The sequence below is a fragment of the Streptomyces yongxingensis genome (assembly GCF_055597465.1).
The window spans coordinates 9,930,416-10,043,361 of record NZ_CM145717.1 but is presented as its reverse complement, the minus strand read 5'-3'; the positions used below and the strand labels follow the sequence as shown (position 1 = coordinate 10,043,361).

Annotated in this window: 97 protein-coding genes and 4 pseudogenes (2 of these 101 running past the window's edge); 57 read left to right on the top strand and 44 right to left on the bottom strand. The window is 71.9% G+C overall.

Going from position 1 to position 112,946, the window contains the following annotated elements:
• From ACZ6TD_RS42810 to ACZ6TD_RS42795, 4 genes are all read right to left on the bottom strand, one after another.
• Positions 1–1,471 carry the 5' portion of a PucR family transcriptional regulator gene (locus ACZ6TD_RS42810; RefSeq protein ID WP_471346921.1) on the bottom strand. Its footprint begins 134 nt before the window's first position, so 1,471 of the gene's 1,605 nt are visible here — the first part of the coding sequence; the start codon lies at positions 1,469–1,471; its stop codon lies off the left edge, out of view.
• A 95-nt stretch (positions 1,472–1,566) separates the two neighbouring features.
• Positions 1,567–2,961 carry an NAD(P)/FAD-dependent oxidoreductase gene (locus ACZ6TD_RS42805; protein WP_471346919.1) on the bottom strand — a complete coding sequence of 465 codons (1,395 nt, stop codon included), beginning with the start codon at positions 2,959–2,961 and terminating at the stop codon, positions 1,567–1,569.
• A gap of 64 nt (positions 2,962–3,025) precedes the next feature.
• Positions 3,026–3,691: an HAD-IA family hydrolase gene (locus tag ACZ6TD_RS42800; RefSeq protein WP_471346917.1), complete on the bottom strand. Its 666-nt coding sequence runs from the start codon at positions 3,689–3,691 to the stop codon at positions 3,026–3,028.
• A gap of 52 nt (positions 3,692–3,743) precedes the next feature.
• Positions 3,744–5,123, bottom strand: a complete 1,380-nt coding sequence (locus ACZ6TD_RS42795; RefSeq protein WP_471346915.1) for an MFS transporter — start codon at positions 5,121–5,123, stop codon at positions 3,744–3,746.
• A 454-nt stretch (positions 5,124–5,577) separates the two neighbouring features.
• Between ACZ6TD_RS42795 and ACZ6TD_RS42790 the strand changes: the two genes are divergently transcribed.
• Positions 5,578–6,549, top strand: a complete 972-nt coding sequence (locus tag ACZ6TD_RS42790; RefSeq protein WP_471346914.1) for a D-2-hydroxyacid dehydrogenase — start codon at positions 5,578–5,580, stop codon at positions 6,547–6,549.
• Positions 6,550–6,586: 37 nt separating this feature from the next.
• On the opposite strand, the gene ACZ6TD_RS42785 is transcribed toward ACZ6TD_RS42790, so the two are convergent.
• Positions 6,587–8,191 (bottom strand): CocE/NonD family hydrolase, encoded by a 1,605-nt coding sequence (locus ACZ6TD_RS42785; protein ID WP_471358554.1) that lies wholly within the window; start codon positions 8,189–8,191, stop codon positions 6,587–6,589.
• Positions 8,192–8,384: 193 nt separating this feature from the next.
• On the opposite strand from ACZ6TD_RS42785, the gene ACZ6TD_RS42780 reads away from it, so the two are divergent.
• Positions 8,385–9,131, top strand: a complete 747-nt coding sequence (locus ACZ6TD_RS42780) for a TetR/AcrR family transcriptional regulator C-terminal domain-containing protein (protein WP_471346912.1) — start codon at positions 8,385–8,387, stop codon at positions 9,129–9,131.
• A gap of 49 nt (positions 9,132–9,180) precedes the next feature.
• Here ACZ6TD_RS42780 and ACZ6TD_RS42775 read toward each other — a convergent pair whose 3' ends face one another.
• Both ACZ6TD_RS42775 and ACZ6TD_RS42770 read right to left on the bottom strand, forming a co-directional pair.
• Positions 9,181–9,639 carry an RrF2 family transcriptional regulator gene (locus tag ACZ6TD_RS42775; protein ID WP_471346910.1) on the bottom strand — a complete coding sequence of 153 codons (459 nt, stop codon included), beginning with the start codon at positions 9,637–9,639 and terminating at the stop codon, positions 9,181–9,183.
• A 33-nt stretch (positions 9,640–9,672) separates the two neighbouring features.
• Positions 9,673–10,869, bottom strand: a complete 1,197-nt coding sequence (locus tag ACZ6TD_RS42770) for an acyl-CoA dehydrogenase family protein (protein WP_471346908.1) — start codon at positions 10,867–10,869, stop codon at positions 9,673–9,675.
• A 156-nt stretch (positions 10,870–11,025) separates the two neighbouring features.
• Here ACZ6TD_RS42770 and ACZ6TD_RS42765 point away from each other — a divergent pair, with 156 nt between their 5' ends.
• Complete coding sequence (locus ACZ6TD_RS42765; RefSeq protein WP_471346907.1) at positions 11,026–14,091, top strand: ATP-binding SpoIIE family protein phosphatase; 3,066 nt, start codon at positions 11,026–11,028, stop codon at positions 14,089–14,091.
• 24 nt (positions 14,092–14,115) lie between these two features.
• On the opposite strand, the gene ACZ6TD_RS42760 is transcribed toward ACZ6TD_RS42765, so the two are convergent.
• On the bottom strand, positions 14,116–14,856 hold the full coding sequence (locus ACZ6TD_RS42760; protein WP_471346905.1) for an SDR family NAD(P)-dependent oxidoreductase: 741 nt from the start codon (positions 14,854–14,856) through the stop codon (positions 14,116–14,118).
• A gap of 233 nt (positions 14,857–15,089) precedes the next feature.
• Between ACZ6TD_RS42760 and ACZ6TD_RS42755 the strand changes: the two genes are divergently transcribed.
• Together ACZ6TD_RS42755 and ACZ6TD_RS42750 are read left to right on the top strand one after the other, a co-directional pair.
• Positions 15,090–15,908, top strand: coding sequence for an SDR family NAD(P)-dependent oxidoreductase (locus ACZ6TD_RS42755; protein ID WP_471346903.1), 819 nt, complete (start codon positions 15,090–15,092; stop codon positions 15,906–15,908).
• Positions 15,909–16,029: 121 nt separating this feature from the next.
• Positions 16,030–17,694 carry an IlvD/Edd family dehydratase gene (locus ACZ6TD_RS42750; RefSeq protein WP_471358551.1) on the top strand — a complete coding sequence of 555 codons (1,665 nt, stop codon included), beginning with the start codon at positions 16,030–16,032 and terminating at the stop codon, positions 17,692–17,694.
• Positions 17,695–17,773: 79 nt separating this feature from the next.
• On the opposite strand, the gene ACZ6TD_RS42745 is transcribed toward ACZ6TD_RS42750, so the two are convergent.
• The 4 genes from ACZ6TD_RS42745 to ACZ6TD_RS42730 all read right to left on the bottom strand — a co-directional run bounded on the left by ACZ6TD_RS42745 (position 17,774) and on the right by ACZ6TD_RS42730 (position 21,942).
• On the bottom strand, positions 17,774–18,784 hold the full coding sequence (locus ACZ6TD_RS42745) for an alpha/beta hydrolase fold domain-containing protein (RefSeq protein ID WP_471346901.1): 1,011 nt from the start codon (positions 18,782–18,784) through the stop codon (positions 17,774–17,776).
• A 133-nt stretch (positions 18,785–18,917) separates the two neighbouring features.
• On the bottom strand, positions 18,918–19,649 hold the full coding sequence (locus ACZ6TD_RS42740) for a TIGR03943 family putative permease subunit (RefSeq protein WP_471346899.1): 732 nt from the start codon (positions 19,647–19,649) through the stop codon (positions 18,918–18,920).
• Entirely contained in the window at positions 19,646–20,659 is a 1,014-nt protein-coding gene (locus tag ACZ6TD_RS42735; RefSeq protein ID WP_470011462.1) for a permease, read from the bottom strand. The genes ACZ6TD_RS42740 and ACZ6TD_RS42735 overlap by 4 nt, the downstream gene beginning before the upstream one ends.
• Positions 20,660–20,787: 128 nt before the next feature.
• Positions 20,788–21,942, bottom strand: a complete 1,155-nt coding sequence (locus tag ACZ6TD_RS42730) for a Gfo/Idh/MocA family protein (protein ID WP_471346897.1) — start codon at positions 21,940–21,942, stop codon at positions 20,788–20,790.
• A 111-nt stretch (positions 21,943–22,053) separates the two neighbouring features.
• On the opposite strand from ACZ6TD_RS42730, the gene ACZ6TD_RS42725 reads away from it, so the two are divergent.
• Positions 22,054–23,061 (top strand): LacI family DNA-binding transcriptional regulator, encoded by a 1,008-nt coding sequence (locus ACZ6TD_RS42725; protein ID WP_471346895.1) that lies wholly within the window; start codon positions 22,054–22,056, stop codon positions 23,059–23,061.
• A 106-nt stretch (positions 23,062–23,167) separates the two neighbouring features.
• On the top strand, positions 23,168–25,747 hold the full coding sequence (locus tag ACZ6TD_RS42720) for an alpha-L-arabinofuranosidase C-terminal domain-containing protein (RefSeq protein ID WP_471346893.1): 2,580 nt from the start codon (positions 23,168–23,170) through the stop codon (positions 25,745–25,747).
• Between the two features lie 44 nt (positions 25,748–25,791).
• Here the strand turns inward: ACZ6TD_RS42720 and ACZ6TD_RS42715 are convergent, their stop codons facing one another.
• Positions 25,792–26,094 carry a hypothetical protein gene (locus ACZ6TD_RS42715; RefSeq protein WP_471346891.1) on the bottom strand — a complete coding sequence of 101 codons (303 nt, stop codon included), beginning with the start codon at positions 26,092–26,094 and terminating at the stop codon, positions 25,792–25,794.
• Here ACZ6TD_RS42715 and ACZ6TD_RS42710 point away from each other — a divergent pair.
• From ACZ6TD_RS42710 to ACZ6TD_RS42660, 11 genes and pseudogenes are all read left to right on the top strand, one after another.
• Positions 26,051–26,903: pseudogene (locus ACZ6TD_RS42710) on the top strand (sensor histidine kinase); the annotation flags it as partial. The gene ACZ6TD_RS42715 and the pseudogene ACZ6TD_RS42710 sit on opposite strands and share 44 nt — an antisense overlap.
• Before the next feature lie 39 nt (positions 26,904–26,942).
• A complete protein-coding gene (locus tag ACZ6TD_RS42705; protein WP_471358548.1) occupies positions 26,943–27,152 on the top strand; it encodes a response regulator transcription factor in 210 nt (69 codons plus the stop codon).
• Between the two features lie 95 nt (positions 27,153–27,247).
• Entirely contained in the window at positions 27,248–27,388 is a 141-nt protein-coding gene (locus ACZ6TD_RS42700) for a hypothetical protein (RefSeq protein WP_471346889.1), read from the top strand.
• A gap of 2 nt (positions 27,389–27,390) precedes the next feature.
• Entirely contained in the window at positions 27,391–28,035 is a 645-nt protein-coding gene (locus ACZ6TD_RS42695; protein ID WP_471346887.1) for a TetR/AcrR family transcriptional regulator, read from the top strand.
• Between the two features lie 89 nt (positions 28,036–28,124).
• A complete protein-coding gene (locus ACZ6TD_RS42690; protein WP_471346885.1) occupies positions 28,125–29,354 on the top strand; it encodes a cytochrome P450 in 1,230 nt (409 codons plus the stop codon).
• A 14-nt stretch (positions 29,355–29,368) separates the two neighbouring features.
• Positions 29,369–29,563 carry a ferredoxin gene (locus ACZ6TD_RS42685; RefSeq protein ID WP_191064235.1) on the top strand — a complete coding sequence of 65 codons (195 nt, stop codon included), beginning with the start codon at positions 29,369–29,371 and terminating at the stop codon, positions 29,561–29,563.
• 118 nt (positions 29,564–29,681) lie between these two features.
• On the top strand, positions 29,682–30,446 hold the full coding sequence (locus ACZ6TD_RS42680) for an SDR family NAD(P)-dependent oxidoreductase (RefSeq protein ID WP_471346883.1): 765 nt from the start codon (positions 29,682–29,684) through the stop codon (positions 30,444–30,446).
• Between the two features lie 136 nt (positions 30,447–30,582).
• Entirely contained in the window at positions 30,583–32,187 is a 1,605-nt protein-coding gene (locus ACZ6TD_RS42675) for an NAD(P)-binding domain-containing protein (RefSeq protein WP_471346881.1), read from the top strand.
• A 9-nt stretch (positions 32,188–32,196) separates the two neighbouring features.
• A complete protein-coding gene (locus ACZ6TD_RS42670; RefSeq protein ID WP_471346880.1) occupies positions 32,197–33,315 on the top strand; it encodes an alpha-hydroxy acid oxidase in 1,119 nt (372 codons plus the stop codon).
• Complete coding sequence (locus tag ACZ6TD_RS42665; protein ID WP_471346879.1) at positions 33,312–34,745, top strand: cytochrome P450; 1,434 nt, start codon at positions 33,312–33,314, stop codon at positions 34,743–34,745. Before ACZ6TD_RS42670 ends, ACZ6TD_RS42665 begins: the two co-directional genes overlap by 4 nt.
• Before the next feature lie 13 nt (positions 34,746–34,758).
• Positions 34,759–36,036, top strand: a complete 1,278-nt coding sequence (locus tag ACZ6TD_RS42660; RefSeq protein ID WP_471346877.1) for a cation:proton antiporter — start codon at positions 34,759–34,761, stop codon at positions 36,034–36,036.
• Between the two features lie 79 nt (positions 36,037–36,115).
• Here the strand turns inward: ACZ6TD_RS42660 and ACZ6TD_RS42655 are convergent, their stop codons facing one another.
• From ACZ6TD_RS42655 to ACZ6TD_RS42645, 3 genes are all read right to left on the bottom strand, one after another.
• Positions 36,116–37,693, bottom strand: coding sequence for a class I adenylate-forming enzyme family protein (locus ACZ6TD_RS42655; protein ID WP_471346875.1), 1,578 nt, complete (start codon positions 37,691–37,693; stop codon positions 36,116–36,118).
• A 175-nt stretch (positions 37,694–37,868) separates the two neighbouring features.
• Positions 37,869–38,474 (bottom strand): GOLPH3/VPS74 family protein, encoded by a 606-nt coding sequence (locus ACZ6TD_RS42650; RefSeq protein ID WP_471346873.1) that lies wholly within the window; start codon positions 38,472–38,474, stop codon positions 37,869–37,871.
• Positions 38,475–38,569: 95 nt separating this feature from the next.
• The gene (locus ACZ6TD_RS42645) at positions 38,570–39,868 is read right to left on the bottom strand and encodes a helix-turn-helix transcriptional regulator (protein WP_471346871.1); all 1,299 of its coding nucleotides are present in this window, start codon (positions 39,866–39,868) and stop codon (positions 38,570–38,572) included.
• 164 nt (positions 39,869–40,032) lie between these two features.
• Here ACZ6TD_RS42645 and ACZ6TD_RS42640 point away from each other — a divergent pair, with 164 nt between their 5' ends.
• On the top strand, positions 40,033–40,944 hold the full coding sequence (locus ACZ6TD_RS42640) for an NADP-dependent oxidoreductase (RefSeq protein WP_471358544.1): 912 nt from the start codon (positions 40,033–40,035) through the stop codon (positions 40,942–40,944).
• A 25-nt stretch (positions 40,945–40,969) separates the two neighbouring features.
• Here ACZ6TD_RS42640 and ACZ6TD_RS42635 read toward each other — a convergent pair whose 3' ends face one another.
• From ACZ6TD_RS42635 to ACZ6TD_RS42615, 5 genes are all read right to left on the bottom strand, one after another.
• Positions 40,970–42,436, bottom strand: coding sequence for a glycoside hydrolase family 76 protein (locus ACZ6TD_RS42635; protein WP_471346869.1), 1,467 nt, complete (start codon positions 42,434–42,436; stop codon positions 40,970–40,972).
• 18 nt (positions 42,437–42,454) lie between these two features.
• A complete protein-coding gene (locus tag ACZ6TD_RS42630; RefSeq protein WP_471346867.1) occupies positions 42,455–43,663 on the bottom strand; it encodes a glycoside hydrolase family 64 protein in 1,209 nt (402 codons plus the stop codon).
• A 223-nt stretch (positions 43,664–43,886) separates the two neighbouring features.
• Complete coding sequence (locus tag ACZ6TD_RS42625; RefSeq protein ID WP_471346865.1) at positions 43,887–44,732, bottom strand: AfsR/SARP family transcriptional regulator; 846 nt, start codon at positions 44,730–44,732, stop codon at positions 43,887–43,889.
• A complete protein-coding gene (locus ACZ6TD_RS42620; RefSeq protein ID WP_471346863.1) occupies positions 44,729–48,052 on the bottom strand; it encodes a type 2 lanthipeptide synthetase LanM family protein in 3,324 nt (1,107 codons plus the stop codon). Before ACZ6TD_RS42620 ends, ACZ6TD_RS42625 begins: the two co-directional genes overlap by 4 nt.
• 136 nt (positions 48,053–48,188) lie before the next feature.
• Entirely contained in the window at positions 48,189–48,404 is a 216-nt protein-coding gene (locus ACZ6TD_RS42615; protein WP_470011425.1) for a mersacidin/lichenicidin family type 2 lantibiotic, read from the bottom strand.
• A gap of 240 nt (positions 48,405–48,644) precedes the next feature.
• On the opposite strand from ACZ6TD_RS42615, the gene ACZ6TD_RS42610 reads away from it, so the two are divergent.
• The 4 genes from ACZ6TD_RS42610 (at position 48,645) to ACZ6TD_RS42595 (ending at position 53,171) form a co-directional block, all read left to right on the top strand.
• A complete protein-coding gene (locus tag ACZ6TD_RS42610) occupies positions 48,645–50,810 on the top strand; it encodes a peptidase domain-containing ABC transporter (RefSeq protein WP_471346861.1) in 2,166 nt (721 codons plus the stop codon).
• 81 nt (positions 50,811–50,891) lie between these two features.
• Positions 50,892–51,062: a hypothetical protein gene (locus ACZ6TD_RS42605; protein WP_471358870.1), complete on the top strand. Its 171-nt coding sequence runs from the start codon at positions 50,892–50,894 to the stop codon at positions 51,060–51,062.
• A 222-nt stretch (positions 51,063–51,284) separates the two neighbouring features.
• Positions 51,285–52,376 (top strand): IS630 family transposase, encoded by a 1,092-nt coding sequence (locus ACZ6TD_RS42600; RefSeq protein ID WP_471346859.1) that lies wholly within the window; start codon positions 51,285–51,287, stop codon positions 52,374–52,376.
• Between the two features lie 144 nt (positions 52,377–52,520).
• Positions 52,521–53,171, top strand: coding sequence for a TetR/AcrR family transcriptional regulator (locus ACZ6TD_RS42595; RefSeq protein WP_471346857.1), 651 nt, complete (start codon positions 52,521–52,523; stop codon positions 53,169–53,171).
• A 38-nt stretch (positions 53,172–53,209) separates the two neighbouring features.
• Here ACZ6TD_RS42595 and ACZ6TD_RS42590 read toward each other — a convergent pair whose 3' ends face one another.
• The 3 genes and pseudogenes from ACZ6TD_RS42590 to ACZ6TD_RS42580 all read right to left on the bottom strand — a co-directional run.
• Positions 53,210–54,067, bottom strand: coding sequence for a triphosphoribosyl-dephospho-CoA synthase (locus ACZ6TD_RS42590; protein WP_471358542.1), 858 nt, complete (start codon positions 54,065–54,067; stop codon positions 53,210–53,212).
• A 118-nt stretch (positions 54,068–54,185) separates the two neighbouring features.
• Positions 54,186–54,608, bottom strand: a pseudogene (locus ACZ6TD_RS42585) (PrpF domain-containing protein); the annotation flags it as partial.
• A 31-nt stretch (positions 54,609–54,639) separates the two neighbouring features.
• Positions 54,640–54,726, bottom strand: a pseudogene (locus tag ACZ6TD_RS42580) (4-carboxy-4-hydroxy-2-oxoadipate aldolase/oxaloacetate decarboxylase); the annotation flags it as partial.
• Positions 54,727–54,928: 202 nt separating this feature from the next.
• Between ACZ6TD_RS42580 and ACZ6TD_RS42575 the strand changes: the two are divergent.
• Positions 54,929–57,487: a polysaccharide lyase family 8 super-sandwich domain-containing protein gene (locus ACZ6TD_RS42575; RefSeq protein WP_471358538.1), complete on the top strand. Its 2,559-nt coding sequence runs from the start codon at positions 54,929–54,931 to the stop codon at positions 57,485–57,487.
• Here ACZ6TD_RS42575 and ACZ6TD_RS42570 read toward each other — a convergent pair.
• Positions 57,468–59,078, bottom strand: coding sequence for an APC family permease (locus tag ACZ6TD_RS42570; protein WP_471346854.1), 1,611 nt, complete (start codon positions 59,076–59,078; stop codon positions 57,468–57,470). The genes ACZ6TD_RS42575 and ACZ6TD_RS42570 overlap by 20 nt on opposite strands.
• Positions 59,079–59,250: 172 nt before the next feature.
• Between ACZ6TD_RS42570 and ACZ6TD_RS42565 the strand changes: the two genes are divergently transcribed.
• From ACZ6TD_RS42565 to ACZ6TD_RS42550, 4 genes are all read left to right on the top strand, one after another.
• Positions 59,251–60,114 (top strand): polysaccharide deacetylase family protein, encoded by an 864-nt coding sequence (locus tag ACZ6TD_RS42565; RefSeq protein WP_471346853.1) that lies wholly within the window; start codon positions 59,251–59,253, stop codon positions 60,112–60,114.
• Between the two features lie 75 nt (positions 60,115–60,189).
• A complete protein-coding gene (locus ACZ6TD_RS42560; protein ID WP_471346851.1) occupies positions 60,190–60,726 on the top strand; it encodes a DoxX family protein in 537 nt (178 codons plus the stop codon).
• A 147-nt stretch (positions 60,727–60,873) separates the two neighbouring features.
• Entirely contained in the window at positions 60,874–61,935 is a 1,062-nt protein-coding gene (locus ACZ6TD_RS42555; RefSeq protein ID WP_471346849.1) for an alpha/beta fold hydrolase, read from the top strand.
• Between the two features lie 48 nt (positions 61,936–61,983).
• Positions 61,984–62,454: a hypothetical protein gene (locus ACZ6TD_RS42550; protein ID WP_471346847.1), complete on the top strand. Its 471-nt coding sequence runs from the start codon at positions 61,984–61,986 to the stop codon at positions 62,452–62,454.
• Positions 62,455–62,551: 97 nt separating this feature from the next.
• On the opposite strand, the gene ACZ6TD_RS42545 is transcribed toward ACZ6TD_RS42550, so the two are convergent.
• Positions 62,552–63,319, bottom strand: a complete 768-nt coding sequence (locus tag ACZ6TD_RS42545) for an NPP1 family protein (protein ID WP_471346846.1) — start codon at positions 63,317–63,319, stop codon at positions 62,552–62,554.
• A gap of 307 nt (positions 63,320–63,626) precedes the next feature.
• Between ACZ6TD_RS42545 and ACZ6TD_RS42540 the strand changes: the two genes are divergently transcribed.
• The 11 genes from ACZ6TD_RS42540 to ACZ6TD_RS42490 all read left to right on the top strand — a co-directional run bounded on the left by ACZ6TD_RS42540 (position 63,627) and on the right by ACZ6TD_RS42490 (position 76,901).
• A complete protein-coding gene (locus tag ACZ6TD_RS42540; protein WP_471358534.1) occupies positions 63,627–64,817 on the top strand; it encodes an ROK family transcriptional regulator in 1,191 nt (396 codons plus the stop codon).
• Positions 64,818–64,870: 53 nt separating this feature from the next.
• Positions 64,871–65,680, top strand: a complete 810-nt coding sequence (locus ACZ6TD_RS42535) for an ABC transporter permease (RefSeq protein ID WP_471346844.1) — start codon at positions 64,871–64,873, stop codon at positions 65,678–65,680.
• Positions 65,677–66,456: an ABC transporter ATP-binding protein gene (locus ACZ6TD_RS42530; protein ID WP_470011406.1), complete on the top strand. Its 780-nt coding sequence runs from the start codon at positions 65,677–65,679 to the stop codon at positions 66,454–66,456. Before ACZ6TD_RS42535 ends, ACZ6TD_RS42530 begins: the two co-directional genes overlap by 4 nt.
• Before the next feature lie 45 nt (positions 66,457–66,501).
• Positions 66,502–67,482, top strand: a complete 981-nt coding sequence (locus tag ACZ6TD_RS42525; RefSeq protein WP_471346842.1) for an aliphatic sulfonate ABC transporter substrate-binding protein — start codon at positions 66,502–66,504, stop codon at positions 67,480–67,482.
• Positions 67,479–68,945 (top strand): sulfatase-like hydrolase/transferase, encoded by a 1,467-nt coding sequence (locus ACZ6TD_RS42520; protein WP_471346841.1) that lies wholly within the window; start codon positions 67,479–67,481, stop codon positions 68,943–68,945. Before ACZ6TD_RS42525 ends, ACZ6TD_RS42520 begins: the two co-directional genes overlap by 4 nt.
• The gene (locus ACZ6TD_RS42515; RefSeq protein WP_471346839.1) at positions 68,946–71,330 is read left to right on the top strand and encodes a family 43 glycosylhydrolase; all 2,385 of its coding nucleotides are present in this window, start codon (positions 68,946–68,948) and stop codon (positions 71,328–71,330) included.
• A gap of 87 nt (positions 71,331–71,417) precedes the next feature.
• Positions 71,418–71,651, top strand: a complete 234-nt coding sequence (locus ACZ6TD_RS42510; RefSeq protein ID WP_164426901.1) for a hypothetical protein — start codon at positions 71,418–71,420, stop codon at positions 71,649–71,651.
• A gap of 122 nt (positions 71,652–71,773) precedes the next feature.
• A complete protein-coding gene (locus ACZ6TD_RS42505; RefSeq protein ID WP_471346837.1) occupies positions 71,774–73,669 on the top strand; it encodes a glycoside hydrolase family 2 protein in 1,896 nt (631 codons plus the stop codon).
• Positions 73,666–74,973, top strand: coding sequence for an extracellular solute-binding protein (locus tag ACZ6TD_RS42500; RefSeq protein WP_471346835.1), 1,308 nt, complete (start codon positions 73,666–73,668; stop codon positions 74,971–74,973). Before ACZ6TD_RS42505 ends, ACZ6TD_RS42500 begins: the two co-directional genes overlap by 4 nt.
• Positions 74,974–75,007: 34 nt before the next feature.
• The gene (locus tag ACZ6TD_RS42495; protein WP_471346834.1) at positions 75,008–75,955 is read left to right on the top strand and encodes a carbohydrate ABC transporter permease; all 948 of its coding nucleotides are present in this window, start codon (positions 75,008–75,010) and stop codon (positions 75,953–75,955) included.
• 7 nt (positions 75,956–75,962) lie between these two features.
• Positions 75,963–76,901 (top strand): carbohydrate ABC transporter permease, encoded by a 939-nt coding sequence (locus ACZ6TD_RS42490; RefSeq protein WP_471346832.1) that lies wholly within the window; start codon positions 75,963–75,965, stop codon positions 76,899–76,901.
• On the opposite strand, the gene ACZ6TD_RS42485 is transcribed toward ACZ6TD_RS42490, so the two are convergent.
• The 4 genes from ACZ6TD_RS42485 to ACZ6TD_RS42470 all read right to left on the bottom strand — a co-directional run bounded on the left by ACZ6TD_RS42485 (position 76,895) and on the right by ACZ6TD_RS42470 (position 82,784).
• Entirely contained in the window at positions 76,895–77,992 is a 1,098-nt protein-coding gene (locus ACZ6TD_RS42485) for a LacI family DNA-binding transcriptional regulator (protein ID WP_471346830.1), read from the bottom strand. The genes ACZ6TD_RS42490 and ACZ6TD_RS42485 overlap by 7 nt on opposite strands.
• Before the next feature lie 64 nt (positions 77,993–78,056).
• Positions 78,057–80,687 carry an ATP-binding SpoIIE family protein phosphatase gene (locus tag ACZ6TD_RS42480; protein WP_471346828.1) on the bottom strand — a complete coding sequence of 877 codons (2,631 nt, stop codon included), beginning with the start codon at positions 80,685–80,687 and terminating at the stop codon, positions 78,057–78,059.
• 169 nt (positions 80,688–80,856) lie between these two features.
• The gene (locus tag ACZ6TD_RS42475) at positions 80,857–81,876 is read right to left on the bottom strand and encodes a Gfo/Idh/MocA family oxidoreductase (protein WP_471346826.1); all 1,020 of its coding nucleotides are present in this window, start codon (positions 81,874–81,876) and stop codon (positions 80,857–80,859) included.
• A 125-nt stretch (positions 81,877–82,001) separates the two neighbouring features.
• On the bottom strand, positions 82,002–82,784 hold the full coding sequence (locus tag ACZ6TD_RS42470) for a TIM barrel protein (RefSeq protein WP_471346825.1): 783 nt from the start codon (positions 82,782–82,784) through the stop codon (positions 82,002–82,004).
• Positions 82,785–83,041: 257 nt separating this feature from the next.
• On the opposite strand from ACZ6TD_RS42470, the gene ACZ6TD_RS42465 reads away from it, so the two are divergent.
• Complete coding sequence (locus ACZ6TD_RS42465) at positions 83,042–84,067, top strand: LacI family DNA-binding transcriptional regulator (protein ID WP_471346823.1); 1,026 nt, start codon at positions 83,042–83,044, stop codon at positions 84,065–84,067.
• A gap of 23 nt (positions 84,068–84,090) precedes the next feature.
• Here the strand turns inward: ACZ6TD_RS42465 and ACZ6TD_RS42460 are convergent, their stop codons facing one another.
• A complete protein-coding gene (locus ACZ6TD_RS42460) occupies positions 84,091–84,681 on the bottom strand; it encodes a type 1 glutamine amidotransferase domain-containing protein (RefSeq protein WP_471346821.1) in 591 nt (196 codons plus the stop codon).
• Here ACZ6TD_RS42460 and ACZ6TD_RS42455 point away from each other — a divergent pair.
• A complete protein-coding gene (locus ACZ6TD_RS42455) occupies positions 84,658–84,798 on the top strand; it encodes a hypothetical protein (RefSeq protein WP_471346819.1) in 141 nt (46 codons plus the stop codon). The genes ACZ6TD_RS42460 and ACZ6TD_RS42455 overlap by 24 nt on opposite strands.
• Positions 84,799–84,828: 30 nt before the next feature.
• On the opposite strand, the gene ACZ6TD_RS42450 is transcribed toward ACZ6TD_RS42455, so the two are convergent.
• On the bottom strand, positions 84,829–85,554 hold the full coding sequence (locus ACZ6TD_RS42450) for a response regulator transcription factor (RefSeq protein WP_471346817.1): 726 nt from the start codon (positions 85,552–85,554) through the stop codon (positions 84,829–84,831).
• On the bottom strand, positions 85,547–86,788 hold the full coding sequence (locus ACZ6TD_RS42445; protein ID WP_471346815.1) for a sensor histidine kinase: 1,242 nt from the start codon (positions 86,786–86,788) through the stop codon (positions 85,547–85,549). The genes ACZ6TD_RS42450 and ACZ6TD_RS42445 overlap by 8 nt, the downstream gene beginning before the upstream one ends.
• Positions 86,789–87,008: 220 nt before the next feature.
• Between ACZ6TD_RS42445 and ACZ6TD_RS42440 the strand changes: the two genes are divergently transcribed.
• From ACZ6TD_RS42440 to ACZ6TD_RS42430, 3 genes are all read left to right on the top strand, one after another.
• A complete protein-coding gene (locus ACZ6TD_RS42440) occupies positions 87,009–89,516 on the top strand; it encodes an ABC transporter permease (protein ID WP_471346813.1) in 2,508 nt (835 codons plus the stop codon).
• Positions 89,517–89,642: 126 nt separating this feature from the next.
• On the top strand, positions 89,643–91,076 hold the full coding sequence (locus ACZ6TD_RS42435; protein WP_471346811.1) for a cytochrome ubiquinol oxidase subunit I: 1,434 nt from the start codon (positions 89,643–89,645) through the stop codon (positions 91,074–91,076).
• A 16-nt stretch (positions 91,077–91,092) separates the two neighbouring features.
• Entirely contained in the window at positions 91,093–92,115 is a 1,023-nt protein-coding gene (locus ACZ6TD_RS42430) for a cytochrome d ubiquinol oxidase subunit II (RefSeq protein WP_471346809.1), read from the top strand.
• A gap of 60 nt (positions 92,116–92,175) precedes the next feature.
• On the opposite strand, the gene ACZ6TD_RS42425 is transcribed toward ACZ6TD_RS42430, so the two are convergent.
• From ACZ6TD_RS42425 to ACZ6TD_RS42405, 5 genes are all read right to left on the bottom strand, one after another.
• Positions 92,176–93,015: an FHA domain-containing protein gene (locus tag ACZ6TD_RS42425; protein WP_471346807.1), complete on the bottom strand. Its 840-nt coding sequence runs from the start codon at positions 93,013–93,015 to the stop codon at positions 92,176–92,178.
• Positions 93,012–94,952: a serine/threonine-protein kinase gene (locus ACZ6TD_RS42420; RefSeq protein ID WP_471346805.1), complete on the bottom strand. Its 1,941-nt coding sequence runs from the start codon at positions 94,950–94,952 to the stop codon at positions 93,012–93,014. The genes ACZ6TD_RS42425 and ACZ6TD_RS42420 overlap by 4 nt, the downstream gene beginning before the upstream one ends.
• Positions 94,953–95,167: 215 nt before the next feature.
• Positions 95,168–95,614: a septal ring lytic transglycosylase RlpA family protein gene (locus ACZ6TD_RS42415; protein WP_471346803.1), complete on the bottom strand. Its 447-nt coding sequence runs from the start codon at positions 95,612–95,614 to the stop codon at positions 95,168–95,170.
• An 87-nt stretch (positions 95,615–95,701) separates the two neighbouring features.
• On the bottom strand, positions 95,702–96,004 hold the full coding sequence (locus ACZ6TD_RS42410; RefSeq protein WP_471346802.1) for a glycosyl hydrolase: 303 nt from the start codon (positions 96,002–96,004) through the stop codon (positions 95,702–95,704).
• 379 nt (positions 96,005–96,383) lie between these two features.
• Complete coding sequence (locus ACZ6TD_RS42405; RefSeq protein WP_471346800.1) at positions 96,384–97,010, bottom strand: alpha-ketoglutarate-dependent dioxygenase AlkB; 627 nt, start codon at positions 97,008–97,010, stop codon at positions 96,384–96,386.
• Positions 97,011–97,129: 119 nt separating this feature from the next.
• Here ACZ6TD_RS42405 and ACZ6TD_RS42400 point away from each other — a divergent pair, with 119 nt between their 5' ends.
• Positions 97,130–97,831, top strand: a complete 702-nt coding sequence (locus ACZ6TD_RS42400) for a L,D-transpeptidase family protein (RefSeq protein WP_471346798.1) — start codon at positions 97,130–97,132, stop codon at positions 97,829–97,831.
• 32 nt (positions 97,832–97,863) lie between these two features.
• Here the strand turns inward: ACZ6TD_RS42400 and ACZ6TD_RS42395 are convergent, their stop codons facing one another.
• A complete protein-coding gene (locus ACZ6TD_RS42395; RefSeq protein WP_471346796.1) occupies positions 97,864–98,799 on the bottom strand; it encodes a fumarylacetoacetate hydrolase family protein in 936 nt (311 codons plus the stop codon).
• Between the two features lie 382 nt (positions 98,800–99,181).
• On the opposite strand from ACZ6TD_RS42395, the gene ACZ6TD_RS42390 reads away from it, so the two are divergent.
• Together ACZ6TD_RS42390 and ACZ6TD_RS42385 are read left to right on the top strand one after the other, a co-directional pair.
• Positions 99,182–100,531, top strand: a complete 1,350-nt coding sequence (locus ACZ6TD_RS42390; protein WP_471346795.1) for an enolase C-terminal domain-like protein — start codon at positions 99,182–99,184, stop codon at positions 100,529–100,531.
• Positions 100,532–100,548: 17 nt separating this feature from the next.
• Positions 100,549–101,298, top strand: a complete 750-nt coding sequence (locus ACZ6TD_RS42385) for a FadR/GntR family transcriptional regulator (protein ID WP_471346793.1) — start codon at positions 100,549–100,551, stop codon at positions 101,296–101,298.
• 26 nt (positions 101,299–101,324) lie between these two features.
• Here the strand turns inward: ACZ6TD_RS42385 and ACZ6TD_RS42380 are convergent, their stop codons facing one another.
• Positions 101,325–102,407 (bottom strand): polyprenyl synthetase family protein, encoded by a 1,083-nt coding sequence (locus ACZ6TD_RS42380; protein ID WP_471346791.1) that lies wholly within the window; start codon positions 102,405–102,407, stop codon positions 101,325–101,327.
• Positions 102,404–103,450: a tetratricopeptide repeat protein gene (locus tag ACZ6TD_RS42375; RefSeq protein ID WP_471346790.1), complete on the bottom strand. Its 1,047-nt coding sequence runs from the start codon at positions 103,448–103,450 to the stop codon at positions 102,404–102,406. Before ACZ6TD_RS42375 ends, ACZ6TD_RS42380 begins: the two co-directional genes overlap by 4 nt.
• A 383-nt stretch (positions 103,451–103,833) precedes the next feature.
• On the opposite strand from ACZ6TD_RS42375, the gene ACZ6TD_RS42370 reads away from it, so the two are divergent.
• A complete protein-coding gene (locus ACZ6TD_RS42370; protein WP_471346788.1) occupies positions 103,834–104,580 on the top strand; it encodes a class I SAM-dependent methyltransferase in 747 nt (248 codons plus the stop codon).
• Between the two features lie 18 nt (positions 104,581–104,598).
• Here the strand turns inward: ACZ6TD_RS42370 and ACZ6TD_RS42365 are convergent, their stop codons facing one another.
• Together ACZ6TD_RS42365 and ACZ6TD_RS42360 are read right to left on the bottom strand one after the other, a co-directional pair.
• Entirely contained in the window at positions 104,599–105,249 is a 651-nt protein-coding gene (locus ACZ6TD_RS42365; RefSeq protein ID WP_471346786.1) for a hypothetical protein, read from the bottom strand.
• Positions 105,249–105,809 (bottom strand): GNAT family N-acetyltransferase, encoded by a 561-nt coding sequence (locus ACZ6TD_RS42360; RefSeq protein WP_471346784.1) that lies wholly within the window; start codon positions 105,807–105,809, stop codon positions 105,249–105,251. Before ACZ6TD_RS42360 ends, ACZ6TD_RS42365 begins: the two co-directional genes overlap by 1 nt.
• Before the next feature lie 103 nt (positions 105,810–105,912).
• Here ACZ6TD_RS42360 and ACZ6TD_RS42355 point away from each other — a divergent pair, with 103 nt between their 5' ends.
• The 8 genes from ACZ6TD_RS42355 to ACZ6TD_RS42320 all read left to right on the top strand — a co-directional run bounded on the left by ACZ6TD_RS42355 (position 105,913) and on the right by ACZ6TD_RS42320 (position 111,981).
• Complete coding sequence (locus ACZ6TD_RS42355) at positions 105,913–106,476, top strand: TetR/AcrR family transcriptional regulator (RefSeq protein ID WP_471346782.1); 564 nt, start codon at positions 105,913–105,915, stop codon at positions 106,474–106,476.
• A gap of 47 nt (positions 106,477–106,523) precedes the next feature.
• On the top strand, positions 106,524–106,910 hold the full coding sequence (locus ACZ6TD_RS42350; protein ID WP_471346780.1) for a tautomerase family protein: 387 nt from the start codon (positions 106,524–106,526) through the stop codon (positions 106,908–106,910).
• 166 nt (positions 106,911–107,076) lie between these two features.
• Positions 107,077–107,544 (top strand): DUF2269 family protein, encoded by a 468-nt coding sequence (locus ACZ6TD_RS42345; RefSeq protein ID WP_471346778.1) that lies wholly within the window; start codon positions 107,077–107,079, stop codon positions 107,542–107,544.
• 111 nt (positions 107,545–107,655) lie between these two features.
• Positions 107,656–108,711: a lipoate--protein ligase family protein gene (locus tag ACZ6TD_RS42340; RefSeq protein ID WP_471346777.1), complete on the top strand. Its 1,056-nt coding sequence runs from the start codon at positions 107,656–107,658 to the stop codon at positions 108,709–108,711.
• A 100-nt stretch (positions 108,712–108,811) separates the two neighbouring features.
• Positions 108,812–109,441: a TetR/AcrR family transcriptional regulator gene (locus tag ACZ6TD_RS42335; RefSeq protein WP_471346775.1), complete on the top strand. Its 630-nt coding sequence runs from the start codon at positions 108,812–108,814 to the stop codon at positions 109,439–109,441.
• Positions 109,442–109,553: 112 nt separating this feature from the next.
• Positions 109,554–110,225: an enoyl-CoA hydratase-related protein gene (locus ACZ6TD_RS42330; RefSeq protein WP_471346774.1), complete on the top strand. Its 672-nt coding sequence runs from the start codon at positions 109,554–109,556 to the stop codon at positions 110,223–110,225.
• A 117-nt stretch (positions 110,226–110,342) separates the two neighbouring features.
• Positions 110,343–110,798: a PaaI family thioesterase gene (locus ACZ6TD_RS42325; RefSeq protein ID WP_471346772.1), complete on the top strand. Its 456-nt coding sequence runs from the start codon at positions 110,343–110,345 to the stop codon at positions 110,796–110,798.
• 88 nt (positions 110,799–110,886) lie between these two features.
• The gene (locus ACZ6TD_RS42320) at positions 110,887–111,981 is read left to right on the top strand and encodes a CapA family protein (RefSeq protein ID WP_471346770.1); all 1,095 of its coding nucleotides are present in this window, start codon (positions 110,887–110,889) and stop codon (positions 111,979–111,981) included.
• 39 nt (positions 111,982–112,020) lie between these two features.
• On the opposite strand, the gene ACZ6TD_RS42315 is transcribed toward ACZ6TD_RS42320, so the two are convergent.
• Positions 112,021–112,458, bottom strand: a complete 438-nt coding sequence (locus ACZ6TD_RS42315; protein WP_471346768.1) for a TIGR03618 family F420-dependent PPOX class oxidoreductase — start codon at positions 112,456–112,458, stop codon at positions 112,021–112,023.
• A 208-nt stretch (positions 112,459–112,666) separates the two neighbouring features.
• Here ACZ6TD_RS42315 and ACZ6TD_RS42310 point away from each other — a divergent pair.
• Positions 112,667–112,946 (top strand): annotated as a pseudogene (locus ACZ6TD_RS42310) (sensor histidine kinase) (its annotated part continues 425 nt past the right edge of the window); the annotation flags it as partial.

Genomic DNA, 112,946 nt, shown 5'->3' with positions numbered 1-112,946 from the left:
AGAACGCCTGGCGGGACAGGCCGATCTGTTTGGCGGCGATGGACTTGTTGCCCGCGGCGAGGTAGTGGCGCAGCGTGGTCAGCAGATCGCCCGCGTGCCGCTCGTCGTACTCGATCAGCCTGCCCAGCTGGTGCTCGACGTACTTTTGCACACGGATGTCGTCGCGGAGCGCGTACAGCAACTCGGGCAGTCCGACGTCGGAGGGCACGTGGAACGGCCGGTGCGGAGTGATGGGGCCGATGGCGTCCACGACCTCCTCGGCCTCCCGGAACGCCCGTGTCACCTGGTCGATCTCGGTCACTCCCGGTCCGACCGCCACCACCGCCGGCGCGCCGAGGGTCTCCTCGGTGAGCCGGCTGACCCGCTCCACCACCGGCTGCCAGGCGCTGGCCCGGGCCAGGGCGAGCAGCACCCCGGTCCGGTCCGGGGAGAGCCGCCCCACCAGGGCCCGGATGCCGGAGCCCTGCAGGGCGTCGGCGAGCCGGTCGTCCAGGCCCGTCTCGTCGGCGGCGGCGCCGTGGTGGCCGATGGCGAGGGCGATGAGGCGGTGGCCGACGACCGGTATGCCGAGGGCCTCGACGCGGATGCGTGCCTCGGTGCGGCCGCGGTAGCTCCAGCGCAGCAGCTCCAGCAGGGCGCAGGTGTGGGCCTGGCGGTCCCACTGGGTGTGGCCGGTCAGCCGGGCGAGGGTGAGGGCGGTGGCGGCGCGTCCCAGGATCATGGTGTGTTCCGGGTCGGCCGCGGGGGCGGCCGCGTTCGGCACCGCCACCAGCCGCCCCCAGCGCCGGCCGTTGTGCTCGACGGGGGCCACCAGCCAGCCCTCCGGTCCGCTGGTCCGCGCGGTGTCGGGGGTCGGCGTGGCGCGGGAGCGGCGCTGCCACGCCTCCAGGACCTGGCCGGCCGTGCCGCCCGCCGTACAGGAGAACACCGCGTGGTGCAGCAGGTTCTCCAGGACCACCGGGCGGCCCATCAGGTCGGCGGCGGCGCGCACCAGCTCCTTGGGCTCGGCGTTGCGCAGCGTCAGCCCGGTGAAGATCTCATGCACCTGCTGGGAGCGGCGCAGCAGCTCGCCCTGTGCGTCGAGGATCAGCGCGTGGACGGTCTGGGTCACCTCGATGAAGCGGATGCCACGGGACAGGACGATCAGGGGGAGGTCCCGGGCGCGGCAAGCGGCCACCAGGTCCGGTGGCACCTGCTGGTAGCGGCGGCCGAGCTCCACCACGAGCCCCGCGGCGCCGATGTCGGCCAGCTGGTCCGCATAGCCGCGCAACCGGCTGGGGTCGTTCGGCTGGGGCATGCCCGTGGTCAACACGAGTTCACCGCCTTCGAGGAACGAGGCGGGGTCGAGCAGCTCGGTGACGTGCACCCAGCGGACCGCACGGGCCAGCTGCTCCTCACCGGCCATGACACGGGGAAGTCCCGCGACGATGACGGGAAGGCGCAGGACGTCGGCAACCGTGAGCAACGGCATCTGGACGGACTCCCTCCGGATACCGCTCATCATCGCAGAGCCGGGCCGCCGCGCCCAGGGCCTCGAGCCGGGCCCGGACGCGGCGGCACCCGGCCTCACGGGCGGCGTGCGATGAGGTCGGCGATGGTGGCGATGGGTGAGGTACGGACACGTCCGCCCGCCTCGTGGCGGTCGGCGAGGCGATAGGCGGCATACAGGCCGCGCACCCCCAGCCAGCGGAACGGCTCGGGCTCCCAGGTGCCGGGGGCGTGGCCGGTCCACGGCAGCCGGATGAGCCGGGTGTCGCGGGCCAGGACCAGATCGGTGAGGGTGCGGGCGGCCAGATTGGTGGAGGTGACTCCGTGGCCGACGTACCCACCGGCCCAGCCGAGCCCGGTGGCCCGGTCCAGGCCGACCGTGGCGGACCAGTCGCGGGGCACGGCCAGCACTCCGCACCAGGCGTGGTCCACCCGGGATCCGGCCGTCTGCGGCAGCATCCGCTCCAGGGTCCGGGTGAGCTGGCGGATCGTGCGTTCGCCGACCCGCCCCTCGTGGTCGGTGCGCGAGCCGAAGCGGTAGGGCACCCCGCGCCCGCCGATCGCGATCCGGTCGTCCGCGGTGCGCTGGGCGTACATATGGCCGTGGGCGGTGTCCCCGAGGGTCTCCCGGCCCTCCCAGCCGATCTCCCGCCAGATCCGGGCGGGCAGCGGCTCGGTGACGAGCATGGAGCTGTTCATGGGCAGCCAGGCGCGCCGCAGCCCCTTGAGGGACGCGGTGTACCCCTCGGTGGCCCGGAGCACGACGGGGGCCCGTACGGTGCCGTGCGCGGTGATCGCACGGCCCGGTTCGATGGCGGTGACCGGGGACTTCTCATGGATGGTGACACCGAGCCGCTCGACCGTGTCGGCGAGGCCGCGGACCAGGGCGGCCGGCTGCAACCGGGCGCAGTGCGGGGTGAAGGCGGCGGCGGTGACCCCGTCGACGCGGATGCGCGCCGCGGATTCGGCGGGGGTGAGCAGCACCGAGTCGGCCACCCCCCACTCATGGTCCTGTTCGACCTTGTGGCGCAGCCGGGTGGCCTGGGCGGGGGTGCGGGCGACGCGCAGGGTGCCGCCCTTGACGATGCCCGCGTCGATGCCCTCGCGGGCGGCCACGTCGATCACCTCGTCCACCGCCTCGTTCATGGCCCGCTGCCAGTCCAGGACGGCGGGTTTGCCGTAGGCCCTGGCCATCCGGTCACGGGCGCCCGGGATCAGCCCGGAGGCCCAGCCGCCGTTACGGCCCGAGGCGCCGAATCCGGCGAACTCGGCCTCCAGAACGGTGATCCGGAGACCGGGGTCGGCGTGTTTGAGGTAGTACGCGGTCCACAGCCCGGTCAGTCCGGCGCCGACGACGCACACATCCGCGTCGCGGTCTCCGGGCAACGCCGGGCGGGGGGTGGGGAGTTCGGCGAACCAGTGGGCGACGCGGCCGTTGACCGGTGCCGGGCGGCCGGCCGTGGTGGCGGTCATGGATTCCCTTCGCGGCGAAGAGCGGTGGGGTGGGCGGTGGCGGCGGAAGTGGCCGGGGGCGAGGTCAGACGCCGAGCAGCGGGGGCAGCTCGGCCAGGTCCTTGATCTCCTCGTACGGCTGGAAGGCATCCGAGCCGGGGAAGCCGTAGCGGTTCACCCAGATCCGCCGCATGCCCGGGTACCGCTTGGTCGGCATGATGTCGTACTCCCAGCCCTGGGCGGCGTGGATGATGTCCTCGGGGCCGCGGCCGGTGGCCGTCATGAGGTACTCGAACGCCCGCGGCAGCGGCTTGTAGGCACCGGCCTGCTCGGCGGTGAGCACATGGTCGAAGTCCACGCCGAGCGCCTCGACGGCATAAGTGATCAGGTCGTCCTCGCTGTTGGAGAGGATCGCGATGTCGTACTCGCCCTTGAGGCGGCGCAGCGCGTCGGGGACCTCGCGGAAGGGGGTGAACTTCTTGATGGCCTCGATCAGCGCCTCTCCGTCCTCGTCCCGGTACTCCAGGCCGTGCAGCGTCATGACATTGCGCAGGGTGCGGCGGACGACTTCCCGGTAGGGCAGGTACTCGTCCAGGACGCCCTGGAAGCGCATCACATACGCGTCGTGGTGGAACTGATCGGGGTCGACGCCGATCTCGGCGAGCCGGTCCTTGACGATCTCGTGAGTGGCGGTGCGGGTGTCGAAGTTGATGAGCGTGCGGTAGCAGTCGAAGGAGACCAGCTTGCGCATGGGCGAGTCCTTTCCAGTGAACGGCACTTTGACGAGGGTCAGGCGTGGAGCGTCAGGCACGGCTGCTGGCTTCGGCCAGGCCGAGGTTCTTGGTCTCGGGGGCGAGGACGACGGATACCACCAGGCCGATGAGCGTGATGGCCACCCCGATGGCGAGGGTGCCGCGGACCCCGAGGTCGGCGGTGGCCATCGGGAGCAGGAAGGTGCTGGAGGCGGAACCCACCCGGCTCATGGCGGTGGCGACGCCGACGCCGGTGGCCCTCAGGTCGGTGGGGAACAGCTCGCTGGGATAGACGAACTGCAGTCCGCTGCCCGCGGCCTCGAAGAACTGGAAGGCGGCGAAGAGGGCCACCACCAGGGCCGCGTAATGCAGGGGCAGCACGGTGAGCGCGATCAGGGAGATGTTGACGCACAGGAAGCTGCCGATGAGCAGCGGACGCCTGCCGACGCGGTTGACCACGACCAGTCCCAGGCCCGTTCCGGCGACCGCGATCGTGGTGATCAGCGCGCTGGCACCGAAGGTGCCGGTCACCCCGAAGGACTCCAGCATCTGCGGCTGGAAGGACCGCACCGCGAAGGCCGGCGCCACCTGGCAGATCCAGAACAGCGAGCAGAACAGCGCGGGGATTCCATAGCCCCGGCGGAATATCTCGGCGAGGTTGCCGAGCCCGGAGCCACCACGCCGGTCCTGGCGGACCTCGGCGAGCAGTTCCTCGGCGCTGACCTCCTGGCCGAGGTGGCGGCGTACGACCTCCCTGGCCTCCTCCACCCGTCCCCGCGACGCCAGCCAGCGCGGCGACTCGGGAACGCCCGCCCGCAGGAGCAGGAAGAGCACGGCGGGGACCGCGCCGGAGGCGAGCATCCAGCGCCAGGCGTCATCGCCGGTGCCCAGCAGCAGCCAGCCGGCCCAGAAGCTGACCCCGTACCCCACCCACCAGGCCAGGACCAGCCCGGACAGGGCGGGGCCGCGCATCCGGCGGGGCACCAGCTCGGTGGTGAGGGCCGAGGCGATCGGGTAGTCGGCGCCGATCGCGATGCCGATGAAGAGCCGCAGCACCACCAGCTGCCACGCCTCGGTGACGAAGAACTGCAGCGCGGAGCCGATCACGAACGCGACCAGGTTGAGCACATACATCAGATGGCGGCCCACCCGGTCGGTGATCGGGCCGAACACCGCACCGCCGAGGAAGACACCGACGAGGACGGACGCCGCGACCAGCCCGGTCCACAGCGTGTCCAGGTCCAGGGCCGGGGTGATCAGGCTGAGCGCGACCCCCATGATGCCGAGCAGATAGCCGTCGCAGAACGGACCGCCCATGGCGACGGCGACCATCTTGCGGTGGAAGGCGGTGACGGGGGCGTTGTCCATGGTGGCGGCGGAGCCCTGGAGGGGCTCTCGGGAGGGATCGCGGGAGGTTCTGGGAAGGGACATGCTTGCATCTCCTGGGGACGAGGAGGGGCGCTGCGGCGCCGGCCGATGCCGGGGTGGTGGCGGGGCGGTGGCGGGCATCGTGGGTCAAGCATTCGGTGGACACGCACGGCGGGGTACACGGTGGGGACGGACGCCTACGGCGGGGTACCGGCTGCGGGGCGGGGGTGTGCCCCGGGGACGGGGATGTGCCCGCCGGGGGACGGGATGGGCTCCGGGGACGGGGTGGGCTCCGGAACGACCGGTGGCGCGTTCCGGCTGGCCATCACCTTGGTTCAGCCGTCGGCCACCGTCAACGTCCACCGTGTTCCGTCGCTCGTCATCGGGTGGACACTCTGTCCGTTGTCCACCGGCGCGGTCTCGGCCACGCTTGAGGCGTCCGCCCGTACCCGTCACGCCCGTGGGAGCCCCGTCATGACCGATGCCACCGCCGCGGCCGCCGCCGTGGGAGCCGGACGTGGCTGACCGGCTGGTCGTCCTGTACCGGGACCATCTGCCGCCCAACCGGGCGCGGATCGAGTCCCTCGCCGAGACGGTGTACGCCACCGAGGAGGAGTTGCCGCTGTTCCTCCCCGGCGCGGACGCCCTGCTCGCGTGGTGGCCGATGACCTCCGCGGTGGCCGGCGCCTGGCCGGACGATCCGGCGAAGGCCCCGCGCTGGGTGCATGTGGCCGCGGCGGGGGTGGAGCCGTTCCTCTTCCCCGCGCTGACCGACAACCCCGAGGTGGTGCTCACCAACGCGCGGGGCGTCTACGACCGGCCCATCGCCGAGTACGTCCTGGGGCTCATCCTCTCCCTCGCCAAGGACTTCCCCGGCACCTGGGAGCATCAGCGCCGCCGGGAGTGGCGCCCCTCGGACAGCGAGCGCATCGGCGACCGTACGGTCCTGGTCTGGGGCACCGGCTCCATCGGGCGGGCCGTCGCCCGGCTGCTGCGCGCGGTCGGCATGCGGGTCAGCGGCGCCGGCCGCACACCACGGGCCGCCGACCCGGACTTCGGCGTGGTGCACGGCCCGGCGGGCCTGCGCGAGGCGCTGGGCGAGGCGGACTATGTGGTCCTGGCCGCCCCGCTCACCCCCGCCACCCGTGGCATGGTCGACGCGCCCGTACTGGCGGCGATGAAGCGGGGCGCGCGGCTGGTCAACGTCGGACGTGGCCCGCTGGTCGACGAGCAGGCCCTCGTCGACGCCCTGGCCCAGGGCAGACTGGCCGGGGCGGCGCTGGATGTCTTCACCCATGAGCCACTGCCGGCGGAATCGCCCCTGTGGGAGATGCCGGGTGTCATCGTCTCCCCGCACACCGCGGGCGAGGTCACGGACTGGCGCGCCGACCTGGGCGAACTCTTCCTGGACAATCTGCTCCGGCGGCGCGAGGGCCGCCCCCTGCGCAATGTGGTCGACAAGGCCCTCGGCTATGTGGTGGACGGATGAGACGGCCGCTGACGCCCCCCGCGCGCCAGCGACCGTTTCACCGTTCGGCGCGGACCTGAGGCAGCTCCAGCGCCGAGCCTCCGTGCACGGTGATGCGCACGGGCGTGAGGGTGGTCGCGTCGAGCGTCGGCTCGCCGCTTCCGGTGTTACGGGCGAAGCGGGGGTGGGCGCCGCCGCTGATCTGGAGACGGACCCGGTGGCCGGTGGCGAAGCGATGGGCGGTGGAGCTCATCGGCACGGTGACCTCCAGCGGGTGTTCCGGTGTGGTGGGCAGCCGCACCAGCCCGTCGGACACATTGACGGAGCGGCCCCGCTCATCGACGTCACAGAGCCGGGCGAAGACATCGGCGTACCCGGTGTCCGTGGAGACCCGCAGCCGTGCGGCCACCGGGCCGAGGACGTCCATGGGCTCGTCCATCGGCTCGCTGGTGAACGTCAGCACATCGGGGCGCCCTTCGAGGTCGGCGTTGTCACGGCTCCCGGCGGTACGCGAGAGCAGTGGCCCGCCGATGGACGGGGTGGGGTCGGCCGGGTCGTAGCGGAAGGCGGCGAGCGGGACGGACGCCTCGGACGGCTGCCGGGTGAGCCGCCCGTCCCCCGTGGGGAACCACTGGCCGACGGCCGGGGACGGCGGCCAGTCGGCGAGGTCCCGCCAGTCTCCCTGACCGCCGATGTGCACCCGCACCCTGGCCGGGCGCAGCCCCGAGGAGTCGTCGCACAGATGCGCGCGCAGCCAGGCGAGGCTTTCGGCGAAGACCTCGGGCCAGCCCGCCTGGAGCGCGGAGGTGTGGGTCCAGGGTCCGACGAGCAGGGAGGTGTCGCAGCCCGCCCGGCGCAGCCGGCCGTACTGCTCGAAGGTCTGGTCCACCAGCGCGTCATGCCACCCGCTGATCAGGCAGGTGGGGACGCGCGAGGTGGCCGCGGCGCCATCCGTTGACGCGCCCTCCCAGAACGGGTCGTCGGCGTCCGGGTGGGACATGACCTCCTCCAGCCAGGGCACTTCTCCCCCGAGTCCGCGGACGTACGACCCGCGCAGCGGCAGCGCCCGGGTCATCTCCGCGAAGTGGCGCCGCAGCCGCAGCGTGGCCCGGACGAAGGGGCCGAACCCCAGGTGCTGGGAGGTCATACCGGAGCCGACGAGCAGCGCGTTCTCCAGTCGCAGGGCGCCGTCGCGGTGGAACAGGGCGTGCGGGTCGTGCAGGCCGACCTGCACCACCATCGCCCGCAGCTCCGGCGGCGGGTCCAGGGCGAGCGCCCACTGCACATAGCCGAGATAGCTCGGGCCGAGGGTGCCCAGCGCGCCGTTGAACCAGGGCTGGTCGCGCAGCCAGTCCACGGTGGCCCGGCCGTCGGCCGCCTCGTTGCGCCACAGGTGGAACTCGCCGCCCGAGCCACCGGTGCCGCGGCAGCTCTGGAGGACGACGTGGAAACCCTGCTCGGCGAAGAGCACACCGTACATGGGCGCCCAGGGCACTCCCCTGCCGTAGGGCGAGCGCACCAGCAGGGTGGGGAAGTCGCCCTCCGCGCGGGGGAAGTAGTGGTCCGTGCGGAGGAGGCTGCCGTCGGCGGCCGGCACCTCGAGGTCCGGCTCCCATCCGGCCTCGTACCGCTTGGCCGGAAGGCCGCGCCAGGTCGCCCTCATCATCCGTGCGGACAGCGGCGGCCTGCCCGAGGGCGCGACCCAGGTGGTTCCGGCCCCGCCGTCCGTGGCCCCGGACACTCCGTCGCGCGTGTGTGACGTCATCCCACGTTCCCCTCCGCTAATCCCGTACCACGTACGAGAATAGTAGATGCTTGGATGGATTCCGCAAGTCGCCATGGTGGGGCGAGTCGCCATGCGGGGAAGGAGCGATCAGGTCGTGGTGCGCGGTGACGGATCCGACGCCGGAGGTGTCGACCCCCAGCAGCTGTGGCTGGACTCCGACCGCCCCCGCAAGGGGCGCAAACCCGCCTTCAGCCGGGCGGCGATCACCGCCGCGGCGGTCGCCCTCGCGGACGCGGAAGGAATCGACGCGGTCACCATGCGGCGGGTGGCCTCGCAGGTCGGCGCCGGGGTCATGTCGCTGTACAGCTACGCCCCCGACAAGGAGACGCTGCTGCGGTTGATGGTCGACCACGTGAGCGGCGAGCTGTCACCGCCGGACCCGCTGACCGGCGACTGGCGTGCCGACCTCAAGGCCATCGCCCATGCCCAGCGGGCGCTGATGCTCCGCCACCCTTGGCTGCCCACCGCGCTGTTCAACCGCCGCTGGTCCCTCGGGCCCAACACCCTGGCCTTCTTGGAACACGCGCTCGCCGCCCTGCGGCCCACCGCGCTGGACGGCGGTGCGAAGCTGGAGGTGTTCAGCCTGATCACGGGTTTCACCGCCAGACTCGTCGCCGACGAGATCGCCCAGGCCGCGCTCTCCGCCTCACCCGAGCGGGCCGCCGCCGAAGCCCGCTACCTCGCCGCGGTGGCCGCCGACGGACACCATCCGGAGCTCGCCGCGGCCCTCTCCGCCCCGGTACGCCCGCTCACCCCCGATGCCACGTTCGCCCGGCTGCTCGACCGCATGGTCGACGGCCTGGACGCCGACTCGTAAAGAGGCCCGGGGCCCAGCCTGGACACCGGTTCGTAAAGAGGCCCGGGGCCTAGGGGTTGGTCCACGCCTCCGGGTCCTCGGCGAGACCCAGGACGTCGCCGGGCAGCTTGGCCGCGGCCACCTCCGCGAGGGTCACCTCGCCGAGGATCTTGCGCACGTTGGCCCGTACCGCGATCCACAGCGGCAGCAGCGACTCCGCAGGGCCGCAGTACGACAGCTCGGGCGGGCGCACTCCGCGCACCGACACCAGGGGGCCGTCGACCACCCGGATCACCTCGGCGATGCTGATGGTGTCCGCCGGGCGGGCCAGCCGGTAGCCGCCCTTGCCGCCGCGCTGGCTGGCCACCAGGCCGCCCCGGCGCAGATCGCCCAGGATCCCTTCGAGGAACTTGTGCGGGATGCCCTGTGCACCGGCGATCGCCTCGGCCTTGACGGAGGTGTCCTCCCCCGCCGCGGCCAGTTCCAACGCCGCCCGCACCGCATAGTCCGCCTTCGCCGAGATCCGCATGCGCTGATTATCCGCCACGTGAGCGCCGGGCCGTCAGAAGGGCAGGGTGAACGGGGGGTGCTCACCGTTGAGGAAGTAGTCCCCGACCTCGTGGAGCCGGTGCGCGACGGGGTCGTAGAGGGTGTGGGTGCGCGCGTTGCGCCAGAAGCGGTCGAATCCGTAGGCGGAGGAGGCGGAGCGGGCGCCGACGACGTCCAGGGCGCGGGCGGTGGCGTCGTGGGCGGCCCGGGAGGCGGCGGCCTCGGCCGCGGCGGCGAGCACGGTGATCTCGGCGCATTCGTCGTCGGTCAGGTCCTCGCCGCGCGCAAGACCGCCGTCCAGGGCCTCCAATGCCTGATCGGCGAGGGCGGCGGCGGAGAAGGTGGCGACGGTGAGCTCCCCGTAGGTGGTCAGCGCGTACGGATCGCGCGGGGAGGTGTGCGGCCAGGGCGCGTGCACCGCCCTGGTGTACTCGCGGGCCTCGGCGAGCACCCCCTGCGCGATCCCGAGACATATCTGCGCCGAGACCAGACGGCCGGTCGGCGCGGCCAGACCGCTGAACGGCGAGAGGGTGTCCTCGTCCCAGGAGAGCGGGCCGAGCACCGCGTCGTCCTCGACCGGCACCGCGTCGAACTCCACGCTGCCGCCGGCCGCCAGCCGCTGCCCGAAGGTGTCCCCGTCGTCGCCGCCGCACACCACACCCGGGTGGGCGGTGTCGACGAGCACGGCCAGCGGTTCGCCGGTGTCGGCGTGGGTGGCGCGGACGGCCAGCCGGTCGGCGACCAGCACGCCGGTGGCGTACCCCTGGCGTCCGTTCACCAGCCGGCCGTCCCTCCCGGAGGTGAGGGTCAGCCGTGGCTCGCGGGGGGTCAGCCCGCCGCCCCAGCACCACTGACCGGCCGCCGACTCGCGCTCCACCCGGGCGGCGAGATCGGCCCCGCCGAAGAAGCGGGCGCTGAAGGACAGCAGGTAGTGGCAGCCGAGCACCTGGCCGATCGCGCCGTCGGCCGCGGCGATCTTCCGTACGACGGCGCAGGCCGTGGACCAGCCCGCTCCCCCGCCGCCGTGCTCGACGGGGATCAGCAGCGCCAGCAGCCCCGCCTCGCGGAGCCGGGCGATCTCGTCGTACGGCGTCTTGCCCGCCTGGTCGCGGACGACCGCGTCCGTGGCGAGGTCGTCCGCCGCCTCGCCGGCGATCCGCAGCCACCACGCGCGGTCCGGTGCTTCGGCCGCCGCATCCACCACCGTCACGCCCGCTCCCCTCCATCCGGCCGGTATCCATCATTCCCTATTTTTCCAGTAGGGAAAATAGGGAACTTGGCGATGGACGTCCAGTGAGTGATGCCCGGCATACGCCAGTGCTACGTTTGTCCGAGAACGCCCTATTCCACGAGGTGAGGTTCTGGGATGGCGGAGCGGCGTGGAACCTACGCGGTGGGGCGCTCCCACTCATGGGGTGATGAACGGCTGTCACTCCTTTCGGCGGTCGGCACCGCGCTCACCGACCGCGAGGTGATGCAGCACGCCCTGGACCAGGCGGTCGCCGAGCTGGGCGGACTCGCGGGGCTGGTGCACTGGTCCTGCGGCCCGGCCGGGAGCCGTACGCTGCGCCTGGTCCTCGCCAGCGGGCTGCCGCTGCCCGCCCTCGGCGGCTGGGAGGAGATCCGCCAGGACCAGGCCCCGCTGGCCCCCGCCCGAGCCGTGCGGGACGGCCGATTCGTATGGCTGCCGGCGGCCTCCGGCGAGGCCGCCGGGGTCGGGGAGGCTGCTGGACCCGGGGAGGCCCCCGGGCCCGGGGAGACCGCTGGACATGGGGAGGCCGCCGGGCCCGGGGAGACCGCCCGCACCGCCGCCGGGAGCCTCCCGGCGGCGACCACGGTGGCGTCCGTTCCGCTGACCGGGCCGGACGGGCCGGTGGGCGCGCTGTCCGTCCTCACCGGCCCGCGGGAGCCGACGCCGGAGCAGGCCGCCTTCCTCGAGGCGGTGGGGCGCTGGGCGGAGCGCCGCCTCTCGCGCTCGGGAGCGGGGGCCGGCGACTGCGACGATCACCCCTGGTGGCAGCGGCGGCCGGGCGGCTCGGTGGTCCAGCAGTCCCTGGACGCGGTCAAGGCCGGCTCCTGGGAATGGGGCATCCACACCGGTGAGATGCGCTGGGACCGGGCGGGGCTGACACTTCTCGGCCTCCCCGGCGGCTACGAGCGGCGGATCGAGAGCTGGCTCAGTCTGATCCATCCCGAGGACATGCCGCGGGTGATGGCCGCCACCGAGAAGTCGCTGCGCGAGCGGAGCGGCTACGAGGCCGAGTACCGGGTCCGCCGCCCCGACGGCACCACCGGCTGGGTGCAGAGCCGCGCCCATCTCGAGCTCGACGCGAACGGCGAGCCGGTCCGCATGCTCGGGAAGGTCTGGGACACCACCGAGAGCCGGATGGCCCGGGAGTCGGTGGGGCAGGCGCTGCGGTACATGAGCGACGCGTTCTTCGCGGTGAACCGGGACTGGCGGATCACCTTCCTCAACGTCGAGGCCGAGCGCCTGGTCGGCTCGGCCGGAGAGGTTCTCGGCCGGCCGCTCTGGGAGGGCCCCGCGGGCACGGTCCCCGAGTTGGAGGACCGCTGCCGGCGCGCCGCCGCCGACGGCAGACCGACCGGGTTCGACATCCAGTGGCCCACCGATGGCCGTTGGTACCACATACGGCTGGTCTCGGTACCCGATGGGCTGACGGCCTATCTCACCGATGTCACCGAAGGGCGCACCCAGGCCGAGCGGCGCGTGGAGGCCGAGCGGGTCGGCACCGAACAGGCGGCCCGGATACGGGAGTTGACGAGTGCGCTCGCCGATGCGGTGACCACCCAGGACGTCGTCGAGGTCGTCGCCGAGCATGTCCTGCCGCCGTTCGGCGCATCGGGTCTGCTGATCGAGATCCTGGAGGGCGGCCGATTGCACCTGGGCGGAGCGGTCGGGTATCCGAGCGTCTTCCTCCGCATGGTCGACGGGATTTCGGCATTCGAGGGCTTCCGCCCGCTCAATGATGTGCTCGACTCGCGCCTGCCCTACTTCATCTCATCGGTCGAGGAGTACGAGGAGCTCTTCCCCGACCTGGTCGGCAGACCCGCCCTCTCGCGGAAGAAGGCATGGGCGGTGCTGCCCATGATCGCCTCGGGAGTCGCCATCGGCGTCTGTATCGTCTCCTTCGCCGAGCCCCGGCAGTTCTCCGGCGATGAGCGCACCCTGCTCACCGCCCTCACCGGGATGGTCGCCCAGGCGATCGCCCGGGCCCGCCTCTACGACGCGGAGCACGCCCGCGCCCAGGCGCTCCAGCGCGGTCTGCTCCCCCGGGCGCTGCCCACTCCGGCCGGCCTCACCGCCGCCGTCCGCTATCTGCCCGCCAGCAGCGGTACGGACATCGGCGGCGACTGGTACGACGTCATTCCTCTGTCCGCTGAGCGAGTGGCCCTCGTCATCGGAGATGTCATGGGCCACGGTCTGGCCGAGGCCGCCACCATGGGGCGGCTGCGCACCGCCGTGCACACGCTCGCCCACCTCGAACTGCCTCCCGAGGAGATCCTGGCCCAACTGAACGAGGTCGTCAGCGATATGGGGGACGACTCCTACGCCACCTGTCTGTACGCCGTGTACGACCCCGTCTCGGGATGCTGCTCCCTGGCCCGCGCTGGTCATCCCCCACCCCTGATCGTGCGGCCCGACGGAAGCGTGGAGTGCCTGGATCCGACGCCCGATCCACCGCTGGGCGCCGCCGAGCCCCCGTTCGCCACCGTGGATCTCCAGTTGGCCGACGGCAGTCTGCTGGTGCTGTACACCGACGGTCTGGTGGAGTCCGCTGCGCGCGACATCGACACCGGCATCGCCGAGTGCACCCAGGTACTCACCAGCGAGTACGGCCGACTCCTCACCTGTCCTCCCGACCGTCCGCGCATGAGCGGCCGGAGTGCGCGCAGCGAGCACGGGGTGGACCACGACCGGCTCGACCGGCTCTGCGACCTCCTGGTCGGGGTCATGCTGCCCGCGAAGCTGCTGACCACCGACGACACCGCCCTGCTGATCGCCCGGCTCCACGGACTGGGGACCGGGAACACCGCGGGGTGGACGCTGCCGGAAGACCCGGTGGCCGCGGGTCTCGCCCGCACCCATGTCCGCGAACAGCTCCGGGCATGGGGGCTCGACGAGCTCGTCGCGACCACCGAACTGCTGGTCAGCGAGCTCGTCGCCAATGTCGTCCGGCACGCCAGAGGACCGACCCGGCTCCGGCTGATCCGGGGCGAATCGCTGATCTGCGAGGTCTCGGACGGCAGCGCCACCACTCCCCGCATCCGCCGGGCCGCCGAGACGGACGAGGGAGGGCGGGGGCTGCAGTTGGTCTCCGCCCTCTCGCAGCGCTGGGGGACCCGCTACACCGCCGAGGGCAAGTGCATCTGGACGGAACAGCCCATCGGGTGGCCCGGCGCACCACCATGAGGGCGCCCCAGGGGCCGGCGTGCGTCAGCCGAAGGCGAGCTCGCCGCCCCGGGCCTCCAGGATGGCGCCGGTGATGTAGCTCGCCCGGGAGGAAACGAGGAAGAGCACGGCTTCGGCGATCTCCTCGGGCATCGCGGGCCGGTCCAGGACCGTGGCCCGCGCCACGGTCCGCAGGGACTCCTCCCCCATCTCGGAGGTGCCCGGCGTGCGGACCGGGCCCGAGCGGACGGCGTTGACCCGGACTCCCCGGCCGCCGAACTCATCGGCCCACACCCGGGTCAGCAGCTCCAGCGCGGCCTTCGAGGCGCCGTACGCCCCGGCGTTGCGGGCGGGGGCACCGGCGGCGATGGTGCTGAGGTTGACGATGGCGCCGTGGCCCCGGGCGGCCATACCCGGTGCGAGCCGCCCCACCAGCAGAAGCGGCGCGCGGGCGTTGATGGCCATATGGACGTCGAACATCTCGGACGAGGTCCCGGCGGTGTCCGCGAACCGGTAGACGCCCGCGTTGTTGACCAGGATGTCCACGTCCCCCGCCGCGGCGGCCAGCCGCCGCACATCGTCGGCCTCGGCCAGATCCGCCGCCACGAACCTGGCCGTGGCCCCCGCCGCGGACACCTCCTGGACCACGTCCGCGCCCCGGCGCGCGTCCCGGCCGTGGACGACGACCTCGGCCCCGAGCGCCCCCAGCCGCAGGGCCACGGCCCGGCCGATCCCCGCCGTGGCGCCCGTGACCAGGGCCGTGGCACCGGACAGCTCACCACTCATGCGGACACTCCTCACCGTAGGCCGGACACCGATCCACACCACACGCACCGGATGCTTACCGCACCCGCCCCCACCGGGCCGTACGGCTCGCCGCCCCGGGGGCTGAACGGACGTCCGCGCGGAGCCGCCGGATGACGCCGGGCCGACCTCGGCTTCGCCCATGACGCCCATGACGCCGATGACGCCGATGACGCGATCTTCCGCGTGGCGCTCGTCTTTGCTGTACTGCGGGGGTGCGGGAAACACGTTCAACCAGCCATGTCGCCCTGGTGACGGGGGCGAACCAGGGGATCGGCGCCGCGACGGCACGAGCGCTGGCGGCCCGCGGTGTCGCGGTGCTCTGCACCTATCTGCGACCGCCACCCGGCACCAGCGAGGGTGACGCCCCGGATCCGTACCACGCCGCGCGATCCACCGACGGGGAAGAGGTCGCGGCGGAGATCCGCCGGGCCGGAGGGCGGGCCGATGCCTTTGAGGCGGACCTCGGCGACCCGGCGGTTCCGGAGCGGCTCTTCGACCTCGCCGAAGACCGCCTGGGCCCGGTCGACATCCTGGTCAACAACGCCTCGGGGTGGATCCAGGACACCTTCACCCCCGATCCGGCCGACCGGTTCGACCGGCCGCTGCGCCCCGTCACCGCGGAGACCTGGTCCCGGCAGTTCTCGGTGGACGCGATGGCGCCCGCGCTGCTCATCGGCGAGCTGGCCCGCCGCCACCGGGCACGCGGGGCCGACTGGGGGCGGATCGTGGGCCTGACGTCGGGAGGGGAGCTGGGTTTCCCCGGAGAGGTGTCCTACGGCGCGGCGAAGGCCGCACAGACCGACTACACCCTCTCGGCGGCCGCGGAGCTGGCCGACCTCGGCATCACGGCCAATGTGGTGCAGCCGCCCGTGACCGACACCGGGTGGGTCACGGACGAGGTCCGGCGGTTCGTCGCCGCCAGCCCCACCCATTTCCATGTCGCCGATCCGGCCGAGGTCGCGAAGACCATCGTCTTCCTCGCCTCGGACGAGGCCGCGCTCATCACCGGAAACGTCATCACCCTTCGCTGACAAGGATTTTCGCCATTCGCCAGAGGAAGTCCAGAGGGAGTGGAGTGCAGAAGTGACTGACACGGGAACACACGGCCGTCGGCGCAGTGCGGCCTGGTTCGGTGCGAAGGGCCGGTCCGGGATGGTCTACCGGTCCTGGATGCGCAACCAGGGCTATACCAGTGAGGTGTTCGACGGCCGGCCGGTGATCGGCATCGCCACGACATGGTCGGAGTTGGCGCCCTGCAACAGCCATCTGCAGCGGGTGGCGGAGTCGGTGAAGCGCGGGGTGTGGCAGGCCGGTGGCTTTCCGCTGGAGTTCCCCGCGATGGCGCTGGGCGAGACGCTGATGCGGCCCACCGCGATGCTGTACCGCAATCTGCTGGCCATGGAGGCCGAGGAGCTGATGCGGGCCAATCCGCTGGACGGTGTGGTGCTGCTGTCCGGCTGTGACAAGACCACCCCCGGTCTGCTGATGGCCGCTTCCAGCGTCGATCTGCCGGCCATCATGGTCACCGGCGGCCCGATGCTCAACGGCAAGTACCGGGGCGGCGATGTGGGCTCGGGCACCCAGGTGTGGCGGTTCGAGGCCGAGTTGGCGGCCGGGCGGATGACCCAGGAGGAGTGCTTCTTCGCCGAGGGCTGTATGGCCCGGTCCGGCGGGCACTGCATGACCATGGGCACCGCGTCCACCATGGCGTCGATGGCCGAGGCACTCGGTATGCAGTTGCCCTATTCGGCGAGCTGGCCGGCGGTGGACTCACGGCGGTACGAGACGGCACAGCGCGCCGGGCAGCGGATCGTGGCCATGGTGGAGGAGGATCTGCGGCCGTCGCAGATCATGACCCGGGAGGCGTTCGAGAACGCGATCCGGGTCAACGCGGCCATCGGCGGCTCCACCAACGCGGTGATCCATCTGCTGGCCATCGCGGGCCGGCTGGGGGTGCCGCTGGCCCTCGACGACTTCGACGCGCTCGCCCGGGAGGTGCCCACGCTGGTCGATCTCCAGCCCTCCGGACGGTTCCTGATGGAGGACTTCTGCTACGCCGGTGGGCTGCCGGTGGTGATGCGCGAGCTGGGTGCGCTGCTGCACCCGGAGGCGACCACGGTGACCGGCCGTACGGTGGCGGAGAACGTCGCCGACGCCGAGTGCTGGAACCGCGAGGTGATCCGGACACTGGACGACCCGTTCCAGGAGGCGGGCACCGGCACCGCCGTACTGCGCGGCAACCTCGCGCCGAACGGCGCGGTGATCAAACAGTCCGCCGCATCGCGCCATCTGCTCAGCCACCGCGGCCAGGCCCTGGTGTTCGACACCCCGGAGGACTACCTCGCCGTGCACGCCGACGAGGACCTGCCGGTGGACGAGAACACCGTGCTGGTGATCCGGGGCAGCGGCCCGCGTGGCTACCCGGGCATGCCCGAGGTGTCCAATGTGGTGCTGCCGCCCAAGTTGCTGCGCAAGGGCGTCGAGGACATGGTGCGCATCTGTGACGGCCGGATGTCCGGCACCGGCTTCGGCACCGTGGTGCTCCATGTGTCCCCCGAGTCCGCCGTCGGCGGCCCGCTGGCGCTGGTGCGCGACGGCGACTGGATCACTCTGGACGTCCCGGCGCGCACGCTGACCCTGGAGGTGGGCGAGGAGGAGCTGGAGCGCCGACGGGCCGCCTGGGAGCCCCCGCCTCCGGTCGCCGACCGGGGCTGGAGCAGGCTCTACACCGAGCATGTACTCCAGGCCGACCAGGGCCTTGACCTGGACTTCCTGGTCGGCGGCAGCGGACATCCGGTGCCCCGCGAGTCCCACTGACCACTGACTCCCGGGGTCGTGTGGTGGTCCGCCTACGGATCACCACACGACCGTCGGTACGGTCACCGCGCGGCCACCGTCAATGGGCCAGGAGCCTGCGCAGCCACCGCAGCCGAGCCGCCCGCGCGTCCCGCGAGACGGCCGCCTGCGGTGCCATGCCCGCGAATCCGTGGAAGGCACCGGGCCAGACGTGCAGTTCGGCCTGTCCCCCGGCCCGCCAGATGCGGCCGGCGTAGTCGACGTCCTCGTCGCGGAAGGTTTCCGCGGCCCCTACGTCGATGAACGCGGGAGGCAGACCGGACAGATCCGTCGCGCGGGCCGGTGCCGCGTAGGGCGAGACGTCGTCGGTCCCGCGCGCCGCGCCGAGCAGCGCCGTCCACCCGGCCTCGTTGGCGGCCCTGTCCCACACCCCGACGCCGGTCATCTGCCGGGCGGAGGGCGTGTCGTTGCGGTCGTCCAGCATGGGGCACATCAGGAGCTGCCCGAACAGGGCGGGGCCGCCGCGGTCGCGTGCCAGCAGGGCGACGGCCGCGGCGAGGCCGCCACCCGCGCTGCCCCCGACCACGATGAGGCGCCCCGGGTCGATGCCCAGCTCGGCGGCGTGTTCGGCCGTCCAGACCAGACCGGCGTAGCAGTCCTCGACCGGCCCGGGGTGTTGGGTCCCCGGCGCCAGGCGGTACTCGACGGAGACCACGGAGAGCCCCAGTTCCTGGGCGAGGTCGAGCATCTCCGGCACGCCCGTGCGGTTGTCCCCGACCGTCATGCCACCGCCGTGGATGTGGTAGAGCGCCGGCACCTCCGTGGCCGCGTCCGCCAGGCGGCAGATCAGCAGCGAGACATCCGGCGCGCCCACCGGGCCGGGGACGGACCGCTCCTCGACCCGGAAGACCCCGTCGCGCTCCAGGGCCTCGTTCGTCACCGGCTCCATCCCGGGCACGTCCTGAGGGGGTGTCGCACCCGGATCGGCCCCGGAGCCGCCGGGCGGCAGGAGCTCATAGATGGCCGCGAGCGCCGTGGCGAGTTCCGGATCGAACGGCGGCGGTGGGCCGAGCGGTGCGGTGGCCGCCCGCTCGGGCGAGGTGTGCTCCATGGTCGGCTCCCAGAGGGCGTGGCAGGAGGATTTCCTATGGTCGGCCGCCCGCCGCCCCAAGATCAGCAGCCGCTCGGCGGATTCTACCGACCGGGTGGCGGGGCGGGAGGGTGGCCTGACGAACGGTCAGCCATCAGCCGTTCCAGCTCTCGTCGTACGGATCGCGCGGGGCCGGGACCGGCCTGGACCGGCTGACCTCGAGGTACGGGATGGCGCCGCCGCCCACCGGGTCCTTGGCCCGCTTGCGGGTGTAGGTGCCGATGACCTGGAGCCAGGTGTCGGGTTCCAGCACCGGGGGGACCCGTCCGGTCAGGCCGATCTTGACGGGCTGGGCGTCGGCGGCGCAGCAGTTGAGCGCCATGCGGACGAGGTAGGGGGTGCCATGGCCGTCGAGGGCGACAAAGCCGGTGATCTTGACCCTCCGGTGCTCCAGGGAGCGCCCGTGGTCGTACACCGCGCGCCCGGCGTAGTCGGCCACATTGAGCGGCAGCGGGTCCCCGGCGGGGAGGGCGGGGAAGCCCCAGGGGCGTTGCAGCGCCGTGCCGGTGTGCATGGCGGTGTACGAGCCGAGCGCGGGCGGGGCCACCAGGATGAGGGCGAACAGCGGGAGCACGAGGAGCCAGGAGACACGTGGTTCCCGGTGGGCGTGGCCGCCTTCACCCTCCCCCGCCTCCTCACCGGCCGGGTGCGGCCGCCGCTCGTACCAGACGGTGGCGACGGCGGCCGCCATCAGGACGACACCGGCCGCGAGGAGCAACGGGCGCAGCCCCGCCTTCACATAGCGCAGATAGAGGTCGGTGGATCCCGCCCGCAGCACCGCCCCGCCGACCAGGAACAGCACGATCGCCTGAGCCTTCCGGTTCACAGCAGCACCGCCCCGACCAGGGTCGACACCAGGACGGCGAGGACGAAGGTGGCGGGCGCGAACCGCAGCGCGAAACCGCGGCCGAACGTGCCGGTCTGCATGGCGAACAGCTTCAGGTCGATCATCGGCCCGACGACGAGGAAAGCCAGCCGGGCGGTGAGCGAGAACTGCGACAGGGACGCGGCCACGAAGGCGTCCGCCTCGGAGCAGATCGACAGCAGCACCGCGAGGACCGCCAGGGCCAGGATCGACACGACCGGGTCATCGGCGGCGCCGCGCAGCCAGCTCGCCGGGACCACGGCCTTGAGGGTGGCCGCGGCCATCGCGCCGACGACGAGGAAGCCACCGGCGTGCATCACATCGTGGCGTACGGAGGCCCAGAACGCGGCGCCCTTTCCGTGGCCGTGGAAGGCGGGGCGGGCCGGTGGGCGCAGCCAGTCGGCCCGCCCCAGCCGCTGCCACAGCCAGCCCATCGCGCACGCCACGAGCAGACTCGCCACGAACCGGGCGAGCACCATCTGCGGCTGGCGGGGGAACGCGACGGCGGTGGCGGTCAGCACGATCGGGTTGATCGCCGGGGCGGACAGCAGGAACGCCAGCGCCGCCGCCGGGGTGACGCCCCGGCGCACCAGCGCCCCGGCCACCGGTACGGAGGCGCATTCACAGCCGGGCAGCACCGCCCCGGCCACGCCCGCCACCGGCACCGCGACGGCGGGCCGCCGCGGCAGCGCGCGGGCGAAGAACGACGGCGGGACGAACACCGCGATGAGCGCCGACAGCAGCACCCCCAGCACGAGGAAGGGCAGGGCCTGGAGGACCACCGCGGTGAACACGGTCATCCAGCTCTGTGCCACCGGAGCCGACAGCGCCCGGCGGACCGGCCCCTGCGCGACCACCACCAGGAGCAGCAGCATGATGAGGCCGAGGGAGGAATCGAACCGCCCGCCCCGCGGATCGCCCGCGTCGCGGCGGCCGGCCCCGGTCGGGGCCGCTTCGGTCGTGGTGGTCACGGGTGGGGTACCTCCGGCGTCGAGGGTGCGTGGCGCGGTTCCCCGCCCCCTCCAGTACGCCGGTTCGCCCCCGTGTGCTCACCGCGGCCACCATGAGCCGGAAGTCCCCCTGGCGTCCGCCGCTTCGCTCAGCCGGTCCTCACCCACGTGCCCAGGTCGGCGGAGCGGGTCATGGCGTCCAGCACGGTGGCGCTGTGCACGGCGTCGTCCAGGGTGGCGCCGTGGGCGGTGCCCTCGGCGATGGAGCGCAGGAAGTGGTACGCCTCGATCACCTTCAGATCGTCATAGCCCATGCCGTTGGCCGAGCCGGGCTGGAAGGCGGCGTACTCACCGTGCCCGGGGCCGACGTACACGGTGGAGACGGGCTGGTCCTGGTACGCGGTGCCACGGCTGACACCGAGTTCGCCCATGCGCCGGAAGTCCCAGAAGACCGCGCCCTTGGTGCCGTGGATCTCGAAGCCGTAGGTGTTCTGTTCGCCGACCGAGACCCGGCACGCCTCCAGCACCCCGCGGGCGCCGGAGGCGAAGCGCAGCAGACAGGAGACGTAGTCCTCGTTCTCCACCGCGCCCAGCTCGCCGCCGGTGGCCCGGGTGTGACCGGCGGTGGCGCCGGTGGGGCGGGCCCGCTCGGGCACGAACACGGCGGTGTCGGCGGTGAGCGCGTCGATCTCGCCGAGCAGGAAACGGGCCAGGTCCACCCCGTGCGAGGCGAGGTCGCCGAGCACTCCGCTGCCGCCACGCGCACGTTCGTACCGCCAGGTCAGGGCCCCCTCCGGGTGGGCGGCGTAGTCGCTGAAGAGGCGGACGCGGGCATGGGTGACGGCGCCGATCTCCCCGGCGGCGATCATGGCGCGGGCGGTCTGGACGGCGGGTGCGTTGCGGTAGTTGAAGCCGACCGCGCCCTGGACCCCGGCCTCGGCCACGGCCCCGGCGACCGCGCGGGCGTCGTCGGCGGTGAGCCCGACCGGCTTCTCGATCCAGATGTGCTTGCCCGCCCGGGCCATGGCGACGCCGATCTCGCGGTGCAGGAAGTTCGGCGCGGCGATGCTCACCGCCTGGACGCGGGGGTCGGCGGCGACCTCCTGCCAGTCCCGGGCGGCGGTGGCGAAGCCGTACCGCCCGGCGGCCTCCTCGGCCCGTCCGGGCACCTCGTCGGCGACGGCGACCAGTTCGGGCCGGACGGACAGCTGCGGGAAGTGGTGCGGCAGCCGGACGTACGCCTGGGTGTGCACCCGTCCCATCCAGCCGAATCCCACGACGGCGACCCCGAGCGTACTCACCATGACTGCCCTTCCTTGGACCGTTCCAGATCTCTCCCGGCCCACACTGAAAGCCCTCTCCGCAGGTGTCAACCCCTTTGACAACCGTGTCCACCCTATGGAACGGTCCAGGCCATGAGACCACCGACGATCCGCGATGTCGCCGAACGGGCCGGAGTGTCGAAGTCACTGGTCTCCCTGGTGCTGCGCGGCTCCCAGCAGGTGCGCCCCGAGAAGCGGCGGGCCGTCCTGGCCGCCGTCGAGGAGCTCGGCTACCGACCCAACGCCGCCGCGCGCAGCCTCAGCGAGCGGCGCACCCGGACCGTCGGGGTGCTCCTCAACGACCTGCGCAACCCCTGGTTCGTGGAGCTGCTCGACGGCCTCAACTCCGAGCTGTACGCGAGCGGTCTGCGCACCCTGCTGGCCGACGGCAGGCTCAACCGGCGGCTCGGCGAGGACCTCACCCACACCTTCACCGAGCTGCGGGTGGACGGCCTGATCGCCGTGGGCACGCTCCCGGACCCGGCGGCGGTGCGCACGGCGGCCGCGCGGGTGCCCACGGTGGTCGCGGGCACCCGCGAGCCCGTGCTGCCCGACGTGGACATCGTGGCGGGCGACGACGAGCTGGGCGCACGCCTGGCCACCGAGCACCTCATCGGCCTGGGTCACCGGCACATCGCGCATATCGCGGGGCGGGGCGGGGTGGGCGAACTGCGCCGCCGTGGCTTCGAGGCGGTCATGCGCGAGCGCGGCCTGTCCGGGTCGGCGACCGTGGAGCAGGGCGATCTGACCGAGGAGGGCGGCTACCGGGCCACGGTCCGGCTGCTGGGCGCGCCGCACCGGCCCACCGCCGTCTTCGCGTTCAACGACATGGCCGGGGTGGGCGCCCTGTCGGCCGCCGAGGAGCTCGGCCTGCGGGTGCCGGCCGACCTCTCCCTCGTCGGCTACGACAACACCTATCTCGCGCGGCTGCGCCATCTGTGGCTCACCACCGTGGACAACGCCGGTCATGACATCGGCCGCCGCGCCGCGCGCCGCCTGCTCGACCGGATCGCCGACCCCGCCCGTCCCGGCGAGGTGGCCCTCACCGCACCGGTCCTCGAGGTCCGCGGGACGACGGCGCCGCCGCGTTCGGCGGACTGAGCGCCGCACACCGGCCATTGACGCCCCGTCGGTCCCCTGCCTATCGTCCGTCCGAAGTACTGAGCGATGTCCGATATTTCGAGCATACTGCGGTACAGGAGTCGCCATGCGATCAACGGGACGTACCAGACGGGGCCTCGGCCTCACCGTGAGCGCTCTGCTCACCACCTCGCTCGCCGCCGCGTTGCTCACCGACCCCACGGCCGCCGGGGCCTCCTCCGCGGCCGTGACCGACTACTCGATCACCGTCGATCCGGACCGCGCGGGCCCGGAGATCGACGACGCGATGTACGGCGTCTTCTACGAGGACATCAACCGCGCCGCGGACGGCGGGCTGTACGCCGAGCTCGTCCAGAACCGCTCCTTCGAGTACGACACCGCCGACAACGCCTCGTACACCCCGCTCACCTCGTGGGCCGAGACCGCGACCGGCGGCGCCACCGGTACGGCCCGCGTGGTGGACGACGCGGCGCGGCTGAATGAGAACAACCGCGCCTACCTGCGGCTGGACCTCCACGGCGACGGCGGCGGCACCGGGGCGGGGTACGGCGTCACCAACTCCGGCTACAACACCGGCATCGCGGTCCAGGCCGGTAAGCGTTATGACTTCTCGGTGTGGGCCCGCACCGACAACCCCTCGGGCACCCCGCTGACGATCGGTCTGCACACCGCCTCGGGCTCCACCGCGCTCGCCACGCCGCTGCGCGCCACCGTGCGCGGGGACCGCTGGACGAAGTACACCGGGACGCTCACCGCGCACGCCACGGACACCACCGGACGGCTCGCGGTGACCGCGGGCGGTGGTGGCACGGTCCGGCTCGACATGGTCTCCCTCTTCCCCCGGGACACCTACAAGGGCCGCCCGAACGGGCTGCGCAAGGACCTCGCGGAGAAGATCGCCGCGCTGAAGCCGGGCTTCCTGCGCTTCCCGGGCGGCTGTCTGGTCAACACCGGAAGCCATAAGGCGTACGAGGCGCCGGGCTGGGAGCGCAAGCGGTCCTACCAGTGGAAGGACACCGTCGGCCCGGTCGAGGAGCGGCCCACCAACGCCAACTTCTGGGGCTACAACCAGTCCTACGGCCTCGGGTACTACGAATACTTCCAGTTCGCCGAGGACATCGGCGCCACCCCGCTGCCCGTGGTGCCCGCCCTCGTCACCGGCTGCGGCCAGAACAAGGCCACCGACGACCCCGAGCTGCTCAAGCGCCACATCCAGGACACCCTCGACCTGATCGAGTTCGCCAATGGGCCGGTGACCTCCACCTGGGGCAAGAAGCGCGCGCAGATGGGGCATCCGGCCCCCTTCGGCCTGGACCGTCTGGAGGTGGGCAACGAGGAGAACCTCCCCGACGCGTTCTTCGAGCGGTTCACCGAGTTCCGCGAGGCCATCGAGGCCAAGCACCCGGAGATCACGGTGATCAGCAACTCCGGGCCCGACGACAGCGGTGTCACCTTCGACCGCGCGTGGGAGCTGAACCGCGCGGCCAAGGTGAAGATGGTCGACGAGCACTACTACAACAGCCCGCGGTGGTTCCTGGAGAACAACAACCGCTATGACTCCTACGACCGCCAGGGCCCGAAGGTGTTCCTCGGCGAATACGCCTCGCAGGACAACCGCTTCGGCAACTCCCTCGCCGAGGCCGCGTATATGACCGGCCTGGAGCGCAACGCCGATGTGGTGAGGATGGCCTCCTACGCCCCACTGCTGGCCAACGAGGACTACGTCCAGTGGCGGCCGGACCTGATCTGGTTCGACAACGCCGCCGCCTGGGGCTCGACCAGCTATGAGACCCAGAAGCTGTTCATGAACAACGTCGGGGACCGGGTGGTGCCGAGCCGGGCGTCCGCCACCCCGTCCCTCCCCTCCGGCCCGATCACCGGCGCTGTCGGCCTGTCCACCTGGGCCACCAGCGCCGCGTACGACGATGTCCAGGTCACCTCGGCGGACGGGGCCACCCTGCTGAGCGACGACTTCTCCGGCGGCGACGGCAAGTGGACCAAGGCCACCGGGACCGGCTCCTGGCAGGTGCGGGACGGCGCGTACGTCCAGTCCGACACCGCCGCCGAGAACACGATGGTCACCGCGGGCGACAGCGGCTGGCAGAACTACGACCTGAAGCTGAAGGCCACCAAGCGCGCGGGCAGCGAGGGCTTTCTCATCGCCTTCGGGGTCAAGGACACCGGCAACTACTACTGGTGGAACCTCGGTGGCTGGGGCAACACCCGCTCCGCCGTGGAGAAGGCCACGGACGGCGCCAAGCAGACGATGGCCGAGGACGGCACGAAGATCGAGACGGGCCGGTCGTACGACGTGCGGATCGAGGTCCGCGGCCGGCAGGTGACGCTGTACCTGGACGGGAAGAAGTGGGGCGCGTTCACCGATGACAAGGTGGCCGAGCCGTTCCGCCAGGTGGTGACCCGCGACAAGGCCACCGGTGAGCTCATCGTCAAGGTGGTCAACGCCCAGGACGCCGCCGCCCGCACCCGGATCGACCTCGGCCAGGGAGTCAAGGTCCGGCGGACCGCACGGCTGACCACGCTCCAGGGCGACCCGGACGCGGTGAACACCGCCACCGATCAGCCCATCAAGCCGAGCGACTCCACCATCGCCGGTGTGGACACCACGTTCAACCACACCTTCCCGGCCAACTCCATCACGTTCATGCGGATCGCCACGCGGAAGTGAGGCGGGCTCGCGGCCGGTGACCCGAGCGGTCACCGGCCGCGGTCTCATCCGCGGCTCCGATCGCCGAACGCACCACCCGCCGCGCCCACCGCCAGGCCGAGGACGACCATCACCACATAGCTGTAGACCTCATGGCCGCCGGGGACGAGGAAGCGGACGAACCCCATGAAGTGGAGCCAGCCCCACCATTCGTGCAGTAGTCCGCTCCCACCGCCGACGACGAGGGTGAAGGAGAGCAGCTGCGACACGGCGGCGAGGGGGAGGTGCCGCACCCGCCGGGACTGGGCAGCCGATCTGGGGCTGATGCTCTTCGCCGCCTGCTTCGCCGCCGCCAGCTCGGAGTCCATACCGATCGCGGAGGACCTCGATCCGCTGTGGCTGACCGTCGATCAGGTGATCGGCGGGCTCGGAAGAGCTCGGCGCTGACGTACTTCGCGCTGATCGCCGGGGCCATCGGATGGGGGTTGTTCCGGCGGTCCCGGCAGCAGCTGATCGCCTCCCTGCGGGAGCGTGCCGAACTGGCCGTGGCGGATGCGGAGTTGCGGGCCGAGCGGGCCCGCCGGGAGGCGCGGGAGGAATCGCGCGGGAGATGCACGATGTGCTGGGACACCGGCTGACGCTGCTGAGCCTGCACGCCGGGGCGCTGGAGTTCCATACGAAGGCACCCCGGGAGGAGATCGGAAAGGCCGCCGGGGTGATCCGGGAGAGCGCCCATCTGGCGCTGGGCGATCTGCGTGAGGTGATCGGAGTGCTGCGCGCGGGGCCGCCGGAGGACGAGCGGCCCCAGCCCGAACTGGCCGGCCTGGCAGGGCTGGTGGCGGAGGCTTGGACGGCGGGCGGCCGGATCGATCTGACCGGGCCGCCCGACGGCCCGGCCCCGCCGCCCGTGGTGGGGCGCACGGCGTACCGCATCGTCCAGGAGGCGCTGACCAACGCGCGCAAACACGCGCCGGGAGCGGCGGTCACGGTGCGGGTGGCCGGAGGCCCGGCCGACCGGCTGACGGTGGAGGTGCACAACGCGCCGCCGCCCGGGGCGGCCACGGACACCGCCGGTGGCGAAGGCGGCCGTGGCGAAGGCTGCGGGCAGGGGCTGATCGGGCTGGCCGAACAGGCCGGGCTGGCGGGCGGCGGGCAGGAGGACCGGGCCACCGCCGCCCGGGCCCGGCTGGCACTGCTGGGCGAGCGGGAGCGGGAAGTGGCCCGGGCGGTCGGGCGGGGTCGGTCCAACGCGGAGATCGCCCGCGAGTTGCATCTGGCCCTGCCGACGGTGAAGGCCCATGTGTCGCGCATCCTGACGCGGCTGGACCTCAACAACCGCGTCCAGATCGCCCTGCTGGTCCATGACGCCGAACGCGTCGGACGACGGCTGAACGCCACTCCTGGCACCTCGGGATGTGAACGATGAGGGGCAATTTAAATCAGTCGCTTGACTTAAGCATGGCCCATGGGGTTGCCTGATCTTGTCGATGACCGCCCCGCCCCGGACCGAGGGAGAGCGTCGTGACTCCAGGAGACGGCGAGCAGTTGCTCAGCTGTCCGATCCCCAGCGATACGGCGCTGGGACCACCCGCCGAGTGGGCCCGGCCGCGGCAGCGGGGCCTGGCCGCGGGCGGGCTGCGCGACCTTCCGGTGCGGTGGTGACCATGGCGGGCAGGACCGTACGGCACGAGCGGGCCGATGCCACGCGCGGGGCGATCCTCGCCGCCGCGGAGCGGCTGTTCGCCGAGCGCGGGGTGTACGCGGTCTCCAACCGCCAGGTCAGCGAGGCCGCGGGGCAGGGCAACAACGCGGCGGTCGGCTACCACTTCGGCACCAAGGCCGACCTGGTGCGGGCGATCGCCCGGCAACACGCCGAGCAGGTCGAACGGTTGCGCCTGCGGATGCTGGACGAGATCGGCGACTCCACCGACGTACGGGACTGGGTGGCCGCTCTGGTGCGCCCGGTCCTCGAGCACCTGGCGGAGCTGCCCAGCCCGACCTGGTACGCGCGGTTCTGCGCCCAGGTGATGACCGATCCCGCGCTCCACGAGATCATGGCCGATGAGTCCCTGGCATCTCCCGCGCTGCGGCGGACCGTCGAAGGGTTCAACCGGTGCCTCCCCGAGCTGCCGATCGAGGTGCACATCGAGCGCGGGGCCATGGCGCGCCATCTGATCCTGCACATGTGCGCCGAGCGGGAGCGCGCGCTCGCCGAGAACACCGCCACGCCCCGGTCCAGCTGGCACGACGCCGCCACCGGCCTGATCGACGGGATCGTCGGGCTGTGGCTGGCGCCCGTCACCCGCTGATCGCGGCCTCCCACACACCAGCGGCCCGTCGAGGGCCGTCGAGGGACAACGGGGGTTCCACCACACGCCTCGAACGAAGTGAGGGAACGATGACCAGCACAGTGAACCCGGTGGACGAGCGCGCCGCGCGGGCCCCGGAGTTCCCGATGGCCAGGGCGGCGGGCTGCCCGTTCGACCCGCCCCCGGCGCTGCGGGACCTGCAGCAAGAGGGCCCGCTGGCGAGGGTCCGCCTGTGGGACGGCAGCACACCGTGGCTGGTGACCCGGTACGCCGATCAGCGGGCGCTGCTGGGCGACCCGAGGGTCAGCGCCGACATCCACCGGCCCGGCTACCCCCGCCAGGCCCCGATGCCGCCCGGAGGTACGGGGGTCAGCTTCATCCTGAAGGACGACCCGGAGCACGCCCGGCTGCGGCGGATGGTGACGGCGCCGTTCGCCATCAAGCGGGTGGAGGCCATGCGGCCCGGTGTGCAGAAGATCGTGGACGACCTGATCGACGAGTTGCTGGCCGGTCCGAACCCGGTGGACCTGGTGGAGGCGTTCGCCCTGCCGGTGCCCTCGCTGGTCATCTGCCAACTGCTCGGAGTGCCCTACGCCGACCACGACTTCTTCCAGGACAACAGCAAGGTCATCATCAACCGGAACGTCACCCCAGAGCAGCGCTCGGCCGCCCATGGCAACCTGATCGGGTATCTGGACGGCCTGATGGGCGAGAAGATCGCCCACCCCGAGGACGATCTGCTGTCCGGTCTCGCCGAGCGGGTCACGGCGGGCGAGCTGTCCCGCAACGAGGCGGCGCAGATGGGTGTGCTGCTGCTGATCGCGGGCCACGAGACCACCGCGAACATGATCGCGCTCGGCACCCTCGCCCTGTTCGAGCACCCCGGGCAACTCGCCCTGCTGCGCGACACCGACGATCGCCGGCTGATCGCCTCGGCGGTGGAGGAGCTGCTGCGCTATCTGCACATCACCCACAGCGGGCGGCGCCGGGTGGCGGTGGAGGACATCGAGATCGGCGGGGAGGTCATCCGCGCGGGCGAGGGGCTGATCCTGGCCAATGACATCGCCAACCGGGACCCCGGGATGTTCTCCGAGCCCGACCGGCTGGACCTCCGGCGTGACGCCCGCCGCCATGTGGCCTTCGGCTTCGGGGTGCACCAGTGCCTGGGCCAGCCACTGGCCCGGATGGAGCTCCAGGTCGTCTACGGCACCCTCTACCGCCGCATCCCCACCCTGCGACCGGCCGTCGAGCTGGAGCGCATCCCGTTCAAACACGACGGATCGGTCTACGGCGTCTACGAACTGCCCGTGACCTGGTGACAAAGGAGAAGCTGATGAAGGTGACCGTCGACCAGGACAGGTGCGTGGCCTCCGGCCAGTGCGTGGTGGCCGCGATGGAGGTGTTCGACCAGCGCGACGAGGACGGCATCGTGGTGCTGCTCAACCCCGAGCCCCCGGCCGAGCAGGCCGAGGACGTCCGGCACGCCGCCGCCGTCTGTCCGGCCCTGGCCATCGAGATCCAGGACTGACGACCCGACACGCGGGCAGCGCATGGGTCGGTGGAGACGGCCTCGTCCGCCTCCACCGACCCGTCGGAAAGAACACCTACGGTGAGCGCGGCACTGATCGCCGCGAGGAGAGGAACACGTGAGCAGCACCGGACTCGAGGGTCGTGGCGTCATCGTCACCGGAGCGGGATCGGGAATCGGCCGGGCCACCGCCCTGGCGCTCGCCCGGGAGGGGGCGCGGGTGCTGGTCGCGGATCTCAACCGGGACGGCGCCGAGCAGGTCGTCGCGGCCATAGGGACACAAGGCGGCACGGCCCGGGCCGTCGTCGGCGACCTCGGCGACCAGCGGGTGGTGGATCAGGTCGTGGCCACGGCCGTGGAGGAGTTCGGCGGCCTGGACGTCCTGGTCAACAACGCCGGCGTCATGGACCGCTTCTCGGCGGCCGCGGACACCGACGACGCCGAATGGGACCGGGTCCTGCGGGTCAATCTGACGGCGCCCTTCATGCTCACGAGGGCCGCGCTGCCGCACATGCTGGCCGCGGGCCGCGGTGCGATCGTGTTCACCGCGTCCGAGGCCGCGCTGCGCGGCAGTGCGGCCGGTACCGCCTACACCGCCTCCAAACACGGTGTCGTGGGCCTGGTGAAGTCCCTCGCCGTGATGTACCGGGACCAGGGAATCCGTGCCAACGCCATCGCCCCGGGCGGCACCGCGACCGGCATCCGGGTCGACGCCCGGGCCGGGGCTCACGGCCCGGCCGTCCTGGGGGCCCACGCCGCGAGCGTCGGCAGGATCGCCACGGCCGAGGAGCAGGCCGCCGCCATCGTCTTCCTCGCCTCCGACGCCGCCAGCAATGTCAACGGCGTCATCCTGCCCGTGGACAACGGCTGGTCCGCCGTCTGACGCAGTGGCGAACCGATCACACTGGCCTGTTTTCGATGTTGCTGAAGTTGAGTACAGCTCAATAGAGTGGTTGTTGAGATTTAAAGGAAATTGTCACAGCTTTCCCACGGCATCGCGCTCCTGGAAGGAAGGCACTGTGCACAACGAAGCTCTCCACTCTTCCGAGGCCCTCGACTACCTCGTGATCGGCGCCGGCCCCGCCGGCCTCCAGCTCGGACACCAGTTGGCAACGGCGGGACACCGCTACCGGATCCTGGAAGCCGGAAGCAGTCCGGGCACCTTCTTCCGCACGTTCCCCCGCCACCGCCAACTGATCTCCAGCAACAAGGTGCACACCGGCATCGACGACCCCGAGTTCAACCTCCGGATGGACTGGAACTCCCTGCTGTCCCCGGATTCCGAGCTGCTCTTCACCCGTTACAGCAAGCGCTACTTCCCGGCCGCCGACGACTTCGTGCGCTATCTGGCCGACTTCGCCGAGGCGTTCGACCTCGACATCGCCTATGACACCCGGGCGGTACGGATCCGCCGCGACGACGCGGGCTTCATCGTCACCGATCAGCACGGCACCGACCACCGCGCCCACCGGCTGGTGATGGCCACCGGAGTGAGCCTCCCCTACATCCCGGATGTGCCGGGCATCGAGACCGCCGAGAACTACACCGTCGTCTCGGTGGACCCCGACGACTTCACCGATCAGCGCGTGCTGATCCTCGGCAAGGGCAACTCCGCGCTGGAGACAGCCGACAACCTCATCGAGACGGCCGCCGTCATCCACGTGGCCGGACCGCACACCCTGCGGCTGGCATGGAAGACCCACTATGTGGGCCATCTGCGCGCCGTCAACAACAACTTTCTCGACACCTACCAGCTCAAGTCGCAGAACGCCGTGCTCGACGGCAATGTGCTCTCGATCGAGAAGGAGCCGGGCGACCGCGGCCGGTACCGCGTGCGGTTCAGCTTCTCCCGGGCGGACGAGGTCGTGAAGGAACTGAGCTACGACCGGATCATCGTGTGCACCGGCTTCCGCTTCGACGCCTCGCCGTTCGACCCCGAGTGCCGTCCCGACCTCGTCATCAACGACCGCTTCGCCGCCCTCACCTCGGCCTACGAATCGGTCAACGTGCCCGGACTGTACTTCGCCGGCACCCTCACCCAGCAGCGCGACTTCAAGCACTCCACCAATGGCTTCATCCATGGATTCCGTTACGGCGTACGGGCGTTGAGCCGCATCCTCGACGAACGCCACCATGGCCGGCCCTGGCCGCACCAGCCGCTGGCCCCCGAGCCGTCCGCACTGGCGGACGCCGTGGTGGCGCGGGTCAACCGGAGTTCCGCGCTCTGGCAGCAGTTCGGTGTGATCGGCGACCTGCTGGTCGCGGTGGACGGCGGCCAGAGCCGCTACCACGAGGAGGTGCCGGTCGCCTACGCCCATGAATCCCCCCTGACGGCGGGCGCCGACTACTTCCTCGTCACCCTGGAGTACGGCCCCGACCACGACAAGGTCGACCCCTTCGACATCACGGTGCGCCGGGCGGCGCAGAACTCGGTCGGGGAAGCCTTCGACGCCTCCTATCTGCATCCGGTGATCCGCCACTTCCGGGGCGGTGAGCTCCTCGGCACCCACCACATGGCCGAGAACCTGGAGAACGAGTGGAACCACCCGAAGGTCCACCACGCCCCGCTGGTCGAGTTCTTCGCGCGTGAGCTGGACGCACAGCCCACCGGCGCGGGGCGGTGACACCGCCCCATGCTGATGACCGTCCAGGACTTCGAAACCGCCGCCCGGAGGAGACTCGATCCCGTCCACGCCGACTTCATCGCCGGCGGGGCGGGGGACGAGATCACCGTACGGGCCAATGAAGAGGCGTTCCGGCGGCTGCGGCTGCTGCCCAGGGTGCTGCGCGGCAGCGCCGAGCGGTCGCTGGACATCACCGTGCTCGGCAGCCGGGCGCGGACACCGGTTCTGCTCTCGCCGACCGCCTTCCACAAACTCCTCGACGATGAGGGCGAGTTGGCCACCGCACGCGCCGCCGCCGCCGTCGGCGCCATCATGATCGTGAGCATGGCGTCCACGGTGGCGGTGGAGGACATCGCGGAGGCCACCCGGGGCACCGGTGAGGACGGCGACCCGGCGCCCCTGTGGTTCCAGCTCTACCTCCAGCCCGACCTCGAGTTCACCCGGACTCTGGTGCGACGAGCCACCGACGCCGGATGCACGGCGCTGGTGGTCACCGTGGACTCCCCGGTGCGCGGCGCCCACGAGCGCGACCTGCGCAACGGCTTCCTCGATCTGCCGGACGGACTGCGCTGCGAGCACATGGTCGAGCCGGGCGAGAGCGGCCGGGTGCGGCCGATCGCCATGTCGCCGGAGATCTCCTGGCAGCACATCGACTGGCTGCGTGGAATCACCTCGCTGCCCATTCTGCTCAAGGGCGCCCTGCACCCCGAGGACGCCCGGCTGGCGGTGCGCCACGGTGTGGACGGGCTGCTGCTGTCCAACCACGGGGGCCGCCAGCTGGACACCGTGCCCGCCACCATCGAGCTGCTGCCCGAGATCCACGCGGCGGTCGCCGGTCGGATCCCGATCGTGCTGGACGGCGGTGTGCGGCGGGGCACCGATGTGGTCAAGGCACTGGCGCTCGGCGCGTCCGCCGTGGGCATCGGCCGGCCGGTGATGTGGGCCCTGGCCGAGGGCGGGGAGAAGGGCGTACGGCGGCTGCTGGAGCTGCTGCGCGAGGAGGTCGACCACGCTCTGGCGCTGTGCGGCGCCTCCGGTGTCCGGGACCTCACCCCGGACCTGGTGCGCGCCCCGGCCTGGCCGGACACCGCCGCGTATGCCGCCCGGCCCGGTGGAGCGGTCTCATGAGCCGCCTCGGACGCCCGGCCGCCGGTGCGGCGGCCGTGGCGCTGACGGCCAGCCTGCCGTACTGGCTGCCCCGGCTGGTGATCGCCCTGCGGGTGCGCCTCTTCGCCCGGGTCAACGGCGAGGAGGGCATCCCGGCGCCCGGCCGAGAGGTGCCCGTCGAGGAGTTCAAGCGGGTCTACGGGCATCCGGCCGCGAACGGCCGCAGCCGTGGCGCCGCCCTGTCCGACCTCTTCTGGTACTGGCTCTCCCCCGGCCCCGAGGTCCACCAGGAGCATCTGGAACCCGGCCCGCGGTACGACGACGTGGCCAGGACCACCCGGCAGATCCTCGCCGGGCTCTCCCGCGAGCGGTGGAGCGAACTGGTGGGCCGCTGCACCCGGCGGGTGCTCGATGAACTCGACGAACAGGCCGGCGGATACGGCGCCCGGGAGCACCGGGTGCGACTGCGCGATCTGATGATGCCGGTGTGGGCCGAGGTCTACTACGAGGTGGTCTTCCGCGAACCGTGTCCGCGCCACGTCCGGGACCTCATCGTCGGCAACGCCGACGACGTGGTCAGCGCCCTGAAGTGCACCAGCCTGCGCCATATGGACCGGCGGGACCGGCTCACTTCGTATCTGCGCGAACGACTGGCGAGCGCTCCCCCACCGGTGCCGCTGCCGTCGCTGCTCACCGAGCGGGAGCGGGCGTACTACCTCCAGGGCACCTTCTTCAACACCGCCGTGGTGCAGACGTCGGAGGCGATGGCCCATCTGCTGCTGGCCCTCGCCACGCACCAGGGCGTCCAGGACCGTCTGCTCTCGGGCGAGGAGAGCGACGGCTACCTGGACCATGTCATCAACGAAACGCTCCAGCACTTCCCGCTGTTCGGCGTGGCCCACCGCATCACCACCGACGAGATCCCCCGGGCCGGAAGACCTCCGATACCGGCGGGCTCGGTCCTGCTGTTCAACTACCCCGAGTATCAGCGGTCGGGAGTCACCGGGCCTCAGCGGTTCGACCCCGGGCGTTGGCTGTCCGCGGACACCCGGCCCTCCGCCTTCATCCCGTTCGGCGTGACCGCCAACCGGCCCTGCCCGGCCCGTGGTTTCGCCGTACTGACCATGCGGGTGGCGGCCGAGGAGGTCCTGCGGCGCTTCCGGCTGGCGTCCACGGTCGAGCACACCCGGTCGCTGCCCAGCCGCGGCCCCTGTCTGCTGATCCCGCACACCCCCCGGCGGACCTCGGTGGCCTGGCGACCGGCCACGCGGGCGGCGCGGCTCGCGGGGATGCGGCTGGGCGACCGGTGGGGGGCGATCCCCCGCAGCCTCACCCAGCTGGTGCTCGGTGGCTACATGGTGTGGGACGCCCAGCGCCAGGGGCTGTGCCGGAACCACTTCGCCACGACGTCCGGTGACGCCGCCGTACCCGCCGTCGCCGGCAGCCGATGAGGAGGGTGAGACGATGACTCCCACAGAGCTCGCCCCCGCCTTCTTCATCGCCGCCGTGGTGATCCTGCTGACCTGCCGTCTGGTGGTGCTGGTGATGGGCCGGTTCGGCCAGCCGCCGGTGGTCGGGGAGATGATCGCCGGTGTGGTGCTCGGCCCGTCGCTCTTCGGTCTTGTGGCGCCGGACGCGTCGGACGCGGTCTTCCCGCCGGAGCTCAAACCGGTGCTGTACGTGGCCGGGCAGATCGGCCTGGTGGCCCTGATGTTCCACGCGGGGTACGAATTCCGGGCCCACGCGGGGCGCGGGCTGGCCGGAACCGCGGTGACGGTCTCCGCCGCCGGGGTGCTGGTCCCGCTGCTGCTGGGCGTGGGACTGACCTTCGCGGCCGATGGCCACGTCCCCATCTTCGTCGACGGGGTCTCGGTCTGGGTGACCGCGGCCTTCGTCGGGGTCGCGCTCGCCATCACCGCCTTCCCGATGCTGGCACGCATCATCACCGAACAGGGGATCTCCGGGACGCGGCACGGGTCGCTGTCCCTCGCCTCGGGGGCCACCGATGACGCGGCCGCCTGGCTCATGCTCGCCGGGGTGCTGAGCGTGGCCTCGGAGAAGACCGGGCCGATCGTCAAGGCGCTGGGCGGTTCGCTGCTCTTCGTGGCCGTCCTGCTCCTGGTGGGGCGGCGGCTGCTGGCCTGGATCCTGACCAAGCCGGGGCTGAGCGACGAGTCCAGGCTGCTGTTCACGGTCGCGGTGCTGTTCTGCGGCGCCTGGTTCACCGACACCATCCAGCTGTACGCGGTGTTCGGGGCGTTCTGCATCGGCCTGGCCATGCCCCGCCACGAGGCGTCCGAGCGGGTGGTGCGGACGATTCAGGGAGCCACCCAGGTCATCTTCGTGCCGATGTTCTTCACCTACTCCGGTCTCAACACACGCTTCGACGTGTTCGCGGACCCCGCCGTGATGGCGTTCGGCGCGGGCTGCGTCGTGGTCGCGTCGGTCGGCAAGTTCGGCGGCTGCTGGGCGGCTGCCAAGCTGTGCGGGGAGCCGAGTGCGGTGGCGGTCCGGGTCGGCGCCCTGATGAACGCGCGCGGGCTGATGCAGCTCATCGCGCTCAACATCGGGCTGTCGGCCGGGATCGTCGGTGATGAGCTGTTCGCGGCGCTCGTTCTGGTGGCCCTGGTGACCACGGTCATGACGGTCCCGGTGCTCAACTGGCTGGACCGCCGCGACCGCGGGTCCGGGGCGGCCGGGGAGCCGAGCGGCACCGCGGCGGCGGTGCCGGCCGGGAGCTGAGCGCCACCTTCCGCACGGGAGAGGTCCCGGTGTGCCCACGGGCACACCGGGACCTCTCGGTCCGGTCAACCCCACACCGTCACGCCGTCTCCAGCGGCCCGGTGACCCGCGACAGCAGCGCCCGCTTGTCCGGCTTCCCGCTCGGCGCCACCGGCACCTCGGTCACGACGGTGACGGTGGCGGGGACACTCGCCTCGCCCAACTCCGCGGCGACGAGCGCGCGCACGGCGTCCAGGTCGGGTTCGCGGCCCTCGGCCGGGACGACGAAGGCGTGCGCGGCCTCGCCCGTGCGCTCGTCGGGCGCGCCCACCACATACGCCTGGTCGACATCGGGGTGGGCCGCCAGCGCGCGTTCGATCGCCCCGGCGTAGTGCACGATCGCGTTGATGATGACCACGTCCCGGGCGCGCCCGGTGAGCCGCAGAAAGCCCTGGTCGTCCAGGTGTCCGACATCGCGGGTGCGCACCCACCCCGCCCGCAGGACCTCCCGGGTCCGCTCCTCGTCCTTCCAGTAGCCCGCCATCGCCGAGTCGGTGCGCACCCATATCTCGCCGGTGGTCCCGGCGGGCACCGGCCGCCCCTCCGGGTCGCGGATGTCCATCTCCACCCCGGACCACGCCCGGCCCACCGAGTCGTACACCTGGTCCGGCCACTCGGCCATCTCGTCCGGGGTGAGCAGGGTGAGCATGCCGGTCTCCGTCTGCCCGTACCCCTGGTGGACCGCCGGGCCGAGCAGCCGGGCCGCCTCCGCGAGCCGGTGCGGGGCGAGCGGGGACCCGGCCACCAGCAGCACCCGGAGGCTGGAGGTGTCCACGCGGTCGGCGCGCAGGACGTCCAGCACATGGTGCAGCCGGGGCACGGTCATCAGACACGCGGTGATCCGGTGACGCTCGAAGACCTGGGGGAAGTCGAGCGGCGGTTCGGGGATGACGGCGGTACCGCCACCCATCAGGCAGACCCCGAGGTGCTCGAAGATCACCGCGCTGCTCAGGGTGCCGAAGAGCAGATACCGCTCGTAGCCCGCCGCGAGCCGCGTGGTCCGCTCGGTCCAACGCGCGGGCTGCCAGGCCCAGTTGAGGGTGAGCGAACGATAGCTGTGCGCACAGCCCTTGGGGCGTCCGGTGCTGCCACTGGTCAGCGTCACCAGGGCGATGTCGTCGGGGCGGCCCTGGGCGGTCAGCTCCCCCGTGGCCTTCGGGTGGGCGTCCAGGAGGTCCGGGCCCAGCCGTAACAGGGTCACCCCGCCCGCCGCGTCCAGCAGTTCGGGGGTGGCACCGGTCTCGTCGGCCACGAGGACGTCGATTCCGTCGGAGAGGACGTACACCAGGTGGGCCGGGGTCATGCCGGGCCGCAGCCCCGTCACCCGGCAGCCCAGCGCGTAGGCCGCCACCAGCAGTGCGAAGCCCTCGGGCGTCACATCGGTGGCCATCGCCACCGAACGGCCCGGGCCGAGTCCGGCCGCCCGCAGCCCGTCCGCGCTCCGGCCGATCAGCTCCAGCACCTCGCCGCGCGAGAGGACGCGCGAGCGGTGTTCGAAGGCGGGCAGCTCCGGCCGTGCGCGGAAGGCGTCAAGGAGGGCCTGGGGGAAGGGTGCCGTGATGGGCTCGGCGTCGTGGTGGAGAGATCTGTGGCCGGACGCTCCGGCTGACGTGTCCATGTGCGTCTCCGTTCGGGGGTGGTGCCCAGTGGGACGTGGTGGATCACCCGACACGATACGGCGGCACGGCCCGCCCGCGGCCACGGTTGCGGATCATCGGGGGCGCCGCGTCACCCACGACGGCACCGCGCCACCCCCGGGCGGCGTCCGCCACTCCCCCTTCACCGTCAGGCGGTCATTCACCACGCCAGACGTTGTCGAAGGCCGCTTCCTCGATGGCCCGCCGCTGCCGCTCGGCCTCCAGCTCCATCACGGCGTCGTTGACGGCGGCGAGCACGGTCACGGTCGCGTCGCCGACCGCGCCCGCGGCGTCTCCCGCGGGCTCCTCACGGATGCCGATGGCCGCCGCGAGGGTCGCGAGGACGGGCTCGTCCGAGGCCCAGCGGTCCGTCGCGTGGCGGCGGGCGGGCGAGTCGACCGGCACCGCCTGACCGGCGCGGAGCGGCAGCCAGCCGTGGCGCCGCCGGGTGATCTGTCCCGCATCCTCCAGGGCGTCCAGATACGCCGAGGACAGACCGCGGCCCCTGCGCCACAGCCACTCGCAGACCGGCTCGTGGGGCGACCGGCGAACGAGCGACGCCGCGGCCTCGTCCAGCAGGCGGTCCCCGGTGGGCGGGCAGAGTCCCGGCACGATCCGCTCGTCCTCGATCGCGAGCGCCTCGGCGCCGAGGAGGTCGATCAGCTCGGCTCCCGCGAGCGCGAGCGACAGGTCGCCCCGCTCCAGGGGGCGGATGGGCGCCACGTCCAGGGTGACGATCAGCAGGTCCCGCGGTGTGGTCATCAAACGCTCCGCTCGCCGTTCTCCGCCAACGATACGTTCCGAAGCGTAAGGCTGTCCGCCGACGTGGCTGCCGGGTACGCCGTGTCAGCGGCCGCTCAGGGGCCGGTGGCCCCCCAGGTGTGGGCCAGCGCGGCCGCCTCGCCACGCGAGGTGACACCCAGCTTCTCCAGGATGTTCGCCACGTGGAACTTCACCGTCGACTCGCTGATGTGGAGTTCCTGGGCGATCTGCCGGTTGCGCCGTCCGCGGGCCAGTCGCTCCAGCACCTCCAGCTCGCGCGCCCCCAGGACGTCCAGCGGATCCGCGCGGGCCGGCTGCGGCGGGCCCAGCGGCACGCTGGCCGTCACCGTGGTGCCCCACTCCGGGACCGCGTCCACGTCCAGCCGTCCGCCCAGCGCGGCCAGCCGCTCCCCGACCCGGCGGGCGTCCAGGGCGGTCCGCCTCAGGACGCCGGGGCCGTCGTCCCGTACGGTGGCGCGCAGCTCGCCCTCGCCGACCTTCCAGCCGATGTGCACCCGGTGCACCGGGCGCGGCGCGCCGTCCCGGCCCGGTCCCTGCTCGTCCAGCATGGCGTGCACCACGGCCCGCACCACCGCGCGGGCCGTATTGGCCACGTCGGCGGCGAGCAGCCGGTCCGCGCCCTCCTCGGTGCCGGGCGGGCCGAGGTCCAGCCGTACGGACAGGCCGCGCAGCTCCGGGCGGAGCGATTCGGCGAGCCGCGCGAAGGCGTCACCGGCCGGCTCCTCCACCAGCGCCTGATCGCGGTCGGTCCGGGCGCGCAGTTCCACCAGGGCGCTGACGGCGAGGTCCACCGCGCGGGTCCGGGCGGTCCGGTCGTCCAGATCCCGGCCGCGCAACACGCCGAGCAGGGCGGACAGGGCGGCGCCGTGGGCGTCGACGAGCTCGGCGATGGCCGTGGCCCGCGCCGCGGCCGCGGCCGCGGCCCGCGACGGGACCAGCGCCCCCGGCACCGCCTCGAAGGCCATCCGGTCGCGGTGCGCGGTCACCAGGTCCCACAGGTCGCGGGCGGCCGCCAGGGCCTCGGCCGGGACGGGGGTCTCCTCGGTCGTCACAAGGACGAGCAGCGCGCCCCGCGCGGTGGCGTCGCTGTGCACGGCCAGCACGGGCACCTCGGCCCCGGCCATCCACGCCCGGCCCTGCCAGGTTCCCTCGGCACGCGCCACCGGGGCGATGGCGGCCATCTCGGCGCTGGTGATGGCGGTTCCGGGGCCGCCGGGCGAGTCGCCGTGGGCCTTGAACGGTGAGTGCGGGCAGTTGCCGGAGAGCTCGGCCACCGCCCGGTGCGCGATCACCCCGGAGAGCGCGGCGGACAGGCGCGGCAGGATCTCGCCCAGGGGCGCCCGGATCACATCGACTGCGGCCGTGAGGTCCATGTCCGTCAGCGTAATGGGCCCGCCCCGCGGCCCCGGCCGTTCCTTGGGCCAGGTGGAACTGGCCGAAGGAACGGCCGGGGCGGGGCATGTCCCGGCCGAGGATGGCGTTGTCGGTACAAACGCCCCCTCAACAGGGCTGACGAGGGCTGACGGGAGTGAGTGAGATGAAGGCGATCGTCTACGAGGAGTACGGCGGCCCCGAGGTGCTGCGGCTGAGGGAGACGGAGGAGCCCCATCCGGGTCCCGGGCAGGTGCGGCTGAAGGTCATGGCCGCCGCCGTGAACCCCATCGACTACAAGATCCGCAGTGGCTGGATGCCGCAGATGGGCCCCGCCGCGTTCCCCGCGATCCCGGGTGTGGAGGCGGCCGGGGTCGTCGACGAGGTCGGTGACGGGGTCACCGATGTGTCGGTGGGCGATGAGGTGCTGGGCTGGACGGACACCGGGGCCTACGCCCCGTACGCGCTGGCCACGGATGTCGCCCCCAAGCCGGCCGGCCTCGACTGGGAGACGGCCGCGGCGCTGCCCGTGGCCACCGAGACCTCGGCACGGGTCCTGGACCTGCTGGGGCTGAAGGAGGGCGAGACCCTGCTGCTGCACGGGGCCGCCGGTGCGGTCGGCGGGGTCGGTGTCCAGCTCGCGGTGGCCCGGGGAGCCACCGTCATCGGCACCGCCTCGCCCGCCAACCACGACTATCTGCGCTCGCTCGGCGCGATCCCGGTGGCCTATGGCGAGGGCCTGGCCGACCGGGTGCGCGCCGTGGCGCCGAAGGGTGTCGACGCCGTCTACGACGCGGCCGGCCAGGGCGCCCTGCCCGTGTCGATCGAGCTGCGGGGCGGCACGACCGACCGCGTCGTCACCATCGCCGACCCCGCGGCCGCCGATCTCGGTGTCACCTTCTCCGCGGGTGGCGGCGGCCGCCCCACGGAGGCCATCGCCGACTACGCCCGGCTCGCCGCGGAGGGCCGGCTGCGGGTGCCCGTGGTGCGGAGCTTCCCGCTCGCCGACGCCGCCGAGGCCCATGAGCAGAGCGAGACCGGCCACAGCCGCGGCAAGCTCGTCCTGCGGCCCTGGTGAGCGCCGCCGTGGCCGCTGCCTCGGCCTAGGAGGCCGCGTTCATCAGGTCCAACGCGCTGTGCTGTCGTGCCGCGTCCGTCTTGTCCAGCGGTCCTGACCAGCGCAGTCCGTACTGGTCCAGGGCGTTGCGGTCGGAGGCGTAGGCGCGGTCCACCTGCCGGGTGAGGTAGGAAGTGTAGGGGTGGTCGGGCAGGGCCGCGTTCAGCTTGGCCAGCCCCCGCACATGGGCGCCCTTGAACGACGGGCCGTCGGCACCGCAGTCGCCGGTCTCGCAGGGGTCCCTGAGGATGCCGTCGGCCGTGTTGAGCTGGGACGACGTGGTGGCGGCTGTGCCGATGCGGCGGGCCGTGTCGAGCACGGAACCGTCACCGGTCGCCCGGTGCAGCTCGGTCAGGCCGCCGAGCAGCACACCCTGGTTGTAGGACCAGACCGCGCTGCCGTTGTTCTTGCAGGTGCCCAGGTCGATGCCGTCGTTGACCAGGTTCGAGGCGTTCACCATGCCGGTGCCCCGGAACCAGGTCCACTCCGCCTTCGCCCGCTGGAGATAGGCGGTGTCGCCGGGGATCCGGTTGTGCAGGGCGGCGTTGAGCTGGAGGTAGAGGGAGTTGGCGATGGCGTTCTTGTACGTCTTCGCCGTGCTCCACCACACCCCGCCGCCACAGGTGGAGTCCCAGTAGGAGGCCATGTAGTCGGCGTCGGCGCGGGCGGTGGCGAGATAGCGGGAGTCCCCGGTGAGGTCGTAGGCGGCCACCCAGGCCAGGCCCCACCAGCCGGTGTCGTCGATGTAGTCGTTGCGGAACTGCCCGCCCTGCGCACCGAGGTTGAGGTCGTAGGTGCGGGCGATCGCGTACTCGTAGCTGCGCATGCCCGTGACGCGGATGTTGTCGATGACGGCCGTGAGCGCGTTGGCCGAGTTCCACCAGCCGGTGGTGGAGAACAGCCCGGTGCCGTACGAGTAGAACGCCATCTGGGCGGTGGCGGCGGCCGTACGGCGGTCCCATGCGTTCCAGGTCGTACGGGCCCAGGGCGTACACGCGATGTCGGCGCGGTCACCGGCCTTGCCGCAGGCCCGCAGCGCGCCGATGCCATGGGCGCCCCAGTCGTCCACGTTGTACATCAGGGTGCGCCAGCCGCGCTGTCCGGCGGGGATGGCGGTGTTGCCGAGGCGGCTGCCGGAGGACCAGGTCCGGCCGCCGTCGAACGAGCGGTCCAGCCACACCTCGTCACCGGGGCTGCCGTTGTCGATGGAGGCCCAGCCCATCGCGTCGGTGTCGTCGAAGTGCAGGGCGATGGAGCGGGAGAAGAGGGTGGCCGTGACGGGGGTGCGGCTCTGCGGGGCGAGCGCCGGGTCGCGGGCGTCGCAGTACTTGTTGCACACGGTGGCGGACGGCGCCGCTTCGGCCGTGGCCGGGAGGAGTTGCGGGGCCAGCAGGGCGAGTGCTCCGGTGGCGAGCGTGGCCAGGCGGGTGCGCAGCGGTCTCTTGCGTCTCATGCCGTGCCTCCTCCCGGCCTAGTTGAAGGGGTCCAGGGTGATGGACGCCTGCTGCGGATTGCCGTCGTGGACGAGCGACTCGTGCTGGCCGACGTCGTCGAAGGCGAAGGCGTACGCCCTGCCGTCGGCCATCTGGCCGTGGATGGCGCGGGCGTAGTGGTTGGTCACGCCGTCCTTGTAGAACCCGGAGTCACCGGTGTCCGGCTGGTTGGGGTTGGTGAGCAGCGTGGTGCGGTTGTAGCCCGCGCACAGGGTCCGCGAAATCGGGCCGCGTACCTGGTCGTTGGGTGCGTCGAGCCGCTTGTAGCAGCCGAAGACGGAGTCGGAGTCCGGCTTCTGGAAGCTGGTGACCACGGCTCCCGAACCGTTGGTGAAGTTCATCACGTCGCCGGAGACCCGCCCGAAGTACTTGACGTTCGGCCGGTCGGCGAAGGGCGTGACCGTGAGGGTGGTGCCGGTGTACTTCTGCCACACCCGGTTGATGTAGTCGTCCATCGCGTTCGCGGGCAGGGCGCCCGCCTCGATGCCGTGCCCGGGTGACAGGGCCCGCAGGACGGTGCCGTCCGGGCGGGTCTGGATGAGCTTGCCCCAGCCGCCGGCCTGTGCGCGCAGTGCGTTGAGGACGCCGTTGTAGCCGCCGGGCTTGAGGTGGCCGGTGGTCTTCACGCTGCCGTCGGCGCCCCGCACACCCACCGCGTACGGCGCGGAGAACATGTCGACCTGGGTGCTGTTGATGTACAGCCCGGAGTCGTCGAGGGTGAACTCGCTCCAGTTGAACAGGATGTTCCGGTTGGGGTCGGAGGGGTTCTGCACGGCGGGCTGCACCAGACCGCCGGTGGTGAGCCTGAAGTCGATCTTCTGGCCGTAGGAGAAGTAGACCCGGCCGGAGAGCTTCGGGATGCGGATCGTCAGGGACTGGCCGGCCGCCGGTCCGGGGATCGACGCGTCGGGCGCCGGGGTGGGCGGGTTGCCGCCGGCGGGCCAGGGGTGGAAGGTCCCGGAGGCGTCGGCCCAGCCCTGCTGCCCGGTGGAGAGCAGGGTGCCGAGCGTATAGACGTAGATCTGGTCGCCGCGCCCGGAGTTGTTGGTGAACTTCAGCGGGATCGTGTTCGGCACGGCGGGCCGGGCGGACGCCTCGGGGGCCAGTGCGGTCATGCCCAGGGCCAGGAGCAAGGCCGAGGCCCAGCAGGGCAGGGTCCGGAATCGGGTGGAGACGCGTCTGGACATACGCCACCTCTCGCGCGGCCGCGGGGCCGCGTCTGCGGGGGAAATGAGGAGTGCATGTGAAGCGGGGGGTGCAGGGGGGTGCGGGGGGTGCGGGGGGTGCGGGGGGTGCGAGGTCATCATGGCAGTGAACATGACACTGGTCTAGACATACTCACGTGCCGACATCAGCGCATCGCCGAGTACCCCGCCGCCGTGATGGCCACGCCCGGGCTGGGTGCGCCCTTCATACGCCCCGGGCGGCCGGTGGTGCGCCGATCGCCTTCGACACCAGGCCCGGCAGATCCGCGAGGGAGTCCCGGATGATCGCCTGTTCCATGGCGAGGACGTCCGCTCCCGGCCTGATGCCCAGTTCCTCGGCGAGTACGTGCCGCAACTGCCGGGCCGCACCGAGCGCGTCGGCACGGCGCCCGGACAGACACAGCGCGATCATGAGCTGATGGCGGAAGGACTCGCGCAGCGGGTGGGCCGCGACCAGGATCTCCAGTTCCGGTACGACGTCCTGGGCGTGTCCCCGGTGCAGTTCGGCCCACACCCATGCCTCGGTGGCCGCGAGCCGCGCCTCCTCCAGCCGTACGAGTTCGGCTGTGATCGCTGGGATGTCCGGCACATCGGCGAGCAGGGGCCCCCGCCACATGTCCAGGGCCCGCCGCAGCCCCTCCGCCGCCTGCCCGGTCTCCCCCTCGGCCAGGGCCCCGCGCGCCGCCCGGGCGAGCGCCGTGAAGCGGTCGGCGTCCAGCTCACCGGAGTCCACCGCGAGCCGGTAGCCGGGCGGGCTGGTGAGCAGCCGGCTTCCGCCCCGCCCCGCCGGGCATCGCTCCGGCGGGGCCGCGGGAAGCGCGCGCCTGAGCCGGTGGACGTACTGCTGGACCAGCTTGGGGGCGGACTTCGGCGCCCCGCCCGGCCAGAGCTGCTCCAGCAGCTCCCCGGCCGGCACCGTACGGCCCGCGTTGACGAGCAGTACGGCCAGCAGCGCACGGCACTTGGCCTGGCTGACCATGCGGAAAGCGCCGTCCGGCCCGCGGACCTCCAGTGGCCCGAGGATGCGGTAGCGCACCGGTGCCGGGGTCATCGGCGTCCACCGTGACGGCGCCCGCCGCATCCGCCGCCGGCTCCGGGGGCGGCGAGGGTGAGGACATCGGGCACCCGGTCCGGTGCGACCACACGCAGCAGTCCGTATCCGATCCCGGCCGATCCGGTCATCAGTCCGGGGGTGGTCACTCCCATCGGGACGCCGGGACGGACGTCCCCGGCCAGCACCCGGTCGGCCACCAGGCGCGCCACGCGGGGGCCGAGGTCGTCGGTCTCCCCCAGCGCGGGACCGGCCGCGAGCAGCGTCGCCACCAGCCCCAGATCCCCGTGGCACAGCGAGTCGTTGCCCAGGCCCGTGCAGACGCCGTCCCGCAGCAGGTCGTCGCGGACGGTGGCCGCGGCGGTACGCAGGTCCTCCGCGAGCAGCCCATGGGCATCGGCGAGCCCCTCGACACCGAGCAGTGCCGCCCGGACCAGCCCGATACCGGCGGCACCGTGGCACCAGGCGTCCATGAAGGATCCCCGCGGCACGATGCTGCGCAGATCCGGCCAGTTGCCCCGCTCGGGGTCCAGACCGTGGCGTTCGAACCGGAGCGCCTCCTCGCACAGCCGGTAGTGGTGATCCTCGCCGGTCAGCTCGGCCGCGCGGGCCAGGGCGAGGGCGAAGCCGCTCGCCCCGTGGGACATTCCCAGCAGCGGCCGGTCGGGGTCGACCGCCGTCCGCCAGGCCACTCCGCCGGTCACCTCGGTCGCCGCCTTGGCGAGTGTGGCGGCGGCGAGCCGCAGCGCGTCCGCGGTGCGCTCGTCCGGACGCGTCCGGTGGAGTGCGGCCAGGGCCAGCGCCGCCCCGGCCGTTCCCTGCACCACATCGAGTTCGCGGTCGCCCTCGAACCGCCCGGCCAGCTCGGGAACCAGCGCGGCGGCCGCGTCCAGCAGTTCGGGCGTGTCCCACAGGGCGGCCAGGTGGGTGAGCGTGTAGACGGCGCCGCCCAGTTCGCCGAATCCCCCGATGCTCAGCGTGAAACGAAGGTGGCGGCCACGGTCGGGGCTGGTCAGCGCGTCCGCGAGCGATTCCACGATGCGTTCGGCCACGTTCCGGTACCGCTGGTCCCCCGTCATCGAGCCGAGGTGCGCGAGGAACAGAGCGATACCGCTCACCCCGTCGTAGAGGCTGATCCCGGCGGGCCCCGCGCGCCAGTAGCGCTCCCCCACGACATTGAGCGAGAGCCAGTGCGGGGGCTGGTCGTCGGTGCCGTGCACCGCGGTGTCCAGCAGCTCGTCCGCGAGGGCGGTCGCGGCCCGCAGGGCGAGCCGGGTGTCGAGGGGGCGGTCGGGCAGCTCCCTCGGCCGGGGGGCGGGCCTCCCCTGTGTGCCGAAGGTGAGGCCCGTCAGTGACGCGTCGATGCACCACTTCTGGCGGCGCAGATCGACGGAGCCCATGCGGCGGATCTTGGCGCGCACCGCCTCCATCCCGGAGGTGGCCAGGAAGCCGCGGACGACGACACCGTCCGCGTCGCACAGGTCGGTGGCCGACGGCGTGGTGTGAAAGGTCGGCACATCGAGCCGGGCGAGCTGGCGCTGTTCGCTGGTCAGCAGCTCGATTCTGCCCTCGACGCCCCGATGCCCGTCCGCGAGGCCGGCTTCGAGCACGTACTCCCAGTCCAGCGAGTCGCGCAGGACGTCCGGGTGCATCGACTCGGCGAGGATGCGGCTGTAGACCGAGGTGGGCCGGGGCACATAGCGCACGGCGTCCGCGGCGAAGGCGGCGATCGGGCCGTCCTCGGCGAGCAGTTCGTCCCGCTCGCGTTCGATGAGCCGGTAGGTGGACTCGAAGCCCTCCGCCAGGGACCGGCGGTACCGCAGCGGATCGACGGACGTTCCGCCCACGGAGGCCCGGTTGGCCGCGCCGGCGATGGGCATCCGCTCGCGCACCAGCCTCATCTCGTCGGTGCCCTGGCCGGCGTAGGTCGGCAGCACGCTCGGTGAGAGCTGGTCGCCGCCGCCCGCGAGCCCGCTGATCTCCGCGTCGCGCCAGCCCGAGTCATCCACCTCGATGATCCGCTCCGGCAGCAGCCCGATGCCCAGGACGGAGTCGTTGAGGACATCGGGCACCGCGCCGGCGATCCGCAGCACAGGGTCGGCCACCGCCCGGGACCGCCCGAGGAAGGTGGCCTCCAAGTCGACGAAGACCGGGTGCTCCCCCGCCGCGATCAGGTTCTGCAGATGCAGATCCGCACCGCAGATGGCGTGGAACAGCGCCAGATGGGCGCCCTGACGCCAGAAGAACCGGTCGGCCCCGGCCTCGTCGGCGCACGTCCCGGAGGCCACGTGCTCCACCCATCCGTACCCGGGGCGGGACAGCACCTCCACGGTGCGCAGCGGATGGCGCAGCCCCCGGTCGTTGAGCCGGCCGAGCAGGTCGTTGAAGTGGCGTTCGACGGCGACCGACCGCGGTTTGTAGACCAGCTTCGTACCGTCGGAGAGGGTGAATAGCGCGACCGACCGGCCGCCGTTGTGGGTGTCACCGGCGCCGAAGCCGATGTCCGTCACATCGCCGAGACCACTCCAGGAGCCGCCGAACACCGCGCGCAGCCGGGGCAGATCGGCCAGGAAGCGCTCGGCGAACTCCTGCCTCACATCGATCCAGTGACGCAGCGCGGCCACCAGTTCACGGGCCAGCACGGGGTATTCGGACAGGATCTCCAGCGCCCGCCCGGGGGTGCGGACCGTGGCCATGAACGAGGCGAACCGCTCCTCGGGGGTGGCCCCGGCCAGCTCCCCGGACACCCTGGCCACGTTGAGCTCCAGAACCAGGGCGCGGGACACCATGCCGGAGATCGTGTCCAGGGCGGGGAGGAGGAGGGGATGGTCCGAAGGCAGCCCCGGCACCCGGCGCCGTAGTTCCCCCCGGGCCCAGCGCAGCAGCGGGAGGGCCAGTTCGGCCGGGCCAAGACCGGACCGGGAACCGTGGTCATGGCCGTGGCCGTGGGCCGCCGCATGGACATGTCCGCGGACGTCGTCGTCGCCGTCCGAGGTGTGATGACGCCATGCCTCGGCGATCACCTTCAGCCACTCCGGTGCGGGCAGCCGCCCGGCGAGCGACTCCGCGGGCTCGCCCAGCAGGGTGATCAGCTCCTCCTCGGTGACGCCCGTGGCCGTCCAGCGCTCCAGCGGGTCCACGCCGGTGGTGGGCTTCCCGGCGGAGAAGAGGATGCCACCGCGCCATAGCTCCAGGCGGCGCAGCCCGTGCGCGCGCTGCTCGGCGGTGGCCGCCGCCGGAGCGCCCGGGCGCCGGTCGTGCAAGGGCACGCCTCGCCACCACGTCGTCGAGTCCAGGATGTCCTGCTGCCGATTCCTCATCTCTCCCCCTCTTTTGACGGCCCTGTCGCCCTCTGCGGCCCTGTCGCCGTGGAGCGGGCCCTTGCGGTCCGGCGCGGACCCCGTGGGGCCCGCGCCGGAATGGCTCATGGGTCACCGCGTCCGAGGACGCACCGGGTCAGCCACAGAGCCAGTCACAGGTGAAGCAGGTGCGGCAGGTCTTGTGACCGCACGTCACCCAGGTGTCGGTGATCCCCCCGCCCACGACGTTGTCCAGCCGCTGGTCGGTCAGCTCGATGGCACCCGCCGGGTGGGCGGGCAGTGCGCTGAGCTCCTCGGAGCTCAGCCCGGCGCGGAAGACCGGGTCCTTCCATGCCTTGGTGGTCCGGTTCATGGTTCCTCCGTTCGACGTGCTCTCATCGGTTCGTTCATGGACGTCACGCCGGTCGGCCCGGTGTGACACCGCCAAATCTGGGCGAGCGAGTTGGCCGGAAACCTTGCGGAAACCTTGTCCGCCGCCTCCCGCGGTGCCATCCGCACCGGTCAGGGGCGGAATGAACCGGCGGTGAACCGGGACCGAACCGGTGTGCCGCACGCTGCTGCGCCAGAGAACGCGGCGCGGGAGGAGACACTTATGAGCGGCAGGCAGGTGGGGGCGCGGGTGCCGTTCGTGGCCCAGATGAGCGAGGTCGAGTGCGGTCCCGCCTGTCTGGCCATGGTGCTCGGGGCGTACCGCCGCAGGGTTCCCCTGCGGGAGCTGCGCGCGGAGTTCGGGATGAGCCGCGATGGCGCGAGCGCCCGCCGGATCCTGGAGGTCGCGCGCGCCCACGGGCTCGAGGCCCGGGGGCTGAGGGTACGGCCGGACGCACTCGGCGCGGTGCGCAGGCCCGCCATCGCCCACTGGGACGACCACCACTTCGTGGTGGTGCGGGACGTCGGGCGCAAGGGGGTGCGGGTGCTCGACCCGGGCGAGGGACACGCCACCGTCTCCCATGAGGAGTTCCACGCGCGGAGCTCGGGCACCCTGCTGGAGTTCGCCCCCGGCCCGTCGTTCACCGAGCGGCGCGGGCCCCGGGATTCCTGGCCGCTGCGGCTGGTGCGCGACATGATGCGGATGGCACCGCGGTGGGCCGTCCTCGCGGTCCTGCTCTCCGGGATGGTGCAGTTACTCGCCCTGGGGTCGGCGTTTCTCACCAAGTACGGCATCGACTCGCTCATCGGTGAACGGGCCGGGACGCTTTCGGGTTTCTCCCTGAGCATCGCCGGTTTCGTATCGGTGTACGCGCTGATCGGGCTGGGGCGGGCCGGAGCCCTGCTGGTGCTGCAGCACCGGCTGGACGGCGCACTCGGCGACCGGTTTATGACCCATTTGTTCCGTCTGCCGTTCGGCTATTTCCAGGCCCGGAGCAGCGGGGATCTGCTGGCCCGCCTCAACAGCAACACGGTGATCAGGGACCTGCTGACCTCGCGCATGGTCACCTTGGTCATCGACAGTGTCCTCGTGGTCGGCTATCTGGTGCTGCTGTGCGCCGTCAGTCCCTGGTACGCGCTCCTGGCAGCGGCGCTGGGCGCGGCGCAGATCGCCATCGTGCTGGCCACCCTGCGGCCGGCCAACGCCTTGGCGAAACGGGAGCTGAGCGCCGAGGCCGCCACCCAGTCGGTGGCGGTGGACGCGTTGCGGGGCGCGGAATTCGTGAAGAGCGCGGGGCTGGCCGGCACCGTGCTCGACCGTTGGCGTGGGTCGCTGGGCGACTATCTGCGGGCGGCGCTCCGCCGGCGCCGCCTCGACGCCCTCACCGACTCCCTCACGCTGCTGTTGCAGGTGGCGTCCCCGCTGATGTTGTTGCTGCTGGGCATCGCGCAGGTGCGCTCGGGTGCGCTGACCATCGGCTCGATGATCGCGCTCAACGCGGTCGCGGCCGGGCTGCTCACCCCGATCGCCGGGCTGGCCACGAGCATGCGCTACCTCCAGACCATCGGTGCCCATCTGGAGCGGGTGCACGATGTGCTGGACGAGCGGCCGGAGGTCCCACGGCCGGGTGTCATCGCCCCGGCCGTGGTGCGGGGCGAGATCGAGCTGCGCGGGGTGGGCTTCCGCTACGGGCAGGGGCCGTGGATCCTGCGCGACCTGACCCTGCGCGTTCCCGCGGGCGCGAAACTCGCCGTCGTCGGGACCAGCGGCTCCGGGAAGACGACGATGATCCGCCTGCTCGCCGGGCTGTTGCGGCCGACCGAGGGCACGGTGCTGCTCGACGGGCGCGCCATCGAGGAGTACGACGCGGACAGTCTGCGCCGCCGCTTCGGCGTCGTCACACAGGAACCCCATGTCTTCGGCGGCACCATCGGATCGAATCTGCGGCTCGGCCGGGACGGCCTGCCCGACGAGGCCCTCTTCGAGGCGCTCGGCCGGGCCGGGCTGCTCACCGATGTGCGGCGGATGCCCATGGGGCTGGAGACGCATGTGGCGGAGGGTGGGAGCGCGCTGTCCGGGGGCCAGCGCCAGCGTCTGGCGATCGCCCGCGCGCTCCTGGCCGACCCCGCGCTGCTGGTGCTGGACGAGGCCACGAGTCACCTGGACGCCGTGACCGAGGCGGAGGTGGCCGGTGAGCTGTCCGCGCTGGGCTGCACCAGGGTCGTCGTCGCGCACCGGATCAGCACGATCATGGATGCGGACGAGATCGTCGTACTGGACGACGGCCGTTTCACGGAGCGCGGTGTCCATGACGACCTCATGCTCGCCGGGGGCCGGTACGCCGCGCTGGTGAACCGGCAGCTCCCGGCCTCGCTCCGGCCCTCGTGATCGCCACCGCGCCCACGTGGGCGTTCGGGCGTAAAATCGGCAGCGTCCGCAACTGGAGGGCACGAGGAGCGGAGGCATCACATGACCGAGGCAGCCCCCTCCCACGCCGAACGCAAACGGGAAACCGGCCACCCGGACGTGCCGTGGACGACCCCCTCGCAGGCCGAGGGCGAGCGCGACGACGAGATGGACACCGGCCACCCCGACGTACAGAGGACGACTCCCTCACAGGCCGAAGGGGAACGGGACTAGGGTCCTTCTGACGGATCTCCGTGGAGGAAGGAGCGCCCGCCGCGCAGCGGCCGAAGACCGCAGCCGGGGCGTGCTCTCGGCGTGCCGCGCGGAGGCCCTCGTAGCGGAGCTACTTGGGCTTTCGCGCGGTGCGGCGAGAGGGCGTGCCGGACGCCGCGACGCCGCGGAGATCCGTCAGAAGGGCCCTAGTGACCTGAGTCGGAGATTCGTCGTTAGTTCGGTATGAGCCGTCCGGGTCCGAAGATTCCACCGCTGTCACTGACTGATGCCCAGCGGGCGGTGCTGGAGGGGTGGGTGCGTCGTCGCACGACGGCCCAGGCGTTGGCTCAGCGGTCGCGGATCGTGCTGGAGTGCGCGGAGGGCCACTCGATCATGGAGGTGTCGCGCCGGCTGCGGGTCGCCCCGGACACAGTCCGCACCTGGCGGCGACGTTTCCTGGAACATGGCCTGGACGGCTTGTCCGATGAGTCGCGGCCCGGCGTTCCACGGAAGATCACTGATACCGATGTCGAGCGTGTGATCGTCAAGACGCTGGAAGAGAGCCCGAAGAACGCAACCCACTGGTCCACCAGGTCGATGGCCGCGGCCACGGGAATGTCGCAGTCGGCCATCTCCCGGATCTGGCGGGCGTTTGCCCTGGCCCCGCACCGCACGCAGACGTTCAAGCTGTCCACGGACCCGCTGTTCATCGACAAGGTCCGCGACGTGGTCGGGCTCTACCTCGACCCGCCGGAGAAGGCCCTGGTCCTGTGTGTTGACGAGAAGTCGCAGATCCAGGCGCTGGACCGCTCCCAGCCGGTCCTGCCGATGATGCCCGGCGTTCCCGAGCGTCGCAGCCACGACTACGTCCGGGCCGGTACCACCACCTTGTTCGCCGCTTTGGAAGTGGCGACCGGGAAGGTCATCGGCTCCCTGCACCGTCGGCACCGGGCTGTGGAGTTCAAGAAGTTCCTGGCCAGGCTCGACAAGGAGGTTCCGGCGGGTCTCGATGTGCACCTGATCCTGGACAACTACGCGACCCACAAGACGTCCGAGGTCAAGAAGTGGCTGCTGGCGCACCCGCGCTTCCACCTGCACTTCACGCCCACGAGTTCGTCCTGGCTGAACCTGGTCGAGCGGTGGTTCGCCGAACTCACACAGAAGAAGCTCAAGCGCGGCGTCCACCGCTCCGTCCAGGCTCTCGAACGCGACATCCGGGCATGGCTGGCCGACTGGAACGAGCAGCCGCGACCGTTCGTCTGGACGAAGACAGCCGACGAGATCCTCGACAAAGTCGCCGCCTACTGCCACCGAATCTCCGACTCACGTCACTAGCCACCACCCCTCTCGGCACCCGGGCCCGCGGGCCGGTGGTCTTCCACCGGCAGGCGGGCCCAGCCATGCGGTCCGGAGGCGGCGACCGAGGGTCTCCCGGGCGGAGCCGTCTTCGCGGGTGGCTATCCTGACCGGGGAGGCGAGATGGCACGCGCGACACAGACCGCCGGGACGCCCGGCACCGGCCGACCGGCACCGCGTCACCACGGCAACCGGCACGGGCGCAGCGAGCAGGCCCGGCTGGCGGTGCTGAACGCGGCCGACGACCTGCTGGTCGAGAAGGGCTTCGCGGGCGTCACCATGGAGGGCATCGCCACCCGGGCAGGGGTCGCCAAACAGACCATCTACCGCTGGTGGAGCACCAAGACCCACGTCCTCATGGACGCCTTCCTCCAGGACGTGGCCGAGGACCTGACCGTGCGCGACTGCGGTGGCCTCGCCCGGGACCTGCGCACCTATCTGCGCGAGCTGGCCTGGTTCCTGAGCGCGTCCGACTCCGGTGCCGTCTTCAAGGCCCTGATCGCCCAGGCGCAGCACGATCCGGCGTTCGCCCGGGACTTCCGGTCCCGATACCTCGACGAGCAGCGCGGCCGCGACCGCCTGCCGCTGGAACGGGCCGTGGAGCGCGGGGAGTTGCCGCCCGGCCTGGATCTGGCGGCCGAGACCGACCAGCTCATGGGCCCTGTCTACTACCGGGTACTGGTGACCGGGGAACCCGTCGGCCAGGAGTTCACCGACCGGCTCGTCGACGGCTTCCTCCACCGCCACGGGCTGGCGGCGCCGACGAAGGACTGATCCAAGGGGCTTCCCCAAAGGCGTCCGTCCGGACGGAGTCACCGCCCGGAGGGCACCGTGACCGCCGGTGCCGGGAGGCCGTCCAGGAACAGGGCGCCCGCGAGCAACGCGGCGCTTCCGCGCGGCGCGATGCCCCGCTCCCGCAGCTCCGTGTCCAGTGCGGCCAGGGCCGCGGCGCCCTCGGAGGTGGCCGTGCCGCCCGCCTCGAGCACGGCATACGCCCCCTCCTTGACCCGTCTGAGCCCGGGCAGGCCCGCCCGGTACAGGGGCCCGGTGTCCTGGAGGGTGCTCATCACGGTGAGCAGCGCGTCCAGACGCGCATGGGTCTCGGTGGCCCCCGCGGTGCGCGCCCGGGACAGGGCCTCCAGGGCGCGGCGCACATGGGGAAAGGCGGCCCGCGCCTCGCCGCGCGCGCCCGGCGCCCCATAGGTCGCGGACACCTGCGAGCCCGGTGAGGGCCTGCGCGGTGCGCCACGGTCGGGGTGGTCAGCGATCCGTTTGGCGGTGGCGGTCACCTCCTCGGGCCCGGCGCCGGGGCGCAGCGCGGCGGCCGCCACCAGCAGGCCCATCACCCACAGCGCGCCGTGGTGGAGGGGGCCGGCGGCTGCGCCGCCACCGGCCCGTGCCATCGTCCACTCGGCGCAGCGGCCGATGGCCCCCAGTTCCTCGCGCAGCGCCCGGGTCGGCTCCCCGGGACGGCGGGCCGCGGCGGCCATGGCCGCGAACCCGGGCGTCAGCGCCTTGGCCGACCAGCGCAGCGCGAGCAGATCCGCGCCGGTGGCGCGGGCCTGGAGGCCGCGGGTGTCGGCGAGGCCCGGTTTGGGCGTCAGCTCCGCCTGGGCGATCAGTGCGAGCACAGCGGCCCGTGCCAGTGCCTCATCCGTGGAGCGCGTCATCGGCATGCCCGGAGGCTAGTCGGCGAACCTTTGACGGACATGAGGCGTTCCTGTGGCCCCGCTGTGCGGGACCGCTCCGCGGTGTGCTCCGCGCGTACGAAGGCCGGTGCCGTTCCCGGTCAGCCGGGCCCATCGACCGGCCCGCCTCCCGCCGGATCTCCTGGAGCCGGGCGCCGAGCGCCGCGTTCGTCTCCAGCTCCTCGGGGTCCTCATAGCCGGTGACCTCCAGGGCGGACGCGGCGATCAGCACGGTCGGCACACCGTTGTCCACGCAGGTCACCGGGGTGCCGTCGATGAGGTCGCGGACGTGGCCGGTGGGCAGCAGCGGGCCGCTGCCCTGCTCGAAGCCGATCACTGTCGGGGCGGCGGAGCCCGGGACACCCGAGATCTCGGCCGAGCCGGTGTAGTCGAAGCGCCGGTCCGGGGTGGGAACGGTCACTGTGGCGTGGTCACCGCTGTTGACCATCCTGATCCGTACCGGTGTCCGCCCGTCCCGGGCGGCGACCAGGTCCCGTTCCACGGCGAAGGGGCCGACCCCGGCCCCTTCGAGACGGCCCCGCCGCGAACGTCCTCGCGGCGTGGATCAGCAGGTTGTCGCCGGGCCGGCACAGCGCCGTGACCGCGGTGCCCGCCATGCGCACATCCTGCTGGACGGGCTTCCTTCGGCATCCTGCCCTCCTGAGTGAGTGCCTGTCGAAGGCAAATCCAGGTCAACAAGATTGTCAACTATTTCGTTGCCTATATTGACGACAGGAATCGGCCCCCACACCCTTGCTTCCGGCCCCGTGACAGGGGAAGCCGGGGTTGCTTCAATGGTCCGGCGGTTCCCCATCGGACCCCGTCGACCGTTGGAGCGTGCCCGTGCCTCTCTCGCGTCGTGGTCTCCTCTCCACGCTTCCGGCGGCCGCGCTGGCGGCCATGGCCCTCCCACTGCGCGCACGAGCGGCGGGACACCCGGCGGCCGGTGAAGCGACCGGGGCCGCTCACACCCGGCTGATCGACAACACCGTGGCCGTCTTCGCCGGGACGCGGGAGACCAACGCCCGCCCCGAGGTGCGCGCCAAACTCGCCTCCATCGCCGCGACCGCCCGCTCCCGGCTCACCGCGATGGACCGCGCCGGGCAGGGCGAGCTCTTCCAGGGCCTCGCCCTGGGCACCAGCGATCCCCACCTGGGCACCTCGTTCCAGTACCTCTACGAGATCGCCCTCGCCACCCGCACACCGGACGGCGGCACACCGTCCGGACTCCACGGCGACACCGGTGTCCAGCGGCGCGTCATCGACGGTCTGATATGGCTCCACGAGCACGTTTACGGCGACCAGTCGAAGGGCTACTACGGCAACTGGTTCACCTGGGAGATCGGCATCTCCACCCACGTCAGCAAGACGCTGGCGCTGCTCGCGGACGAACTCGCCGCCTACCGGCCCGGCCTCGCCGCCACCTACGTCGCCTCGATGGACGCGTATCTGCGCAACGGCAAGGACGGCGACGTCGACCTCGACTCACGCTTCCACACCGGCGCCAACCTCGCCGACATCACCACCAACCGCATCCTCCAGGGCGCCGTCCTCGGCGACGACGCCCGGATCACCAAGGCCCTCGCCGACCAGCTGACCATCCTGGCGACCATCGACCCGTACGACCTCCGGCACGGGGTCACCGACGGCTTCTACGCCGACGGCTCCTTCATCCAGCACGCGTCCGTGGCCTACACGGGCTCCTACGGCAGGGGCCTGCTCACCCGTGTCGTGCAGACCGTCAAGATGCTCGACGGCACCGGCTACACGACCGACGACCAGCTGGTCCGCGTCGTGCAGGGGTGGGTGGTGGACGGCTTCGCGCCGCTGATCTTCGAGGGCTGGCTGATGGAGATCGTCAAGGGGCGCGGGGTGTCCCGGCCGGCCACGGGGTACGCCGACGCGGCCGAGGTGGTGGAGGCCGTGGTGGGTCTCTCCGCCCATGCCACCGGCGGCGACGCCACGGCGCTCAAGGGCTATGTGGCGTATCTGCGGCAGACCTCGAAGGCCACGCTCGACCCTTCGGGGTTCGTGTCCCCGGTGAGCATCGCGGCCTACGCCGACATCCTCGCCGACTCCTCGATCCCGGCGAGCGACCTCGGGCCGGCCGAGCGCCATGTGGCGTTCAACGCGATGGACAGAACCGTCCACCGGCGCCCCGGCTACGCCTTCGCCCTGGCCCGGAGCTCGTCCAGGATCAGCCGATACGAGTACATGAGCGGCGAGAACCTGATGCCCTGGTTCCAGGGGGACGGCGCCCACCATCTGTATCTGTCCGGCCAGGACCAGGCCCAGGCGTTCGGCATCGACCACCTCACCACCGTCCCGCCCCACCGCCTCGCCGGTGTCACCGCCCCCGTGGAGACCCGCCGCACGATCCCCGAGCTGTACGGCACGCTCTGGTACGACAACCCCGAGCGGGGCTTCACCTCCTCCTCGGAGGCGCAGAACACCTATGTCTACTTCCCCCGATCCACCCACCCGTTCTCCGGTGGCGCCGCCCTGGGCCCGTACGGTGTGGCGGGGCTCGTCCAGTCCGACGACGTGGCGTACGCCGCCAAGCAGGCGGGCGACCTCCCCGAGGACTTCGTGGTGTACCGCAACGCCGATGCCACCAAGTCGTGGTTCCTGTTCGACGACGAGATCGTGGTGCTGGCCGCGGGGGTCGGCGACGCCGCCGGCCGCGCGGTGACGACCACCCTCGACACCCAGATCGCCGCGCCCTCGGACACCCTCACCCTCACCGGGCGGCTCCGCGGCGGTGCGCCCTGGTCCGGCACCGGCACGGCCTCGCTCGCATGGCTGCGCTACGCCAATGCCACCCGGGCCGCCTCGGTCGGGTATGTCTTCCTGGGCGGGCCACCGCCCACCGTCACGCTGGACACCGTCACCCGCAGCCGCCGCGCGGTCCGCCTCGCCAACCCCGACATCCCGGTGACCAAACAGCTCTTCGCCGTGACCGTCGAGCGGGCGGCGGGCGCGCCGCACACCTCGATGGCGTACGCCCTCGTCCCGAATGCCACCGAGCGCCGACTGGACGGCTACGCCCGTCGCCCGCTCGCCGTCCTGGCGAACACCACCCGACTCCAGGCCGTGGCCCATCGAGGTCTGCGGATCACCGCGCTCAACGCCTTCACCCCCGGCAGCCACCACGCCGGGCGGCTGTCGGTGCGCGGGCCCGGCTCGGTGATCCTGCGGGAAACCCACGACGGCGGCGTGACGGTCGCGGTGTCCGATCCGACCACCGAGCGCGACACGGTCTCGGTCGTCATCCGGGGCCGGGGGATGAGGGCCGTGGCGGTGGACGACGGTGTCCGGGTGGGCCGGGTCCCCGGCGGCACCCGGATCGTCGTCGCCACCCGCCACGCCTACGGCCGGAGCTTCACGGCGACGCTGCGCTGAGCTGCGAGGTCCGCAGATGCTGGGCGCCGGAGCGGACCGCCCACAGGAACACGGCGAGCCCGAGGACACCCACCACCACGGTGTCGTACGGCGCCGGGAGGCGGCCGGAACCGCCGAAGGTGCCGAGCCACGACAGCACGGTCAGCGCGGCCAGGTGGAAGACCAGCCAGGCGCCGCGCCGCAGTTCCTCCCCCAGCGGTGCGCCTCCGTCCTCGCGGCGCTGCAGCAGGAACAGCACCGCGCCGACCAGTACGAAGGGCAGCGCGAGGCGCAGATCGTGCCAGCCGGACCAGTAGACGAACTCGCTGGCCACCACGAAGCTCACCGGTGCGATCCAGCGCACCCCCGGCACCTGTCCCTCGGCCCGCTCCACTCCCCGCTCGCGGTCGTGCGCCCGGAACGCCGCGACGGCCACCGCCGAGGCGGCGTAGATCAACAAGTACATGTCGCCCATCACGCTCACGATGTCCTGCCAGCCGCCGAACGGCAGCATGAAGACGACGATGACCGCGAGGTTGAGCAGCAGCGCCCGGCGCGCCACTCCGGACCAGGGGTGGATGCGCATGAAGAAGCGGGGCAGCAGACCGTTCTTGGCCAGGGCGTACGTATGGCGAGCGTCGATGGCCACGCCCACATAGGCCGATCCGCCCGGTGAGACCACCGCGTCGGCGTAGAGCAGCGTGGCCAGCCAGTGGAGGTTGAGCACCAGGGCGAGCTGCCCGAAGGGCGACTCGAAGTCGACTCCCTTCCAGCCGTGGCCCAGCAGCGACTCGGGCACCGTGTACAGGAACGCCAACTGGAGCCCGAGGTAGACCAGCACGGCCAGGCCGATGCCGGTGAGCACCGCGGCCGGTACGGTACGGCGCGGATTGCGGGCCTCACCGGAGAAGTCGAGCGGGGCCTGGAAGCCGTTGACGGAGTACACGATGCCGCCGCCGGCGAGCGCGGTCAGGCAGGCCGCGTAGCCGTACGGGGCCAAACCACCGTGATCCGTGAGGCGCCCGGAGTGGGTACCGGACAGGAACAGCGCGACGATGGTGAGGATGGGGACGACGACCTTGAACACCGAGATCAGGTTGTTCAGCCGGGCGAATATCCGCACGGCGAACCAGTTGAAGGCCGTCAGCACGACACTCAGCGCGACGGCCACGGCGAGGCCGGAGACGGTGAGGGTGCCGCCGTTGTAGAGCCCCGGCAGATAGTGCGCGGCGTACTGCATGATCGCGCTGATCTCGGCCGCCGTACCGCCCACCGAGAGCAGCACCGACCAGCCGATCATCGTGCCGACCAGCCGTCCGCTGGCGTACAGCGGCCAGCGCACCGTGCCGCCGCCCTCCGGGCGGGTGGCGCCGAGCTCCACCATGACCAGCGCGATCAGGGCGCACAGCACACCCGCCCCGATCCAGGACAGCAGGGCGGCGGGGCCGGCGGTCTGGGCGGCGTACAGGGCCGCGAACAGCCATCCGGACCCCAGGATGTTGGAGAACCCGATCGCGGTCAGGGCCCAGAATCCGAGGTCCTTGTGGAGTCGTCGCTCCTCGGCGAGCACCGCCGGCGCGGCGATGGACTCCGGTGGGTGGTTCTGCGACACGGTGGCTCGTCTCCTCGGTGGTGCACAAACATGCAAAGGCCCAGCGTGCCATGCGTGCTGACGGGCTCCGTCGACGCGCCCCGGACCTCGGTGCGAGCCCGTGCGAGGCGATCGACGGAAAAACACACCCGCCGGAGAGGAATCGCCGCATATCGGCCGGGGGCGTGTTCTCATGCTTCAGGTGTCCTCTCCCTCCCGCCGTGATGTCCTGCGGTCCGCGAGCGGTGCCGTGGCGGCCACGACGTGCGGCGTCGGCTGCGGCCATCACGCCGACTCCTCGTCGTCCCGGCCGGCCGGTCCCACCGAGGCGCCCTCCTCCGGTGCGGCCTCGGACCGGGCCACGCCCGCCGGGCACGCGCCAGGCGGGCCGGTGCGCTTCCCCGGGCTGCCACCGCGGATCGCCCACGGGCCGCGCGGCGGAAGCGCGGTGGCCCTCACCTTCCACGGCCAGGGCGACGCGGGGCTCGCCCGCTCGCTGCTGTCCGAGGCCGAACGGGCGGGGGCTCGTGTCACCGTCCTCGCCGTCGGCACCTGGCTGGACGAACACCCCGAGATGGCCCGGCGGGTCCTGGACGGCGGTCATGAGCTGGGCAACCACACCATGCGGCACCGCGCCGTGTGCGCCCTGCCCGCCGACGAGGCGTACGCGGAGATCGCCGAGTGCGCCGACCGGCTGCGCCGCCTCACCAGGACCATCGGCGGCTGGTTCCGGCCGTCGCAGGCCCGTACCGCCACGGACCTCGTGACCCGTCTTGCGGCCCGCGCCGGATACCCGCACGTCCTCTCCTACGACGTGGACTCCCTCGACTTCCAGGACCCGGGGCCGGACGCGGTGCGGGACGCGGTCCTCGGCCAGGTCCGCGCCGGTTCGGTGGTCAGCCTGCACTTCGGCCACTCCGGGACCCTGACCGCGCTGCCCGCGGTCCTCGACGGTCTGCGCCGGCGCGGTCTGCGCGCGGTCACCACGACGGAGCTGATGCACTCCGATGGCGCAGCAGCGACGGCGGGGCCCGGAAGGCGTGCCGAGACTGGGTGAGACGCCGGGCGGCCGACCGCGGTGTGCCCGTACGGGAGCGGAGGAGACACCATGCCCCGGAGCGCAGGAGACCCCATGCCCCACCGCAAGGACCTCGGACTGCTCGCACTGCGCCTCGGCGTGGGCGGGGTCCTGGTCGCGCACGGCGCGCAGAAGCTCTTCGGCTGGTGCGGCGGCGATGGTCTGGACCGTACCGCCGATGCCATGGAGGCGATGGGCTTCCGTCCGGGACGGGCCAGCGCCGTGGCCGCCGGGCTGGGCGAGGCGGGCGGCGGGCTGCTGCTCGCGCTCGGCTTCGCCACCCCCGCGGCCGGGGCGGCGGCCGCGGGGACGATGGCGGGGGCGGTCTCGGTGAACGCGCCGGCCGGGTTCTTCGCCCAGTCCGGGGGCTATGAGTTCGCGGCCCTGCTGGGGTGCTCGGCGGCGGCGCTCGGGATCTCGGGGCCCGGCCGCTACTCGCTCGACCACCTCACCCGCCATGTGCTGGACCGGCCGTGGCTGATCGCGACGGCGTTCACCACGAGCGCGCTGGCGGCGGCCGCGGTGATCAAGCGCAGGATGGCGGTGACCGCGGAGCGTGGGATCGCCGAGGAGGAGGAGCTCTTCGAGTAGGGGCCCATCCACCCGAGCAGAGACCCACCCACCCCGCCTCGCATCACCTCCCGGACAGGTGACGCACGGCGTGCGAGGGTCGCCCCCATGCGCCATGGTGGATGCCGGGGCCGGGGAGCGGTTCGCACTGGTGGAGGGTGAGTGCGGATGTTCAGCAGGCGCAGCTTCTGGAAGATCGTGGGTGCGGGCGCGGTCGGGGCGCCGCTCGCCGCCCGGGCCGCCACCGGCTCGGCGGAGCCCGCGGGGATGCTCTCGGACTCGGAGCAGCAGGGGATGTCGGCCGTGCGGCCGCACCCGACCTTCGCCGCCCTGCGGCAGATCAGGGCCGGAGTGCTGAACGTCGGCTACGCCGAGGCGGGCCCGGCCCATGGCCCCGCGGTCGTCCTGCTGCACGGCTGGCCCTATGACATCCACAGCTACGCCGATGTGGCGCCCTTGCTGGCCGCCAAGGGCTATCGGGTGATCGTCCCCTATCTGCGCGGCTACGGGACGACGCGCTTTCTGTCGCCCCGGACGTTCCGCGACGGCCAGCAGTCGGTGTTCGCCGTCGATCTCATCGCCCTGATGGACGCCCTGGGGATCGAGCGGGCGATCCTCGCCGGATTCGACTGGGGCTCACGAACGGCCGACATCGTCGCGGCGCTGTGGCCGAAGCGCTGCGAGGCCCTGGTCTCGGTGACCGGCTACCTGATCACCAACCGGAAGGCGAACAGGCAGCCACAGCCACCGAAGGTCGAATGGGCCTGGTGGTATCAGTACTACTTCGCCACCGAGAGGGGTGTGCTCGGGCTGGAGAACCCTGAATACCGACGCCAACTGGCGCGGCTCGTCTGGCGGTTCAACTCCCCGACGTGGGATTTCGACGATGCCACCTTCGCGCGCACCGCCGCCGCCTTCAGGAATCCGGACTATGTGCGCATCGTGACGAACAACTATCGCTGGCGGCTGGGGCTCGCGGCGGGCGATCCCCGGTACGACGGTCTGGAGCGGCGCCTCGCCAAGGGTCCCGTCATCGGCGTCCCCACGGTCACGCTGGACGGCGGGCGCGATCCGTTCACCCCGGCCGGGGGCGGTGCGGCGTACCGGGACAAGTTCTCGGGTCCGTACGCCCACCGGACGCTGAAGGGCATCGGCCACAATGTGCCCCAGGAGGCTCCGGAAGCCTTCGCCGATGCGGTGGTCGAGGCCGACCGTTTGCGACGGCGCTGAGCAGCGCGGCCGGGCCACGGAAGGCCAGGTCCGAAGGGGGATCAGGGGATGGCGGAGTTCGAGGTGGCCACCGGCGCCACGGAGCTCCCCGGCGGCGACGAGCGGGGCCGCGGGGCCGCGGTGCGGACCGCGTTCGAGGGGCTGCTGCAGATCCGCCGGCTGATGAACGCCGACACCGCCGACCCCGAAGGGGCGCCCGCCGAGTGGGAGCGGCGTCAACCGGTGCGGGCCGTGGCCCTGGCGCTGGAGGCGGCCGGTATTCCGCCGTCGGCGGTCGACGCGGAGGGTCGCCGTACGGCGACCGGATACTGCCTCGGTGCCGCGGAGCCGACCGGGGTGGTGCGGGTCGAGTGGCTGGGGCCGCCGGGAAGTGGCGCCGGATACGCGGCGGAGGACGTGCTGCGGAACTGCGCGGACGTACTGCGGCGGCTGGGCTGGGAGGCGCTGGAGTACCGGGGGCCGCGCCGCCACCGCTACCTCGAGGTCGAGCCGCCCCCGGCCGGGCCTCCCCGGCGCTGACCGGGGCGCTGACCGAGTCGGTGACCTGGCCGGTGGGCCACACCCGGGCCCCGGGAGGCATGGGCTGACGCCACGTCGCCTCCCGGGGCCGTGTTGCTCACGCGTTGGGGTCGAAGGGGATGTCGGACGGCTTGGCCTTCGCGAGGTGGGAGTTGAGCGCGCTGTCCTTCAGGCCGAAGGTGGCGCTGCCGAAGTCGGCCTGGCTCAGCTTGTCGCGCAGCCCGGCGGGGTAGCCGTTCCAGCCGACCAGCGCGGGGTACTGCCAGGTGTGGTAGTGGTTCTCCGGCGGGTCGTCGTTGGAGTTCGCCGGGCGGAAGCAGTGGGTGCTCAGGCCGTCCTTGTGGTACACGACCTTGGGGTGGGTGCCGTCCCAGCGGATCTGGTCCCGGTTGTAGATGGTGAAGTTGCCGTGGGCCGAGGTGGCGACGTACTTGGCCTCGTTGTTCTGCACCCACACCACGACGTGCTCCCAGTCGTGGCGGTGCCCGCCGAGACCGCTCCCGGCCACGGCCTGGTCCTTCTCGAAGTACAGGCCGTAGATGATCGCGCACCAGCCGTTGTTGCACTTGGAGCGGGAGTATCCGTTGGTGTTGTCCAGGTCCCAGGAGTCGCGGCACTGGCCGTTGAGGGCGCCGCTCGGGTTGAGCCCGCCCGCGATCGTCCCGTCGGGGCCGATGGCGGGCGTGGGGTAGCAGCCGTCGGTGTCGTAGTCGAACGCCGGCTGGAACGTCTGCTCCGTGCCGTCCGCGTTGGCGGGCAGGGCCTTGGGCGGGTCCGCGAGCGCACTGCCCGGGAAGGCCACGACCAGCGCGATGGCGCTGCCGAGGACGGCGGACACTCTGCCGATCCGCGAACTCTTCTTCACTGCGTCCTCCTGAACGACCGCGGCGTGGTCGCACGCCGGGAAGGTGGGGGGTGGGGGTTGGCATGCTCAGGTCAGCATGATCGCATTCCTTGAGCGGCGGCGGGAGATGTCGCCGTGATGAAGAGTCAGCCAACAGCTATAGCAGGTGTGGTGGGGCGGGGCCCAGGAGGGTGGCCGGGCAGCCCTCACCAGCCGATGGACCACCCGAGCCCAGTGGGTTCGACCACCGGCGGCCTCGGCTTCCGCCGCGTCCGCGACGCCGAGCCTTCTTTTTTCCGGGGTGTTGACGAAATAGATGGGCGTGCGCATGCTGGTCGGCATGCACCCCCATCAGGACGGCCCGCTGGCCCGGCTGCGGCGGGGACACGAAGACTTGGTACTGGACCTGTTGCGCAAACACGGCCCGCTCAGCCGGGCCGAACTGGGGCAGCACAGCGGGCTCTCCCGGACCACCCTCAGCGATATCGTCACCGAGCTGATCGAGAGCGGCGCCGTGGTCGCCACGGCGCCCGGAACCGCCCCGCGCAGACGGGGACGGCCGGTGGAGGCGCTGACGCTCAACCCCAGCGCGGGCCAGGCCATCGGTATCGACTTCGCCCGCCGGGCGGTGCATGTCTCCGCGGTCAACGTCGCCCACGAGGTGATCGGTTCGGCCAGTGAGCCGCACGACCCGGGACTGCCCTGGGAGGAGCGGATCGCCCTGGCCGAGCGGCTGGTCGGCACGCTCGCCGACGGCGCCCTGCGGCTGGGTGCGCTGAACGCCATCGGTGTGGGCGTGGTCGGCCCGGTCGAGGACCCGGACTCCGGGCCCGCGCAACCGTGCCCCTCCGCCGATCTGCCCGCGCTGCTGCGCAAGCGTTTCGAGGCCCCGGTGCTGGTGGACAACAACACCCGGCTCGCCGCGCTCGCCGAGGCCACCTGGGGTGCCGCGGCGGGCGGTCAGGACGTGCTGTATCTGCGGCTGTCGCACGGTGTGGGCGGCGGGCTGGTGGTGGCCGGCTCCCTGCACCGCGGGGCGTACGGCCTGTCCGGCGAGTTCGGGCATATCGCGGTCGAGTCGGGCGACGGACGATGTTCGTGCGGCGCCACCGGCTGCCTGGAAACGGTGGCCTCGGTGGGCGCCGTGCTCGCCGCCTACCGCCGCGCGGGCGGCCACGCGGACGGCCTGGCCGCGCTCCTCGGGGCGCTGGAGGCAGGCGATCCGGTGGCGCTGCGCACGCTGGAGGCGGCCGGCACCCACATCGGCACCGTGCTGGCGGCGGTGTGCAACGCGGTCGGCCCCGGGGTGATCGTGCTCGGTGGCGAACTCGCCGCGGCCGGCCCACCGCTCTTCGAGCCGGTCGAACGGGCGCTGCGCGCACACATCATGCCGATCTCACGGGACCGTGTGGACCTGAGGCCGGCGGCGCTCGGCGAGACCGGTGGCGCCCTGGGCGGTATCGCCCTTGTCCTGCGTGAATCCCCCCTGCTCAGCCATTACCCGGCCCGTCCGGGCTGATCCGGCCCGGTCCCGGGCCGAAGAGGAGGACCCATGTACCCCGCGAGGCGTCCATGACGGTGGTCACCGCGCCCGAGAAGACCCCCACGACACCACAAGCGCCACGCGGCGCACGACGCACCGTCCACCCCCTCGTGTTCAATCTGATCGCCCTCGTCCTGGCCATCGCCCTCTGGGCGCTGACCGCCGCGGCGGGGCTCGCGGACATCCCCGGACCGCTCTCGGTGAGCTCCCGAGCGCGGGATCTGCTCTCCGACGGAACCCTCACCGAGGACGCGCTGGCCAGCCTCCAGCGCGTGCTCCTGGGCTTCGCGCTCGGCACCCTGGCCGCCGTGCCCGTGGGCTTTCTGATGGGCTGGTATCCGGTGGCCCGGGGCCTGCTGGAGCCGTACGTCCAGTTCTTCCGCACGATCCCGCCACTTGCGCTGATCCCGCTGGTGATCGTGCTGATGGGCATCGGCGAGACACCGAAGATCTTCGTCATCTTCCTGGCGGCGTTCATGTCCTGTGTGGTGGCCGCCTTCCAGGGGGTGACCGGTGTGGACCGGACGCTGATCGACGCGGCGCGGGTGCTCGGCGCGTCGGACCGGACCGTCTTCCTCAAGGTGGTCATCCCGGCGTCCACGCCGTTCATCCTGGTCGGCATGCGCATCGGACTCGGCGCGGCCTGGGCGACCGTGGTGGCGGCCGAGATGATCGGCGCCCAGAAGGGTCTCGGCTTCGAGATGGTCCACGCCCAGACCTACTACGACGTTCCCACGATCTTCGTGGGTCTGATCAGCATCGGTGTCATCGGCCTGGTCATGGACCGGCTGTTGCTGCTGGCCGAACACCGTCTCACCGCGTGGCAGGAGCGTCGATGAGCCCCAAGATCTCATTCCGGGACGTGGTCAAGACCTACCCGCTGAAGAACACCACCTTCACCGCCCTCGGCCAGGTCTCCCTGGACATCGGGGACCGGGAGTTCGTCGCGGTCGTCGGCCCGTCCGGCTGCGGCAAGTCCACCTTGCTGTCCATGGTGGCCGGGCTGGTGGAGCCCACCTCCGGCACGGTCACGGTGGACGGTGCGCCCGTCACCGGGCCGGGGCCGGACCGTGGGGTGATCTTCCAGCAGTACGCGCTGTTCCCGTGGCTGACGGTGCGCGGCAATGTCGAGTTCGGGCTGAAGCTGGCGCACGTCCCCGCCGCGGAGCGCCGGCGGCGCGCCGATCACGCCATCGAGCTGGTCGGGCTCGCCGACTTCGCCGACGCCCTGCCCAAGACCCTCTCCGGGGGGATGAAACAGCGCTGCGCCATCGCCCGGGCCTACGCCGTGGACCCCGAAGTCCTGTTGATGGACGAGCCGTTCGGGGCGCTGGACGCGCTGACCCGGGTGCAGTTGCAGGACCAGTTGCTGGACACCTGGACTCAGGAGCGGCGCACCGTCCTGTTCATCACGCATGACGTCGACGAGGCGGTGTATCTGGCCGGGCGGGTCGTCGTGATGGCCGCCAGGCCCGGCCGGATCCACCGGGTCATCGATGTGGATCTCCCCTATCCGCGGACCGAGGAGATCCGGCTCTCCGCTGAGTTCGCGCGCATCCGCAACGACGTCTGGACCCACGTCTACCACCAGTCACCGGCCGGCTCCGCCGCCTGACCTCACTCCCCGACCGCACTGACTTTTCGAAGGGACTCACCCCAGATGAGGATGAGCCGACGCGACTTCATGATCTCACTTTCCGCGACTGGTGCGGCACTGTCGGTGGCGGCGTGTTCGTCCTCCGGCAGCGGCGGCGGCTCCGCGGTCAGGTTCGGCTATATCGCCGACTACAACGGCGCGAGCCTGCTGGCCATCGCCGAGGAGCGGGGCCTGTGGAAGAAGCACGGCCTGACCGCCGAGCCCAAGGTGTTCGTCAACGGCCCGGTCCAGATCCAGGCCCTGCGCACCGGCAATCTGGACTACGGCTACATCGGGCCGGGCGCCCTGTGGCTGCCCGCCTCCGGCAAGGCCACCATCGTGGCCATCAACACCCTCACCTACGCCGACCGGGTCATCGCCAGGCCCGGTATCACCTCGATCCAGGACCTGAGGGGGAAGAAGGTCGGCGTCCCCGAGGGCACTTCCGGTGAGATGGCGCTCAATCTGGCGCTCCAGAAGGCCGGGATGACGATGAAGGACATCTCGAAGGTGGTGATGGACGCGCCCACCGTCGTCTCCGCGTTCTCCTCCGGGCAGATCGACGGTGCCGGGATCTGGTATCCGCTCATCGACACCATCAAGGAGAAGGTGCCGGGGATGAAGGAGGTGGCGAGCACCGAGGACCTCCCCGGCTCCTCCTTCCCCACCGCGTTCGTCTCCGCCGCCAAGGCGAAGCCGGAGCGCGATCAGAAGGTCGTGAAGGTCCTTCAGGAGGCCAACGACTGGCGGGCCGCGCACCCCAAGGAGTCCATCGCGCTGGCCGCGAAGCTGCTCAAGGCCGATGAGGCGAAGGTCGCGGCGGACGCGGAGCATGTGAAGACGATGACGACCGCCGAGCTGGTGGCCAGAACCAAGGACGGCACCGTCGGGACGTGGCTGGACGGTATGAGCCGCTTCTTCGTCCGGACCGGGCAGCTGCCGAAGGCCCCCGATCCTTCCACGTTCTACGCCGGTGACCTCTACACGAAGGCGGCCGCCCGATGAACCTGCTGTTCCTGATGACCGATCAGCACCGCGTCGACACCCTCGGCTGTTACGGCAATCCGCATGTGGCCACGCCGAACCTCGACCGGCTGGCGGCGACCGGCACCCGCTTCGACCGCTGCTACACCCCCACCGCCATCTGCACCCCGGCCCGCGCCAGCCTGCTCACCGGCCAGGCGCCCTTCCGCCACCGGCTGCTGGCCAACTACGAGCGCAACGTCGGCTATCTGGAGGATCTGCGCGAGGACGCGTTCACCTTTCCCGGTGCCCTGGCCGAGCGCGGCTACCAGCTCGGCCATGTCGGCAAGTGGCATGTCGGCACCCACCGCAACGCCGCCTCGTACGGCTTCGACGGGCCCGATCTGCCCGGCTGGCACAACCCCGTGGACCACCCGGACTACACGGCGTACCTGAAGGAGCGGGGACTGCCGCCGTACCGGATATCCGATGCCGTACGCGGCACCACGCCCAACGGCAATCCGGGCAATCTGCTGGCGGCGCGGCTGCACCAGCCGGTGGAGGCCACCTTCGAGCACTATCTGGCCACCCGCGCCATCGAGCAGTTGGAGCGCTACGCCGCGGACGGGCGGCCGTTCTTCCTGGCCACTCACTTCTTCGGGCCGCATCTGCCGTATCTGCTGCCCGACGCGTACTTCGACCGCTACGACCCCGCCCTGGTGGACCTGCCCGCCTCGATCGCCGAGACCTTCGAGGGAAAGCCACCGGTACAGCGCAACTACAGCGCCCACTGGACCTTCGACACCATCCCCATCGAGGTTTCCGCCAAGCTGATCGCGGTCTACTGGGGCTATGTCACGCTGATCGACGAGCAGATCGGGCGCATCCTCACCCGGCTCGACGAGCTCGGTCTTGCCGATGACACCTCGGTGTTCTTCACCGCCGACCACGGCGAGTTCACCGGGGCCCACCGGCTGCACGACAAGGGCCCGGCGATGTACGAGGACATCTACCGCATCCCCGGCATCATCCGTGTCCCCGGGGCGGCCCCGCAGGTGCGCCAGGAGTTCGTCAGCCTCACCGACTGCACCGCCACCATCCTGGACCTCGCGGGCTGCGACACCTCACCGGCCGTGGACAGCCGAAGCCTGGTGCCGCTGGTGCGGGGCGAGCATCCGCGGTGGCCGGCCGAGCTGCTCGCCGAGTTCCACGGCCACCACTTCCCGTATCCGCAGCGGATGATCCGCGACGAGCGCCACAAGCTCATCGTCAACCCCGAGTCGGTCAACGAGCTCTACGACCTGGACACCGACCCCCATGAACTGACCAACCGCTATGAGCACCCCGAGCTGCTGCCCGTGCGCCGCCGTCTGATGCGCCGCCTGTACGACCTGCTGCGGGAGCGCGGCGACAACTTCTACCACTGGATGACCCCGATGTTCGACATCGGTGACCTGGACTACGACCCGAGCCTGAGCTCCTTCGAGCCGGAAGGGACCGCGTAGATGAGACGAAGCCGTAGACGGAGCCCTCGACGCGGCCCTGGCACCCTCGTCGCCGCGCTGCTGTGCGCGCTGCTGGCCGGGCTGTTGCCCGCGGCCCGCGCGACGGCCGCGGAGCGCCCGGCGAGGGAGCACACCACGACGGCCCACCAGGCGCCGACCTACCGGAATCCCCTCACGGCCGGAGTGGTCGACACCTTCCCCGACCCGGTGATGATCCGGGGCAAGGACGGCCTGTGGTACGCGTACGGCACCCAGAACCCGGTGTTCCAGAGCAAGGGCGAGGACGGTGAGCGGATGCTGCCGATCCTCCGCTCGGCCGACCTGGCGCACTGGGAGTACGCCGGGGAGGTCTTCACCCCGGAGACCAAACCCGCCTGGCACAAGGGCGCCCGGCTGTGGGCCCCCGACATCCGCTATGTGAACGGCAACTACAACCTCTACTACTCCGTGTCCTCCGAGAACACCGTCGGAGTGGCCACCGCGCCCACCCCCACCGGCCCCTGGACCGACCGGGGAGCCGTGCTGCCCTCGCCGAGCGGCTGCGCCACCGGCAACATCGACCAGGCCCAGTTCACGGACGAGGGCGGTCAGCCGTATCTGTACTGGGGCAGCTACGACACGATCTGCGTGGCGAAGATGAACGCCGCCCGCACCCGTATCGAGGGCGCGGTGACCGAAGTGGCGCAGGGCCGCCGGATGGAGGGCGGGTTCGTGGTCCGGCGCGGTGGCCACTACTACCTGTTCTACTCCGACGCGGGGTGCTGCGACGGCGCCTTCAGCGGCTATCAGGTCAAGGTCGGCCGGGCGACCAGCCCGACCGGGCCCTTCGTGGACGACCGGGGCGTTCCGCTGACGGCCGCCACCAGCAAGGGCGGTGTGGTGCTGACCGCCAACGGCAACGGCTGGATCGGCCCCGGCCACAACGCGCTCCAGACCGATCTGTCCGGCCAGGACTGGCTCGTCTACCACGCCATCTCCTCCGACGACCCGGATCTGAAACCGGCCGCGGGCGGCACACTGAAGCTGTCCAAGCGGCCGATGCTGATGGACCGGCTGGACTGGATCGACGGCTGGCCGGTGGTACGGGCCGGGGCCGGTGCCTCCCAGGGCGCACAGCGGGCCCCCGTGGCCTCCTGGGCCGCGGGCGGCACCTTCAACGACGGCTCGCTGAAGGGGTGGCACGGCGGTGGCGGCACCGGCACCGGCGGCTGGAGGGTCGGACACGAGCAGGACGCCCGAGGCTTCGCCACGCCGCGCGGGAATCCCACCGGCCCCGCCCACCTGGTCTCGGACCGCTCCGCCCCGGCGGCCCGGCGCGCCGAGGCCGATCTGCGGGTCACCTCGGCCACCGGCGCGGCCGGGCTGCTGGCCGGCTACACCGGCCCGGACGACTTCGTGGTGGCGTGGCTGGACCGGCAGCGCAACGCACTGGTGACGGACGTACGGGTCGACGGCCGCAGCCGTGGCACCCGTACGACCCCGCTGCCGCCCGACTTCGCCTGGGACACCTGGCACAACGTGGCGGCGGAGATCCGCGGCACCCGGATGACCGTGGAGGTGAGCGCGGACCGGCTGCGGGACGCGGTGGCCACCCAGGAGCGGCCACTGCCCGCGGCCGCGGTCCGCTCCGGCAGGGTCGGCGTGGCCGCCCGCGGCGCCGGTGCGGCGGCCGACAACGTGGGGGCCGCGGCGCTCCACACACCGGTCACCAGCCGCGTCCCCGACCATGTGCCGGGGCCGCCGCTGCCCGCCTACAGCGATGACTTCGACACCGCCACCGTCCCCGGCACCACCGCGGATTCACCGTGGTCCTGGGTGCGCGGACCGGCGTCCGGGGTCACGATGTCCGAAGGCGCCCTGTCCTGGCCCACGCAGGGTGCCGAGCTCTACCTCGGCACCAATACGGCGTCGGTGCTGACCCGGGACGCTCCCCCGGGCGACTACACCGTGGAGACCAGGCTCCGGTTCGCTCCGGGGCGGACCAACCAGCAGGCCGGGCTGGTGCTGTACGGGAACGACGACCGCTACTACAAGCTGGTGCACACGGTGCTCCCGGTGAGCCACGCCGACGGCAAGACCACACATGTCACCGAGTTCGCGAAGGAGGGCGAGCGTCCCACCACCACACCGCCGACCCCGGTGGCCTACGGGCCGATGTTCGGCGGCCCGCCCGCGGACACGCTGTGGATGCGACTGTCGTACCACGCCGACACCGCGCGGGACGAGACCGAGGTGCGCGCCGCCACCAGCACGGACGGTGTGCACTGGGTCCACACCGGCGTCTGGACCCTGCCGGCCGTGAGCGAGCTCAGGATCGGGTTGGTCGCCCAGAACACCGCGGGCGCGGTCGCGCGGTTCGACTACCTGCACACCTATCGCGGCTGACGTGCCGAGTGGGCCCCCGTCCTATGCTGATCACCGTTGTTGACGCGAGACGGGGGCCACTTCGGTGGCCGGAAAAGGTGAGAGAGCGTGGCCAAGCCTGTACGTGCGGCTATCGGGGACGTGTGGATCACATGTGTGTTCTGCAAGGGCGACCTCTTCCGGGATCGCGAGGTGAAGCTCAACAGCACCGGCATGGAGCTGTTCAAGTTCGGCTGGGCCAACGAATCGGCCACCGGGTTGATCTGCTGGAATTGCGGCTATGTGCACCTTTTCGCCAACAAGGACGTCGAGCTGTACAAGGTGAAGAAGGGCGAGATCTAGCCAGGCCCACCGGCGGCCGCCCGAGGTCGTGGCAAAAGTTGCTGCGCGGGATCTTTACATCGATGTAAACGGGTGATGGCATACCCCTGCCCGGTCAAATCCCCCGCCTTCCCGGAGATCCCATGGCCCACCTGGACATCACCTCGCCCGAAGTCTCGAACGGCGTTCCACGACCCGAATATCCCCGGCCCAGTTTTGTCCGTGAGGACTGGCTCAATCTCAACGGCACCTGGCAGTTCGCCTTCGACCCCGGCGACAGCGGATTCGAGCGCGGCCTGGTGCACCAGGAGCTGGACGGACGGATCCTGGTCCCGTTCTGCCCCGAGTCCGAGCTGTCGGGGATCGGGGACACCGACTTCCACCCCGCGGTCTGGTACCGGCGTACGGTCCGGATACCGGCGGACTGGGCCGGCCGGCGGGTGCTGCTGCACTTCGGGGCCGTCGACCACGACGCCACCGTCTGGGCCGACGGCCGCGAAGTGGCCCGGCACAGCGGCGGCTTCACCTCCTTCACCGCCGACCTCGGCGTGGTGGCGGGCGCGGCCGGCGGCGACGCGGAAGTGGTGATCGTGGTACGGGCCCGGGACGCCCGCCACGGCCCTCAGGCGCGCGGCAAGCAGGCCACCGACTACGCCAACAGCGACTGCCACTACACCCGCACCACCGGCATCTGGCAGACGGTGTGGGCGGAGCCGGTGCCCGAGGTCCATCTGCGCAGGCCCCGGATCACCCCCGACCTCGCGTCCGGGGCCTTCCACCTCGAACTGCCGCTCAGCGCCAACCGCCCGGGCCACCGGATCACGGCCCGGGTGAGCGACGCGGACGGCGAGACGGTGGCCGAGGCGACCGTGCGCGCCGACCTCGACCTGGCCCCCCGTATGGTGCTCGCGCTGCCCGAGGACCGGAGCCGGCCGTGGTCTCCGGAGGACCCCCATCTGTACCGGGTGCGGATCGAGCTGCTGGACGGCGACGGCGGAGTCGTGGACCGCGCCGAGTGCACCGCCGGGCTGCGGTCGGTGGCCATCGACGGCAAGCGGCTGCTGCTCAACGGCCGCCCGGTCTTCCAGCGGCTCGTCCTGGACCAGGGCTGGTACCCGGACGGGCTGATGACCGCGCCCGACGACGCCGCCCTCGTCCGGGACATCGAGCTGTCGCTGGCCGCGGGGTTCAACGGGGCGCGGCTGCACCAGAAGGTGTTCGAGGAGCGTTTCCTGCACCACGCGGACCGGCTCGGCTATCTCGTCTGGGGCGAGTTCGGCGACTGGGGAGCCAGTACGGGGCGTACCACCGGGGACAACCAGCAGCCCACCGCCGGATTCATCGCCCAGTGGCTGGAGGCCGTGGAGCGGGACTACTCGCATCCCTCGATCGTGGGCTGGTGCCCGCTCAACGAGACGCACCAGGAACTCCACGACCGGCAGACCGTCCTGGACGATGTCACCCGGGGCATGTTCCTGGCCACGAAGGCCGCCGACACCTCCCGTCCGGTCCTGGACGCCTCCGGCTACTCCCACCGCGTGGCCGAGACCGATGTCTACGACTCGCACAGCTACGAGCAGGACCCGGAGGCGTTCCGCCGCCAGATGGCCGGGCTGGACAAGGACGACCCGTATCTCAACCCCGACAACCGGGGGAACCCCGGAAGGAGGGACACCGACGCGGTGTGGTCACTGCCGTACCGCGGCCAGCCCTACTTCTGCAGCGAGTTCGGCGGCATCTGGTGGAATCCGGAGGAGGCGGATGGAGCGGCCGGTGACGACCGCGAGGTGTCCTGGGGGTACGGGCAGCGGCCGCGGACCGAGGAGGAGTTCCAGACCCGCTTCGCGGGGCTGACCGGGGTGCTGCTCGACGACCCCCTGATGTTCGGCTACTGCTACACCCAGCTCACCGATGTGTTCCAGGAGCAGAACGGCGTCTACCGCTTCGACCGGAGCCGCAAGCTGGACGTGGAGCGGCTGCGCGCGGCGCAGCAGCGCCCCGCCGCCTTCGAGCGCCCGGCCGGTGAGGAGGGACGATGAGCGGCCTGACACGGCGCGGTCTGCTGAGAGGCGCGGTGTACGGGGCGGGGGCCGCGGTGTCGGCGTCCGCGCTCAGCGGCTGCGGTTCGATCACCGGGAGCGTGCGGAGCGCCGACGAGATCGAGTACTGGACCCTGTTCACCGGCCCCGACGGCGAACTGATGAAGACCATGACGCGGAACGTGGAGAAGCGCGTCCCGGGTCTCAAGGTCAGGACGACGGTGCTGGACTGGGGCCCGCCGTACTACACCAAGCTGGCGATGGCCTCGGCCGGTGGCCGTTCGCCGGATGTGGCGATCATGCATCTGACCCGGCTGGCGGGCTACGCCCCCGGCGGTCTGCTCGACCCGTGGGACATGGATCTGCTGGCCGAGTTCGGCCTGAAGCAGGGCGACCTCAACCAGACGCTCGTCAAGCGGAGTCTGTACCAGGGCGACCCGTACGCCGTTCCGCTGGACACCCACCCGTTCGTCGTCTTCTTCGACCGGGACGTCCTGGACAAGGCGGGTCTGCTCAACGGTGACGGGCGGCTGGTGCCCTTCGAATCGCCGAAACACGCCCTGGAGCTGATGGACAAGCTCCGCAAGGACAGCGGCAAGCTCGGGCCCGTCTTCGGCCACGCCAACGACGCGGCGATGGGCTGGCGGATGTTCTGGACGCTGTTCAGCCAGACCGGCGCCACCTTCGACCTCACGGGGAAACGGGCCGAGATCGACGAGGACACCGCCGTCGAGGTGGTGCGTTTCATGGCCGACCTGACGCGCGACTGCCGCACCATGGACGTCCAGACGGCCATCGCCGCCTTCGCAGGCGGCCGCTCACCGATGATCTTCTCGGGTGAGTGGGACATGGCCACCTACAAGTCGACCCTGAAGGACAAGCTGGGCGGCTCCCCCATCCCCACCTTCTACGACCGTCCGGCCGGGGCCTCGGACAGCCACGCCCTGGTGCTGCCGCACCAGGACAACCCGGATCCGGAGCGCAGGCGGCGCGCCCACCGGTTCGTGGCCGAGCTGGTCCGGTCCGGGCTGACATGGGCGACGGCTGGCCACATCCCCGCGTACACCCCGGCCGTCTCGTCCCCGCAGTACGCGAAGCTGCGGCCGCAGTCCGAGTACGCGGGCGCCGCGAAGCAGCTCGTGCTCGACCCGCCGGTGTGGTTCGCGGGCTCCGGTTCGGACTTCCAGACCCGGATGTGCCAGGCGCTCGATCCCGCGCTCGGCGGCGCGTCGTCCGCCGAGCGCGTGGTGCGCACGATGGTCTCCCAGATCAACACCCTGCTGGCCCAGCCGAATCCGGCCTGATCGCGACGGAGTCGCAATGGAAAGGAGCGATGTCATGGCTTCCGTCTCCACGCCCGCGCGGCGGGCCGCGGCCGGATCCCGGCGCGCCGGATTCCGGCGGGCCGCCGCCACGGACCGGACTCGGTCGGGTGGCGCCGGGTGGCTCTTCGCCACCCCCTTCCTGGTGTTCTTCACGCTCTTCCTCGTCGTGCCGATCGGCATCGGCCTGTGGATGAGCTTCACCGACGCCAGTCTGACCGGGCACGGTGACAACACCCTCGTCGGCCTGGACAACTACACCGAGGCGTTCGGCGACAGCCAGGTGTGGCAGACCCTCGGCAACACGGTCTGGTTCACCGTCCTGACCACCGTCCCCCTCGTGCTCGTCGCCCTGGCGATGGCCCTGCTGGTGTACACGGGGATGCCGGGACAGTGGTTGTGGCGGCTGGCCTTCTTCGCCTCGCATCTGCTGCCGGTCGCGGTGGTGTACCAGATCTGGAGCATGCTGTTCCAGCCGGACCGGGGGATGCTCAACGGCCTGCTGAAGATCTTCGGGATCGATGGGATCGGCTGGCTGACGGACGAGAGGTACGCGATGTGGTCCATCGCGCTGGTGACCCTGTGGTGGACGGTGGGATTCAACTTCCTGCTCTACCTGGCCGCGCTGCAGGCGATCCCCGACCACCTCTACGAGGCGGCCGCGCTGGACGGCGCCGGTGCGTGGCGCCGGCTGTGGTCGGTCACCCTGCCGCAACTGCGCCGGACCACCGGGCTGATCGCGGTGTTGCAGGTGATGGCGTCGCTGAAGGTGTTCGACCAGATCTACCTGCTGACCAAGGGCGGCCCGAACGGGGCCACCCGGCCGATCCTGGAGTACATCTACGACACCGGCTTCACCAACTACCGGCTCGGCTATGCCTCGGCGGTGTCGTATGTGTTCTTCGGGCTCATCATCATCCTCTCGATCGCCCAGCTGAAGATCTTCTCGCGCAGGGAGGACTGAGCGCGCCATGACCACCGAGACACTCTCCCCCCGTACCCCCGGAAAGCCCCGGTCGACCATGCCCCGGGAGGTGGTCCGGCGGCGCCGCTACGGCGGCCGTGTCTGGCACCCCTCGCTCGGGACGGGCCCCCTCCCCCGTGTGCTGACGCTGCTGGCGCTCGCGCTGATGACGGTGCTCTGGCTGGTGCCGTTCGGCTGGGGGGTGGACACCTCGTTCAAGACGGAGGTCGACGCGAGCGCGTCGGGCGTCGACTGGATCCCCAAGGCGGGCTTCACCCTTGACGCCTACCGGACCATCTTCGGCCAGGGCAATCTGCCGGTGTGGGCGGTGAACAGCGTCGTGATCGCCGTGTGCGTCACGGCCATCACCGTGGCCATCTCGGCGATGGCGGCGTACGCGTTCTCGCGCACGCTCTTCCGCGGCCGCCGGGTGCTCTTCGCCGTCACCGTCGCCTCGATCATGGTGCCGCCGCAGATCCTGATCGTGCCGCTGTTCCGGCAGATGCTCGCGATGAACCTCGTCGACACCTACGCGGCGGTGATCCTGCCGCAGGTGGTGGCGCCCGCGATGGTGTTCATCCTGAAGAAGTTCTTCGACGGCATTCCGCGTGAGCTGGAGGAGGCGGCCCGGATCGACGGGGCGGGCAGCTTCCGGGTGTTCTGGAGTGTGGTGCTGCCGCTGTCCCGGCCGATCCTGGCGGCCGTGGCCATCTTCGTCTTCATCAACACCTGGAACAACTTCCTCTGGCCGTTCATCAGCACGAGCGATCCACAGTTGATGACGCTGCCGGTGGGGCTGTCGACCGTGAAGGACTCCACCGGGCTCCGGAACGCCCAGGAGTCGGCCGCCTCGATCCTCGGCTCCATCCCGCTGCTCATCGTCTTCATGCTGTTCCAGCGTCAGATCGTGAAGTCGGTGGCCACCACGGGTCTGGGAGGTCAGTGAGCGGTCCGGGCGATACCGCCCTCGGTGGACTCGCGGGTGTGGAGGGTGTGGCCGACGACGACCTCCTGGGCCGGACGGTCCGGTGTCTCGATCCGCTTCAGCAGCAGATCGACGGCGTGCCGGGCGATGGCGCCCTTGTCCGGTGCCACGCTGCTCAGGCTCGGTGTGCTGTAGCGCGCGGCCTCGATGTCGTCGAAGCCCATCACCGCCATGTCGTCCGGCACCCGCAGTCCGCGCTCGTACAGGGTCCGCAGCGCGCCGAGGGCGAGCGCGTCGTTGAAGCAGAACACGGCGTCCGGCGGCTCCGCCTGGTCCAGCAGAGCCGCCATCGCCCGCGCGCCCTCGGCCAGGTGGTAGCGGGGGGTCTCCCGCTCCAGCCCGGGGTCCAGCGGCAGCCCGGCCTCCTCCAGGGCCTGGCGGTAGCCGGTCCTGCGCAGCAGCGGTGTGCCGATGTACGGCTCGGGCTGGACGCCGACGGCGGCGATCCGGCGGCGCCCGCCGGCCACCAGATGGACCACGGCCTCCTTGGCGGCGGCCACGTTGTCGATCACCACATGGTCGGCGAGGCCGCCGCTGGGGCGTTCGCCGATGAGCACCAGCGGCACGGTGCCGAGGTGGTTCGCCAGCGCGCTGCCGTGCAGCGCGAGCGGGCTCACCACCATCCCGTCCACGACCTGGTCGCCGAGCCCGTGGATCACCGCCGCCTCCCGCTCGCGGTCGCCGAGGGTCTGCTCGATCAGCAGGGTGCGGCCGTGTTCCTCGGCCGTGGTGAGGAAGTGGCGTCCCAGCTCGGCGAAGTACGGTACGTCCAGCTCGGGCAGGACCAGCCCGAGCATGCCGGTGCTGCCGCGGCGGAGGTTGCGGGCCACCCGGTTGGGCCGGTAGTCGAGCTCCCGGATGGCCCGCTGGACCCGCTCCCGGGTCGCCGGGGACACATGCACAAAGCCGTTGATCACATTCGACACGGTCTTCGGGGAGACCCCGGCGAGCGTCGCCACGTCCTTGACGGTGGCGCTCCGGCCGGCACCGTCCGAGCGCTTCCGCCCCGGTGCCGCTTGGTCCCTGGTGGTCTGCTGTCTCACGGCGGTCACCGACCGATCCTAGAGCGTGCCGGTGGCGGGCCGCACCGCCGGGCACACCGCGGGCCCCGTCCCCTCAGGCGGCGGCCGGGTGGGCGGGCGAGGGCAGCGCCTGCTCCGTCCAGATGCACTTGCCCGTCGCCGAGAACCGCATGCCCCATCGATCGGACAGCGCCGCGACCAGCTGCAGCCCGCGCCCGCCCTCGTCGGTCTCGGCGGCGCGGCGGATCCGCGGAGTGGTGAGGCTGCCGTCGGAGACCTCGCAGATCAGTGTCCGGCCGTAGAGCAGGCGCAGCCGCGGGGGGCCCTTGGCGTGCCGGACGACGTTGCCGACCAGCTCGCTGACCAGGAGCTCCGTCGTCATCGTCAGCTCGTCGAGATGCCACGTGGACAGCTGCTCGGTGACATGGTGGCGGGCTTCCGCCGCGGCGATGGGGCCGTCCGGGAGCGCCCAGGACACCACCCGGTCCGGAGCCATCGACCGCGTCCGGGCGATCAGCAGCGCCGCGTCGTCGTGGGTCTCGGCCTGCTCCGGCACCAGCGCGCTGATCACGGCGTCGCACAGCCGGCCGGGATCGTGCAGCGTGGTGGGTGCGGACGCGGTCCCGGACGGATCGGGCGGGGGTGCGGCGGCCCTGGTGAGGGCCTGGGCGAGCCGGGCCATGCCCTCGTCGATGTCGACCGCCGACGACTCGACCAGGCCATCGGTGTAGAGCACCAGATGGCTGCCCTCGGGCACCTGGACCTCATGCGTCTCGAAGGGCGGGCTGGCGGCACCGAGCGGTGGATCGGCGTCGACATGGGGGAAGTGGGCCGTGCCGTCGGGGTGGACGATGGCGAGTGGTGGGTGCCCGGCGCTCGCGAAGGCACAGCGATTGGTGACCGGGTCGTAGACCGTGTACAGACAGGTGGCGTAGAAGTCATCGCCGAGGTCGCCGACCAGATCGTTGAGGTGGGTGAGCAGCTCATCGGGCGGGAGCTCGAGATCGGCGAGGGTGTGCACGGCCGTGCGCAACCGCCCCATCGTCGCGGCCTCGGACAGCCCGTGGCCCATGACATCGCCGATGACGAGGGCGACCCGCTCCCCGGACAGCGGGATGAGGTCGTACCAGTCGCCGCCGACCTGCACGCCCTCGGTGGCGGGCAGATAGCGCGCCTCGGCGGCGACGGCCGGTACGGCGGGCAGCGTGCGGGGCAGCAGCCCGCGCTGGAGCTCCTGGGCGCGGGTGTGCTCGGCGTCGTACAGCCGCGCCCGCTCCAGCGCCTGGGCGACCAGTCCGCTCAGGGCGATGAGCAGGGAGCGGTCCTCCTCGGAGAAGTGGCGCGGTCGCGAGAAGCTCACCACGCAATAGCCGATCTGCTGGTCGGAGGCGATCAGCGGGAGGAACGCCCACGCCTTCATCCCGCTCCGGTAGAGGTAGTCGGCGGCGTCCGGATGCTGTTCGGCGTACTCCCGCGGCGTGGACAGGAAGGTCGGGGTGCGGGAGCTGAGCACCTGGACGATGGCGGACATGTCCGCGACCATCAGCTTCTGGACGGTCTCGAGGAACTCCTCCGGATACCCGGCCGAACCGACCATCCGCAGCCGCCCGTTCTCGATCACCTGGCAGATCAGGCCGGTGGCGCCGAACGGCGGAAGCATCCGGTCGGCGACCGCCTTCACCACGTCCTGGACGGTCAGCGCCTCGGCGAGCGCCGAGGTCAGCTCGCCCATGCGCATGACCCGCTCGGCCGCGGTGCGCTGGGCCGCCGACTGCTCGGCCTCCTCCCTCCGGCGTTCGGTGATGTCCGCGATGTGGATGACCAGTCCGTTGGGGACGGGGTCGATGCGTGCGTGGTACCAGCCCGCTCTGCCGGGCCACCGGGTGTCGAATCCGACCGGTGCGTGCGTGGTCACCGCCCGCCCGTGGCAGGCGGCCATCCCGGTGTCCCGGACCACCGGGTGGTCCCACAGCACGGTCCCCAGCGCCTCCTGGGCGGAAGCCCCCAGCAACTTCAGGGCCGCGGGGTTGGCGAAGGTCAGCCGTGCCTGGTTGTCGAGGGCGAGGAGGCCGTCGTTCATCCGCCATACGGCACTGCCGACGGCGTCGCCGCCGAGGGGTTGCCTCTCGTGCTCGACGTCCGTGGCGGCGGGGCGGACGGGCCGCAGATACTCGGCGACCCAGTCGGCGGCCATCCGCAGGAACGCACATTGCGCGTCGTCGAGCTCTTCCGGCGCCTCCACCAGGACGGACAGCGCACCCACCGACTGCCCGTCGGCCGTGACCACGGGCATGGACGCCACCCCGCTTCCGGGTGGAAGCGTGCCGGCGCCGGGAGGGAAGTCCCCGTGGGAGGGGCGGCCGGACGACGAGAGGGGCGCCCGATGCGGCACATCCGGCGGTGGCGGCGTCCAGACGTGGGTGCCGTAGCGCACACAGGACACGGGGGCCGCGCTGTCCTCGTCCGTGAGGGTCTCCCATCCCGCGACCAGGTTGTCCGGGAGCCCCATGCTGGCCACCAGGCTCATCACGCCCCGGCGCGGATCGCTCACATGGATCATGCCCCCCAGTGCGCCGAGTTCGGCGACCGCCTGCCCGAGGGCGAGCCTCACCGGCCCGGTGCCACTCAGCTGGCCACCCGCGGAACCCATCAGCCGAAGCCGTGTCCGCGCCGACCGAGTGATCCGGGTGTCCGCACTGTCCGGGTGCTGTTCATCCACACCCATGGCGTCACCTGTCATCGTCCTCGGGAGCCCGGTGCCGTACGGATCGCAGGCCAGCCTCGTCCCATATAGCCCGAATATAACGCCTCTCCCGAAGCGAGTGCCGCCGTCCGGACATGGCCGTCGGCGTACGTCGCCGGACGCCGTCACCGAGAGCCGAAGGGCGGTACCGCTACGCGATGTCGTCGACGCGGACCGGGCCGCCGGTGGTGACCGACTGGATGGCCGCGAGCGCGACGGCCAGGGCGGCCCGGGCGTCCTGGCCGGTGACGGAGGGGGCGCGGCCGGTGCGCACACACTCGGCGAAGTCGGCGAGTTCGGCCACGTAGGCGTCGTGGAAGAGATCCTGGTCGTAGGTGACACATTCGGCGGCGCTGCCGTCCGGGCCGTAGGCGGTCAGATGGCCGCGGCGGATGTCTCCCATGGTGAGCATCCCCGCCGAGCCGAAGACCTCGCCACGCACGTCGTACCCGTACACCGCCTGGAAGTTCGCCTCGGCGGTCGCGAGGGCGCCGTTGTCGAAGCGGATGGTGACCACGGCGGTGTCCAGCAGTCCGTGCTCCTTGAAGTCGGGGCGGACCAGGGCGTCGGCGAACGCGAAGACCTCGACCGGTGCGGCGCCGGGGTTGAGATAGCGCAGGGTGTCGAAGTCGTGGATGAGCGTCTCCAGGAAGATCGTCCACGGCGGGATACGGCCCGGGTCGGCCAGCTTGGGGTCGCGGGTGAGGGAGCGCAGCAGCTGCGGGGTGCCGATGGCGCCCGCGCGGACCTTCTCGTGGGCGGCGTGGAAGCCGGTGTCATAGCGGCGGTTGAAGCCCACCTGGAGGGGGACACCGGCATCGGCCGCGGCCGCGATGGCGCGGTCCGCCTCCTCGAGGGTGACGGCCATCGGCTTCTCGCAGTACACGGCCTTGCCCGCCCGGGCCGCGGCCTCGACCAGCCCGGCGTGGGTGCGGGCCGGGGTGGCGATGACCACCGCCTCGACCCCGGGGTCGGCGAGCAGCTCGGCTATCTCGGTGTACGCCGTGGTGCCGCCCAGCCGCTCGCCGAGCCCCTGCGCGGCGCCGGGGGCCGGGTCGGCGATGGCGGCGAGACGGACGCCGGGGAGGCGGCGGGCGAGGGTCTCGGCGTGGAAGGAGCCCATGCGTCCGGCGCCGATGAGTCCGATGGGGAGGGGGTGTGGTGTGGTCATGCGGATGCTCCGTGGGGTCTGTGGTTACGGGGCGGGGTGGCAGCGGGCGCGAGCGATCAGGGCTCGACGGCCTCGCGGGCGCGCGCTTCAGCGGTCAGGGCTCGACGGCCCCGCGGGCGCGCGCTTCAGCGGGTGAAGGCGGAGCGGAAGCGCTCCAGGGCGAGGTCGGCGTCGCCGGAGGCCCACGCCTCCATGGCGACGGTGCCCTCGTAGCCGAGGTCGGCGAGAGTTCGGGCGAGGGCCGGGTAGTTGATCTCTCCCGTTCCGGGCTCGCAGCGGCCGGGGACGTCGGCCACCTGGATCTCGCCGATCAGGCCCCTGGCGTGGGCCCGGCGAACGAGCTCGATCAGGTTTCCCTCGCCGATCTGCGCGTGGTACAGGTCCAGGTTCATCCGCAACCCCTGCCGGTCCACGGCCTCGACCAGGGCCAGGGTGTCGGCGGCCTTGGCGAACGGCACACCGGGGTGGTCCACGGCGGTGTTGAGGTTCTCCAGGGTGAAGGTGACCCCGGCGCGCTCGCCCAGCTCGGCGAGGCGGGTAAGGGTGCGATGGGCGGCGAGCCACATCGGGCCGGTGGCCTCGCCCGCCACCGGCGCCACCGGCAGGCCGTCGCCGTCCAGCCCGGTGCCGTGCAGGTTCAGCCGGGGACAGCCGAGCCGCTCGGCCACCTTGACCGACTCCTCGGCGGTACGCAGGAGTTCGGCCGCCCCGTCCTGGTCCGTCAGACTGCCGCGGAGGTAGCCGGTCATGGAGGAGAACACCGCACCGGTCCGCTCGAGGGCGGTCAGATCGTGTCGGCTCCAGTCCCAGATCTCGACCTGGAAACCGGCGTCGTGAATGCGCCGCGCCCGTTCCTGGATCGGCAGATCCCGGAAGACCATCTCGGCGCAGACCGCCAATGTGTACATCGCTACCGCTCGCCCTCTCTCCGATCCCGGCAACAAAGCGACTAGAACGTTGCAGTTACTAGAACGTTCTAGAAGACGAGCAGCAGTACGCCAGTCGCCGGCCACCCCTGTCAAGGGTGGACGGTGGAATCACTAGAACGTTATAGACGCGAGGGCGCGTTCGGTCGGACCCTGGGCTACGATCATCGACGCGCCCGGAAGCGAGAGACCCCGGCCGAAGACAACACCCCGACCGGGGAGACCAAGGGAGACCAGTGGTGCCACCGACGCCATCCGCCCCCCAAGGGAAGCGCCCGACCCTCGCGGACGTGGCGGCGCGGGCCGGCGTGTCCACGGCGCTGGTCTCCATCGTGATGCGGGACGCCAAGGGCGCCGGTGCCGCCACCCGTGAGCGGGTCCTCCGGGCGGCACAGGAGATCGGATACCGGCCGGACGCCCGGGCCCGGCTGCTGCGCAGCCACCGCTCCCATCTCCTCGGGGTGCAGTTCGGCCTCCAGCACCCCTTCCACTCCGATCTGCTGGAGGGCATCTACGCGGTGGCCGAGCCCGCCGGGTACCAGATCGCGCTGAGCGCGGTGGCCGCCGGGCGGGGCGAGCAGCGAGCCACCGACACCCTGCTCGCCGACCGCTGCGAGGCCCTGATCCTGCTCGGCCCGCAGGCCCCGGCCGCGCGGCTGGCGGAACTCGCCGCACAGCTCCCGGTGGTCTCCGTGGCCCGTCGGCTGCGCGGGTCCGCTCCGGGTGTGGAGGTGGTGCGGACCGCCGATGACGAGGGCGCCCGCCAGGCCGTGGACCATCTGGTGGCCCTCGGCCACCGCGACATCGCCCATATCGACGGCGGCAGGGCACCCGGCGCCGCCGACCGGCGCCGTGGCTATCGCACCGCCATGAGCCGCCACGGCCTGGCCGACCGCGTCCGCGTCCTGCCCGGCGGTCTCACCGAGGAGGACGGCGCCGCGGGCGCCCGCGCCCTGCTCGACGCCACTCCCCGCCCCACGGCCGTCCTCGCCTTCAACGACCGCTCCGCCACCGGTGTTCTGGACACCCTCCTCCGCGCCCGGGTTCCCGTCCCCGACGGGGTCTCCGTCATCGGCTTCGACGACACCCACTTGGCGCGCCTGGCCCATATCAACCTCACCACCGTCGGCCAGGACATCCCCCGCCTCGCTGAACTCGCCGTCGGCCGGGCCATCGCCCGCCTGGAGGGAGAGCGGGTCCCCGACGGGGAGGCCGTGGTCGCACCCCATCTCGTCATCCGGGGCACCACGGCCGAGCCCGCCTGAGGCGCGAGGGGAGGGACGAGAGGTCAGCCGAGCTTCTTGAGCAGTTCTTCGGCGAGCGGGCCGGAGGATGCCGGGTTCTGACCGTTGATGACGTTGCGGTCGACTTCCACATGCGGTGCGAAGGGGTCGCCGACCCGCACCGTCAGGCCCGCCTCGGTCAGCCGGTCCTGCAGGAGCCACTTGTCCTTGTCGGCGTTCCCGGCCATCTTCTCCTCCTCATTGGTGAAGGCGGTGATCCGGTAGCCCGCGTAGGCGTGGGCACCGTCCTCCGTGACCGCCGCCAACAGCGCCGCCGGGCCGTGGCAGACCACGCTCACCGGCATGCCACTGCGCACCGCGAGGGTGAGGATCTTGCCCGAGTTCGCGTCGACCGCGAGGTCCTCCATGGGGCCGTGGCCACCGGGCACATGGACGGCGTCGTACTCGTCCAGCGTCACGTCGCTCAGCGCGATGGGGGCGCGGAACTCCGCCGCGGTCTCGGTGACGCTCCTGACCCTGGCGGCGTTCTCCGGGCCGCCGTTGGCCTCGGGGCTGAGGCTGGCGGAGTCCACGGGCGGCACGACACCGCCGGGGGTGGCCACGGTGATCTCGTGGCCCGCGGCCTTGTCCTCCATGAGCCCGATGAGCCGCCGCTCAACACGCTCTTCCTCGTACAGCGGCCAGGCGCCGACGCCAACCCGGACGTCGCCCGGGTCCGGGAGCGGCTTCGGCGCGCCGCCCGCACCTGGTAGCGCACACGTCGGGGATATCCGCCGGACGGGTCAGCGTCCGGCGTTCGGCGAGGACTCGTCCACCATGCCGTGCTCCCAGGCCCAGGCCGCGATCTCGACGCGGTTGCGGGCGGCCAGCTTGCGCTGGACGTTGCCGAGGTGGGTCTTGACGGTGGACAGGGTGACGTGGAGATCCGCGGCCACCTCCTCATTGGTACGGCCACGGGCGACCCGCCGGACCACTTCGGCCTCGCGCTGGGTCAGCGGCTCGATCAGATCCTCGGGCCCACCCCTCCCCCGGCGGGCCGGACGGGCCTCGGACGGGGCCGGTCGGCCGCGGTGGGGTGCCATGTGGGCGAGCAGGCGGACGGTCACCGACGGGGAGATCAGCGAATTGCCCGACGCCGCGGCCCGTACCGCCTCGGTGAGCAGACCGGGCGCGCCGTCCTTGAGCAGAAAACCGCACGCACCGTTGCGCAGCGCCCGGTAGACGTATTCGTCGAGGTCGAAGGTGGTGGCGATGAGGACGTTGAGGGGATCCGGCACATCGGGTCCGGCGAGGAGCCGGGTGGCCTCCAGACCGTCCAGCTCGGGCATGCGGATGTCGAGGAGGCAGACATCGGGCCGCAGGCGACGGGCCTGCTCGACCGCCTCGACGCCGTTCGCCGCCTGCGCGACGACCCGCATGTCCGGCTGGGAGTCGAGAATCATGCGGAAGGCGGCCCGGACCATCTCCTGGTCGTCGGCGATGAGTACCTGGATCGTCATGTCACGCATGATCGCAGGCGATCGTCTCCTCGGCGGCCGTCTTGTCCAGCGGCAGGACCGCCAGGACGTGCCAGCCTCCGCCGTGCCGTGGCCCTGCCGCGATGTGCCCGTTGACCTCCTCGACCCGCTCGGCGAGCCCCACCAGGCCGTAGCCGCTCCCCGCGACCGACCGCTCGGCGGCGGGCGAGGCGTCACCCTGCCCGTCGTCGACGACCGACACTTCCAGTCGCTCCGGATCGCCGGGCCGGACACCGATCCGCACCTCCACCCGGCCGACCCCGGTGGCGTGTTTGCGGACGTTGGTCAGGGACTCCTGCACCACGCGGTGGACCGTGGTGGCGATGCCGGGCGGCAGCGGCCGGTCGGCGAGTTCCGGGGCGAGGATCAGCTCGGCGGGCGGCCCCACCTCGGAGAACTCCTCGGTGAGCCCATGCAGATGACGCAGCCCGCGCGGACCCGCCGGATCGCTCGTGGGCCGGGTCGTGGCGGAGGCGGTGGCGTGGTGCCGCAGGCTGGTGACCATGGCGCGCATCGACCCCAGCGCCTGGGATCCGGCCCGCTCGATCTGGGCGAGCATCCGGTCCAGGTCCTCCGGGGACTGGGTGTGTCCGGCCGCGGCCGTGAAGCGCGCGGCTTTGGTCTGCGCCACGATCGCCGTGACGTGGTGGGCCACGAAGTCGTGCAACTCCCGTGCGTGCTCGAGGCGTTGGGCCTGCCGGATGGCCTCGCGCTCCCGCTCCCGCAGGGTGTCGTACAGACGCAGACACAGCCCCACCACCACCATGAACGGCACGGCGCAGACCGCGATGACGGCGATCAGGTCCTTGAGGTAGTCGTCCCACAGCTCGATCCGCAGCGGGAGGACCACGGCGGCGAGGGAGGACGCCGCGACCAGCCCGGCCGCTCGCAGGGGCGGGCAGCGCCGCACGGCGCGGGTGCTGAGCAGGAGCAGCGCACCCAGCTCCACCATGCCGGGGGTGTTCGGGGGACGCTCGGACAGCCGCGCTTCCGTCACGGTCAGGACGCACGAGACGGCCGCCGCGCCGATGGCGTAGCGCGCGAAGAGGGGTTCCGGCACGGCGAGCGTGGCCAGGCACAGCACTCCGGACGCCATCGTCGCCGCTTCCATCGCCGGATGCGGCGCGTTCAGCCCCTCCAGGACCACGAGGACGACCAGGGCGATGCCGACCAGGCCCTGACGGAGGTGCCGGAGGCGGAAACGGGACCGGAACTCGAAGATCATGGCAGGTCACGCTACGGTCCGGCCGCCGTCGCCACATCAGACTTTCGGCCGAGGAAACCGGGAAGGGGACACGGCCCGCTTCGGCATTCCGGTGGATCCGCCGCGCCACGTCCCCGCCAAGGATGGTATCCGGGGCGGCCGGAGAGCGCTCGAGCGCGCTGCGTCCGCCGGCCACGCCCCTTCCGACCGCATACCCCCTCAGCCCTTCCGAAGGCCGTCGATGTTCCGCACCGCCCTGCGCACCCTCCGCTCCCATCGGCTCCGTTTCGCGATGCCCGCCCTCGCCGTCGTGCTCGGCGTGGCCTTCGTGACCGGTTCGCTGCTCTACGGCGACTCCGTCAGAGCGGCCGTGAACCGGGCACGGTCCAATTCGCAGCCCGACGCGTCCGTCTCGATCACCGCGGACCCCGCCGCGCCACACCGGCTCGATGACGCACTGCTGCGGCGGCTGCGGGCGCTGCCCTCGGCGGCCGCGGCGCGCGGTGTGGTGGAGGGCCGCTCCTTCCTCGTCGGCTCCGACGGCACTCTGGTGGGCGATCTGAACCAGGCCGCGGGCGTCAACTACGTGCCCGACGACCGCGGCAGGGACGTCCGCTATCCGCTCACCGAGGGCCGTGGCCCCCGTGGCGCCACCGAGATCGCCGTCGACCGGCGGACCGCCGAGCGGGCCGGGTACCGGGTGGGCGCCCGGGTGCGCATCGTCGTGGCCGGCACGGCCGGCGACGCTCGGCTGGTCGGCGTCTTCACCGCCCACGACAGCCGGGTGGACTCCGGTGGCACGCTCACCGCCTTCGACACCGCCACCGCGCAACGGCACTTCGCCCCCGCGCCGAAGGGCTACTCGGCGATCACACTGACCGCCGCCGAGGGCACATCGGATGCCCAACTCGCCCAGGAGGCAGAGAAGTCGCTGCCGTCCGGACTGCGGGCGGTCACCCGCGCGGATCTGGAGTCCGGTGCCGCCTCCGACGGGGACGCGGACAAGCTCACCACACTGCTGCTGAGCTTCGCCGGGGTCGCCCTGTTCGTCACCTTCCTGGTGGCCAACACCTTCACCATGCTCAGCGCGGCCCGCGCCCGGGAACACGCACTGCTGCGGGCCATCGGCGCCACCACGAACCAGGTGATGCGCATGGTCCTGACCGAGGCCGCCGTGGTCGGCACGGCCGCCTCGGCCATCGGCTACGGTCTCGGCGTCGGCGCCGCGCACCTGCTGGGCGGCCTGTTCGACGCCTCCGGAGCGGGCAACGCCACCGTGCCGGCGCTGTCCGCCAAGCCGCTGCTCGCGGCCTTCGCCGTGGGCATCGGCGTCACCGTCCTCGCGGCCTACGTCCCGGCCCGGCGGGCGGCGGCCGTACCGCCGGTGGCGGCGCTGCGGACCGTCCAGCCGTCCACCGCCGCCTCGCTGCGCCGCCGCAACACCATCGGGCTGATCACCACCGCGTGCGGCGCGCTGCTGATCGCCGCCGCCGTCGGCGAGCCGAACCTCCTCTTCGGCGCCGCGCCCCTGCTGCTGGTCGGCCTGATCGTCCTCACCCCACTGCTCGCCCTGGGCCTCACCGGGCTGCTGCGCTCCCCGCTGACCCGGCTGGCGGGCGTCCGGGGCAAGCTGGCGGTGGAGAACGCCCGCCGCAATCCACGGCGTACGGCCGCCACGGCGACCACCCTGATGGTCGGTCTGGCGATGGTCACCGCCGTCACCGTGGCCGTCACCTCGGTGAACCGCTTCGACGAGCGGGAGGCCGACCGCTCCATGGCCTCGGACCTGCGGATCACGGCCGTCGACTTCGGGGAGATCGGCGAGGGCACGGCGGCCCGGGTGGCGCGGCTCGCCGACGCCGAGGCCGTCACCCCCGTCATCCCCGCCTATCTCGACCTCGCCGGCAAGACCCCCCTCCCGGTCACCGCGGTGGACCCCGCCGCGGTGGAGCGCGCCGCGTCGCTCACCGTCCGCGAGGGGTCGCTGCACCGCCTCGGCCAGGGCATCGCCGTCACCGAGGAGCTGGCCGCCGCCCACGGCTGGCGGCTGGGCTCCCGTGTCACCGGCACCTTCACCAGTGCGAGCGGGCGTACGCCGGGCACCGAGGCCGGCCTGCCCGTCGTCGCGATCTACGACGGCCCGGACGATCTGACCCCCGCCCTCGTCTCCGAACGCGCCCTGCCGCGTCCGGCCGGCGCCGAGGACCGGCCGAGCATCGACTCGGTCCTGGTCAAGGCCGCCCCCGGCCGCACCGCCGCGCTCCGGGAGGAGATCCGGCGCGCCCTGGACAACCCCGCGCTGCTCGTCCAGGACCGCGCCGGCGCGAGGGCCGCCGCCACCGCGCGGACCGCGCCGTTCCTCGACATCATGTACGCCATGCTCAGCGTCACCGTGCTGATCGGCGCCCTCGGGGTGGTCAACACCATGGGCATGGCCGTCTTCGAGCGGGTGCGGGAGATCGGGCTGCTGCGGGCCATCGGACTGGACCGCGGTGGCGTCGGATCCGTGCTGCGCCTGGAGTCGGTGACCATCTCCCTCTTCGGCTCCGCGCTCGGTGTCGTCGCCGGTACGGCCATCGGCGCGGCGGCCGTCCTCGGCCAGGAGGCCGTTCCGCTCGTCATCCCCTGGGACAGGACGGCCCTCTTCTTCCTCGCGAGCGCGGCGATCGGTGTACTGGCCTCGCTCTGGCCGGGGCGGCAGGCCGCGCGCCTCCCGATACTGGAGGCCATCGGCGCGGACACCGAGTGACGGTCGTGGGGCGACCGCCCGTTGCCCCGCCCCGGCGTGTCGCGGCCGGGAAACCACCACAACACGACAGAGGCGGGTAAAGGTGTTTTTCCGGGAGGGGGTCTCAGCGACGAGTGAGGAGCGGCCGTGCCCGCTGTCGACCAGCACCCGTGGCCGCAGGCCGCGGCCGCGGTGAGGGACTGGCTGGCGGGCCCGGCCACGTCCGGCGATCTGGCCGCGGCCCGCGCCCAGATGGGCTTCTCGCTCGCCTGGCACATCGTGGTGGCCTGTCTGGGCGTGGGGCTTCCGCTGCTCACCCTGATCGCCGAGTGGTGGGGCGTGCGCACCGGCGACCCCTCGTACCGGCTGCTCGCCCGGCGCTGGGCGCGGGCCATGGGGGTGCTGTTCGCCGTGGGCGCGGTCTCCGGCACGATCCTCAGCTTCGAGATGGGACTGCTGTGGCCGGGGCTGATGGGCCGTTACGGCCAGGTCATCGGGCTGCCGTTCGCCATCGAGGGCATCGCCTTCTTCATCGAGGCCATCTTCCTCGGCATCTACCTCTACGCATGGGACCGGCTGCCGCCGCGCGCCCATATGCTCACCGGGATCCCCATCGTCATCGCCGGTGTGGCCTCGGCGTTCTTCGTGGTGTGCGCCAACGCGTGGATGAACCAGCCGCGTGGCTTCACCGTCCGCCACGGCAGGGTCGTGGACGTCGATCCGCTCGCCGCGATGTTCAACCCGGCCAGTCCGCCGCAGACCGTCCATATGATCCTGGCCGCGCTGATGGTGGCGTCCTTCCTGACCGCGAGCGTGTACGCGGTCTCGCTGCTGCGCGGCCGCACCGACCGCTACCACCGCGCGGGGTTCTTCATCCCGTTCATCCTCGGCGCCGTCGTCGCGCCCGTCCAGCTCGTGGTGGGCGACTGGATCGCCCGCTTCGTGGCCGACTACCAGCCGGTCAAGCTCGCCGCCATGGAGGGTGTCTTCACCACCTCCAGCCATGTGCCGCTCACCGTGGGCGGTATCGCGGGCGACCACGGCCTCAAGGGCGGTCTGGAGATCCCGAGCGGTCTGTCGCTGCTGGTCGGCTTCAGCCCCAGCACGGTCGTCGAGGGGCTGAACCAGGTGCCTCCCGCGCTGCGGCCCCCGATCACCGGCACCCATCTGGCGTTCGACCTGATGGTGCTCGGCGGGCTGTTCCTGATCGGGCTCGGGCTCTGGCTGCTGCTGGCCTGGTGGCGCACCCGGCGCCGGGGCGAGAGCGACCCGCTGGCCCGCCGGGGCACGCGCCTCTTCCTGTGGCTGGCGTCCTTCAGCGGCCTGGCGGCGGTCGTCTCCCTGGAGTGCGGCTGGGTCGTCACCGAGGAGGGCCGCCAGCCGTGGGTGGTGCAGGGGGTCCTCAGCGTCCGGGACGCGGTGAATCCCGCCCCCGGCCTCATGACCGGGCTGTGGCTGGTGCTCGTGGTGTACGCCGCGATGACGGTGGCCACCGTCTACGTCCTGCGCCGGCTCGCGGGCGAGCGCCCGGTCCCGGTGGCCCCGCAGGAAGCCGATGTGACCGGCTATCCGGTCGTGTGAACCGCTGGAGGTCCTGATGCTCGCGGACACCGTCCTGGCGGTGATGTGGCTGGGTCTGATGTGCTACGCCCTCTTCGCCGGCGCCGACTTCGGGGCGGGGCTGTGGGATCTGGTGGCCGGTGGCAGCCGTCGTGGACGGCCGCAGCGCGCGCTGATCGAGCACGCCATCGGGCCGGTCTGGGAGGCCAACCACGTGTGGCTGATCTTCGTGGTGGTGATGTTGTGGAGCGGCTTCCCCGAGGTGTTCGCCGCCGTGATGTCCACCCTCTATCTGCCGCTGACCCTGGCGGCGCTCGGCATCATCGCGCGCGGCGCCGCGTTCGCGTTCCGCAAGGCCAGCACCCAGCTTTGGCAGCAGCGGCTGTTCGGGGCCTGCTTCGCCACGTCCTCGGTCGTCACGCCCTTCTTCCTGGGCACGGTCGCCGGTGGTGTGGCCTCCGGGCGCGTACCCCCGGGCCTCGCCGCGGGCAGTACGGTCACCAGCTGGCTCAATCCGGCGTCGTTCCTCGGCGGTGTGCTGGCCGTGGTGACCTGCGCCCATCTGGCCGCCGTCTATCTGTGCGCGGACGCGGCGCGCGGCGGCGGGCCCGACCTGGTGCGGGCGTTCCAGCGGCGCGCCCTGGTCAGCGGGCTGGCCGCGGGTGCCGTGGCGCTGGTGGGCATCGCCGTGCTGTACATCGACGCGCCACGGCTGTTCCACGGGCTCACCCATCGCGCCCTGCCCCTGGTGGTGCTGTCGGCCGTCACCGGTGTGGCCGGGCTGGTCCTGCTCATGCGGTCGCTGTGGGGCTGGGCCCGGGCCGCCGCCGCCCTCGCCGTGGCGCTCATCGTCTGGGCCTGGGGCGTGGCGCAGTATCCGCTGATGCTGGTCCCGGACCTCACCGTGGCACGGGCGGCCGCACCGCCGTCGGTGCTGGCCGCCGTGCTGATCGTGTTCGCGGTCGGGGCGCTGCTGCTGATCCCGTCCCTGGGGTGGCTCTACGCGCTCTTCCAGCGCCCGGAGCCCGGCGCGGCGGCGGGAGCCGAGGACACGCGCTGAACCGTCAGGACGCGCTGAACGGCGAGGACACGCGCTGACCGGTCAGGACACGCTGAGGGATCAGGCGGCGTCGATCAGGGCCAGGTCCGGGGGGACGAGCGTGGTCGACATCATCAGGGCGCGGATCAGGTGGTCGTTGAGCGCGTTGCCGACCGGTTCGCCGACCTCCTCTCGGGTCAGCCAGGGCACTCCGTCCCGGGACAGCATCGTGCGGACCCGGTTGACCAGGTGCTCGACGCGCTTCTCGCTCCAGCTCTCACCGGGGCGCAACTCCGCCAGCTGGGCGGCCGTCTGCCGCCATGTGAGGGGCTGCGGCCGGGGCTCGTGGAGCAGATACCGCTGGCCGAGAACGACGAGCGCGAGCTTCTCCTCGTCGGTGAGCACCCATACCCGGGGCGGGCGGGTGACATCCCCGGGCAGGGCCACCGGCCGCTCGGTCTCGGGGCCGCTGACGAAGACCTCCAGCAGATGCTCACGGTCGCGCGAGCCCCGGACGAAGAGCGGGGTGTAGCCGGTCTCGAGGGGCAGTGGCTCCTCGCCCGTGAAGAGCAACCGGGACGGGAACCGGAGGGGCAGCCGGCCGTTGTTGGCGACCCACCAGCGGCCGTGGCGGTGGGTCAGTCTGCCCTGGCAGCGGCTGACCTGGGGGTCGTCCTCGCCCACACAGATGTGCACCTCGGGGCGGTTGCGCCCGAAGAGCAGCTCACGGCCGTCGCCGGGGCCGAGGGTCATGCCACCGGTCAGCGCGAGCGCGAAGGCGGTGCCCGGCACCGGCGCGGTCACCCCGCGGGCCAGGCTGCCGTGCGCGGCGGGCAGCGGGCGGCCGCCGGTGGCGGGGCGACGGGCGGCGGGGGCCCGCCCGGTGGCAGGGCCATCGCTGCCGGGAGGTGTTGTGGTCATGATGCCGGGAGTTTCTTCGCGGCCGTGGCGGCGAGCGCCTTGGCGGTCGTGCAGAGCTTTTCGGTGGGCTTCGGCCCGTAGACGTTCAACGACATGAACTCGACGGTGTGGTCACCGAGGGAGTCGCGGTACGAGCGGTGCAACATACGGACCAGGCATGAGTCATCGTCCCACTCATTCGGCGACACCGAGCTCCGCTTGCCGGCGATGACCACCCGCTGTCCGTCGTCCGTGGTGAACTGGTTGTCGCGGTTGAACACCACCTTCACCCCCGCGTCGCCCGAGTCGTCCGTCCACTCGCACTGCCAGTCGCCGAATCCCGGGTCACGGTCCGCCACCTGGACACCGGCGACCCGCTTGAGCTCCTCGCCGTCCAGCAGCCGGCATGCGTGTCCCCGGAGCAGGGAGCTCGCCACCGGCTGCCCGGAGCGCCGGGGGACCTGGCCGCGGTCCAGCACGCTGACGGCGTAGTCGGTGGCGGCGTCGCCCAGTTGGCAGGGGTCGGGCGCCGAGGTGTCGAGCCGCTCGGTGATGATCCAGATCTGCTTGCGGTCGGCGGACGCGATGTTCCGCAGACACTCGTCCCCATCGCGCTGGTACGCGCCGACGGTGACATTGCCGACCCTCCTGGTGGGCACATCGCCACCCGGCTCCGGCGGATCGGCGCTGAAGTTGAGCTGGACATCGGCGATGTCATCGCCGCTTTCGCCGTGCAGCAGGACATCGCATCGATCGATCTCGCCGTAGTCCGGGTCGAGCACGGTCTCGCCGAAGCGGCTGAGCGAGGCGGGGTTGAGCAACGTGCAGGGATCGGCGGTCCGCGCGTCGCCTATGGTGCCGGCCCGGCCCGTCCGGGCCGGCGAGTCGGCCGTACCGGACGCGCCACGCCCGCCGTCCTTCCCGGACCCGCGGCTCTCGTCGGAGCGCCCGTCACCCCACGGGCCGAAGAGGGTGGCCCACGCCACCAGGACCGCGGCGGTGCCCAGCGCGGTCGCGGTGACGACCACCCGGCGGCTCGGGCGGCGCCACGCCCCTCGGACCGACGGCGGCACCAGCCGCATCGTGAAAGGCGTGCGGTCCAGCGTGTCGCCGTCGTGGGGGTCCTCGAGATCCTCCAGGTCCTCGATCCGCGGGGACGACGGGGCGACCCGCCGCAGCAGCCGTACGGCCTGGTCGGCGGCGGGGCGCCGCTTCGGCTCCAGATCCAGCAGCTTGGTGAGCGCGTCCGCCAGCGGACCGGCCCGGTGCGGGGTCTCGATATAGCCCTCGATGGCCCGCGCCACATAGGCCATGGGATGCGCTGCCTCGCCGTACGGGGACCGGCCCTCGATCGCCGCGTAGAGGGTCGCGCCCAGTGAGAAGACATCGGACTTCCGGTCGGCCACCTCTCCCCTGGCCACCTCGGGCGGCAGATACGGCGGTTTGCCGCGCACCCCGCCGGTCCGGGTCATGGTGGCCTCGCTCCACAGCGCCCGGGAGATGCCGAAGTCGGTCAGCTTGGCGACCCCGTCCTCGGTGATCAGGACGTTCTCCGGGGTGACATCGCCGTGCACCACGCCCTCGGCGTGCGACTTCGCCAGCGCGGCGGCGATCTGACAGCCGATGGACGCCGCCTCCTCCGGGGGGAGCGCGACACGGTTGCGCACCATGTCCGCGAGGCTGCCCCCGGACACGTACTCCATGACGATCCAGCAGACCTCGCCCTGGTCAACGAAGTCGAACACCGAGACGATGTGCGGATGGTGCAGCCGTGCGGCGTTGCGCGCCTCGTTGGTCAGGCGCACCACCGCGCGGTCGTCGTCCGGACGGGCACACTTCACCGCGACCTGGCGGTCCAGCAGTTCGTCGTGGGCCCGCCAGACGACGCCCATCCCGCCTCTCCCGATGGGCTCCTGGAGGAGATATCGGTCGGCGACCTTGTCACCGGCCTCCGCCATCGCCCGCACCCCCGCTACCCCGCTTCATCAGCCGTCACGTTCCAGTGTCGCCACGGAGAGTACTTGCCTGCGAGGTCGGTCGGTAGCGCTTCCGGCGGACAGCCCCCGGAAAGAGGGAAGCCTCCGGCGCACGAAGGTCGCTTCGCGAACGGGGCGTCAGGGAACCGACGAGGAGCGCCGTAACCTGCGCTCCCCACCCTTCACCGGACGCCCCTTCACTTCACGATTTCCTCCTTGACGACGATGTGGCCGGAGTCGGGATTGAGGACTCCGCCGAGCCGGGAGTACGCGCCGTCGGTCAGGTCCAGACACTTGGGCACGGACGGCGTCCACCCGAAGGTGCCGCGGTCGTTGACGCGCACGACCAGCGACCTGCCGTTGGCCACGTTGGTGACCTTCACCTTGGTGCCGAACGGCAACTGCGGGCTGCGGCTGAGGGAGGTGGCGGCGGTGTCCGCGTCGTTGTCGAAGAGTTCGCCGCTGGCGGTGTAGGCGCCGGGCGGTATGTAGCCGTAGTGCGTGGCCCAGCAGTTCTGCCCGGGCGGCGGGGTGTCGCTGGTGGCGGCGGTGCTCGTCGGGGCGACGGTCACCGCGGCGGTCAGTGCGGCGGTCAGTGCGGCGGCTCCGACCGCCAGTCGGCCGATCAGCGTTGCCTTGCGCATGGCGGAGTACCTCGTTTCGGTTGTCGTGGTGTGGTGGGTGAGCGGTGTGGTGTGACCGGGTGTGGTGCGAGCGCGAGTGGTCTTGGCTCATCCGGCCGCGCGATAGGCGGTGCCGATCCGGTTGGGCGTCGCGCCGTTGTAGAGACCGGTGCCGCCGCGGTCCGCGGAGAGGGTGAACCACGCGTACCGTTCGACGTAGGACAGGCCCTGGAGCATGGCGGTGGACTTCTTCACGAACGCGGCCTGCTGGGCCGGGGTCGGATACCTCGGGGCACCGGTCGAGAAGTCGATCAGCGCGTATTCGGTGACCCGGATCGGTTTCTTGCAGCGGTCGTAGGTGGCCTGGAGATGGCCGCGCAGCTGGTGACGACTGGAGCCTGGTGAATCCACTGGAGGTCATGCGCCGTGGCCCTGCCACGGCGGACCGGTGCTCAGTCCGCTCCGGACCTTCGCGGCGGCCCGAAGGGGCACACGGAAGGAAGTGATGTCGCGATCATGACAATCTCTATCAGACACGGGCCCCGCGGCCCGGTCCGCCCATAATCGACCCAGCGACGGCGTGGCCACGGCAGCGGCCGACACCCCTGAGACGGGACGTCCATTCACGGGGAACTCTCCGAGGTCCGGCCCCGGATGACGACACCACCCGAGGCACTCTCAAGAGCTGACGGGCCCCATGACACCGCCCCCGAACATATATGTCAATGGTCTGTACCAAAACCAGCCGCACCAGCGGCGCGCCGTGCGGCGCCCGGACGGCCGGCGGGTGTCACCCCACCCCGCTGGGGCGGAACTGGATGCTGATGCGCGGGCCGGTGGCACGGGAGGATTTGGGGATCGCGTGCTCCCAGGTCCGCTGGCAGGAGCCGCCCATCACCAGCAGGTCGCCGTGGCCGAGCGGCCGCCGTATGGCCTTGCCGCCGCCACGCGGGCGCAGCAGCAGGTCCCGGGGCGCGCCCACGGACAGGATGGCGACCATGGTGTCCTCGGTCCTGCCGCGCCCGATACGGTCGCCGTGCCAGGCCACGCTGTCCCGGCCGTCGCGGTAGTAGCACAGCCCGGCCGTGGTGAAGGGCTCCCCCAGCTCGGTGGCGTAGTGGGTGGAGAGCGCCTCCCGGGCCTCGGCCAGGACGGGGTGCGGCAGCGGGTCCTCGGCGCCGTAGAAGGCGAGCAGCCGTGGCACGTCCACCACCTGCTCGTACATGTGCCGCCGCTCGGCCTTCCAGGGGACCTCGGTGACGAGCTGGGCGAACAGGTCGTCCGCTCCCCTCAGCCACCCGGGCAGCAGATCGATCCAGGCCCCGGACCCGAGCTCGGTCCTGTGCGTCCCGCGCAGCGAGCCGAGACCGATGTCATCGGTCTGGTCGAAGAGCGAGCCCTGGAGATACGCACCCATACGTGCAGCGTACCCGCGTAATCGAGCAAACGTTCTACTGGCGGACCTGAGGGATGCGCGCAAGGCCGCTTCGGCGACAACACCGCGGGTCAGCGTCCGGTCGCCGGTGAACGGCGGCAATGGCGACATCACTCGAGCCGTCGCGCGACACTTGGTCTGACGCGTTGCTTTCCGTCCAGGCCGGGGGTCCGCCGATGACCATCCGCACACCACGACGCACACCGTGTCCGGCACCTTCCCGGCCACCGGGGCTGGGGCCCAGGACCTGGGCCGAGGTGCCGCGCCGGTCCCGGCAGGTGCTGGTGGTGACGGGCCACGACCGGAATTCACCGGTGTCCGCGGCGGTCCTGTACGAGCACACCGGGGCCGGGTGGCGGGCCGGGGCGAGCCGGGCGGCGCACAACGCGCTCCACGGCTGGACCGACGGCCACCGGGAGGGCGATCTGCGCTCCCCCATCGGCGTCTACACCCTCACGGACGCCGGCGGACGGCTCCCCGACCCCGGAACCCGGCTGCCCTACGACCGGTCGGCCCGCTTCACCGCGAGTGGTACGGGCTTCGAAGGCGAGCCCCTGTCCGGCTCGTTCGAGTATGTGATCGCCATCGACTACAACCGCCGGCCCGGCACCTCTCCCCTGGACCGGACCCGCCCCCTCGGCCCGGACCGGGGCGGCGGCATCTGGCTGCACATCGACCACGGCGGCCCGACACGCGGCTGTGTGAGCCTCGCGGAGGGCGCGGTGAAGGGGTTGCTGCGGGCGCTGGACCCCGGCCGCGAGCCCGTCGTCGTCATGGGCGACGCGGCTTCACTGGAGCGCTGAGGGCCGGGCCGTCCGTAGGGCCGCTTCCCAGGTCACTCCGGGAAGCGGCTGCGGTGGGCACGGCGGGTCAGCGGTTCGGCTATCGCCTCCACCAGCCAGTCCAGTTCGGACTGATGGGCCCGTACCGGGTTGCGCAGGACGCCGACTCCCTCGATGGAGATCTCCACCACGTCCCCGGCGCGCAGGGTGAAATCGAGCGCGGGCACGATGCCGGTGCCGGTGGACAGCACGGCGCCGTCGGGGAAGGGCTGGGAGCGCCACAGGTGGTCCACCAGCCCCTGCGGGGTGCGGTGGAACGCCGCGGTGGAGGTGGCCGCCTGGTACGCCGCCTCGCCGTCGCGCCACACCGCCATGGTGATGTCCAGCGCGTCGGACGCGTCGATCTCCCAGGCGGGCACGATGGCCGAGGACACGGCGGCGCTTCCGGCATAGATCTTGGCCTGCGGGAGGTAGAGCGGGTTCTCGCCCTCGATGGACCGTGAGCTCACGTCGTCGGCGACCAGATAGCCGACGGTCTCGCCGTGCCGGTTGAGGACCAGCGCCAGTTCGGGCTCGGGGACGTTCAGCTCGGAGTCGTCCCGTACGGCGATCGGCTCACCGTCGGTCACCACTCGCCACGGCGGCGATTTGAAGAACAGCTCCGGGCGCTCGGCGTCGTAGATCCGCTCGTACACCGACTGCTCGGTGCTCTCCTCCACCCTGGCCTCGCGCGAGCGTTCATACGTCACTCCCGCCGCCCACAGCTCCATCAGCCCGTCCAGCGGCGGCAGTGGCAGGACGTCCCGCTCATGGGCGGCGGCCGGTCCTGAGGCGGTGTTCTCCACCAGGGCCCGCAGCTCCGTCATGGGCAGCCGCAGCAGCTCGGCGATGAGCGGCGCACCGGGGAAGGCCCGGATCCCGCCGGCGTCGTCGGCCACTCCGGTCCGGACCGTCCCGGCCTCATCGGCGAAGCGCACGATGCGTGTCATCTGTCGTCCTCTCCTCTCGTGACGGTGTGGTCGGTGCTCCTACCCAGCGAAGGGTGGTGGCCGCGCACACGCCGGCCGCCACGATGGCGGCGCCAGGAAGCTCAGCACGAACATCACGAAGAGTGGCGGGAGCAGGCGCCTGGACACCTTCCGGCGGGTGTTCTCCATGGTGGTGGCCGGGTTCATCGGGCCTCCCCGCGGACCACGCCGCCTCGCGGAAACATCTGACGTGTGGAACTTAGGTGTCACATACAGTCTTTGACAAGGTCTCAACAAGCACGAGTTTTCTTTCAGATGACCCCTGGCGACCACAACAGACATCTGACATGTTGGTCGGCGTTGCTCGCTTTCCCTCGCCCTTTTGCCCACAGGAGCGCGTGCCATGACCCTTCGTGTCGTCGACGTCGAGACCATCGATGTCCGCTTCCCGACCTCCCAGCACCTCGACGGCTCCGACGCCATGAACGAGGCACCGGACTACTCGGCGGCGTACGTGGTGCTCAAGACCGCCGATGACGCCCCCTCCGGCCAGGGTGCGGCGGGGTCCGCACCCGGCGCCGAACCCCTGGAGGGCCACGGCTTCACCTTCACCATCGGCCGTGGCAACGACCTCGCGGTGCAGGCGGCGCGCGCCATCGGGGAGCGGGCCATCGGCCTCTCCGTGGAGGAGATCACCGGCGATCTGGGCGCCTTCTCACGCCATCTGCTGGGCGACAGCCAGCTGCGCTGGCTCGGCCCGGACAAGGGCGCCATCCACCTGGGGAGCGCCGCGGTCATCAACGCGGCCTGGGACCTCGCCGCCCGGCGGGCGGGCAAACCCGTGTGGAAGCTCCTCGCCGACCTCTCCCCCCAACAGGTGGTCGACCTGGTGGACTGGCGCTACCTCAAGGACGCGCTCACCCCCGAGGCCGCCCTGAAGCTGCTCGAATCCCGCGCCGGGGGCCGCGCCGAGCGCGAGGGTTACGTCCGCGAGCACGGATACCCCGCGTACACCACCAGCGCGGGCTGGCTCGGATACGACGACGCCAAGCTGGCCCGGCTCTGCCAGGAGGCCGTGGACCAGGGCTGGAACTCGGTGAAGCTGAAGGTGGGCGCCGATCTGGAGGACGACATCCGGCGCTGCCGCATCGCCCGCGGTGTCATCGGACCGGACCGCCGGCTGATGATCGACGCCAATCAGACACTGGGCGTGGCGGAAGCGGTCTCCTGGGCCGAGGCGCTCCGGGAGTTCGACGTCTGGTGGTTCGAGGAGCCCACCAGCCCCGATGACATCCTCGGACACGCGGCCATCGCCCGGCGGATCGGCCCGATCCGGGTGGCCACCGGCGAACACGCCCACAACGCCGTGATGTTCAAGCAGTTCCTCGCGGCCGACGCGATCGGCGTCTGCCAGATCGACGCCTGTCGGCTGGCCGGTGTCAACGAGGCGGTGGCCGTTCTGCTGCTGGCCGCCGCGTACGACGTGCCGGTGTGCCCGCACGCCGGCGGGGTCGGCCTGTGCGAGCTGGTCCAGCATCTGTCGATCTTCGACTATGTGGCCGTCAGCGGCTCCATGGACGACCGTGTCATCGAGTACGTCGACCATCTCCACGAACACTTCCACGACCCGGTCCGCATCCGCGGCTCGCGCTACCTCGTCCCCGAGGCGCCCGGCTACAGCGCCCGGATCCGGCGGGAGACCCTGGAGACCTACCGCTACCCCGACGGACCGGTCTGGAGCCACCGCGGCTGAGTGGCATCCTGGTCGCCATGTCCACCCATCCAGACCGCTCCGGCCCCGGCGGCGACGGTGTCCCCGCCGCCGGGAGCAGTGTCGTCGACATAGCCATCGGCCGGCTGCGCAAGCGCATCGAGAGCGGTGAGTTCACGCCCGGCCACCGTCTGCCGCCGGAGGCGGTACTGGCGAGCGAGCTCGAACTCTCCCGCCCGTCGCTGCGGGAGGCGGTCCGCGCCCTGGCGATGGCCGGGGTCCTGGACGTACGCCGCGGGGACGGCACCTTCGTCACCGATCTGCGCCCCGACCGGCTGTTGCGCGCCCTCGGCAGCTTCCTGGACCTGGCCCAGGACACCGGTCTGAACGAGATGCTGGAGTGCCGCAAGATCCTGGAGCCGGGCGCCACCGCACTGGCCGCGACCCGCGTCGACGAGGCCACCCTCGACCGGCTCCAGGAGCGGATCGAGCGGATGCGCGGTCTGCGGGACCCGGAGGAGCTGGTCCACGAGGACATCGCCTTCCACGCCGACATCGTCGCCGCGTCCGGGAACCGCACCCTGGCCTCGCTGGCCGACTCGGTCACCCAGCGCACCGCCCGGGCCCGCATCTGGCGCGCCCTGGTCAAGTCCGATGTGCTGTCCTGGACCCACCAGCAGCACATGGACATCTACACCGCGCTCCGCGCCCATGACAGCCTGGCCGCGTTCACCGCGGCCAGCCGGCATGTGGGCGATGTGGAGCTGTGGGTCCGCGACCGGCTGGACGCGGTGCGCGACCGCCGCTGACCACGGGGCGGTAAGCCCTCTGCGGATCAGATGTCACGCCGTACGAGGAAGCCCAGCAGGGTGCGCAGTTCCGCGCTCGCCCGGGGCGCGAGCGGCAGGCTCGCCAGACATGTCTCCACGGCCGCGATGTGGCGGTCGGCCTCCTCCAGGGCCGCGGAGCGGCCACCGGCCTGCTCGATGAGGGCGGCCGCCCGGCGCGTGGTGGCGTCGTCCGGAGTGTCCGGGGACTCCTCCAGCAGCGTGGCCAGCCGCTCGGCGGCCGGGGCGCCGGGGCCGCGGGCGCTCAGCGCGGCGAGCACGGGGAAGGTCTTCTTGCGCTGCCGCAGATCCCGGTGGACGGGTTTGCCGGTGACCGCGGGGTCGCCCCAGATGCCCAGCAGATCGTCCACCACCTGGAACGCCACGCCCATGTGGCGTCCGGCCCGGTCCAGGGCGGCCACGGTGGGCTCGGGCGCCCCGGCGAGCGCGGCGCCCAGGGCGGCGGCGCAGCCGAGCAGCGCGCCGGTCTTGTGCTCGGCCATCGTGCGGTACTCCGCCGGTCCCACCGCCTCGGGCCCCGTCCAGGGGCGCGACTCGAAGAGCAGATCGTCCGCCTGGCCGCGGACGAGGTCGCCCAGCGCCGCGCTCAGCCGCCGCACCGCGGCCGCGGCTCCGGCGCCGTCCACACCGGCCAGCGCCTCCACGGCCAACGCGAACAGGGCGTCACCGGCGAGCACGGCCGGGCCGGTCCCGTACGCCTTCCACACGGTGGGGCGGGTGCGGCGGGTCTGGTCGCCGTCCATGATGTCGTCGTGCAGCAGCGAGAAGGTGTGCACCAGCTCCACCGCCACCGCCCCGGCGACCGCCGCCTCACCGGACGCCCCGACCGCCTCCGCGCACAGCACGGCCAGGGCCTGCCGCACCCCCTTGCCGCCCGATCCCTCGGCGGGCGTACCGCCCACGTCGCACCAGCCGAAGGAGTACGCGGCCATCTCGGCCACCCATGGGTGCAGCCGCCCGACCGTGTCGGCCAGCGCCGGGCGCACCAACTCCCGGCAGCGGCCGAGGATGTCGCCCGCGGTGGCGGTGGTCTTCTCCGCTCCGAGGAGCTCGGGGAACGTCGTCGTCACAGCGCCACCTCCAGGACCTCCGTGAGGCCGAACTCCTCGCGGGCCCGGTCCACCATCCGGCGGGCGTGCCGCAGCCCGATGCGCTCCAGCACACCGGCCAGTTCCGACAGGTCCTCGGCGGTTTCCGCACGGTCGCGGCCCAGCCGGGCCAGGGACTTGATGAGCCCGAGCCGGGCGAGACCCTCGCCGCGCGGCTCGCTCATGTCGCGGAACTCGTCCAGGGCCTGCTGGTACATCGCGCGGGCCGCCTCGTAACGGCCCGCGCGGTAGAGCACGTTGCCGCGCATCTTGTGGTTGTACGCCAGCGCGCTCACCAGGTTCATCTCGCGGCAGGTCAGCTCGGCCTCGGAGAGCAGTTCCAGCGCGCGCTCCGCGTCCCCGTCGCGTACGGAGACGATGTCGGCCAAGCCCCGCAGCGCCCATGCGTGTCCGCGCCGGTCCTCGGCCTTCGCGGCTATCTCCGCGGCCTCCTCGAACATCGCGTAGGCCGAGTCGTACGACCCGGTGTTGCGGTGCATCTGGGCGATGCCTTCCAGCGCCCATACGGTGTGGCGCGCCTCGCCGCGTTTCCGTGCCTCGGCGAGGAGTTGCTCGTGCAGCGCGCCCACGGCGTCGTAGTCGCCCTGGATACGGCCGGTCTCCGCCATCCCGGCGAGTGAGTAGCCACGGACGACGATGTCCCCGCCGCGCTCGCCGAGGTCGGCCGCGAGGCCGAGCAGCCGCCACGCCAGCGCCAGCGCGCCCCGCTGCCGGGCCAGCGTGCCCCCGCTCCACAGGGCCCATGCCATCGCGCCGAGGTCCCCCGCCGCACGGGCCGCCCGGTAGCTGGCCTTCCACTCGCGGTCGGCCTCGCCCACCTGTCCCAGCCTCCGGTGCGCCTCGGCGACCGCGAGCCCCGCGCGGGCAGCCTCGCCCGGGGAGCCGCCCCGCTCGGCCGCTCGCAACTGCTCGGTGCCCGCCGCCAGTACCTCGACCAGGGACGAGTTCACGGACAGGGTGGTGAGGGAGCCCTGGTACTCAGGGGCGAATGCCTTGCCGTACATGGATGCCTTTCCGTCTGTTGTTCCCAGGAGCGCACGCCTCTATACACTGAGTGCATACACGGGGTGTATGCACCCTATGTATACACGTTGTGTATAGGGGCCAGGAAACCGGCCCCGTCAGGGTCACCGGTGCTGTGCGTCCGTTGTCGATCTAGACGCGATCGGACCCGGAGAGGTTTACCGCCCGGCTCCATCGAGGGCAAAAACTTATGGACCTTGTGGACCCGGTCCGGTCTGTGCTCCCGCAGGCTCGCTCTCGATCCAACGGCAGATCACATCGACCACATAGACCCGCTCCGCCGGTCGTATGACGGCTGGTCCGCGGTGCCATCGGCCGGTGCCGGGCCTTGCGCGCCCGCCACGCCCAGGGCACTGTGGCGGCCATGGTGGACACGCAGTTCTCCGATCGCCGGCTGGCCGCGCTGTACGACCTGTTCTGCCCCTGGGACGAGCGCGGGGACTTCGGGTTCTATCTCCCCCTCGTGATGTCCGCCCGCTCCGTCCTGGACGTGGGGTGCGGCACGGGCGCGCTGTTGCGCGGGGCGCGGGAGAACGGGCACCAGGGGCGGCTGTGCGGGCTGGATCCCGCGGTGGGGATGCTGGAGGTGGCGCGGGAGTGCCCGGACGTGGAGTGGGTGCTCGGCGACCTTGCCTCGGCGCCGGGGTGGCACCGTGAGTTCGAGCTGGTGGTGATGACCGGCCACGCCTTCCAGACGCTGCTCGGAGACGAGGAGTTGCGCGGTGCGCTGGCCGCGATCGCCACGGCGCTGACCGACGATGGCCGCTTCGTTTTCGAGACCCGCAATCCGCTGGTGCGGGAGTGGGAGGACTGGGACGTGCGGTACTCGGGCGAGGTGGTGGACGCCACCGGGGCCGTGGTGCGCTGTGTGTGCGAGGTGGAGACGCCGGTGCGGGACGGTCTCGTCGCGGCCACGCACACCTACCGCAGCCCGGGCTGGGAGCGGCCCCTGCTGAGCCGCGGCACCCTGCGGTTCCTCGGCCCGGACGCGCTGGCCGGGTTCCTGGGCGAGGCGGGGCTGGCCGTGGCGGAGCAGTTCGGGGACTGGGACCGCGGGCCGCTGACGGACACCAGTCCGGAGATCATCACCGTGGCGCGCCGCCACCGCTGACCCGGTGGGGTAGGGCCGTCAGCCCCAGGTTCTGCCGGTGACCAGGTCGGGGCCGAAGTGGCGGGCGGCGACGGCGGTGATGGCCGAGGCCGGGCCGATCCGGCGGGCGAGTTTGTAGGTGTGGACCACACAGGTCCGCACCGGGTGCACCTCCCCGCCGACCTCCGCCGTGTCATCCGCGGCGAGCGGGCGGACCTGCGGCCGGGCGAGGGCGAAGCACACCAGCATGGTGCGGTGGTCCTCGCAGATCAGGAAGTCGGAGATGCCGCGGTGGCGGAAGTCCAGGCGGGGAAAGACGACCGCGATGTCCTCCCGGCCGTAGGGAGCCGCCCGGAGGGCCGGGAGGACGTGGCGTATCGACCCACCGGTGGCGAGCAGCCTGGCCTCCTCATCGGAATCACCCCAGGGCGGCGGGTCGTCGTCCTCCTGCCACAGGGGGTGCCGCTCGGTCCGCAGCGACGTCCCCGGGGCGGGCCGGTCATAGCGCGCCTGCCCGCTGACGCTGACCCAGTTGAGGCTCGCGTTGACACAGAGCCTGCCCGCCAGGAGCCACCACGGCGTATGGACCACACGCTCTCGGGCCAGGTCCACCACCAGGCGGCCGAAGGATTCCGGCGGAAGCAGGTCCGGCTCGGCGGGTGCGACGAAGGCGTCGGTCCAGGTTCCCATCAGGAGGGCTGCCGGCCCGCCCGCCACTCCGGTGCGAGCACCGACCAGATCTCCATGTCATGCCGCCTGCCCCGGTGCAGACGGCCCTCCCGCAACACACCGTCCTTGGTCATCCCCAGCCGCCGGGCCACGGCGATGCTGGCCTCGTTCGCGGCCGCCGCCCACCACTCCACGCGGTGGATGCCCCGCTCCTCGACGGCCCAGTCGATGATCACGCGCGTGGCACGGGTCACCAGTCCCCTGCCCACCGCGGACGGCTCCAGCCAGCAACCCGCCTCCGCGGTGCGCTGTTCGACGTCCATCGTGCGGAAGAGGACCCCGCCGACCAGCTTGCCGTCCGTCCAGATGCCGTGGATCCGCCCGGCGTCGGCCGCCGCCTTGTCCGCGTACCCCTGGAGGAACGCCCGGGCCGACTCCAGGTCGGCCACGGCGTCCGCCAGTGCGATGTGCCGCCCGATGAACTCCCGTCCCCGGTCCATATGGGCGAGGAACTCCTCGGCCTGCCACGGCTCCAGCGGGCGCAGCTCCGCGCCGTCCTCGCCCAGGGGTATCGCGTACATCGTCACCTTCCACCGTCCGAACCAGCGCGCACAGTACGGGGGGATCCTCTCACCGAGGGGGCCGTCCGCGCGTTTCCTTTTGTACCTACTAGTATGTAGGGTCATGGACACCCGGGAACGACTCATCGCAAGCACCCGTGAGCTGCTGTGGGAGCGCGGCTATGTGGGCACCAGCCCGAAGGCGATCCAGGAGCGCTCCGGAGCGGGCCAGGGCAGCATGTACCACCACTTCCGCGGCAAGCCCGACCTGGCGCTCGCCGCGATCAGCCGCAGCGCCGAGGAGCTGAGGGACAGGGCGGAGGCCGAGTTCGGCGGTCCCGGCACGGTGTTCGAGCGGATCACCGCCTATCTGCGGCGGGAGCGGGACGCCCTGAAGGGGTGTCCGGTCGGCCGTCTCACCCAGGACCCCGATGTGATGGCCGATCCGGAGCTGCGCCGGCCGGTCGAGGAGACCTTCGCCTGGCTCACCGACCGGCTGGCCGGGCTGCTCGCGGAGGGCCGGGCGAGCGGCGAGCTCGGCACCGGGCTCGACCCGGTGGCCACGGCCACCGCGCTGGTCGCGGTGTTGCAGGGCGGCTATGTGCTGGCCCGCGCCGCCGACTCGGCCGAGGTGTACGCCCGGGCGATGGACGGGGCGCTCGGCCTGCTCACCGCCCATGTCCGCTGAGCCCGCGACCTTCCCCCCACCCCCTTGCCAGAAGGAGAGCCGCCGACATGCCCTTCGTCCGCATTGACGCGCTGCGGGCCGACGCCGACCGGCTCGACGCGCTCGGCCGTGCCGTGCACGACGCGCTGGTGGAAACCATCGGCTTCCCGCCCAACGACCGGTTCCAGGTCCTGACCAGCCATGACGGCACCAGCGGCATACTGGCTTACGACGACTACCTCGGTGTGCCGCGCGATGACGGCATCGTCTACGTCGCCCTCACGATGCGCTCGGGGCGCACACCGGCACAGAAGCAGGCGCTGTACCGGCGGATCGCCGAGCTCGCCGAGGAGTACGCGGGGACCGAGCCGCGGAACGTGTTCATCACGCTGACCGAGAACGAGTCGGCCGACTGGTCGTTCGGGCACGGGGTGGCGCAGTACGTCGAGGAATGAGACGCCGCTACTGGACTCGGCATGGCGAGAATCCGTTGACTTCCGTCATTTCAGCCCCTGGGTGATCTTCTTCCGGCTCCCTAGCGTGGGGCGGGCACCATCCGCCCCACGCTCGAAAGGAGACGCTGGTGCCTACCACGTTCGAAAGGGAGCCGGACGCCACCCGATGACCAAGATCCTGCTCTCCCTGCACGTCCTGGCCGCCATTGTGGCGATCGGCCCCGTCACCGTCGCGGCCAGCATGTTCCCGCCCGCGGCACGCAACGCCCACGCGGCCGCCGCCGAGGGCGAGGCGGACCTGGGCACGGTCCGGCTGCTGCACCGCATCTGCCACGTCTACGCCACGATGGGCCTGGCCGTGCCCCTCTTCGGCTTCGCCACGGCCGCCGCGATGGGCGTCCTCGACAGCGGCTGGCTCACCGCCTCCATCGCCCTGACGGCCGCGGCCGCCGGTGTCCTGGTCGCCTTCGTCCTGCCCCGCCAGGGCGAACTCCTCGACAACCTCGGTGCGAGCAAGGCCCTGGAGCGGTCCGACACCGCCCAACTGGCCATGTTCACGGGCGTGTTCAACCTGCTGTGGGCGACGGTGACCATCCTCATGATCGTCCGCCCGGGCTCGACCACCGGAGCCTGACCCCGCCACGTCTCCCGCGCTGTGGCCCGAAGGCGGTCACTGCGCGGGATCCGGCCATGGCGCGGGATAATGATCGGGACGCCGGGGCGGAAACAGGAGGCGGTGCAGGGCATGCACGGTGAGTACAAGGTGCCGGGCGGCAAGCTGGTCGTCGCGGATCTGGAGGTCCACGACGGCGCGCTGCGCGAGGTGCGGGTGGCGGGCGACTTCTTCCTGGAACCGGACGAGGCGCTGCACGCCATCGACCGGGCCCTGGAGGGCGCACCCGCCGACGCCGACGCACAGGCGCTCGCCGCCCGCGTCAAGGCGGGGCTGCCGGCCGGCACCGTGATGTTCGGCTTCTCCCCCGAGGCCGTCGGCATCGCGGTGCGGCGGGCGCTGGCCCGTGCCACCGACTGGACGGACTACGACTGGCAGCTGATCCACGAGGGGCCGCAGGACCCGGCGCTGCACATGGCCCTGGACGAGGTGCTGACCGACGAGGTCGCCGCAGGACGGCGGCCGCCCACACTGCGGGTGTGGGAGTGGGGCAGCCCTGCCGTCATCATCGGCAGCTTCCAGTCCCTCCGCAATGAAGTGGACCCCGTGGGCGCGGCTCGCCACGGAGTCACGGTGGTGCGGCGCATCTCCGGTGGCGGAGCCATGTTCGTGGAGGCCGAGAACACCATCACCTACTCCCTTTCGGTACCGGCCTCCCTCGTCTCCGGGCTTTCGTTCGCCGATTCCTACGCCTACCTCGACGACTGGGTTCTGGCCGCGCTCGGCGACATGGGCATCAAGGCTTGGTACCAGCCCCTCAACGACATCGCCTCCGAGGGAGGCAAAATCGCCGGTGCCGCACAGAAGCGCCTGGCCAGTGGTGACGGCGCGGTACTGCACCACGTGACGATGGCGTACGACATCGACGCCGACAAGATGCTCGACGTGCTGCGCATCGGCAAGGAGAAGCTCTCCGACAAGGGCACCGAGAGCGCCAAGAAGCGTGTCGACCCGCTACGCCGCCAGACCGGCCTGCCCCGAGCCGAGATCATCGACCGCATGCTCGGCTCGTTCCGCGCCCGCTACGGCCTCACTCAGGGACACGTCACCGACGAGGAGATGGCACGCGCCGAGGAACTGGCCCTCACGAAGTACAGCAACGAAGAGTGGACGGCGCGGGTGCCATAGCGACGGACAACGGCCGGTGGCCGGGTGTGTTCGCCGACAGCTCTTGCATGTTCTATGTCATGGAGCATAAGTTACCCACACGTAAGGGAGGTGTGGGGGCATGGTCCGGCGCAAGAGCGACAGCCGCGAGCGGATGGTGCTGAGCGCCGCGGCGCTGCTGCGGGAGTACGGCGCGAGCGCCACGAGCATCGACCGGGTGCTCGCGCACAGCGGAGCCCCGCGCGGCTCGGTCTACCACCATTTCCCGGGCGGGCGGGCGCAGTTGATCGACGAGGCGGTGGCGCTCGCGGGTGACTTCATCGCCGGGCTGATCGAGACCGGTGTGCGGGCCGATGACCCGGTGGAGGCGGTCGACGCGTTCTTCACGCTGTGGCGCGGACGCCTCGTCGAAAGCGACTTCCGGACCGGTTGCCCCATCGTGGCGGTGGCCGTCGAGACCAACGACGACGCCCCGCAGCTCGCCCGCTCCGCGGCCGCGGCGTTCACCCGCTGGCAGGAGGCGCTGGCCGCCTTGTTCGTCCGGCACGGTTTGTCGGAGGAGCGGGGAAGGCGGCTGGCAGCGTTCATCGTCGCCGCGGTGGAGGGCGCCGTCATCATGTGCCGGGCCGAGCGGAGCACCGCCCCGCTGGAGGCGGCCGCCGCCGAGATCCATGACCTTCTGGCCCACGCTCTGCGTACCACCGGCTCGTTGGCGGACCCCGCCCGCGACCGGGACGCGCCACCACCGTGAAACCACGCCACCACCGTGAAACCACGGTGAACCAACCGCCGTGATCCGCTGGCCGCCGGATCGGGGGCGCGCGGACCCGTCGGCCGACTCAGCCCTGTGTGAAGGAGCAGCCATGCCCACGCTGGACCGCCGGGACAACGTCTTCGTGCTCGACCTCGGGGACGGCGAGAACCGTTTCCACCCCGACTGGCTCACCGCCGTCGACGGCGCCCTGGACGAGGTGGAGAAGGCCGAGGGGGCGCGTGCCCTGGTCACGGCCGCCACCGGGAAGTTCTACTCCAACGGCCTGGACCTGGACTGGCTGTTGGCACACGCCGACCAGCACCAGGACTATGTCACCTCCGTCCATGGGCTCCTGGCCCGGATGCTGTCGCTGCCGCTCGTGACCGTGGCCGCGCTGCAGGGGCACACCTTCGCGGCGGGCGCGATGTTCTCCCTGGCCCATGACGTCCGGGTGATGCGCGCCGACCGTGGCTTCTGGTGTCTGCCCGAGGCGGACATCAACATCCCCTTCACCCCGGGCATGTCCGCGCTCATCCAGGGCCGCCTGAGCCCGCGGACCGCCCACGAGGCCATGGTCACCGCTCGTCGTTACGGCGGCCACGACGCGCTCGCCGCCGGGATCGTCGACCACGCGGTGGCGGAGGACTCCGTCCGGTCGACCGCCGTCGAGTTGGCCGCGGCGCAGGCGGGCAAGGCCGGTGACACCCTCGGCACCATCAAGGCCCGGATGTACGCCCCCGTACTGGCCGCCCTGCGCGCGAAGGACAACCCCCTCGGCTGACGACCCCCTCGGCCGACAACTCCTCTGGCCGACAGCCCCCTTGGCCGACAGCCCCACCGGCTCCCGCGCCGTACCCGTCCCGAACGGCGCGGACCACCACGACCACGAGGAACGCCTGTGCCCACCACCGACCTCAGCACCCTCTCCGGCCTCGATCTCATCCGATGGGTGCAGTCCGAGCGTCCCACCGACGTCCCCACCATCGGGCGGCTCCTCGGCATGCGTTTCGACGAGGTGGACCCCGGACGCGTCGTCGTCTCCCTCGACACCCGCCCCGACTTCGCCAATCCCCTCGGCACCGTCCACGGCGGTATCGCCGCCACCCTGCTCGACTCGGCCATGGGCTGCGCCGTTCACACCACTCTCCCGGCCGGAGTGGGCTACACCACCCTGGAGCTCAAGGTGAACTACATCCGCGCGGCCCGCACCGACGGGCAGACCCTCATCGCCGAAGGCACCGTACTCCACGCCGGTCGCCGCACCGCCACGGCCGAGGGCAAGGTGCTGGACGAACAAGGCAAGTTGATCGCCCACGCGACCACGACCTGCATGATCCTCCGCACGGACGGCTGACCGGCCCGGCCGGCACCCCGGCGGGCGGCCCCCGGCCCCCGCGTAGCCTGATCCCGTCGCGGACCGGCCCGAGTGGGGGGAGTGGCACATGAAACTGATCGCCGTGGGGGACGTGGTGGTCGCCCGGAGACCGGCCGTGGCCCTCGACGGGGACCTCTCCGCGGGCACCTCGGCGCTGCCGCTGCTGCGGGACGCCGATCTGACGATCGGCAACCTCGAGGTCCCGCTGACCGACACCGGGTACCCGGCCGAGAAGCCGGTCGCCTTCCGTGTGGGCAGCGACATGGCGCCCGAGCTGGCCCGGCTCGGCTTCGACGCCTGTTCGCTGGCCACCAACCACGCGCTCGACTACGGCATCGACGGTCTGCGCAGCACCAGGGCGGCTCTGGACGAGACCGGTGTCGCCCACGCCGGGGCCGGGGAGGACCTCGACGAGGCGCTGCGTGCCGTCCGGCTCTCCGGCCGGGGCCGCGCCGAGGTGGCCTTTCTGAGCCTGTGCTGTGTCCTGCCGCCGGGCTTCAACGCCACCTCGCACCGGCCGGGGATCGCCCCGGTGAGGGTCGAGCAGGCTTACGAGTTCGACGGCGTGCTGATCGAGGAGCAGCCCGGGACCGTGCCGTATGTCCGCACCAGGGCGCGCGAGGCCGATGTGGTGCGTGCCGAGGAGGCGGTCCGGCGGGCCAAGGAGCTGGCCGCCACCGTGGTGGTGGCGGTGCACTGGGGCGTTCCCTGGTGCTATCTGCCCAGCAACCAGGGGCCGTTGGCCGAGTACCAGCAGCCGCTGGGCCGGCGGCTTGTCGACGCCGGTGCGGATCTGGTGATCGGACACCATCCGCACTGCCTCCACCCGGTCGAGCGGTACGGGGACGGCCTCATCCTCTACTCGACCGGGAACTTCCTGTTCCACCCCTGCGAGGAGGTGGCTCCCGCCGACCGGCGCCCGCCCTCCCGCTACAAGGAGCGGATGTTCGACCGGCCGTGGTTCGAGAGCGCGGTGTTCGAGGTGACCCTGGGGGAAGGCCCGCCCCGGCTGCGTCTCCACCCGGTCGAGCTCACCGCGGACGGCGAGCCGGTGGTTCCCCCGGCCCCGACGGCGCGGCGGATCCTGCGGCAGGTCGAAGAGGTCTCCCAGGAGCTGGCCCCCTCGACGAGGGTGGACGGGGACGGCCGCGTCCGGTTCTGACGACGCCGGGGCCCTCCGGTGGCCCCGCCGCCACGGGGGTCAGTTGCCGTAGACGCGTTCGGGGTGGACGAAGACCGCGGCGCGGCGCTGCTCGGCCATCACGCGGTCGTACGCGGCCCAGTCGTCGTGAGTGCCGCCCGCGGCGGTGAAGATCTCGCGCAGCAGCAGCCGCAGACGCTCCGGGTCGATCCCGGGGAACGGGTCGTCGGGCCCCGCGATCTCGGTGCGGCCCTCGACCGCGGCCCAGTTCCACCCGGCGCGGAAGACCACGGTGGCCCGCGGACGCGCCCGCAGATGGGCGAGTTTGGCGGGCCCGTAGGTGACGAAGGCGACCACCTGGTCACCGGACACCGGATGGCCGACGATCCCCGCGTTGACCACGGATGCCTGGACCGAGCGGTCGGCGCGCGTCGTCGACACGACCGCCAAGTGGTGGTCGGCCGCGGCGATGCGGTCCACTTCCTGAAGATCCGTCATCGGGTGCCTTTCTGGGCGGATCGGCTCCTCCACCATGACTCCCCCGGCGCGTACCCGCACCCTGATGCGTCCATGCCGGTGAATCCGGGGGCCGGGGGTGTAGCGGACTCCACCGTCGATGGGGCGGCTCGCTCTCCCGCGCGGGTCCGGCCGGTCTTCTAGCCTCGTCGGTATGGGTAGGCGAATGCGGCACGCGGCGCGGACCACGGCCCGGCTGGCCCAGCGGGTGGAGGAGCTGGTGGAGACCCGGGCGGGTGCCATCGCGACACACGGTGCCGAACTGCGGCGTATTGAGCGGGAGTTGCACGACGGCGCCCAGGCACGGCTGGTCTCCCTGTCCCTGCGGATCGGGCTGGCCAAGCGGGCGTACGACCGGGATCCGACGGCGGCGCGCAGGATGCTGGACGACGCGCAGGACCTGGCCGACGAGGCGCTGGCGGAGCTGCGCCATGTGGTGCGTGGCATGCATCCGCCGGTCCTCACCGACC

What these genes read in the sequence shown, in the direction of transcription:
- ACZ6TD_RS42805 (WP_471346919.1), bottom strand. Translation starts at nt 2,961, where the DNA reads ATGACCGCCACCACGGCCGGCCGCCCGGCACCGGTCAACGGCCGCGTC.
- ACZ6TD_RS42800 (WP_471346917.1), bottom strand. Translation starts at nt 3,691, where the DNA reads ATGCGCAAGCTGGTCTCCTTCGACTGCTACCGCACGCTCATCAACTTC.
- ACZ6TD_RS42795 (WP_471346915.1), bottom strand. Translation starts at nt 5,123, where the DNA reads ATGTCCCTTCCCAGAACCTCCCGCGATCCCTCCCGAGAGCCCCTCCAG.
- ACZ6TD_RS42785 (WP_471358554.1), bottom strand. Translation starts at nt 8,191, where the DNA reads ATGAGGGCGACCTGGCGCGGCCTTCCGGCCAAGCGGTACGAGGCCGGA.
- ACZ6TD_RS42780 (WP_471346912.1), top strand. Translation starts at nt 8,385, where the DNA reads ATGCGGGGAAGGAGCGATCAGGTCGTGGTGCGCGGTGACGGATCCGAC.
- ACZ6TD_RS42775 (WP_471346910.1), bottom strand. Translation starts at nt 9,639, where the DNA reads ATGCGGATCTCGGCGAAGGCGGACTATGCGGTGCGGGCGGCGTTGGAA.
- ACZ6TD_RS42765 (WP_471346907.1), top strand. Translation starts at nt 11,026, where the DNA reads ATGGCGGAGCGGCGTGGAACCTACGCGGTGGGGCGCTCCCACTCATGG.
- ACZ6TD_RS42760 (WP_471346905.1), bottom strand. Translation starts at nt 14,856, where the DNA reads ATGAGTGGTGAGCTGTCCGGTGCCACGGCCCTGGTCACGGGCGCCACG.
- ACZ6TD_RS42750 (WP_471358551.1), top strand. Translation starts at nt 16,030, where the DNA reads ATGGTCTACCGGTCCTGGATGCGCAACCAGGGCTATACCAGTGAGGTG.
- ACZ6TD_RS42745 (WP_471346901.1), bottom strand. Translation starts at nt 18,784, where the DNA reads ATGGAGCACACCTCGCCCGAGCGGGCGGCCACCGCACCGCTCGGCCCA.
- ACZ6TD_RS42730 (WP_471346897.1), bottom strand. Translation starts at nt 21,942, where the DNA reads ATGGTGAGTACGCTCGGGGTCGCCGTCGTGGGATTCGGCTGGATGGGA.
- ACZ6TD_RS42725 (WP_471346895.1), top strand. Translation starts at nt 22,054, where the DNA reads ATGAGACCACCGACGATCCGCGATGTCGCCGAACGGGCCGGAGTGTCG.
- ACZ6TD_RS42720 (WP_471346893.1), top strand. Translation starts at nt 23,168, where the DNA reads ATGCGATCAACGGGACGTACCAGACGGGGCCTCGGCCTCACCGTGAGC.
- ACZ6TD_RS42715 (WP_471346891.1), bottom strand. Translation starts at nt 26,094, where the DNA reads ATGGACTCCGAGCTGGCGGCGGCGAAGCAGGCGGCGAAGAGCATCAGC.
- ACZ6TD_RS42695 (WP_471346887.1), top strand. Translation starts at nt 27,391, where the DNA reads ATGGCGGGCAGGACCGTACGGCACGAGCGGGCCGATGCCACGCGCGGG.
- ACZ6TD_RS42690 (WP_471346885.1), top strand. Translation starts at nt 28,125, where the DNA reads ATGACCAGCACAGTGAACCCGGTGGACGAGCGCGCCGCGCGGGCCCCG.
- ACZ6TD_RS42685 (WP_191064235.1), top strand. Translation starts at nt 29,369, where the DNA reads ATGAAGGTGACCGTCGACCAGGACAGGTGCGTGGCCTCCGGCCAGTGC.
- ACZ6TD_RS42670 (WP_471346880.1), top strand. Translation starts at nt 32,197, where the DNA reads ATGCTGATGACCGTCCAGGACTTCGAAACCGCCGCCCGGAGGAGACTC.
- ACZ6TD_RS42665 (WP_471346879.1), top strand. Translation starts at nt 33,312, where the DNA reads ATGAGCCGCCTCGGACGCCCGGCCGCCGGTGCGGCGGCCGTGGCGCTG.
- ACZ6TD_RS42660 (WP_471346877.1), top strand. Translation starts at nt 34,759, where the DNA reads ATGACTCCCACAGAGCTCGCCCCCGCCTTCTTCATCGCCGCCGTGGTG.
- ACZ6TD_RS42655 (WP_471346875.1), bottom strand. Translation starts at nt 37,693, where the DNA reads ATGGACACGTCAGCCGGAGCGTCCGGCCACAGATCTCTCCACCACGAC.
- ACZ6TD_RS42650 (WP_471346873.1), bottom strand. Translation starts at nt 38,474, where the DNA reads ATGACCACACCGCGGGACCTGCTGATCGTCACCCTGGACGTGGCGCCC.
- ACZ6TD_RS42645 (WP_471346871.1), bottom strand. Translation starts at nt 39,868, where the DNA reads ATGGACCTCACGGCCGCAGTCGATGTGATCCGGGCGCCCCTGGGCGAG.
- ACZ6TD_RS42640 (WP_471358544.1), top strand. Translation starts at nt 40,033, where the DNA reads ATGAAGGCGATCGTCTACGAGGAGTACGGCGGCCCCGAGGTGCTGCGG.
- ACZ6TD_RS42635 (WP_471346869.1), bottom strand. Translation starts at nt 42,436, where the DNA reads ATGAGACGCAAGAGACCGCTGCGCACCCGCCTGGCCACGCTCGCCACC.
- ACZ6TD_RS42630 (WP_471346867.1), bottom strand. Translation starts at nt 43,663, where the DNA reads ATGTCCAGACGCGTCTCCACCCGATTCCGGACCCTGCCCTGCTGGGCC.
- ACZ6TD_RS42625 (WP_471346865.1), bottom strand. Translation starts at nt 44,732, where the DNA reads ATGACCCCGGCACCGGTGCGCTACCGCATCCTCGGGCCACTGGAGGTC.
- ACZ6TD_RS42620 (WP_471346863.1), bottom strand. Translation starts at nt 48,052, where the DNA reads ATGAGGAATCGGCAGCAGGACATCCTGGACTCGACGACGTGGTGGCGA.
- ACZ6TD_RS42615 (WP_470011425.1), bottom strand. Translation starts at nt 48,404, where the DNA reads ATGAACCGGACCACCAAGGCATGGAAGGACCCGGTCTTCCGCGCCGGG.
- ACZ6TD_RS42610 (WP_471346861.1), top strand. Translation starts at nt 48,645, where the DNA reads ATGAGCGGCAGGCAGGTGGGGGCGCGGGTGCCGTTCGTGGCCCAGATG.
- ACZ6TD_RS42605 (WP_471358870.1), top strand. Translation starts at nt 50,892, where the DNA reads ATGACCGAGGCAGCCCCCTCCCACGCCGAACGCAAACGGGAAACCGGC.
- ACZ6TD_RS42600 (WP_471346859.1), top strand. Translation starts at nt 51,285, where the DNA reads ATGAGCCGTCCGGGTCCGAAGATTCCACCGCTGTCACTGACTGATGCC.
- ACZ6TD_RS42595 (WP_471346857.1), top strand. Translation starts at nt 52,521, where the DNA reads ATGGCACGCGCGACACAGACCGCCGGGACGCCCGGCACCGGCCGACCG.
- ACZ6TD_RS42590 (WP_471358542.1), bottom strand. Translation starts at nt 54,067, where the DNA reads ATGACGCGCTCCACGGATGAGGCACTGGCACGGGCCGCTGTGCTCGCA.
- ACZ6TD_RS42565 (WP_471346853.1), top strand. Translation starts at nt 59,251, where the DNA reads ATGCTTCAGGTGTCCTCTCCCTCCCGCCGTGATGTCCTGCGGTCCGCG.
- ACZ6TD_RS42560 (WP_471346851.1), top strand. Translation starts at nt 60,190, where the DNA reads ATGCCCCACCGCAAGGACCTCGGACTGCTCGCACTGCGCCTCGGCGTG.
- ACZ6TD_RS42555 (WP_471346849.1), top strand. Translation starts at nt 60,874, where the DNA reads ATGTTCAGCAGGCGCAGCTTCTGGAAGATCGTGGGTGCGGGCGCGGTC.
- ACZ6TD_RS42550 (WP_471346847.1), top strand. Translation starts at nt 61,984, where the DNA reads ATGGCGGAGTTCGAGGTGGCCACCGGCGCCACGGAGCTCCCCGGCGGC.
- ACZ6TD_RS42540 (WP_471358534.1), top strand. Translation starts at nt 63,627, where the DNA reads ATGCTGGTCGGCATGCACCCCCATCAGGACGGCCCGCTGGCCCGGCTG.
- ACZ6TD_RS42535 (WP_471346844.1), top strand. Translation starts at nt 64,871, where the DNA reads ATGACGGTGGTCACCGCGCCCGAGAAGACCCCCACGACACCACAAGCG.
- ACZ6TD_RS42530 (WP_470011406.1), top strand. Translation starts at nt 65,677, where the DNA reads ATGAGCCCCAAGATCTCATTCCGGGACGTGGTCAAGACCTACCCGCTG.
- ACZ6TD_RS42525 (WP_471346842.1), top strand. Translation starts at nt 66,502, where the DNA reads ATGAGGATGAGCCGACGCGACTTCATGATCTCACTTTCCGCGACTGGT.
- ACZ6TD_RS42520 (WP_471346841.1), top strand. Translation starts at nt 67,479, where the DNA reads ATGAACCTGCTGTTCCTGATGACCGATCAGCACCGCGTCGACACCCTC.
- ACZ6TD_RS42515 (WP_471346839.1), top strand. Translation starts at nt 68,946, where the DNA reads ATGAGACGAAGCCGTAGACGGAGCCCTCGACGCGGCCCTGGCACCCTC.
- ACZ6TD_RS42505 (WP_471346837.1), top strand. Translation starts at nt 71,774, where the DNA reads ATGGCCCACCTGGACATCACCTCGCCCGAAGTCTCGAACGGCGTTCCA.
- ACZ6TD_RS42500 (WP_471346835.1), top strand. Translation starts at nt 73,666, where the DNA reads ATGAGCGGCCTGACACGGCGCGGTCTGCTGAGAGGCGCGGTGTACGGG.
- ACZ6TD_RS42495 (WP_471346834.1), top strand. Translation starts at nt 75,008, where the DNA reads ATGGCTTCCGTCTCCACGCCCGCGCGGCGGGCCGCGGCCGGATCCCGG.
- ACZ6TD_RS42490 (WP_471346832.1), top strand. Translation starts at nt 75,963, where the DNA reads ATGACCACCGAGACACTCTCCCCCCGTACCCCCGGAAAGCCCCGGTCG.
- ACZ6TD_RS42480 (WP_471346828.1), bottom strand. Translation starts at nt 80,687, where the DNA reads ATGGGTGTGGATGAACAGCACCCGGACAGTGCGGACACCCGGATCACT.
- ACZ6TD_RS42475 (WP_471346826.1), bottom strand. Translation starts at nt 81,876, where the DNA reads ATGACCACACCACACCCCCTCCCCATCGGACTCATCGGCGCCGGACGC.
- ACZ6TD_RS42470 (WP_471346825.1), bottom strand. Translation starts at nt 82,784, where the DNA reads ATGTACACATTGGCGGTCTGCGCCGAGATGGTCTTCCGGGATCTGCCG.
- ACZ6TD_RS42460 (WP_471346821.1), bottom strand. Translation starts at nt 84,681, where the DNA reads ATGGAGGACAAGGCCGCGGGCCACGAGATCACCGTGGCCACCCCCGGC.
- ACZ6TD_RS42450 (WP_471346817.1), bottom strand. Translation starts at nt 85,554, where the DNA reads ATGCGTGACATGACGATCCAGGTACTCATCGCCGACGACCAGGAGATG.
- ACZ6TD_RS42445 (WP_471346815.1), bottom strand. Translation starts at nt 86,788, where the DNA reads ATGATCTTCGAGTTCCGGTCCCGTTTCCGCCTCCGGCACCTCCGTCAG.
- ACZ6TD_RS42440 (WP_471346813.1), top strand. Translation starts at nt 87,009, where the DNA reads ATGTTCCGCACCGCCCTGCGCACCCTCCGCTCCCATCGGCTCCGTTTC.
- ACZ6TD_RS42430 (WP_471346809.1), top strand. Translation starts at nt 91,093, where the DNA reads ATGCTCGCGGACACCGTCCTGGCGGTGATGTGGCTGGGTCTGATGTGC.
- ACZ6TD_RS42425 (WP_471346807.1), bottom strand. Translation starts at nt 93,015, where the DNA reads ATGACCACAACACCTCCCGGCAGCGATGGCCCTGCCACCGGGCGGGCC.
- ACZ6TD_RS42420 (WP_471346805.1), bottom strand. Translation starts at nt 94,952, where the DNA reads ATGGCGGAGGCCGGTGACAAGGTCGCCGACCGATATCTCCTCCAGGAG.
- ACZ6TD_RS42415 (WP_471346803.1), bottom strand. Translation starts at nt 95,614, where the DNA reads ATGCGCAAGGCAACGCTGATCGGCCGACTGGCGGTCGGAGCCGCCGCA.
- ACZ6TD_RS42405 (WP_471346800.1), bottom strand. Translation starts at nt 97,010, where the DNA reads ATGGGTGCGTATCTCCAGGGCTCGCTCTTCGACCAGACCGATGACATC.
- ACZ6TD_RS42400 (WP_471346798.1), top strand. Translation starts at nt 97,130, where the DNA reads ATGGCGACATCACTCGAGCCGTCGCGCGACACTTGGTCTGACGCGTTG.
- ACZ6TD_RS42395 (WP_471346796.1), bottom strand. Translation starts at nt 98,799, where the DNA reads ATGACACGCATCGTGCGCTTCGCCGATGAGGCCGGGACGGTCCGGACC.
- ACZ6TD_RS42390 (WP_471346795.1), top strand. Translation starts at nt 99,182, where the DNA reads ATGACCCTTCGTGTCGTCGACGTCGAGACCATCGATGTCCGCTTCCCG.
- ACZ6TD_RS42385 (WP_471346793.1), top strand. Translation starts at nt 100,549, where the DNA reads ATGTCCACCCATCCAGACCGCTCCGGCCCCGGCGGCGACGGTGTCCCC.
- ACZ6TD_RS42375 (WP_471346790.1), bottom strand. Translation starts at nt 103,450, where the DNA reads ATGTACGGCAAGGCATTCGCCCCTGAGTACCAGGGCTCCCTCACCACC.
- ACZ6TD_RS42370 (WP_471346788.1), top strand. Translation starts at nt 103,834, where the DNA reads ATGGTGGACACGCAGTTCTCCGATCGCCGGCTGGCCGCGCTGTACGAC.
- ACZ6TD_RS42365 (WP_471346786.1), bottom strand. Translation starts at nt 105,249, where the DNA reads ATGGGAACCTGGACCGACGCCTTCGTCGCACCCGCCGAGCCGGACCTG.
- ACZ6TD_RS42360 (WP_471346784.1), bottom strand. Translation starts at nt 105,809, where the DNA reads ATGTACGCGATACCCCTGGGCGAGGACGGCGCGGAGCTGCGCCCGCTG.
- ACZ6TD_RS42355 (WP_471346782.1), top strand. Translation starts at nt 105,913, where the DNA reads ATGGACACCCGGGAACGACTCATCGCAAGCACCCGTGAGCTGCTGTGG.
- ACZ6TD_RS42350 (WP_471346780.1), top strand. Translation starts at nt 106,524, where the DNA reads ATGCCCTTCGTCCGCATTGACGCGCTGCGGGCCGACGCCGACCGGCTC.
- ACZ6TD_RS42345 (WP_471346778.1), top strand. Translation starts at nt 107,077, where the DNA reads ATGACCAAGATCCTGCTCTCCCTGCACGTCCTGGCCGCCATTGTGGCG.
- ACZ6TD_RS42340 (WP_471346777.1), top strand. Translation starts at nt 107,656, where the DNA reads ATGCACGGTGAGTACAAGGTGCCGGGCGGCAAGCTGGTCGTCGCGGAT.
- ACZ6TD_RS42335 (WP_471346775.1), top strand. Translation starts at nt 108,812, where the DNA reads ATGGTCCGGCGCAAGAGCGACAGCCGCGAGCGGATGGTGCTGAGCGCC.
- ACZ6TD_RS42330 (WP_471346774.1), top strand. Translation starts at nt 109,554, where the DNA reads ATGCCCACGCTGGACCGCCGGGACAACGTCTTCGTGCTCGACCTCGGG.
- ACZ6TD_RS42320 (WP_471346770.1), top strand. Translation starts at nt 110,887, where the DNA reads ATGAAACTGATCGCCGTGGGGGACGTGGTGGTCGCCCGGAGACCGGCC.
- ACZ6TD_RS42315 (WP_471346768.1), bottom strand. Translation starts at nt 112,458, where the DNA reads ATGACGGATCTTCAGGAAGTGGACCGCATCGCCGCGGCCGACCACCAC.